This is a genomic window from Rhizobium sp. GCM10022189 (genome assembly GCF_042656325.1).
Lineage (GTDB): Bacteria > Pseudomonadota > Alphaproteobacteria > Rhizobiales > Rhizobiaceae > Rhizobium.
In genome coordinates this window covers 172,484-284,420 of sequence record NZ_JBHSOR010000039.1, presented here as the reverse complement: position 1 = coordinate 284,420, position 111,937 = coordinate 172,484, and the positions used below count along the sequence as shown (strand labels likewise).

Below are 111,937 nucleotides of genomic sequence, written 5' to 3'. Positions count from 1 at the left end.
ATCCGGCATTTCGAGATTATCGGTACGCCCTGCAAATCGCTGGCATCACGGAAAATGAAAACACGTCCGCTCCCAGGGCGTGCACGCTCCATTCTTCAGGCCCCGACCTCGTTGCTGCCAATAGCGGCCCGAGCAATTGCCTGTTTTCCATGATGAACCCAGTCTGCAGCCTATGGTAACAGATGGCGCCTGCCTTTCAACTAAACCGAAGTTTGCCCCTCGCTGGCAATTTAAACCCGGCGGAGTCGATCAATGGTTTCCTGCCGATCGAGATTCCGAACAGATTCATGCCCCACGGAAGCCTGACAGCCCTGTCAAGCCCACTTTTGTTTTAGTAGCTGGGCAGACGGACCAATGACTATGCTTCGCTTCGTGCGCTTATCGCCAAGGCCTGACCATGCTCTGGCATAAGCCGACAGGAGCGCGAACTCGAAAACGATCGCCTTGCGACTGTCCGGTCGCCACGTTCCAGACGGCGGAAGCGCATCTTTCCCCGTGCTTTTATCGATGAGAAAACCGCATGCCGCAGGAAATCGTCTCGTTTGTTATCTTGCTGAACGTCCTGGGCGTGGCGGGCATCGTCGTATGGCATCTGCAGGGGCGCTCTCGGCCAAACGCGCGCCTCATCGTCCAGATCCTGTTTTTTGCCGCGATGACGATCGTTCTGATTCTCGCGCGGATTGTCCCGTTTCGCTTCGACCCGCCGCATCTGGAAAGCATGAGTGCGCTCTTTGTCTCCGCCAAGATCCTCTGGTGGGTTCATCTCTCCTGGGCCGTCGTCGGCTTCCTGCGCATCTACATCGTGCTGGACGGCAGGCCGAGAGAGGCAAGGCTTATTCAGGACCTGTTGGTCGCGGTCGTCTATCTCGGCGTCGCCCTGTCGGTCATGGCGTTCGTCTTCGGTGTCCCGATCGGCACCTTGCTGGCGACATCGGGTGTTATTGCCATCATCCTCGGTCTCGCCTTGCAGAACACGCTGGGCGACGTGTTTTCCGGGATTGCTCTGACGCTCGGACGTCCCTATGTCATCGGCGATTGGATCTTGCTCAGCGACGGCACGGAAGGACGTGTCGTTGCAAGCGACTGGCGCTCGACGCATCTGCTGACGGCCGCTCACAATATCGTCGTCCTGCCGAACAGCGTGCTTGCCAAACTCGGGCTGACCAATATCAGCCAGCCCGACGAAAACCACCTGATCACGCTCTCGATCCGGATTGTCCCGACACGTATGCCGCATGTCATTCTTGGTATCATGCAGACGGTGCTGGATAGCTGCAATTCCATCATCAAGGATCCGCCGCCGGCCGTTTCGCTCGTCGGCATCGATGCCAGCGCGGTTCATGTCGAACTCTATTTTCAGGTCACCAGCCCGCTTCAGCGAGGCGTCGCCCGCAGCGAGGTGATCGATCTTGTCTACCGTCATTGCAAGTCCAGCGGACTTCAGCTTGCAATGCCGCTCAGCAAGGTCATCACGGCAAACGAGGATTCCGCGCAGAATCTATCCGCCGCCGGCGCTGCCCCGGCGCAATGTCTCATCGAAGCGATACCGGTATTTTCGGTGCTCACCGCCGACGAAATAACGGTGCTTGCGGCATCGGCGGTCAAGCGCACCTTCTCTCCCGGTGAAGAGATCGCAAAGGAGGGAGACGCCCTCTCCAGCCTTATGATCATCAAGGCGGGCATCGTTTCGATGCGAAAGGACGACAGGGAGACGGCGCGGCTGGCGCCGGGCGACTTTTTCGGCGAAGGAGGCTTTCTTGCGGGCATAGGGGAGAGCCATGCGCTGCGGGCGATAACACGGGTGACGGTCTATGAAATCGGCAAGGAGGCTTTTGCACCACTCCTCCACGAGCGCCCCGAACTCGCTGAAGATCTTGCGGCCAATCTCGCCCATCGGGAGGCATTGAGCGGGAATGTCGGCAATCATGCCATGCAGCATGACCACCGGCGATTCTACCTGCTGCAGGCCATTCGAGCGGTATTCCGCAATCATGCGCATGGCTGATCCTTGCGCCGCCACCGCGGCCGTGAGGAATTTGGCAGCGCGCTGCGCCAGATGATTGCAGGCTTGATGGCGGCGGATGCCCGGATGAAGGCGCCCTTGTCGGACGGCATTCTGCCCGCCGTCCGCTCGCCGGTTGATTTTCGTGACCGTATATAGGCCGCTGCCGACACACTGATGCAGCCCTGTGCCGATGCATCGTTTGTCAATTCTGGAATCGGGGACGAATAGATAGATGCGTAGTTTGTTGGGCGAGACGGCGGGGCTGGTCGCCTTTGTGAAGACCGTGGAAACAGGCTCCTTCAGTGCCGCGGCGAGGAACCTTCGGACGACGCCGTCGGGCGTGTCGAAGAGCATTTCCCGGCTGGAGAGCCTGCTTGGACTGAAGCTCCTTCGGCGCTCGACGCGCGTCCTGACGCTCACGCCCGACGGCGAAAACTTCTATGCGAGGATTTCACCGCTTCTGCGGCAAATCGAGGATTCCGGCGATATCTTTCAGCCGGAACATGGGGCGACGGGCCATCTCCGCGTCAGTCTGCCGAGCGAACTCGCAAGACTGCTCCTGCCGGCGATTTTCACGCGTTTCGTGCCGCAGCATCCTGGAATCACGCTCGATATCGGAACGACTGATCGGCACGTGGATCTGATCCGCGAAAATTACGACATCGCCTTCCGCGTCGGCAAGGTCGAAGGAAGCGATCTGATGATGCGAACGCTCGTGCATCTGGAGATGGCCCTGGTCGCTTCGCCGTCCTTCGTCAAGACATGGGGGCCGATCGACCATGCGGACAGGCTGCGCGACATTCCTTTCGCGCGCTATGCGATCGACGGCAATGCGTATCCGATCCGCTTTGCCGATGGCGCGACGATGATGCCGGCGGGCCAGGTGGATCTCGATACGGGTACTGCGATCCGCATGGCGGCGGTGGGCGGCGTGGGTGCGGCCTATCTGATGAAATGCATCGTTCAGGACGAGCTGGATCGTGGCGAGCTGGTCCAGCTGCTGCCCGGTGCCAAACTGGAAAGCCCGCCGTTCCAGGCCGTGCATGCCTTCGGACGGATGCCGACCTACCGCCTGCGGCTCTTCTCCGACTTCATTGAAGCCGAGATGCAGAAGCACGCATTGACGTGAGAATTCTCTGGACCGTCGGATACCCGGCGGTCCCCCGCCTGCTCGTTCGTCGCTTAGTTTGTTGCCGGCTTGTCTGCCCCAGCCGCGCCCTCGGCGGGCCAGGTGAAGTAGTAGTATTTCCCGTTCACCTTGCCGAAATAGGCATTCTCGCCGGTTTTCGCGTCGATATAGGCGCCGTTCTTCGATCGTTCGAAAGATCCATCGGGGCCGCGCTTCAGGTGCTCGTTCAGAAAGGCGCTCCACTCATCCTTGTCGGCCGTTTCCGGCTTGTTGGCGGTCGCTCCCTTCGCGGACGGATCCCAGCCGGTGATGGTTTCGCCATTGACCGGGTCGGTGATCTTCAGGGTGCCGTCCTTAAGCGCCTGCAGCATGTCCTGCGAATTGATGTAGCTGGCAGGATCGTCGCCGGCTTGAGAGAGCTTGTCCTTCAGCGCCGTCATGAAATCCTTGGAGCCCATCGTTGTGAACGGGGGTTCCGCCGGTGGGTACTCGTCACTGCCATAGGGATTGTTCTGCTGGTTCTGAAGCATCGACATGAGCTGCATCAAGCTCCTGGAATCGAGCCCGCCGGCACCCCCGGACGAGATGCCGAGCGAATCCAGAAGTCGCCCCGCGGTGCTGTTGGAATTGCCCTCATCGGATGACGAACTTCCATCCTTGAGAACACCCAGTGCAATTCGGGCGCTGTAGTAACGCGTGAGGCCAACTGGAGAAACCATGTCTTTTTTCCTTGGTGATATGAGAGGGTTTGAATAGGCATTGCTCCCGGCCCATTGCCATTCATTGGCAGCCTTCAGGAATTCCCGAACGTTGCTCGGGTTGTCGCAATATCGCTCTGCAAATACAGCCGTCTTAGACTGTTGTTACTGCTCCCGGGCTATGGGTGGTAACTTGCTTGAAACTGGCGCTATCAATCAAAAATTGTTGCGCCGTTCGAGGTGGACGCTGCACGTCAATGTTCAAATAACTAATTGTATATCAGATACTTGGTTGAAAATCCGCTGCAACGGTTTCACCGTGCCGGCCCGTCCGCAGGCTGGCCTTCTGTTACAACCATAACGAAATAGTTCGGGGAGTCGGCTGCGAAGGGGTGAGAGGGCGGCGGACATGGCGCGCCTATACCCCAACCGATGGTTAGCTACCGCTTTTTACCGCGCTTGTTACTCATCATACGACCGCGCGTGGGCGTTTGCCTTGGCGGTCCGCCCCCAACATCAGCATTTTCGAAGGACGAGGATGACATGACGCAAAGACTGAATTACGCGCAACTTTCGCCGGAACTCGTTAAGAAGCTCACCGCCTTCACGATGGAGCTGAAAGACAGTTCCATCGAGCAGACAATCCGCGATCTGGTCGAAATCCGCGCATCGCAGATCAATGGCTGCAGCTTCTGCGTGGACATGCATTCCAAGGAAGCAAAGATCCACGGCGAACGCGAACTTCGCCTCTATCACGTCGCGGCATGGCGTGAATCGACGCTCTTCAGCCCGCGTGAGCGTGCAGCGCTTGCCTGGACGGAAGCCGTTACCAAGCTGTCCGACACCGGCGTTCCGGACGAACTCTACGAGAAGGTTCGCGGCCAGCTTTCCGAGAAGGAAGTGTCCGACCTGACTTTCCAGATCATGGCAATCAACGCATGGAACCGCATCAGCGTAGCGGTCAAGGCCGTACCGGGTTCGGCCGACAAGCTCTACGGTCTCGACAAGGCCGGGCTGCAATAACTTCAAATCGGTGAGGTTGCGGCCGCACTGGATGCGGCCGCAGCGATGTCCGGATGCCGAAGGGATCAGCGATCAGCCGGTGATCAGATCGTTATATTCGGGGTGCTTTGCAGCATAATGCGCCATGAATTCGCATTGCGGAACGACCTTCAGACCGCTTTTCCGGATCAGCGAAAAGACACCGTCAGCGAGTTTCGTCCCGATTCCGGCGCCGGAATATTCGAACGGAACTTCGGTATGCGTGAGCACGATCTTGTCGCCCTCCATCCTGTAATAGGCCATCGCCATCGCATCGCCGTTGATCGGCAGTTCGTAGCGCTGCATCCGGCTGTTGTTCTGGACAAGAAACGGCAAGATCATTCTCCATTCTATCGGCGCACCAGCCTCCCGCCATCCGGCTGTCGGGTCAACGCAAACGATCGTTTGGCTCGTCGATTGGCCCAGGGGCGTGCCTGCGGCGCTTTCCGGACATGAAGCGCGCAGCTTTTGATTTCAATTGTAACACAACACGCCAATTCGTTGTTTTGGCAAGGTCTGGATAAGCCCCGCTGCCTTTTCTGGCCCCGTTCCGCAGCCAGAAAGGATATTATAGCGATGAGAGTAGGATCGGATAATTCAGTTTATAGCCTCTTCGTACCGAAGCCCCGCAAGGCGCCTTCCGTCAACGACGAGAACATCGAGGTTGCGCCCAAAAGGACGGTCGATGAATCGTCGCTGCCGAGCGAGGAGGAGCGTATCGCGCAATTCTACGACGGCCTTGCCAGCTCGCAGATGCAATGGGCCGACATCGACAAGGACGGCAAGGTCACGAGGGACGAATATCTGGCAGGCCAGGCGCGCTTTGCAGATCAGAACGGCCATGCCTTTGATGCCATCGGCGCCGAAAATCGCTGGTCCGTCATCGATCCGAACAACAAGGGCTATGTCGATCAAGCCGAAATGCGCGAAGGCATGACCAAGCTCTTTCACGTCAAGATCGGACATCTGCCGCCCGGTTACCGGCTGCCCAACGGTTGAGGCCGGCGGGACCTGGTCAAGGATTGGCCGCCGCGACGCGCAAGCTGAGCGACGGCCGTCACGGGGGGGGCTCGAGCGGGTAGCCTATGTCGCTGTGGCGCGATGTTCGAACCGCATCACATGGAAGCTCTTTTCCAGGGATCCGGCAATCTGATCGGCGCCAGGGACGCCACGAACGGACTTCCACCTGATCTCGTAGACCAGTTCGCGATGCCCGTCTTCAATATCCCTCAAGCCCGTGAAAATCGCCTCGGAAAGATCCGGCGCCGCAGCCTTCACATCGGGAATTCCTGCGCCCCTTTCCAGCCTGATCGCTACGGTGCCCCTCTGATCGCCTGAAATCCAGCGATCCACATGCTTGAGGGGAGAGAGGATCAGCACGGCGAGGATTGTGACGATGGCGCCGATGACGATCTGTCCGCCGCCGAAGCAGAGACCGATTGCGGTGATGAGCCACAAGGTCGCCGCCGTCGTAATACCTGTCGTGATATCGCCACGCCGCAGGATGGCGCCACCGCCGATGAAGCCGACACCGGTCAGGACGCCGAGGGGAAAGCGCAGAATATCCATCGATCCCTCTGCGCTCTGACTCGTCGCCAGGAGAATATTCGCCTGGATCATCGAGAGACAGGCGGCGAGTCCGACAAGGATGGTCGTGCGCAATCCTGCGGAATGTCCCCCTCGCTCCCTGTCGAGGCCGATGAATGCTCCGGCTATGACCGTTGCGGCCAGACGAACGGCAATGTCCACCCATCCGGGTGTTATCGGCATCAGGTCTACCAGATCCAATTCGGCCGCTCCCCTTATCTTACCTGCGATCGGTTCAAGTGCGGGAAGCTAGAGCGCAGCCTGCGGACTGGCCAGTGGAACAGCCGGAATCAGCCGTCGAAACCGGCTTGTGCGGGAAGTGAGGACTGACGCAGGCCCGCGGCCGAATGGCGGATGACTTCCGATATCTGCAGGAGCTGTTTGACCAGGGGCGTTGAGTTACGCCAGATGATCCCGATCGTCCGCAGCGGCTGCGGGGTGCGGAACCGGGAGATGGACACATCAGCCGAACGCGTTTCCACGGGCACGGCCATTTCGGGGATGAGGGTGATACCGATGCCGGCGCTGACCATCTGCACCAGCGTAGACAGCGAACTGCCTTCCATAATTTCCCGCGGACGTGTGGATTCGATGCCGCAGAAGGATAGCGCCTGATCGCGAAAGCAATGCCCTTCCTCCAGCAGCAGCAAGCGCATTTCCCGCAGGGCCTCCGGTTCCGGCACCGGTTTGCCCTCGTCTTCGCGTCTGCGGACAAGCAGGAACTCTTCTTCGAACAGCTTGATCTCGGTCAGCGACGGTTCTGATATCGGCAATGCCACGACCGCCAGATCCAGCTCGCCCTGCGCCACTTCGTGGACCAACCGCGCCGTCAGCGTCTCGCGGACCTGAATTTCGATATTGTCGAAGGTTCTGTTCAGATCGCTGATGATTGCCGGCAGAAGATAGGGGGCGATGGTCGGGATAATGCCGATCCTCAACCGTGTCAGCAGCCGGTCCTGCGATGCGCGGGCAAGGTCGCCGAGTTCATCCACGGCCCGGAGAATGTCGCGGACCCGAAGGGCAAACAGCTGCCCGAAGGCGGTCAGCCTGACCTCGCGTGCGCCGCGCTCGAAGAGATCTCCGCCCAACTCTTCCTCCAGTTCCTTGATCTGCATCGACAGGGCGGGCTGGGAAATTGCACAGGCATCGGCCGCATGCCGGAAGCGGCCATGGCGCGCCAGGGCTTCAAAATACCGAAGCTGTTTGAGTGTCACATTGGTCATAAGACAAGCTTATCGCGGCCATCAGTAAATCCAACTTAAAATTATCACACGCATCCGATAAAAAGGAACAAGAGGGAGGATGCGTGCCGACCCCGATCGAACCGGGCAAAGCCCGGGCACGCAATCAGGCCCAATAGTTCAACGGATAGGGCGGCTGTCGAACGGTCGTCTGGAGCAACAGGAGAAAACTATGGACCAGAAACCTGACAGCACGGGCAAATGTCCCGTCGATCATTCCGGAGCGCGCGGCAGGCGCAATCGCGACTGGTGGCCGAACCAGCTCGACCTGCAGGTGCTTCACCATCATTCCGCCCTTTCCAATCCGATGGGCAAGGATTTCAATTATGCCGAGGAGTTCAAGAAGCTCGATCTCGATGCGCTGAAGAAGGATCTTCATGCGCTGATGACCGATTCGCAGGACTGGTGGCCGGCAGACTTCGGCCATTACGGCGGTCTCTTCATCCGCATGGCCTGGCACAGCGCCGGCACCTATCGCATCACCGACGGTCGTGGTGGCGCCGGTCAGGGTCAGCAGCGCTTTGCACCGCTCAACAGCTGGCCTGACAACGTCAACCTCGACAAGGCCCGCCGCCTTCTCTGGCCGATCAAGCAGAAATACGGCAACAGCATTTCCTGGGCCGACCTTTTGATCCTCACCGGCAACGTCGCGCTCGAATCGATGGGCTTCAAGACCTTCGGCTTCGCTGGCGGCCGTGCCGATGTCTGGGAGCCGGAAGAACTCTATTGGGGTCCGGAAGGCACCTGGCTCGGCGACGAGCGCTATAGCGGCGAACGCGAGCTGGCGGAGCCGCTCGGCGCCGTGCAGATGGGCCTCATCTATGTCAATCCGGAAGGCCCGAACGGCACGCCCGATCCGCTGGCTTCCGCGCGCGACATTCGCGAGACCTTCGCGCGCATGGCAATGAATGACGAAGAAACCGTGGCGCTGATCGCCGGCGGCCATACCTTCGGCAAAACCCACGGCGCCGGCGATCCGTCCTTTGTCGGTGTCGATCCGGAAGGCAGCGAGCTCGAGGCCCAGGGCCTCGGCTGGGCGAGCAAGTTCAACAGCGGCGTCGGTCGTGATGCCATCGGCAGCGGCCTGGAAGTCACCTGGACGACGACCCCGACCAAGTGGAGCAATAATTTCTTCTGGAACCTGTTCGGCTATGAATGGGAGTTGGAAAAGAGCCCGGGGGGTGCCCATCAGTGGGTCGCAAAGGGCGCCGGCGCCACTATCCCGGACGCCTTCGATTCCTCGAAGAAGCACCTGCCGCGGATGCTCACCTCCGACCTTGCGCTACGCGTCGACCCGATCTACGAGAAGATCTCGCGCCGCTTCCTCGAAAACCCGGATCAATTCGCCGACGCTTTCGCCCGTGCCTGGTTCAAGCTGACCCACCGCGATATGGGGCCAAAGGCCCGTTATCTCGGCAAGGAAGTCCCGGCAGAAGACCTGATCTGGCAGGACGTCATCCCGGCCGTCGATCATCCTCTGATCGACGACAAGGATATTGCCGATCTCAAGGTTAAAGTCGCTGCTTCCGGCCTGACGGTGCAGGAACTGGTTTCGACCGCATGGGCGTCCGCGTCGACCTTCCGCGGCTCCGACAAGCGCGGCGGCGCCAACGGCGCTCGCATCCGCCTTGCGCCGCAGAAGGACTGGGAAGTCAACGAACCGGCGCAGCTTGCCAAGGTTCTCGGCGTTCTTGAAGGCATCCAGAAGGACTTCAACGCGGCACAGACCGGCGGCAAGAAAGTGTCGCTCGCCGACCTGATCGTGCTAGCCGGTGCAGCCGGTGTCGAAAAGGCTGCGAAGGCCGGCGGTCACGATATCGTCGTGCCGTTCACCCCCGGCCGTATGGACGCTTCGCAGGAGCAGACGGATGCAGCTTCCTTCGCCGCGCTCGAGCCGCGCAGCGACGGCTTCCGCAACTATGTGAACGGCAAGCGCCTGCAGTTCATGAAGCAGGAAGAAGCGCTCGTCGATCGTGCCCAGCTGCTCACGCTGACCGCGCCTGAAATGACCGTGCTCATCGGCGGCCTGCGTGTGCTGACGGTGGGCAAGCCGGAGCATGGCGTCTTTACCTCGCGTCCGGAAACGCTGACGAACGATTTCTTCGTCAATCTGCTGGACATGGGTACCGTCTGGGCGCCCGTTGCCGGCAAGGAAGGCGTTTACGAGGGGCGTGACCGCAAGACGAACGAACTCAAGTGGACCGGCACTCGTGTCGATCTGATCTTCGGCTCGCACTCGCAGCTTCGCGCGCTCGCGGAAGTCTATGGCCAGTCCGATGCCAAGGCCAAGTTCGTGAAAGACTTCGTTGCAGCCTGGAACAAGGTCATGAACGCGGATCGCTTCGATCTCGTCTGATCGGAATTCTGTCTGGACGCGGCATCCTCGCCGCGTCCAGACATAGACTGCGGTCGGATTTCCGGCCGGATCGCATTGCGTTCCGGCCATCATTGCAATCCGCATATCTGTAAGCTGCCAACCGGGCGAATCGAGCCCTTCGAATTCGCAGCCCCGGCTCTTCGATCATCCTGACTGAAACCAATCCCGGCATCGACGCGTTCCCCGGCAACGGCTTTGGTTTGCCGTGATTGACCACCGGGTTGCGGCCCCGATACCTCTCGGTAGTGATTTCCCGCTAATAACATCAGCTGTTACTCGCAAACGGCCATAGCAACAGCGGTGTGTCAGAGATGCCTTTAGTTGTCCTTCAACCCGATTTCGTTAGCATGGCGCCATGAGAATAAGGACGATCACCAACTGGGCTTACGGCATTACCGTGATCCTCACGGCGCTTTCGGCTGCCGCCTTCATCATGTCGTCGCGCAGTGCCGAGGACGAGCGGCGCGCGGTTGAGGAACATCTCGCGCTCGATACGCTGACCGAACAGCTTGAGACAGGCGCCGAGGTTTCCAGCGATGAGGCGCGGCTCTACGTCATGCGCGGCGAGCAGCGCCATCTCGATGCCTTCAAGGCGGAGACGGAGAGCGAACGGCAGCGCGAAACGGCGGCCAAGCAGATTGCGGCAAGAGACATATCCGTCGTGGAACGGAACATTCTTGCGGATATAGACAGGCAGGCCGAGGCGCTCAATGCGGTCGAGGCTGCCGCTGTCGATACCTTCCAGAAGGGCGACCGGCAGGCGGCGCAACAGGTGCTTTTCGGACCGGAGCACGAACGGCTGCAAACGGCCCTGCTGGAATCGGCCGGTTATTTGCGCGATATCACGGCGACGCGCACGGGAGCGGCCCTCGACGATGCGCGCCGGCGCAGCGATCAGTGGAGTTTTGTTGCCAAGGTCATGCTGGCGATGACCGGCCTGCTCTTCCTTGCCGTCCTCTACTTTATCCTGCGGCGTCGCGTGGCTGTGCCTCTGGTCCGCATGACCGGCATCGTGACCCGGCTCGCCAGGCAGGATTATGCGGTCGAGGTCCCTGACGACCGCCGTCGCGACGAAATCGGCGAGATGAACGAGGCAATCCAGATCTTTCGGGAAAACGGACTTGAGCGTGAGCGCCTGGATGCGGAGCGACGGGCTGACCAGCATACCAAGGACCTCATCCTTCAAATGATGCATCGCCTTCAGGCCTGTGAAAATCAACAGGAACTGGCCGGAGTGGTCGCGCGCTTCGCGCCGCAGATCTTTCCGGGCATTGCCGGAAGTCTCTATATTCTCAACGAGGATAAGTCCGCACTCGCGCAGGCCGGCACATGGCTGGAGCCTGTCAACGCGCAGACGGCCTTTCCGGCCAATGCCTGCTGGGGTCTGCGGCGCGGCCGACCGCATATGAGCGGCGCGGGCGACGGCGACGTGCCCTGCCAGCATGTCGAGGGGAGTGGCGTTGCGGCCTCCTGCCTCCCTTTGACAGCACAGGGCGATATGATCGGTCTTCTCTATCTCGAGGAACGCCACGGGCAGACGCCCGTGCTGGACAATGCCCGTCTCTATCTGGAACTGATCGCCGAGAACGTCGGATTGGCGGTCGCCAATCTGCAGTTTCGTGAGAAGCTGACCGAACTTGCCATTCGCGATCCGCTGACCGCGCTCTTCAACCGTCGTTTTCTCGATGACACGCTGCATCGAAGCGGGCGCGACAATGGTCAAGAGCCGCTCGCCTGCCTGATGATCGATATCGACCATTTCAAGCGGTTCAACGACCAGTTCGGTCACGACGCCGGCGACATGGTCATGCAACATGTCGGGCAGGTGCTGCGCAGCACAGTTGCCGGTTTCGGCAGCGCGTTCCGTTTCGGCGGGGAAGAATTCACCGTTCTTTTGCCTGACTGCAGCGAAAGGGACGGATTCGAATTCGCCGAAAAGGTGCGGGCACAGATCGGCGGGGCGGCACTTTCGCACTCCGGTCAGATCATCGGAGCGGTGTCGGTATCGATCGGTGTGGCGACATCACCTGCGGGAGGCACCGTCGATACGCTTGTCAGCCGCGCCGACGCGGCCCTTCTCGACGCCAAGGCAACGGGCCGCAACAAAACTGTTCTTGCAAGCAGTCTGAGCAGGCCGCCGCAGGAAACGCTGCACGCCTGAAATCGACCGGGAAGCGATAGGCCGGTCAGTTGCCGACGATGCCATGCGGCGCATGTTCGGCGATCTCGCGGGCTGCGCCGTAGTCGCGTTCGTGCGCGGAGCGGAAGCGATGTTCGGTGCGGCCGGTCAGATCGCGGTAGTAGCGGTCGGTCATGCCATCGGCATAGGTGCCGGTATCGGCGCCGAAATCTTCGGTCGACGGCTTGATCGAGAAAAACTTGAACATTTTCAGGGTCCTCCACAGCGTGCTGCCAACACGCGGACGTGTCGCTCTGTTCCTTCTATAAGACGTTTATAATGAAAAAATTAACCATGTTTAAACAAACGGCAGGGATGTGAGGTTCATGCCGCATGATTTCTTAGGATTGTCATGCCTGCTGCAAAAGGAACATCGGCAATTGCCGCAGCGATACGCCACCGGCAGTCCCTCCTTTGACAGGACCGAGGCAGGGCCGACATTGGCGCAGGACGTTTCGCGCGATGCCTCCTCGATCCCGTCTTGAAACGGTTTTCACCAGGAGCCGATGGATAGCGAGATGCCCGCCGATACCGCAAATGGACGACCGGCTCGCGGGTTTTCCAATTCGTCCGCCACATCGGCATCGGCTATGGAAGCAAAAGGGCGGCGCATTGACTTGCCTTATTCGCGACGATCGTGAGTATGGACCCGACAGGCTTGATGCCTTGGCTGAGCGGGGAGAAGAATGGCCACCATTACGATTGATGAGGCGCTCGACCAGGCGGGTGCCGGCCGATTTCAGGTCCGGTTGATGGGCATCTTCGGATTGGTGTGGGCCGCCGACGCGATGCAGGTTATCGCGGTCGGATTTACGGCGACGTCGATCGCGGCGAGTTTTGAACTGACCGTGCCGCAGGCGCTTCAGACCGGGACGGCTTTCTTCCTGGGAATGTTTCTCGGGGCTCTGGGATTCGGCAAGCTCGCGGACCGGATCGGGCGACGCCGGGTGTTGATTGCCACCGTCCTCAGCGACGCCGTCTTCGGCACGCTGTCGATCTTTGCCCCCAGCTTCGCGATACTCCTGGTTTTGCGGTTCCTGACAGGCGCTGCCGTCGGTGGAACGTTGCCGGTGGATTATGCAATGATGGCTGAGTTTCTGCCGGCAAAGAACCGTGGCAGATGGCTCGTCCTGCTGGAGGGCTTCTGGGCGGTGGGAACACTCGTCGTGGCGTTCGCCGCCTGGATACTCAGCCTGTCGGGCGTTGCCGAAGCCTGGCGGTTCATTTTTGCCGTGACTGCGGTTCCGGCGTTGATCGGTTTCGGCCTCCGGTTTTTCGTGCCGGAATCACCGCTCTTTCTCCTTCGCACCGGACGGAACGACGAAGCAAAGGCGATCGTTGAACGGATCGCGGCTGTCAACGGCCGCAATCCGCTCGGTGAAGGAGTCGATGTCTCGTCAACACCTTCCGTGAAAGGTGCCGGCATTTTCTCCGGCGAGTTGAGGCGGCGCACCATTCTGATGCTCGCGATCTGGTTTCTGGTGTCCATATCCTATTACGGGATATTCACGTGGATGCCGCCCAAACTTGCCGGTGACGGCTTCGGCTTTGTTCGCGGATACGGCTTTCTGGTGCTTATAGCGCTGGCTCAAATACCCGGCTATGCATTGGCTGCCTATGGCGTCGAGGCATGGGGGCGTCGTCCGACGCTGGTGGCATTCTGCATCCTGTCGATGATCGGGTGCCTTCTCTTCGTCTTCGGATCGTCCGGCCTCGTGATCGGAGCCTCGTTGCTGATCATGAGTTTTGCTTTGCTTGGAACATGGGGCGCGCTCTACGCCTATACGCCTGAACTCTATCCGACGACTTCAAGGGCGACTGGCATGGGTGCGGCAGGGGCGATGGCGCGGCTTGGCGGCCTGCTCGCTCCATCGCTGATTGCGCTGTTTGTAACGCAGAGCTTCGTTCTGACCATCGGCATTTTTGCCGGCCTGCTGTTATTGGCAGCCATCGCCGCTTTGTTCGTTGATGCCGAAACGCGCAGTGTTTCGCTCGCATAACGCCGTGCATTCACATGTCGTCATCGTTGGAGGGGCGGTGAGTATGGGCCTTCTTCAGTAGGTTGTTCGTCCGCCGCTTAGGTCGAAGGTCGATGCAGTCGTGAAAGAATTCTCCTCCGACAGGAGCCAGGCGACCATCGCCGCGATTTCCGACAGTTCCGCGAAACGATCCCGCGGAATTCTGACCCGCATGTATTCGATGAATTCGGGTGTCAGGCCGTCGAGTATCGGCGTCTTCGCCGTTGTGGGAGTGATGGCGTTGACGGCGATTCCCGTCTTTGCAAGCTCTTTACCCAAGGATTTGGTGAAGCCGAGCACGCCTGCTTTCGCAGCACTATAGGCTGCGATGTTGGGGTTGCCCTCTTTTCCGGCTACCGACGAAATGTTGACGATCCGGCCATAGTCGCGCTTCAGCATCACCGGAACGACATGGCGGCAGCAGTTGAAGGTTCCTGTCAGGCAGACGTCGATGACGTTCCTCCATTCCGTGGCGTCATATTCGATCGTCGGTTTTACCTTTCCCGTAATTCCTGCAGAATTCACCAGGCAATCGATCCGCCCGAAAATCTCCTCTGTTGCCGAAGCGACCTGGCCGACGAGATCGAAATCCGTCACGTCGACCTCGAATGCGCGGGCATTCGGACCGAGTGCGGCGGCACTGTCCGTCGAGCGGCTGCCGTTTGAATCCCAGAGGGCGACCTTTCCGCCGGACTGAATTACCCTCTCGGCGATCGCGTAACCGATCCCCTGCGCGCCACCGGTGATGACGGCGACCCTGTCTTTCAAGTCGATGGAATTCATGAAGCGCTCTCCTCCGCCACGTTTCAAATGTACCTCCTCCAAAGCCGCAACTCCGGAATTCTCGTGAAGCTGGCTCTCCAGATTGAAGGCCGAAAGAGGGTCCCGGGAGGCGGATGCGCGATGATCCTATCGATCTGCAGGCGTCCTGCCACCAGAAAGTTCGGCGACAGGCTTCGATCGGTCGCAAGCTGGCTCTTTCGGCCAGCGGTCGCGCGGCGGCGGCAACGCGCTGTCGATGTACGTCTCTGTAAAACATTGAAAAGTATAAATTAAATACGATCAGGAAGCGAGCCGGTCCGGGCGATATCCCCATTTCCGTCAAGTTCGGTTCAAGTCGTGAAAGCCGCTTGCCAGAAGTTGGATACTAATATATTACTTCTTTCATCAGGCCGAAGGGAGGCGGTTTCCGATGACATCAAGCGCCAGATTTTCGATCCTTTCAGGCGAGCGCGCGCGATGAGTTCGCTTTCCGGCATCACGCGCAAGAAGCGCTCCCTGCAGGGCGTGACGGTACTTTCGCACCAGCGGGCGGCGGCTCCGAGGGCAGCAACGCTCGTCTATAATGCGCTTCTCGACGACATCGTTTCGCTGCGCCGCAAGCCGATGGAGCTCCTGAACGAAAAGGAGCTGGAAGCGCAGTTCGGGGTCAGCCGCACGCCGATCCGCGAGGCGATCATCCGGCTTGCCGATGACGGGCTCGTCGATGTCTTCCCGCAATCGGGCACGTTCGTTTCGCGCATTCCGCGCCGTGCGCTCTACGAAGCGATCCTTGTGCGCAAGGCGCTGGAAGACACGACGGTTTCGATCGCGGTCGAGAAGATGACGCCGGCCGGCTTGAGAGCTCTGGAGCGCAATCTCTCGGATCTCGATGCGTGTCACCGTGAAGGCGATGTCGCGAAATTCCACGTCGTCGACAATGATTTCCACCAGCTTATCAGCAGCATCGCGGGCTTTCCCGGCATCTGGGCGATCATCCAGCAGGTCAAGGTTCACAGCGACCGCTATCGCCTGCTGACGCTGCCGCAGCAGGGCCGCCTGGCGCGTGTCATCGAGGAGCACGCCGCCGTCATCGATTGCATGCGAGCCGGCGACAAGGACGGGGCGAAGGCCGCCATGGAGTTCCATCTCGGCAAGCTGCTGCATGAAGTCGAAAAGGCCGAGATGCTCGACCCAGCCTATTTCATTGAGGATGCCCCGCAGATGGGGGCATCCGGAGGAGAGAAGGACAATTCCAATGCAGATTGACGTACGACACGCCTCCCACCCCGAAGCGGTCCGCGGCTTCGATACGGAAACGCTGCGCCGTCACTTCCTGGTCGAAACGGTGTTTTCGCCGGGTGACATCAGGCTGACCTATTCGCATTACGACCGGATGGTGATCGGCGGTGCTGCGCCGCTCGGCACCGGTCTGGCGCTGACGGCGCCCAAGGCGATCGGTCAGGACACGTTTCTCGCGGAGCGTGAACTCGGTGTGCTGAATGTCGGCGGTTCCGGCCGCGTGACGGTTGACGGCTCCAGCTACACGCTGGCGAAATATGATTGCCTCTATATCGGCAGAGGCGCCGTCAATGTCGCTTTCGAAAGTGCCGATGCCGGCAATCCCGCAAAATTCTACCTCGTCTCGACGCCTGCTCATGCGAGCCACCCGACGGTGCTTCTGACCCGCGACAAGGCACGACATCTGACGCCGGGCGAGGCTGCCACCGCCAACAAGCGCTCGATCTACCAGTATATTCATCCGGAGGTTTGCCAGTCCTGCCAGTTGACCATGGGCTTCACCAGCCTGGAGACCGGCAGCGTCTGGAACACCATGCCGAGCCACACGCATGACCGGCGCATGGAAGCCTATCTCTATTTCGACCTCGACGCCGACCAGCGCGTCTTCCATTTCATGGGCGAACCGCAGCAGACGCGTCACATGCTCGTTGCCAACGAGCAGGCGATCATCTCGCCCCCGTGGTCGATCCATTCCGGTGCCGGCACCAAGAACTACAGTTTCATCTGGGCCATGGCCGGCGACAACAAGAGCTTCACCGATATGGATCATATCGCCATCGGGGATCTCAGGTGATGGCGATGCAGGCTCTTTTCGATCTCTCGGGAAAGACCGCCGTCGTCACCGGCGCCAATACCGGCATCGGGCAGGGCATTGCCGTCGCGCTTGCCGAAGCCGGCGCCTCGATCGTGGCTGTCGGCCGCTCGTCCATGGACGAGACGGAGGCCCCTGTCGCGAAGGCGGGCGTGAAATTCCATGTCATCAAGGCCGATCTCGGCACGATCGAGCCGGTCAAGCCGATCGTTTCCGAGGCGCTGGAGCGTTTCGGGGCGCTCGACATCCTCGTCAACAATGCCGGCATCATCCGCCGTGCCGACGCGATCGACTTCACGGAAGAAGATTGGGACGCGGTGATGAACGTCAACCTGAAGACAGCCTTTTTCCTGTCGCAGGCGGCTGCCCGCCACATGCTCGAAAACGGGCGCGGCAAGATCATCAACATCGCTTCGCTGCTCTCGTTCCAGGGCGGCATCCGTATCCCGTCCTATACGGCCTCGAAGAGCGGCCTTGCCGGGCTTACCCGCCTGCTTGCCTGCGAATGGGCGGGCAAGGGTGTGAACGTCAACGCCATCGCACCCGGCTATTTCGTGACCAACAACACGACGGCGCTGCGCGAAGATCCGGATCGCAACGCGAGCATTCTGGCCCGTATCCCGGCGGGCCGCTGGGGTAAGCCCGGCGACATCGGCGGTGCTGCCGTGTTCCTGGCGTCGGCTGCGTCCGACTACGTGCACGGCACGGTTCTACCCGTCGATGGAGGCTGGCTGGCGCGCTGACGCGACAGCCGGAAGGAGACATGACGCCTTCCTCAAGGGAAGGCGAGGTCGCGTCATCGGATTGGCGTGGCCGGAATGGAGGAGGACATGCAGTACCAGTTCGATTTTGCGGCCTTGCTGCCCTATTGGAGCGATTTCCTCTCGGGTGCGTTCGTTACGATCGAGATCACCGTCTTTTCGGTCGTCATCGGTCTGGTGATCGGCGTTGCCTGCGCCATCGCCCGCCGCTCGAACATCGGCCCGCTGCGGACCCTCGTCGGCATCTATGTCGAGACCGTGCGCAACACGCCCTTCATCGTGCAGATCTTCTTCATCTTCTTCGGCCTGTCCTCCGTCGGCATCCGCCTGCCGATCATCGCGGCCGCCGTCTTCGCCATGGTCATCAATGTCGGCGCCTATACGGCGGAGATCGTTCGTGCCGGCATGGATTCGATCCATCCGAGCCAGATCGAGGCGGCTGAAGCGCTCGGCCTTTCGAAGCTGCAGATCTATCGCGACATCATTCTCCTGCCGGCGATCGAACGTGTCTATCCGGCACTTTCCAGCCAGTTCATCCTGATGATGCTGTCGACCTCGATCGCTTCGCAGATTTCTGCCGAGGAACTGACGGGTGTCGCCAACGACATCCAGTCCAACACGTTCCGGTCGCTGGAGACCTATGTCGTCGTCGCGGTCCTCTACATCGCCATCACCTATCTGATGAGGGCGGGCTTCTACGGCCTCGGTCTCATCGCCTTCCCGCGCCGCCGCCGGCTCGGCACGTCGCTCTAGAGATTGCCATGCTCGGTGGGTTTTCCTTCAATCACCTGATCTATCTGCTGGACGGCCTTGTCTGGACGGTCGTTCTATCAGCGCTCGCCTTCCTGCTCGGCGGCATTGCCGGCTTCTTCGTCATGCTCTGCCGCATCTCGCGCTTCCCGTGGCTGCGGCGCGCAGCCCTCATCTACATCCAGATCGTCCAGGGCACGCCCCTCCTGATCCAGATGTTCATCCTCTATTTCGGTCTCGGGGTGGTGAACATCTCGGTACCGCCGCTGGTGGCGGCCGGTCTCGGCATGATGATCTATTCGAGCTCCTATCTCGGCGAGATCTGGCGCGGCTCTGTCGAATCCATCTCGCGTACCCAGTTCGAGGCCGCCGAATGCCTCGGCCTGACGCGCTGGCAGGCGTTGCGCGACGTGATCCTGCCGCAGGCGCTGAGGATCGCCACGCCGCCGACGGTCGGTTTCCTCGTCCAGCTCGTCAAGAACACCTCGCTCGCCTCGGTCGTCGGCTTCCTGGAGCTGACGCGTGCGGCGCAGGTCATCAACAACTCCCTGTTCCAGCCCTTCCTGGTCTTCGGCATCGCAGCGCTTCTCTACTTCGCTGTCTGCTATCCGCTGTCGGTCTGGAGCCGCTCTCTCGAGAGGAAGCTCAATGTCGGTCGCCGTTAAACTCGCCAATGTCGTCAAGCGCTTCGGCGCGCTGGAAGTGCTGAAGGGCGTCTCTTTCGAGATCAACGCTGGCGAAGTGGTGGCGCTGATCGGCCAGTCCGGCTCCGGCAAGAGCACGGCGCTGCGCTGCATCAACCGGCTGGAGACGATCCAGGACGGCTCGATCGAGGTCTGCGGCCATCGTGTCGAAGATCCGACGCTCGATCTCAGGACATTGCGCCGCGATATCGGCATGGTGTTCCAGAGCTATAATCTCTTCCCGCATATGACCGTTGCCGAAAACATCATGCTGGCTTTGCGCCGCGTGAAGGGCATGCGCAGGGATCAGGCCTTCGAAATCGCCGAGCAGGTGCTCGCCAAGGTCGGCCTCTCGGAAAAGATCGATGCCTATCCGGAGCAGCTGTCCGGCGGCCAGCAGCAGCGCGTGGCAATTGCCCGATCGCTTGCCATGCAGCCGAAGGTGATGCTGTTCGACGAGGTCACGTCCGCCCTCGACCCGAAGCTGACGGGCGAAGTGCTGCGCGTGATGGAGGATCTCGCGCGCGGCGGCATGACGATGATCGTCGTCACCCACGAGATGGGCTTTGCCAAGCGCGCCGCCAACCGTGTCATCTACATGCACACCGGCAAAGTCTGGGAGACCGGTGACGCCGGTATCCTGAGCAATCCGCAGACGCCTGAACTCAAAGAATTCATGGCCGCAGAGCTTTAGACCCCGTCATCGTGGGAGGAAATTGCCTGTCCCGGATGAGCCGGCGCAGGTTTGAGTGGAGGCCCGGCAGAGAGCGGGCAGAGGCAATCAGGTAGAGGAGACTTGGAGTATGCCGAAGACAATGATTTCGAAACTGGCACTGTTGGCGGGTGCGGGCCTGCTGGCGCTGGCAAGCGTTGCCCATGCCGATGTGCTCGACAATATCAAGAAGGCCGGCAAGGTGCGTATCGCGGTCGCGATGGGCATTCCGGAATATTCCTTCGTCGACGAAAACCTGCAGCCGTCGGGTTCCGATATCGAGACGGCCAAGCTGATCGCCAAGGATCTCGGCGTCCAGCTCGAACTGGTGGAAATCACCAATGCGGCCCGCGTTCCGTCGGTCCAGACCGGTAAGACCGACATGGTCGTCTCCTCGCTCGGCATCACCGAAGAGCGAAAGAAGGCGATCGATTATTCCGTTCCCTATGCAACGCTCGCCCTTGTCGTCGCCGCTCCGCCGAGCACTGAGATCAAGGGATATGCCGATCTTGACGGCAAGCGCATCGGCGTCACCCGTGCCACGACGAACGACCAGGACATTACCGCCAACGCGAAGGGCGCCAATATCGTCCGCTTCGAGGATGATGCGACGCTGATCACCTCGGTCGTTTCCGGCCAGGTCGATACGGTTTCCAGCCAGTCTGCCGTCATCAACGGCATCAACAGGAAGATGGCCGATCATCCGCTGCAGGTGAAGTTCACGCAGAAGGAGACGGTTCTCGGCATCGGCATCCCGAAGGGCGAAACCGGTCTCAAGACCTGGCTCGACCAGTGGGTGAAGACCAATTTCGACAACAAGGTGCTGCGGGATATCTATCGCAAGTATCACAATGCCGAACTGCCCGACGATCTGACCTTGCGCTGATCGGACCGGGCTGCCGGCGCCGGGCGCGCCGGGCATCAGCCATTGGCTATTTCTGCAGGTCTGTCGCCGCGGCTTGAGGGCCGCGGCGTTCGATTTTCTGCGTTCCAATGTTGGACCTTTGCTGCGCTGCCAGCGATCAACGGTGGCGGCTCCGTCTTCTACAAAACGTTGACGATTTATCGATAATTTCTTAGTGATATCGGAAACGAACGGCGGAGGCGATTTTGTCGGGCATTGCGGCTGGTAGCTGGGACTTCTGGATCGACCGTGGGGGTACTTTCACCGACATTGTCGGGCGCGATCCCTCCGGTGCACTTCACGCGCGCAAGGTGCTGTCCGAAAACCCGGAAGCCTATCGCGATGCTGCCGTTCAGGGCATTCGTCTGCATCTCGGCCTGACCGCAGGTGAGGCGATCCCCGCCGGACTGATCGGTGAGGTGCGCATGGGCACGACCGTCGCCACCAACGCGCTTCTGGAGCGCAAGGGTGAGCGTCTGGCGCTGGTAACGACGAAGGGTTTCCGCGACGCTCTGCGCATCGGCTATCAGGAACGTAAAAAGATCTTTGCGACCGAGATCATCAAGCCTGAAGCGCTCTATCAGGATGTGGTCGAGCTTGACGAGCGTGTTCTGGCTGACGGTACGGTCGAGACAATGCTTGACGAAACCGCGACCGGGGCAGCGTTGCGCGATCTGCGCGCGAAGGGCTACCGCGCCGTCGCCATCGTCTTCATGCATGCCTATAAATATCCCGAGCATGAGGCAGCGGCTGCGCGCATTGCCCGCGCGATCGGCTTCGAACAGGTTTCCGTCAGCCACGAAGTCTCGCCGCTGATCAAGCTGGTCGGCCGTGGCGATACGACCGTTGTCGATGCTTATCTTTCGCCGGTGCTCGGCCGTTATGTGCGCCAGGTCTCGGATGAACTCGATGTTGCAAGGACCGGTGCCCGCGTCATGTTCATGATGTCCTCGGGCGGCCTGACGGCAGCCGATATGTTTCAGGGCAAGGATGCCATCCTCTCCGGCCCCGCCGGCGGTGTCGTCGGCCTTGCCAAGACCGGCGAGCAGGCGGGCTTCGGCCATGTGATCGGCTTTGACATGGGCGGCACCTCGACCGATGTCGCGCATTTCGACGGGGAGTATGAACGCGCCTTCGAAACGGAGGTTGCCGGCGTGCGCGTTCGTGCGCCGATGATGCTGATCCACACGGTGGCTGCCGGCGGCGGTTCCATCCTGCATTTCGAGAGCGGCCGTTTCCGAGTCGGCCCCGATTCCGCCGGCGCTTATCCAGGTCCTGCCTGCTATCGCAACGGCGGACCGCTTGCGGTGACCGATGCCAACGTCATGGCCGGCAAGCTGCTGCCCGATTTCTTTCCGGCGATCTTTGGCCCGAACCAGGATCAGCCGCTCGATGTCGAAACGGTGCGGCAGAAATTTGCCGAACTGGCAGCCGAGATCGGTGACGGCCGCCGCCCGGAAGAAGTGGCTGACGGGTTCATCCGCATTGCCGTCGCCAACATGGTCGAGGCGATCAAGAAGATTTCCGTTCAGCGCGGTTATGACGTGACGCGTTATGCGCTGAACTGCTTCGGTGGCGCCGGAGGCCAGCATGCGTGCCTCGTGGCAGATGCGCTCGGTATGAAAAGCATCCTCCTGCATCCGATGTCCGGCCTGCTGTCGGCTTACGGCATGGGCCTTGCCGATATCCGCTCCACCCGCCAGAAAGCGCTCGGCGTGCCGCTCGACGTGGCTGCACCGGCCGCGATTGCCGCGCTTGGCAGGGAATTGCAGGGCGAATGCCAGCCAGAGCTGGCGGCGCAGGGCGTCGAGGCCGGGAAGATCAAGACGGTATTGCGCGCCCATATCCGCTATGCCGGCACCGATACGCTGCTGGCCGTCGAGGCATTGTTCCCTCAGGACGACGATGCTACGCGCCTTCGCCGGGAATTCGAGCTGCTGCACAGGCGCCGCTTCGGCTTTGTTGCCGAGAACAAGCCGCTGGTTGTCGAGGCCGTCGAGGTCGAGTGCATCGGCGGCGCGGCCGCCGAAATCGACGTCGATCGCGGCGAAGCGGGGGAGGGCGAGGCTTCGCCCGTCCGGCGAACCCAGTTCCATTCGCAGGGCGAAAGCCATGATGCGGCAGTCGTCCTGCGCGATCGCATCCTTCCCGGCCAGACCGTGACCGGGCCGGCCATCATTATCGAGCCGAACCAGACCATCGTCGTGGAAGACGGCTGGCAGGCGAAGCTGACGGCGCGCGATCATATCGTGCTCACCCGCATCAAGGCGCTGCCGGAACGCGCGGCGATCGGCACCAAGGCCGATCCCGTCATGCTGGAGATCTTCAACAATCTCTTCATGTCGATTGCCGAACAGATGGGCGTGACGCTGCAGAACACCGCCTATTCCGTCAACATCAAGGAACGGCTCGATTTCTCCTGCGCGGTCTTCGATGCGGGCGGCAATCTCGTCGCCAATGCGCCGCATATGCCGGTTCATCTCGGTTCCATGGATGCGTCTGTTGCGACCGCCATCCGCGAAAATCCGGTCATTCATCCGGGCGACGTCTTCCTGATCAATGCGCCCTACAATGGCGGCACGCATCTGCCTGACCTGACCGTCTGCACGCCCGTCTTCGACGATGCCGGCACGCGCATCCGTTTCTGGGTGGCAAGCCGCGGCCACCATGCCGATATTGGCGGCATCTCGCCGGGCTCGATGTCGCCGCTCGCGACGCATATCGAGGAGGAAGGCGTCTATATCGACAATTTCAAGCTGCTCGATCGCGGCACGTTCCGCGAGGACGCCCTTGCCGATCTCTTGACCGGTGCGCGCTATCCGGTGCGCACCCTGGCACAGAACGTCAACGACCTGAAGGCGCAAGTTGCCGCCAATGAAAAGGGCGTGGCGGAACTGAAGAAGATGATAGCGCTCTTCGGCGAGGACGTGGTCGATGCCTATATGGGCCATGTGCAGGACAATGCTGCCGAAAGCGTGCGCCGCGTGCTCGACCGCCTGCCGGACGGCGAGTTCTCCTATGAGATGGATCAGGGCTGCAAGATCGTGGTCAAGATCTCCATCGACCGCGAAAAGCGCGAAGCGACGGTCGATTTTACCGGCACGTCTACCCAGCGACCCGACAATTTCAATGCGCCGGCGCCGGTGACGCGCGCTGCGGTCCTCTATGTTTTCCGCGTGCTCGTCGAAGCGGATATTCCGATGAATGCCGGCTGCCTGCGGCCGATCCGCATCGTCATTCCCGATGGCACCATGCTGACGCCGGCCTATCCGGCAGCCGTCGTCGCCGGCAATGTCGAGGTCAGCCAGGCCGTGACCAATTGCCTGATCGGCGCCGTCGGCGCCATGGCCGCAGCTCAGGGCACGATGAACAACCTGACCTTCGGCAACGAAAAGTATCAATACTACGAAACCATCTGCTCCGGTGCGCCGGCAGGCCCCGGCTTCAATGGCGCCGATGCCGTGCATACGCACATGACCAATTCGCGCCTCACCGATCCGGAAATCCTGGAGAGCCGTTTCCCTGTCGTGCTCGAGGATTTCCATATCCGGCCGAATTCCGGTGGGCGGGGTCAGTGGCACGCCGGCAATGGCACGCAGCGCACGATCCGCGCGCTTGAGAGATTGGAATTTGCCATTCTGTCCGGTCATCGCCGCATCGCCCCCTTCGGGCTGAAGGGAGGCGAAGACGGGCAGACCGGCCGCAACTATGTGCGCCGCAATGACGGCACGATCGATGAACTGATCGGTGCTGCCCATACTGTGCTGGAAGCCGGCGAAGCCTTCACGGTCGTCACCCCCACAGGGGGCGGATACGGGCCGCGAAACGCTTGAGAATCGGGATTGGGAGAGTTCGATGGACAAGGCAAAAGAACAAAGGGCGGGCCGCGATCTGATCGTGTCGTCTGCCCATCTGGCGCTCGGCAGTTCGCCGGCTCTCTCGGAGCTCGAATACGGATCGATCCTCTTCTCTCACGCCTTCAATCGCTGGATCGTGCGCTGCATGGCGGCGGCCGGCGTGCCAAGCCTGTCGCCGATCGAGATCTTGATCATCCACTCGGTGCGCCATCGCGACCGGCCGAAAACATTGTCCGATCTCTGCCTCGTGCTCGACATCGAAGACACGCATGTCGCCAATTATGCGGTGAAGAAGCTCGATGCGGCCGGGCTGGTCAATACAGGGAAATCCGGCAAGGAGAAAGTGATCCAGGTCACTGACAGGGGCCTGGAAGCGCTGGCCCGCTATTCGGAAATCCGCGAACGGCTGCTGGTGGAGGCGACGAAAGTCTCCGGCCTTTCTCAGGACGATCTCTCCGGAATAGCTTCCCATTTGAGGGCTCTGTCGGGTTACTATGAGCAGGCCGCGAGATCGGCGGCGACCCTGTGAGAGGCAATGCAAGCGAGCTGCCGATCCCGTCTTTCATTTGCAATAGGAAAGCCGTATCACCTGCATCGCTGGTAAAGCTGGCTGACGACAAGCTCCGGAACAGAAGGATGCAAACATGACGACCACTTCCTGGCACGCAGATCCGCTCGTTTGGGGTGTGGGAGCGCGCGTGTTCGAGGCTTTCCTGGAGCCGACCTGTCCCTATTCCGTCCGGACGTTCAACAAGCTGGGCACGCTGCTGGAACTGGCCGGTGAAGACAAGATCACCGTCAAAATCCGCCTGCAATCCCAGCCTTGGCACTTGTTTTCCGGCGTCGTCGTGCGCTGCATCCTGGCAGCATCCACGCTGGAAGGCGGCAAGGAGACTGCGAAGAAGGTCATGGCGGCCGTCGCTGCCCATCGCGAGGAGTTCGAGTTCGAACGGCACGCGGGCGGTCCCAACATGGATGTTACGCCGAACCAGCTCATCGAACGCCTGGAACGCTACAGCGGTGTCGCGCTGAAAGAAGCCTTCGCCATTGCCGATCTCGACCGCGAAATCAAATGGCACTGCAAGTATGCCCGTCAGAACGGCATTCATGTCTCGCCGACATTCATGATTGACGGGTTGGTGCGTCCGGAGATGAGCAGCGACGACGACGTCGAGGCCTGGGTCAAGCTGCTGATCGGCTAGTTGTCTCGTCGCTTTGTCGGCTCCGGCGGAAGCTCCCAGCCGAAGACGCTGCGGCCGCCGAAATCGGAGGATTGCCGAAATTCGCCGGCGACGATTTCCTTAAGGTCCGGGCCGGTGACATAGCGCTCCATGGAGCGAGACTGATCGTCGAGCCGGCGCAATGCCTGCAATTCTTCCTCGCGGCCAAGCTTACCCTTCAAGACGGCCGATTTCATCACGCTGATGGTTTCGTCATAGACTTTCAGTGGCACGGGGAAGGGATGCCTGTCCTTGCCGCCGTGGGCGATGGAAAACCGGGCGGGATCGGAAAAGCGACAGGGCGCCCCGTGCACGACCTCGGCAACGAGCGCCAGTGCCTTGACCGTACGGGCGCCCATACCGGGCACGAGAAGCAGATCTTCGAAATCGACCGGCCCGCGATCGGCGGCCGCGGCAAGATTGCCGTGCAGCCGCTTCATATTGATATCGCTCTCGCGCACATCGTGATGTGCGGGCATGATGAGATGCGGCAACATCGGCTGTTCTGCCGGCTCCGGCGCGGGTGCCGGATCGGTGGCCAGAGCCAGAGCGGCCGCCTCGCGGATAATGCGGTCCGGCCCAAGCGTTGCGAGAAGATCGAGTTGATCGCGGCGGGATTTCTCCGCGCGCCGATCGGCCAGGTTGACGATCTCGCCCTGCGAGCGGCCTTCGATGGCCGCATGCGGGGAATTGACGAAACTTTCCAGTCCTTCCGAAAGCCAGTGATAGCGTCGCGCCTGTCGCTTGTCGCCATTCATGCCCTGCTGGACAATCACCCAATGGCCGTCGTCAGCGACGATGAAGCCGTGGAGATAGAGGTCGAAACCATCCTGAACCGCGGCACTGTCCACCTTGGCGACCAGGCGGCTCGTCTTGGCAAGGCCGGCACCGTCAATCCCGACGCGATCGCCGATCGCGACCAGCTCATCCGGTGTCTTGCGCGATTGCGCGCCGCGTCCGCCGCAGACATGGAGACCTAGTTCCTTCGAACGTGGTTTCAGTCCCCGTTTCAGCGCGCCCAGCACGCTTGTCGTGATGCCGGAAGAATGCCAGTCCATGCCCATGACCGCGCCGAAGGACTGAAACCAGAAGGGATGGGCGAGCCGGCGCAGGAATTCGTCGCGTCCGTAGTGGTGGACGATTGCTTCGGCAATCAGTGCGCCGAGCGTCGTCATGCGGTTGCCCAGCCACGGCGGCACGCGCCCTCCGTGAAGGGGAAGGTCGGCGCTGCCTGCTCTCTGCGACATGCTTCCTCTTTCTGGCTGTAATCTGCGGCACGACCGGATCGCCGGACAAAACAGCTATCCGTCAAAATAGGGGCGATGGCAATAAATTCCTATCCTATCAGTCCGTTCCACCATTTCAGGCGAACAAGAAAAAAACACGATTTTCGTCCCGTCCGCGGAACCGAAACCCGGTGCTCCCGATTTCTATAGGGATCGGGAATGGGAGATCGCGTGATGAAGTCGCTTGCTGCACCGTCCATCTGCCTGGCTCTGGCGGGGGCCGTCGTGGCTGGCGGTCTCGCAATTGCGTCTCGCGGGTCCGACGAAGCCAGGCCACATCATTTCGCCAATCTTGATGCACCACTCTGGACGACGACGCCCACGCGCGTCGATCCCAAGAAGCAGGATCACGAGCGCCTTCCGCCACTTCAGGCCGCAACCGAAGCTTCGCCTTCAACACCCGCCAATCTGGTTGGCGTAGCAGCCATCGCGCCCCCAGATCCGACCGTGACGGGGGCAATAGAGCAGCCGAAGCAGGAATGGATGGCCGACGGCCGACATCTCAGCCTGTGCCAGCAGCGCTACCGTTCCTACAATGTGTCTGACAATACCTACCAGCCCTATAGCGGCGGTCCCCGCAGGCCCTGCGTGATCGGAGGGGCGGAGCGTTCGGCGGAATTGCCGGCGGCAAGTACAGCCTCCAACCCGCATATGGCGTGGTGCGCTGCCCGCTATAGTTCCTATCGCGCTTCGGACAACACGTACCAGCCGTTCACCGGGCCGAGACGTCCGTGCGTTTCTCCTGTTATCTGAAAGACGCCCCTTTATTCCCCCCGGAGACGCGAGCGCCATGTGCGGCTGTTGTCTGACCCGGGACCAAAGTCCCAGACCGCCTGGTACCTATGTCCGACCGTCTTGCAATTTCGGAACAAGCGGTCAATCTCGTGCTTCCCTTTTTCAGCAGACAGGTCGGGACGACGAGGTAAAAGGCCAGGACGATGGTAATCTCCAAGCGCAATTTTCTGAAGAGCGTCGGCACAAGTGTTCTTGCCGTTGCGACGCTTGCGCCGCTGAAGGTGGAGATTACGGGGTTGTTCCCTTCGATCGCTAGCCAGGCAGCATTCGCCAAGAATGAGAACGGCAATGGCAAAGGCAACGGAGGAGGCAACGGAAAGGGGAGCGGTAACGGCAACGGCGGCGGCAATGGCAATGGCGGCGGGAGCGGAAACGGCAACAGTGGCGGCGGGAACAGCCGATCCGGTACGAGCGGGTCCGGCAGTACGGGCAATACGCCTGCAGGAACAGGAACACGCGCAACCGAAGATGCCGGCGGCTCCATCGATATCCGTCACAAGAACGGGATAACCGAAACCCTTCGTGGCGGACGCTACATCATGCGCGATTCGAAAGGGCGCACAATCGTCAACCGCCGCGCGACATCATCCGACAGCCGGCGGCTCACGCAGCTGCTGCGCTAGTGTTTTTCGTGCCATCGCAAGGCGGCTTCCGTCCTGTTCGTGACGCCGAGCTTTGTCAGGATCTGTGTCATGTGGTGCTTGACCGTCTTTTCCTGCAAATCGAGGCGCAAGCCTATATGCTTGTTTGAAAGGCCCTGGGCGACAAGGTCCATCACCTCGCGCTCCCTCGGGGTGAGCGTGTCCTTGTCCGATGTCTGGCCGCTCAAGGAATATTCCATGACCTTGGCCGACATTGTCGGCGACACGTAGCGGGTTCCCTTGAAGACGGTTCGGATTGCTTCGGCCAGGCTGCGCGCGCCGACACCTTTGAGGACATAACCCTTGGCTCCACGCTGAAGTGCTGCGACCAGCGTGTCCACTTCCTCCGAGGCCGTGAGAATGAGGATCCTGGTATCCGGGCTCAGGGAAAGGATTTCGTCGATAACGGAAAGCCCGTTTCCGGGCATTGATACATCGAGAAGCAATACATCCGGACGGGCATTGGAAGCGATCATGGTCGCGTCACCTGTGTTGGCGCCCTCTCCAACCACGACAAAATCGCTGACTTCCGAGAGGCTGCGGGTGACGCCCTCACGAAACAAAGGATGGTCATCCACGACGGCGACCTTGATGGGTGTCATGCTATTCCTCCACTTCCATGGGCGCGAAGGTCATGGTGACAGTCGTTCCGCCTTCTCCGGTTTTTATGTCGAATTCGCCGCCAAGGCTATCGATCCGCTCCCTGAGCCCCGCCAGACCAAGGCTCGCCGGCGCTACCACTGCCGGGTCAAAACCCTCGCCACGGTCGCTGACTTCGATGCGGACGCCGCCGCCATGGGATGTTGCCCTGACGGCCTGCTGGATGCCGCCCCCGTGACGATAGGCATTGTTGAGTGCCTCCTGAACGAAGCGGTAGATACAGATCTTGAGGGCGGGGGCAAGCTCCGAAACGTCTTCGTCGATGGTCGTGTCGACGACGGTGCCGGTCTTTTGCTGATGGGCCTCGACGACCCGTTTGACGATTTCCGCAATCGAATCTTTCTCGATTTGCGGCAGCACCAATCCCTTGCAAATGTCGCGGATCTCCTTCATCGCCTCTGCGAGGCTCGAGCGGATCCACGCTAGTTCTTTCTCGCGTGCCTCCGGCTGGGTGGCGGCATCGATGAGCAGATTGCTGTCGAGGCGCAACGAGGCATAGGCGATATATTGGGCGGGGCCATCGTGCAGATCCGCGCCGATGCTGCGCAGATAGGTTTCGTTCAAGGCTGCGGCGCGCTGGGAAGAGAGGCGCAGCCTGCGTTGCAGGCCGCGGTTTTCGGCAAGAAGTGCGGAGAGCTCGTCCACTCTGGACTTCAGCGCTCTTCGCTGGACCTCGATCGTGCGGCTGCCGCGGAAAACGAGAATGGAAAGAACGAGGAAGAAGATGGCGGTAAGGCCCGCCACCGCCAGCCAGCTCCACAGCCTTGCCCGTATGAGACTGTCGTCCAGTCCTTCCGCCGTCTCGTAGAATTCGAGTACCGCTACAGCCTCCCCGGACCAGGGCTGCAGCACCGGATTGTAGATTTCCATCAGTGCCCGTCTAAGATCGCGCTCTGTGGCGCTTTCCGGGTCGCTTGCGACTTCGTAGCGTGCGACCAGCTTGCCCGCAAATGCCTGCGCGAGCTTGCCGTTGACCGGGAACCTCTTTCCGACCAGTTCTTTTTCATTGGCATAGAGAATTGTGCCGTCCCGACGCCACAGCTTGAACGACACGAGGCGGCGGCCAAGCGCGCCTTGGCCAAGTGTCTCGTCGAGCGCCCGGGCACTTGCCTCATCGAGCAGCGATTCCGTCTGCATGTCCGGAAGCAGGGGCGCGACCACACTGTCCACGTAGAGCGCGGTCGCTGCACCGGAATTGTGAATGACGGCGTCCTCGATGAGATGGGTGACGATGAGCCCGATCACGAACATTGCTGCAAGTGAGACGAGCCCTCCCATGATGAAGAACTGGGAGGCAAGGGAGCGGGCGTTCCAGCGTGTAAGCCAGTGCATTTCCAACCTGAGCTGCTACGGTCCATTCAAACTATCGCGCCGGCTGGATTTTTCCAGTTTACCGGACATTGACCATGCTTGCGTGCGGGATGCTGCCGATCAGCTGGTCGGTACCACCGCACATCGCGGTTCCGAAGACATAAAGCATGACGGCGAGAATGACGATGAATGCCAGCAGAGGTGCATTCCAGGCGGCGGAAATTTCCGGGATGTCGTTCCTGTCGTCCATGGCTGAGAACTCCTTTTCTGTGAGGAGCCGAACGGGCGGAAAGACAGTGCGTACCGAACCCGGGACCTCAGTCGGGGCGGTATCGGACCAAGGACCGGGTGGCCTCGACTGAGGTCCGGAGGCAACGAGGTATGCGGGTGCTTTGGCAGCGGTCAAGGGGGCTGCCTCAAAAGCCAAAGGCGGAGAAAATGCTCTCCAAGCTTGTCGTCGGCGCGGTCATGACCGCGTCTCTCATGTCGGTCGTTGCGCTGGCCCGGTCTGCGGCGGTCAACGGTGCGGTGCCCGGCACGATCGTCGGCGGCCCGGTTGGCGCTGACGTGATCGACCGTCAACGCGACAGGGCTTGCCAAGGCGCAAGTCTTCCGAAGACGTTGGCGACGGCCGAGAGCGAAGCTGCCCGCATGCGCAACAGCCTCTGCCGGCGTAGAGCGTCGACGCGGGTGCCCGGTGCCTTCGAAAGCGCCGCCCGGGCATCCCTTACCGGTTCCACCAGGCTGGCAGCGACATCCGGCAAGGTATCCACTTCGGCCTCGAGGCGTTCGAGATAGGCATTGAGCCCATCCGCCGCGGCTTGTCGCAGCCGCCGGGTCGGAGCGTTGCGGAGCTTGCGTGTCGCCCAGCGCAAATGTTCTTCAGCGTGCCGATGCAACGCCTGTGGATGCTTGTAGGCGCGGTGGTCGCCGAGCATGTCGGCAACGAATGCGACTTCCCCGAGTTCGCCGCAGCGCCACCAGAGCTCCATGTCCTGCAGATATTGCCAGGCGGGATCCCAGCGTCCGGCCTTGAAGAAAACATCCGTGCGGATCGTTGCACCCGGCATGGCGACCATATTGTTGAGCAGCAGCAATTCCCGAAACGCCTCGCCGCTGTTGCTGTAACTCCAGCCGAAGCGGCGGCCGGGAATGGGATCGCCCTCATAGGTGATCTGCCGGAAGCGGCCATGGATCAGGGCGGGGTGGCGCATTGCCGCGCGCCCGATGGCGCGAAGTGCCCCGGGCGCGAGGCGGTCGTCGGCATGCAGGGTGACGAGGTAATCCGCGTTGGCGCCGGCGGTATAGGCGCGATTCCAGTTATCCGTGCGTGGCACTGTGTCCCGGTGCAGGGCTGGTTTCAAAAGGGGGGACGAGTAGGACGCGATCATTTCCCGGCTGCCGTCCGTCGAGCCGTTGTCGCAGACATGCACCTCGAAGTCCGGATAATCCTGTGCCAGGGCGCTGTCGAGCGCTTCGGCAAGTGTCTCGGCATTGTTGAAGCAGGGTATGATGATGGCGAGAGAGGGTAGTTTGCTCGATGTCCCGGCTGTCATGGTAAACTCCCGTTTTGCTAGGTCTCCTGATCCTGCGAACATGTGTCCGGGGATCGTCGGCAACGCTCTGCATGCCTCTGTCGAAACAGAATGGCGCCAGTATCTCCTTCACCCCGCAAGGGGCACGTCCGCAATCTTGACATCGAACACGTCCCGCGCCGGCAGCGTGCGGACATCGAGACCGTGTGCGATCACGCCGTTCAGCATGGGGCAGACAAAAAGCAGTCCATTGTGCGAGAGGCTCGCCCGGTTCTGCAGGCTGTGGGCCAGGGCCAGATGGAAGACGGCGACGCTACGGAAAGCATAGACGCCCGCCGATGCGTTCTCGGAAATGACAAGCTTCTCCCTTGCCTCCAGCATCCGGCCGTCGTCTCCAAGCCTGATATAGCTGTATTGCGGATGGCGGGAGCCGAATGTGAGCGCAAGGCCGCCGAGATCGGGGTCGGCGGCAAAGATTGCGGCAATATCCGCATCGCTGTCGAAGATGATGTCGCAGAGATCGACGATAACGGGCGCATCCGGAAACGCGACGAGCGCCGTACCGGCCGCAGCGCTCCAGGCAGCGCCGCCACTCGTCTCGGACAGAAAGACGGTTCGGGCCGTCGGATAACGCGCCAGCAACGTCTCGCGTGCGTAGCGCCGTGATACGGGCCTGTCCCGCAGGACAAAAACAGGCACGGCCGCATCGCTCCACCAGGGACGCGTCTCCAGCGTGGCGCCGAGCAAGGTCGTCTTTCCAACCGGCATTTGCGCCTTCACCAAGCCGTCGGGCCGCTCAAAATCATTCCCGGCCATGGGAATGATGATATTCAGCGGCGCTCTCGCCTCCGGGCTGGTTTCGATGTCATGCATAGGCAGGCTCGCGGCCCTGCAGATACTCGGCCAGATCCTCGGGCGTGCCAAGCCCGTGCATGTTTCTGACGTCGATCTCGTAAACCCCGATACGCGCACCATTGCGGATGGCATAATTATAGGCCGGGCAGACATAGAACTCGTTGTTGGTGCGGTCGTTGTGCACCATCATGTCGAGCGCGCCCTTCATGAAATCGCCGGCGCGGCGGAAGAAGTAGATGCCGACAGTGGCAAGCTCTGAAATCGGCTGCTTTTCGGCAACCCTGAGCACAAAGCCTGCCGCATCGGTTTCGGCAAAGGACCATTTCGGATCGCGCTTCGGATCTCGGAAAACGAGGATCGACCCGTCGAGATCGCGCGACATGCAGTCGTCGATGAAATCGACGATATGCATGTCCACAACCTGGTCGGAATTGGCGATGAGAAGAGGCGCTTCCTCGTCGAGGTGCTGGCGCGCCAGCAGAACGGTGCAGGCGGTGCCCTCGGTCAGCTGGTCGACCGAGACGATGCCGACGCCCTGCGAGCGAAGTTCGGCCACCGCGTCCGCCTGGCTGTCCAGATGTTCGCGCAGCAGCAGGACCGTCGGCTGGCCGCCGGGTGGCAGGGTGTTTTCCAGTACATGTTGAATCATCGGCCGGCCAAGCACGTCGATGAAAGGTTTCGGACGGGTGAAGCCGACCTTGGCGAAGCGGCTGCCTCTGCCGGCGGCCGGCACCACGAGCTGCACGGGTCGTGCGGCCTGTGCGGAGGACAGGCGGCGGACCCCGTTCACCTCGAAATTCTCAATCATTTTCGGGTTGTAGAAGCTGTGGTAGCGGTCTGCCGGAATGCCTGCGGAAACGACGCGGCCGCCATCCAGGATCACCTCGTTGAGCGATGAGCTGACATAGTAGCGATTGTCCACCGTCACCCCGTGCCGCAAGGCGGCGGTCGCGGCCTTGAAGAAGATCTGGGCCTCGCGGAAGTAGTAGAACCCGGCGATCGCCTTGTTGCTGATCACATCCTTCTCGGACGTGCGGTTGACGAGACCGTCGTCGCCAAGCGTCACATAGGACCAGCGCGGATGGATCGTTTCGAAGGTGATGACGCCGGCATCCGCCTTGGCTGCCTCGAATTCCGCAATCACGGATGCAAGACGGGTGTCGATAATCTGGTCGCTATTGGCGATGACGAGCGGTTCGGTGGGATCGATCCTGTCGACCGCCATCAGGCAGGTGCAGAGCGCGCCGGCCGTCGGGCCTTTCAGCATGACCACCTCTGAGCGGCCGTTGGTGCTGAGGTCGAAGATCCTCTCGTAGGAATATTTGACGGCATCCTGCTGGTCGACGAGGAAGAGGAAACGCGTATCGCCGCCGAGCGATTTCATGTTTTCGATGGCCCACAGGATCATCGGCTTTCCGGCCACTTCGATGAGCGGGCGCGGATAGGCGTAGTTTTCCGGGCTGAAATGCGGGCTCGTGCCCGTGGTGGGGAACAGGACGATCATGCCATTACCTCCGATACGCGCTTGATCTCCGACACGATCCGGCCGTAGACGACATCGGCCGGTGTTCCGATCTGCATGACGTAAGCGCCGCTGTCGCGCGCGGCCTTCAGGCCATATTCATTGTCCTCAAGGATCAGGCACTCAGCCGGTCTGAGGCCGAAGCGCTCCATCGTCGTCACGTACATTTCCGGGTCCGGCTTGGCGTGGGTGACATCCTCGTTGGAGACGATGAGGTCGATATATTCCATCAATCCGGCGCGCCGCATCATGGACTCGATGGTGACGCGGATCGAGTTCGAGCAGACGGCGATCTTGTAGCCATCGTGCTTCAGGCGGCTCAGCGCATATTGATGGGCAAACACCGGCTTGCAGCGGGTATAGATCAGCTCCATCGTATAGTCCTGCTTCAGTTCGTGGATCAGCTCGTTGAGCCCCTTAGGCAGGCCATTGGTACGGGAGAGGATCTCCAGCTTGCGGCGCGTCGGCAGGCCATCGAACGTGGTCAGGTGCGCCTGGCGGTCGATCGGCATGCCGAAAAGATCGAGCGCCCGGTTCAGTGCCTCATAATGCCATTCCTTGGCATCGATCAGCACGCCGTCCATGTCGAACAAAACAGCACGGATCATGTGACTTCCTCCTCGACCATCCAGGCAAAGCTCTGCTCCGCCGCATCGGGCAGATCGGTACAAATCATCAGCCGCTCGAACGGAAGGCCGCTCTTGGCAGCCTGCCGCAATGCGGCAGACCAGGCGGCCCAGACCGCCTCATGCGGGCGCTTGTGCAATTCCGGCGAAACCATCGCGACATATTTGCCGCGCCTCAGGTCGTCGATGGCACGTTCGATCGAAGCCGGCTTCTCAGTGAAGGAATCCACCCATACGCCCTCACAGCGGTCGTAGAAGGATGGGTAGAGCTCGACTTCGCTGTAGCGCGTGAAGACCGGGACATCGCTATCGAGATAGGGCCTGAGATCGGGAACCGATGCGTCGAACACGAAGGAGCGCCTCGTGACCCCATACTGGTCCAGCATCGGCACCAGGGCAGGGCAGAGACCGTCCGCCTTGATGTTGATGGCGAGCAGTCCGGGGGCACCTTTTGCTGCATAGCATTCAAGAACACGCGCGAATGGCAAAGCTCCGGTTGTGGGCGGATCGTGCGAAATTACGAGTTCGCCATTCAGGTCGCGAACGTCCAGTTCAACGCCATGCCCTGACGCAAATGCCTTGTCGAATGCGCCTAAAGTGTTCCGCTCATGGGGCGCAAGCCACCAGCCACGATGTGCGAGTATCTTCATCACTATGACCCTCCGGCCCAATCGGCCAACAAACGATTTTGTGTTGTCGCAAATAGCCGGATGGAATCCATGCATCTGCCGACCAAACTTCATATGCATGATTGTAATTTCATATTAACTATGAAGATGTGAGTATAAATCGTCAATATCAAATATACATCAAAGTTGTTACTTTGGTAACACATACATTGCGTGCGAAAATGCCAAGATGATATCCAGATAAACTCGAAGAAACATGTGACCATGGGCACATCTAGTATGGTATCAGCTCAATTGTCTGGCGAAGAGGAAGGTCAGGGGTCGCGTGGCGCCTCTACCTCGCGGGACGCTCTATGGGTTTCGGGCGCTCGTCTGGTCAGTCAGCTCTGCGGTATCGGCACGTTGCTGGTCGCAGCCCGGGTGCTCTCGCCGGCTGAGGTCGGCGTTTTTGCCATGGTCTCGTCGACTGTGTTGCTGCAATCAAAGATTGCTGAGGCCGGGTGGAGCGAATATCTGATTGCTGCACCGCACGATAGGGAATTGCCTGCAACAGTCCTTTATTGCGCGCTTGCAAGTGGCTTGGCCTTCACCATTCTCGGCCTGCTTGGGCTTGCTGTTTCCCTCGTCTGGCTAGCGCCGACAGGGTCGATCTTCGTCACGCTCCTGCTGCTGATGGCGACCATCGTTCCGGGCACCTTCATCATCTGCCAAAGCGGTGTCTTGGTCAGGGGGCGACGCCTGCGCGAGCTTGCCACCTATCAGGCGGCCTCGGAATTTTCGGGCCTTCTCGTGACGACAGGGGGACTGTTGCTCGGTTGGGGCATCGTCGCCCTTGCGGCAGGACGCTGTTGTGTCGTGCTTGTCGCGCTCCTGATGTGCACGGGCTTTGCGCGCTGGCTTCCGCGTTTCGAATTCAGGCTCGCCACCGCGCGCGAGGCGCTTGCCTATTCCACCCGGCTCCTGGCGTCACGTCTCATGCAATTTGCCCAAAGCTACGGTGCGGAATTCCTGATCGTATTCTTCATCGGTGCAACGGAAGTGGGCCTCTACAGAATGGCAAGCCGGATCGTCGGGGCTGTCACGGAGCTGATATCCGAACCTGTTCGGATGCTGGCCTGGAGCTACTTTTCCCGCCAGCAGGGCGAGACGGGCGGCGGGGCGGAAGGGTTAAGCCGGCTCACAGGATTGATCATGGCGGCCACCGCTTTTGCTGCTCTTCCCGTCTTCATGGGGCTTGCCGTCATATCGGAACAACTGGTCAGCGTGCTGCTCGGTGCGCAATGGCTCGCAGCCGCGCCGGTTCTCATCCTGCTGGCGGCCGCGCGCGGCATGGCCGTTATCCAGATGCTCAATGAGCCCGTATTGAGCATCATCGGCCGGGTTGCCCTTCTGCCGCGGCTGAACATGCTGTTTACGGCAACGAGCCTCGCCTGCCTTGCGATTGCCGGTTGGACCCGTCCGGATCTCGTCAATATCGCGGTTGCGCAGGTCGTGGCTGCGGCACTGACGACAGCGGTGTCTCTCTACTTTCTGCAGCGCGGTACGGGTTTCCGCTGGCCTACCCTGCTGCGCAGGATCCTTCCCGCCGGGCTGGGTGCTTGTGTCATGGTCGCTGCTGTCGGCCTGGCTCTCCATATGGCAGGCGGCAGCCTGCACCTTCCCCTGGCGGATTTGTTCATGGGAGTCGCGGTGGGAGGCCTTGCCTATCTTGTCGTCGCGTGGTCCAGCGGTCGCGCCTTGATGGCGGAACTTAACCGCGTGACGGGTGCGCGATAGCGGCGCATGGGTATGAGGCCGGCAAGACCCGGCCCCCGCCGGTGACATCCGGTCCCAGATTGTGGCCGGATGCCCGTGGTCGTCGGCCTGTGGCACTGTTTCGTCAGATTCTGATCTTCAGCAGCCCGCCTCGGGCCACCTGCCTGCCGTGACGCCAGAACGGATGGATCATGCCACTCATGGTCAGGATGTCGGCACATGGAATGAGTGGCGACCGTCCCTCGGCGGCATCGAGCCCGACGAAGGCCGACGGCTGCGGTCATGCCACGGTACTTTCGGCATCGCGGCGCCGGGCAGCGCAGAGGGTGCCATCATATTGACGCAGTGCGCGTTAACCTTGGCAATAAAGGGAGATGAGCATGGCCGGGCACGATAGCTACTATATCGAGATCACCACGCGTCTTCGATCGGTGCGATCCTTCTGCGAATTCCTGTCGAGCGGCGGCACTGTCGGCGTCGCTTCAGCGGACGGCTCGCGCTACGGCGATATCACCACCGATCTGCTGGCAAGAACACGCAAGGAGGCCGAGGCCCTCGATCGCATGCGCCGTCAACTCTTTCCTGACCGGGCGGACGAAGAGGTTTCGCCGGCACTTTATACGTGCAGGATCAGCGCATCCCGCCGGTCGCATAAGGCTGGCTAGGTGCAATCATGACGGGCGTATGATCGCTCCAATGTTTCCCGCCGCGCGGATTGCGCCGGATGCTGGTAGAGCGAAGGTCAGCGATATCGGGGCGAATGCCCGCCCATTGCGAAGGGACTTGTTGCGCGATCTCGGAAGGTTCCCAATGGCCCGTCATTGAGGCAGGGCGGGTCTGTCTTGCAATAGCGTGAGGCCGTTCTTACCTAGGTGGCATCACCCGTATCGTCTGGGCAGGAACCCAAAGAGCGACCAAATCTCCGCGTGAGGAGAGGATGCGCGGTGCGGCCAAGACTTTCGCAAGCGCAGACCATTGGCGAACTCAGCCCGCGTTGATGCGCGGCAGCAAAGCGCAATCCTCTGATTGTCGCATCCAAGGCTATTTCACGCAGAGCGAATGCCGCTGGATTGCCAGGCGAGCGGGCTCGGCACCATCATCCGAAAGGAGACAACATGCAGGTCGTCGTCAGAGACAACAACGTTGAACAGGCTCTTCGTGTACTGAAGAAGAAGATGCAGCGCGAAGGGCTGTTTCGCGAAATGAAGGAGCGCCGGTCGTATGAGAAGCCCTCCGAGCGGCGTGTCCGCGAAAAAGCCCAGGCTATTTCCCGGCAGCGCAAGGCTGCCCGCAAGAGAATGCAGCGCGAGGGGCTTCTGCCGGTCGCAAGACGCCGCGGGTCCGCGCGCTGATAAGCGAGGCGTCGCCGCAATCTGCCGGCGGCTCCTTATTCTGGCCCTCTATTCTGGAAAGGGACATCATGGAAGAATTGCGTAGCCTGACCGTTTCCGATGATCGGCTCGACGATTGCCGGGAGGCTATCGGACCGGATCTGCAGGATCTGATCGACGCGGCTGTCGCCTCCGGTTTTACGATCGAGGAAACATTGATCGCAATCAGCGAACTGGTGGCGGAGGATTTTGCCTCGGCTGTGAAGCTCCCGAGCGTTCACTGAGGCGGAAGATCGGAAAATGAGTGCGCGAGCGCTCGATCAGCCCGATCCGACGAGCTGTCGGAGATCCGGTCATTCAAGCGCGTGATACGCGGTCCCGCGGCGCCTCATGGCCGCCATCGGCTTTTTTCTCCCCATCGAGAGCGTTCTGCATCTCCTCGAGAACCCGAATGAGTTGCGCGGTTGCCGGCGTCGTATCGTCTGCGGGGGCAGCGTCAGCAGCAATGTTGGCAGGTACTTTCTGGCCCGTTCGCGACAACACCGGCAGCAGGCTCACAATGAGTTTGGCGAAGAGCTTCTTTCGGCGTTCGGCAACTTCGGCCAGCAGGAAGCAAAGTATGAAGCAGGCAACCAGCAGGGCTGCCGCCATCGGGACATGCTCCTCCACCGGATGCAGGAAGGACGCAAACATGAGGATAAGAGGCTGGTGGACAAGATAGAGTGTGAAACTCCCACCTGCCATCCATCTGATCGCCCGGCCTGTCTTTTCGAACTGCGGCCGTGCCCGATATAGCAGCGACGCCGCACCAACGAGGTGAAGGGCGACCGCAACGCCGATGAGATTGAAATATACGAAATTGATCGCTTCCCGCGACGCCGACCAGGTTTCGTACATGTTTGTCGCCGCCCGGTCGCCGAAGAGTTTCAGGCTGAAGAACAGCACAAGCGAGGCGATGATCATCGCAACGGAGATGCGGCGCTCGAACGGCGGGCGTTCGATGACGCATCTCATCGTCAGCCATCCCATGAGCCACAGCGGCATATACATCAGGATCTTCGGGCCGGTGACCGCCGCCCAGAGGCACAGTAGCGGTATTTTCGTGCGCCGCGGCGAAAAGGCGAACAGCCCGAAAAACAGGTAATACTGAACCTCGAAGCCCAGCGACCAGTATGGTTCGCCGCTGCCAAAAACCGCATGTGCAAACCACAACTGATTGGTGAAGGTGATATAGGCCAGCGCGGCTTCGACCGATACCGGAGTGAAAAATCCGGTGTTGATGAAATCATAATAAAACGCGTTTGCGCGCATCCCGATACTGTCGGCCACGAAGATGACCGCAATCGCCAGCAGGGCGACCGGCATGATCCGGGCGAGGCGGGCGACGAGATATATGCGCCATTCCCTTTCGCTCACCTGGCCGACATAGCTGATGACGAATCCCGAAAGAACGAAGAAGACGGCGACGGCTTCGCGTCCCCAGCCCAGAGGCCCGATCTTGATGGAGGGGAGCAGGAAGACATGCGCATGGGATAGAAAGACGACAACGGCGGCGCTCAACCGCAACAGATCAAGATAGATGGAAAGATTACCGTCAATCTTCCTGCCTTCGATCGCGCCCATGACTGATTTCCCGCCGGATGACAAAGCGTATTCAATTGAGAGCCGCTTTGTTCAGGAACTGATTTCCGCGTCGATGCGCGAAGGCGCCATTCGATCAAGCAAACCTTTTAAAAGTGTTTACTGAATAAGCTCAAATATCGAGTAAACGGTTGATATGAACAGCATTATCGCGTGTGGCGAGCGCTGATCCGTTCGTCACAACCTCTCTGCCCATGCCGTCGTATATTCCGACAATTGCCGCATATGGTCGGCAACGGAATATCCCGAGATCTTCTTTCGCGGCTTGAGATCATGGTCGCCATCTTCAAGCCACAGGAGCTCGATCTGATCGGAGAGCGTATAGGACTCGACCTCTTGCCTTGATCCGAACGGATCGCGTGTTCCCTGGCAGATCAGTGTGGGCGTGCGCAGGTCTTGGAGATGTGCCGTGCGAAGCTGTTCCGGCTTGCCGGGCGGGTGAAACGGATATCCGAGGCAAAGCAGGCCCCGGATTTTCTTCGCCGCAAAAGTCTCGTCTGCGATCATGCTCGCCACACGGCCGCCCATCGACTTGCCGCCGATGATCAGGTTGCCGGCGCCCAATTCGCCGATCGCGACACGGTATTCGTCAAGGAGTTGGTCGGCGCGTGGCGGAGGCTTGACCGCTCCGCTCAGGCGACGCTGCGCCATATAGGCAAACTCGAAGCGCGCCACCCTGAAGCCGCCGTCGGCGAGCGCCTTCGACAAATCGCTCATCGATGCCGAATCCATCGCCCCGCCTGCGCCATGCGCCAGGAGGATCGTGAAGCTTGCCGTTTCCGGTCCTGTGATGAGAAAGCTTGTCATCCGTGCGGCTTGGTTGCGAATACCACCATTGACTTTGCAAAGACCGGTATTCGGCCCGTCCTCACGATCTTTATCTGGTCGAACCCGGTATCCGCAAGGAGCACGTGGATAGTCTTTGCCGACCAGAACTTTATATGTCCATGTTCTCGAAGAGCCATAAAATGCTGGTCCATCATTCCGGTTGCGGCAAGGGCGAGATTCTTCCAATAGCCGTGAAACGGTGTCGATAAGACGAACAGGCCTCCGGGACGCAGAAGGTCAAAGGCAGTTTTGGCAAAGGTGTGGGGGCGATAAAGATGCTCGATGACCTCAAGCGACAAAACCGCATCCCACGTACCGTATTTGTCAACGAGCGGATCGTAGGCGGACGCAATATCGACGGGAAGTGTCGGGTATTTTGCTCTCGCCTGGCTGATGCCGTGTATCGATGGATCGATGCCGAAGACCTTGAAGCCGTGATCAGACAAACGCTGCAATACATCACCGGTGCCAACGCCGATCTCGAAGATCGTATGAACGGAGGTGTTGCGTTCAAGCTCTTGAAGGACGGCAGGATAGATATAGTCCTGCGAAAGGTTCGGGTTTTCGTGGATGTAATCGTCAGCATTGTCATCTGCGCTACGCAAGGAGAGTACCCGCATATTTCGACTACATTATGTATTAGTTATATAGGAATTAAGGCAAGTAAAGGGCCGGGTGTGGGGAAAAATAGACTAGTGATAAACCTGTTTGCCGCATTTACTGCTGCAGAAACAATATTCTACCGGAGGTGCAATTCTTACGTCGGCCGTCTGCCGACGGCTCGATGCTCGTTCCGATCTTTCAAGCATTGATTGGTCGGAATATCCGGAACGCAACGATTTCAGGCGGTTGCTGGAGCAGCGAAGTCGTGGCAGGGGCTGGCACGATCAGGCTTGAGGCTCGAGGATCTCTCGGCGGCAGCTAGTCACTCAATATGATTGCCAGGCAAGATGTGCGAGGATCCGGCCCGAGAAGAAAATGGCTTTCGACATTGCCCTGTCTGCCAAGATGCAAGTGCGGGGGCCGTAGTAGCCGGTCAGCCGATGCCGGTCTGGAAATTGCGGCGGGCCATATGGAAAGCAATGACCGCGCCGCCTTTGCGGAAAAGGAGCCTATTCCTACTTCTTCTCGGGCTTCCTGCCGATAGCGAAATAGCTGAAACCGTGTTTGGTGACGTCGCTCAGCGAATAGATGTTTCTCAAATCAACGATCACAGGAGTTTTCATGACCGTCTTGAGGCGCTTCAAATCAAGCGCACGGAACTCTTCCCATTCGGTGACGATCACGATCGCATCGGCATCTACCGCGATCTCGTAAGGGTCCTTGCCGTAAGTAATGGGGCCGAGCATGCTCTTTGCCGCTTCCATGCCTTCCGGATCGAACGCATGGACTGCCGCGCCGCCATCCAGCAAGGCCTGAACGATGGTGATCGACGGTGCATCGCGCATGTCGTCGGTGTTCGGCTTGAAGGTCAGGCCAAGGATCGCGATCTTCTTGCCGCGCACGTCACCGTCGCAGGCAGCGATGACCTTGCGGCCCATTGCGCGCTTGCGGTTGTCGTTGATCGCGACGGTCGTCTCGATGAGGCGTATCGGGCTGTCGAAATCCTGTGCGGTCTTGACGAGCGCGAGCGTATCCTTCGGGAAGCACGAGCCGCCGTAACCAGGACCGGCATGCAGGAACTTGTCACCGATGCGCTTATCCATGCCGATACCCTTGGCGACCTTCTGGACGTCGGCACCGATCTTTTCGGAAAGGTCCGCAATCTCGTTGATGAAGGTGATCTTCATCGCAAGGAAGGCATTGGCGGCGTATTTGATGAGTTCCGACGTCCGGCGTTCGCAGAAATAGAGCGGTGCTTCGTTGAGATAAAGCGGGCGATAAACCTCGCGCATGACCTCGATGGCGCGGGCATCCTCCGTGCCGATCACGATACGGTCGGGACGCTTGAAGTCGGTGATGGCAGCGCCTTCCCGCAGGAATTCGGGATTGGAAACGACCGCAATATCCTTTTCCGGAAACTCTTCGCGGAAGATGCGCTCGATTTCGTCACCGGTTCCGACCGGGACGGTCGATTTTGTCACGACAACCGTGAAGCCCTTGACGGCAGCGGCGATCTCGCGAGCGGCGGCATAGACATAGGTCAGGTCGGCATGGCCGTCGCCGCGGCGCGAGGGCGTACCGACGGCGATGAAGACGACGTCGGCTTCGCCGACCGAAGGGGCGAGATCTTTCGAGAAATCAAGGCGTCCAGCTTCACGGTTCTGCTGAATGATGGCCTCGAGCCCGGGCTCAAAAATCGGCACTTCACCGGCTTCCAGCGCTGCGATTTTTGCTTCGGACTTGTCGACGCAAGTCACGTGATGACCAAAGTCGGCAAAGCAGGCACCTGAAACAAGACCGACATAGCCAGAACCAATCATAACGATACGCATGAAGCGATCTCCAAGTTAAAAAATAACTCCACCTGGGCTATATGCTGCAACGCAACAAATCAAGCCTAAATGGCTTTTTAAGGGAATGTTAAGAACGGCCGAACTCGTCGACGATGCGAATGATATCGTCTTCGCCGAGGTAGGAGCCGGTCTGAACCTCGATGAGTTCCAGCAGGATCTTGCCAGGATTTGCGAGACGATGAATCTCGCCGAGCGGGATGTAGACCGACTCGTTTTCACGCAGCATCTGCACATTGTCGCCGATCGTAACTTCGGCCGTTCCCTTTACGACGATCCAGTGCTCGGAGCGGTGATGGTGTTTCTGCAGCGACAGTTTCTTGCCGGGCGTCACGAAGATGCGCTTCACCTGGAAACGATCGCCATTGAAGATCGAGGTGTAACCTCCCCACGGGCGATAGGAGGTCGGATGCGTCTCCGTCAGCTTCGATGTCTTCTTCTGGCCGGCCAGCAGCTTGACGAGGCTGCCCACCTGCTGGCTTTCCGTCAGCGGGCCGACATAGACGGCGTCTTCGCTGGCAATGACCGCAACATTGTCCATGCCCTGTACGGCGAGATGCACGCCATGGGTCATGACGAGGGAGTTGCGGGTGTTGACCACAGTCGTGTTGGCGGCGGCAATGTTGCCGTTTTCATCCTGGGTGCCGGTTTTCCATATGGCATCCCAGCTGCCCAGATCCGACCACTTGAAGGCCGAGGGAACGACCGCCGCCTTGGAAGTTTTTTCCATGATTGCGTAGTCGATGGAGATATCCGGGCTTTTTGCGAATTGTTCGGCATCGAGACGCGTGAAGTCCAGATCACGCGTTGCTTTGGAAACAGCCTTGCTGGCCGCCTTCAGAACATCCGGTGCAAAGTCCTGCATTTCCGAAAGCAATTCGGCGACCGGGAACATGAATATACCGGAATTCCAGTAGAAACCGCCGGTTGCCAGCATTTCCTCGGCCTTTTCGCGAACCGGTTTTTCAACGAAGCGCTTGACCTCATGCGCGCCGCCTGAAAGCTGCTTGCCGATTTCTATGTAGCCATAACCGGTGGCCGGCTCGGTCGGCGTGATGCCGAAGGTCACGAGTTTACCTTTGGCCGCGGCATTCCGCGCGGTATTGATGGCGTCGAAATAGGCTTCGTCGGCAACGATTTCGTGGTCGGAAGCCAGCATCTGAATGATGGCGTCCTTGCCGAATTTTTCGGAAACCAGGGTTGCGGCCGCTGCCACTGCGGCAGCGGTGTTGCGGGCAACAGGCTCCAGCAGAACGGCGGTGAGCGGAATTTCGAGTTCGCGGGCCTGTTCTGCAACGAGGAAGCGAAAGTCCTCGTTCGTTACGACGATGGGCGCCTCGTAAAGCGCCGGGTCGGCGACGCGGGCCAGGGTTTCCTGAAACAGCGTCTTGTCCCCGACGAACTGAATGAACTGCTTCGGCGCGGTTGCGCGCGAGAGCGGCCACAGGCGCGTGCCCTTGCCGCCGGCCATGATGACGGGGACGATTTTCTGTGTCATGGGGTGTTTTTCCTCGAAATGAACGGCCAGATTTGTCGCATGCTTACTGGGCTTCTGCCCAGTGCTTAATTCGGGTCAATCCCGCATTCAGGAGTTGCAAGGCGGCTGCCTCATTTTCAGCTTCAACGTAACAGCGCATTTCCGGTGCATTGCCGGAAGGGCGCAAATGGATGATGCGGCCATCGCGGAGCGTGATGCGCAGGCCATCAATATCGCTTTTCGAACCAATGGTGCCGATGGGTTGCAGGAATTCCGCGAGATTGGCGTCGGAGGCGCGCAGGTAGGCCATCAAGGCTGCGCTGGTTTCGACCGGGAAATTCTCGATACGGTCTGCGGCTGCGAAGGGCAGCTTGTAGGAAGCCGCAACAGCCGAAAGCGGCGTCTTGCGGATTGCGGCCAGCGAGAGTGTTGCCAGCATCGGCAGGAAGCAATCACGTGTCGGCAAGGCGCGTATGCTGCGGCCATTGATGTCGAACGACGTTGCTGTCAGCAATCCACCATTCGCCTCGAAGCCCATAACGAGATCCTTGCCGGCGGCAACCGCTTCTTCCATGCCGGCAATCACGAAAGGGGAGCCGACGCGGGTGCGAATGACGCTGAATGGCCCGGCTGCCTCGATGCCGGAATTGGACGTCACCGGCGTCACGACTGTGCCGGCGCCCAGGAAGTTGGCCGCGATCAACCCGAGAAGATCACCGCGCAGCGGTATTCCGGTCTCGTCGGCCACCAGGGGGCGGTCTCCATCGCCATCGGTGGAAACAATCGCGTCGAGGCCATGCGTCGAGGCCCAGCTTTTCAGAAGGGCAATCGTCTCTTCGGAAACGGCTTCGGTATCGACGGGAATAAAGGTTTCGGACCGACCGAGGGCGACAACCTCGGCGCCATAGTGGGCGAGAATATCAACCATCAGGTCGCGTGCCACCGTGCTGTGCTGATAGACGCCGATCTTCATGCCGGCGAAGGCGGCCTCAGGCAAGAGGGTGCTATTGCGCTCGAAGAAGAGTTGACGGCACGGTGCAGAATGATCCTCCGCGGCCGTGGGCGCATAGTTTACTGTTTCTCCCGAGGCCTCGATTTCGGCTGCCAGGCGGGTAATGGCGGCTTCGTCGGCCTTGTCGATCTCACCGTCAGGACGATAGAACTTGATGCCGTTGCGGTCCGCGGGAATGTGCGAACCCGTTATCATCAGGCAAGCGGCCTTTCTTTCGAGGCCATAGAGCGCGAGAGCCGGTGTCGGGACGGTGCCGCAGTCGAGAATCTTGAAGCCGAGGCTTGCCAGTGCGCCGGCACAATTGGCCGCGATCTCTGGGCTGGAATCGCGGTAGTCGCGCCCGATCAGAACGACATCGCCTGCATCCACCTTCTTGCTCTGCAGCAAATGCCTGCCGAAAGCCGTTGCATAGAGCGCCGACGGGCGCCCTTTGAGATCCGCCGACAGACCACGAAGGCCGCTTGTCCCAAACTTCATGCGAAACACCCTCGCGCTGTGAACAACCGTTTCTACTGTGCTGATTTGCTTGGGTAAACAGCAAAAATCAGGACATAGTTAAACCGGCGGACGGCATAAGCGAAGTATTGCCATCATTTCAGTATTGTTGCTAGAGATTTTGCTAATATTAATAAATTTCCGATTTATGACAGTTGTTCGCCTTTGCGAGATAGAAATATCTGCCGTCACAGTTGCGTATTGCGGGTTCAGGCATTTTTGCTAGAACGGCTGATCTACATCAGCTGTGTTGATCCCGGAGGTTTGCGTCGTGAGCGAGACGTCAGTCACTCTAGAAGCGAGCTGGAAGGCGGCTCTCGCCGGCGAGTTCGCAAGTCCCTACATGCAGCAGCTCAAGACCTTCCTGCTGGAGCAGAAGGAACTCGGCCGCCGGATTTTCCCCAAGGGCAGCGAATATTTTCGCGCCCTCGACCTGACCCCGCTTGCGAAAGTCAAGGTCGTGATCCTCGGGCAGGATCCCTATCACGGCGTGGGGCAGGCACATGGCTTGTGTTTCAGCGTCCGGCCGGGCGTGCGCATTCCACCATCACTCGTCAACATTTACAAGGAAATGGAGACGGACCTCGGCATCCCGCCGGCGCGGCATGGCTTCCTGGAACATTGGGCCAGGCAGGGCGTGCTGTTGCTCAACAGCGTGCTGACGGTGGAAGAGGCGCAGGCCGCCTCGCACCAAGGCAAGGGCTGGGAACGGTTCACCGACGCCGTTATCCGCAAGGTGAACGATGAGTGCGAAGCGGCAGTTTTCATGCTCTGGGGTTCCTACGCGCAGAAGAAGGCCGCTTTTGTTGACGCAAGGCGTCATCTCGTCCTGAAGGCGCCGCATCCGTCGCCGCTTTCGGCCCATAACGGTTTTTTCGGCTCCCGACATTTCTCTAAGGCGAATGCGTTTCTGCAGTCGCATGGACGTGAACCCATCGATTGGCAACTTCCCGCCAACCCTTGAACGCTCCGGCGCGGTCGTTCACAAAGCGGAGACAATGCGTGTCGACTTGCCAGACTATCAGAACCGGCCCGAAAGGCTCATCTATGGCCTATCGAAAGCCCGCCGATGCGGGCAGAAAGGGGTCTCAAATGCTCGATCAGATCAAGGGTCTGCACCACGTCACATCGATGGCGGAGGACGCCCGGACCAACAACCAGTTCTTCACCAACGCGCTTGGCCTGCGCCGCGTCAAGAAGACCGTCAATTTCGACGCTCCCGACGTCTATCACCTCTATTACGGTGACGAAACCGGCTCCCCTGGCACGATCATGACCTACTTCCCGTTCCCGAAGATGCCGCAGGGGCGTCCGGGCACCGGCGAAGTCGGTACCACGGTCTACTCGGTTCCGCAGGGCTCGCTCGGCTTCTGGAGTGATCGCCTGGCCAAGCTCAACGTCGCCGGCCTGAAGACGGAAGAATCTTTTGGCGAAAAGCGCCTCAATTTTGCCGGCCCGGATGGCGACGGCTTCGCGCTCGTCGAGACCAGGGACGACGCCCGCGCTCCCTGGACGCATGGCGGCGTCAGCGAGGATCACGCCATCCGGGGCTTCCATTCCGTTGCCTTGCGGCTGAGGGATGATGGCGCCACGTCCGAACTTCTGAAGTTCATGGGCTATGAGGTTCAGGAAGAGCATGACGGCGTCAAGCGTCTCGTCATTCCTGGCGGCAACGGTGCGCATCTCATCGATCTCGAAACCATGCCGAACATTGCGCGCGCGCTCCCGGGTGCCGGTTCCGTCCACCATGTCGCCTTCGCCGTTGAAAACCGCGAAAAGCAGCTCGAAGTGCGCAAGGCGCTGATGGATACGGGCTATCAGGTAACACCGGTCATCGATCGCGATTATTTCTGGGCGATCTATTTCCGCACGCCCGGCGGCGTATTGTTCGAGGTTGCCACCAACGAACCCGGTTTCGACCGCGATGAGGATACGGCTCACCTCGGCGAAGCGCTCAAGCTGCCGCAGCAGCACGCCCATCTGCGCGCGCTCCTCGAGCAGCATCTGCAGCCGCTGGAAGCCTAGACGGAGGCAGGACGATGACCGACAATCACTATGTGCACCGGCTGCGTGCCGGCGCACCGGGAAAACCTATCCTCTTCGTGCTTCATGGCACAGGCGGGGACGAGAACCAGTTCTTCGATTTCGGCAGCCGATTGCTACCGGACGCAACGGTCGTTTCGCCGCGCGGCGATGTTTCCGAATACGGTGCGGCACGGTTCTTCAAGCGCACGGGGGAGGGGGTCTATGACATGGACGACCTCGCGCGGGCGACTGCAAAGATGGCGCGCTATGTCCAGGACCTGGCGGCAGCGCACGGCGCCTCGAAAATCCTCGGGCTGGGCTTTTCGAATGGCGCCAACATTCTGGCGAATGTGCTCATCGAAAAGGGTCTGTTCGATGCGTCGGCGCTGCTCCATCCGCTTATCCCCTTTCACCCGCGCGCCAATCCCGATCTTCGGGAACGACGGGTCCTGATTACGGCAGGCCAGCGCGATCCGATCTCGCCGGTCGCGCTGACGGAAGCGCTCTTCGGCTATTTCGAGGCCCAGAAGGCCGATGCGCTGTTGGAATGGCATCCGGGCGGCCATGATATCCGGCCGAATGAAATAGATGCGATCGGCAAGTTCTTTGCAGATTATGCCTGACCAAAAAATATGCGGCGAGTTTCGCCGCATACCGTCTCTCAGATCGCGCCTTAGGGCGGGTCCTACGCTTCGTGATAGTAGGCGGAGTAACGGCTGTAATAGTACTCGCCCGAACCGTAGGAATGGTAGAGTTTCAATTTTGCCGTATCGACCTTGTTCAGGATGACGCCGAGGCACTTCTGAATCAATTCGGGATGGCTGCCAAAGGTTGACCGAACGACCCGTCGGGACGTATGGCCCCATTCGATGACGGCGAGCGATGCGTCAAGCATCGGCCCTACAGCCTTGGCATCGACGACCGGGCCAAGTGGCGGCAGATCGATCACGATGTAATCGAAAAAGCCGCTCATCTCTTCGAGCAGGTTTGCCATCAATGGCGACGACAGAAGGTCTGACGAGTGAGGAATGCGGCGTTTGACGACCGCTGCGACGAAGGCGAGCTTTGTCTTGCTGTCGACAAGCACTGAATCCTTCACCGGCCTTTTATCGAGAAGCGTTTCGATGATCCCGTTTTCGGCATGCCTGCCTATCGCTCGCGTCGCGCCGGGATTGCGCAGGTCGCCGTCAATCAGAAGGGTGCGAGATCCCTGCATCGCCAGGAGTTGCGCGAAATTGATCGACACGGTCGATTTTCCCTCGCCCGGCAAGCTCGAAATGATGCCGATGATTTTGCACCGTTTTCCCGGGTTGGCCATATCGACAGCAAGCTTGGCGCTTCTGAGCGTTTCGGCAAAGGCCGAAAGCGGGTGATTGACCACGTAGCGCGTGGCCAAACTCACATCGTTCAGGTCGCGCGCCGAGCCGGAAGCGGCCGGAGGAGGGGCGAGTTCCGCTTCGGACATGAGCGGGACATGACCTATATACTCCATGCCCAGCTCATCTCTGACCTGCTCGCCCGTGCGGAAGAACCGGTCTCGGAACTCCCTATAGGCTCCGATGCTGCCCCCGAACATCGCGCCGGCGAAGATTGCCAATGCGATGATCAAAGGCTTCTTAGGAGAGCTTGGGCGCGTAGGGATCTGCGCCTTTGTGATAATGCGAGATTCAGTAATGGGAAACGACTGTTGCTGACTTGCTTCCTGGAAGCGCGTCAGGAATGTCTGGTAGAGATTCTTGTAGGTATCCGCATTACGCTCGAGTTCACGCAACTGCACTTGCGTTTCGTTCGCTGCGCTGGAAATACCCGTCGCATGCGCCACACTGTCGGCCAGCGATTTCTCGCGTGTCTGAGCCACTTCCAGTTCGCTTTGGTAGCTTTCGGCAATACGGTTCAGTTCTTCGAACATCAGCCGCTTGTATTCGGCCATCTCACCACGCAACCTTACCGCCTGGATATGATCCGGCCCGAGGCGCGCCTCCAGTTCCGATTCGAACTTGGAAGCTTCAAGGTACTTCTTGCGTAGGTCGTTCGAAATCGAGCTATCCAGCACATCGGTGACAATTGCGTCTGTTTTGCCGGAATCGATGATGGCCTTCACGCGATCATACTTTGCCTGCGCCTTAGCAGTATCCGATTGCGCCGTTATGAGAGCGCTGTTGAGTTCGGACAGCTGTTGGTCGCTGAGAAGCAGCGAACTGCCGTTTGTCGATACCGCGACAAGTCCATGCTCGGACCGAAACTTCTGAACTGCCAGATCCGAATCCAGAGCTTTTTGTCTGAGTTCGTCTATTCTTTTCTGAAGCCAATCGCTGGCCCTTCTGGTTGCGTCATACTTCGAGTTCAGCTTGTCGAGAAGGTAAGCATTGGCAATCGCATCAGCGATATTGGCGGCGAGTTCCGGTGACGTGGACGTATAGCTGATCGACAGGGCGTAGGATTTGCCCGTCCTTTCAACATCCATGTTGTTTGCAACGTTGGTGGCAGCCTTTATGCGCCGCAGGTCTTGATCGACAGCGCCATTGCTGCCGTCCGAAAACCATCGCCGAAAATCAACGGCCGATCTTATCATGCGTGAAATCGACGGTGGGGCCGACATAAATACCGGATTGTCGAGCAAGTTGAGCTTATCAACAACGGCCAAACCGACCGTGTCGGATTTAAAAAGCTCGACTTCACTCAGAATCGCGCCATCGTCGTCAACTTGAACGCCCATATTGGCCAGCTGATTGAGAATCTCGCTGTTGCCGCGATCGATCAGCACGCTCGTCGTTGCAGTGAACTGCGGGACGGCCGTGAGAAGATAGGCGATGCTAAGCAGCAGGAAGACGAATATCGAAACCGCCACGACAAGCCATTGCCGCCTCGCGATCGAGAACAGTTTCTCAAAATCGATAAACTCTTCCTGGCTATCGCCGACCGACTCGTAATCGCTGTTTGGAATCGCTTTTTCTGGCGAGAGCAATCCTACCTCCATCTGAGCAACCATGGCACTATTTCAAACCGTATCGCCCCTTTGAGGAAAAAATTCGTCGTGCAGCGCAACAGCTACACGACACACTTTGCATTTTCAATACATCGGCGGAATCCGCCATTCCGGAGATTCTTTCGTATTCGCGCTCGGTTGCTAGCATGCAGTACGATGCGCGCTTGTTAAATATTTCAGAAATTCAAATGGTTACTTTCGGATGTCGCAAGTCTTCCACGGTGTGGATATCGGATTTTGAACAGCAACTCGCTTGTGTGCAGTGCAAAAAAATCCCGACCTGCCATTGTTTCGCGTTCCTGACACGTTAACCTGTTGAATTATGAAAACAGGCAGTCGCAGCCACCCGGTCGATGACACAAGGCATGTCTCATCGGACTTGGTGAGAGAAAAATCGGATGATTGGACCGCTAGGTCGGTGGGTCGATGCGCAGCATATTGTTAGGTGTCGCAATGATGTTCGGTGCTCATGACGTGATGGCGTCCGCGTCGGAACTGAAGATCGTAAGCTTCGGAACGTCTCTGACGGATGTTGGCGGCTGGCAACCATTGCTGCAAACGAAGTTGTCGTCCTGCCTCGAGCGCGAGGTCAAAGTGGCAAAAGTCGCGATGAGCGGTGCCACCTCGTACTGGGCGAAGGACCACCTCGACAATGTTGCGGCGCAGAAACCGGACATCATTTTGATCGAATTTTATGCAAATGACGCAACGATCCATCGTTTTGTGTCGGTCGCCGCCAGTCGGGAGAACATAGCCTACATACTGGACGAATTGCGCAGGAGACTTCCTGATGCTCGGATCATTGCAATGGCGATGAACCCGTTCTCGGGTATTCGCGGCGCCATCCGACCGTTCGTCGACGATTACATCGAGGCGCACAAGCAGGAGGCGCAAAAGAGACACCTGGAGTTTGTAGATTTTCGCGGCCTCTGGATGCAGCTTGCACCTGCGGAGCGCGGGCAGGCAATACCTGATGGTGTGCATCCAAAACCAGAGGCCGCAGCGCGGATTATTGTGCCTGAGCTCGTCAGTCGCATTTCTGGCTCGGCATGCAAGCAATAGCCGCCATCGTTCGAACGATCACTTGTCGGAGACGTGAATTCCCTCGATCACCGGCAATCTGAAGCAAGTTGCAGTCATTGGAGATATTGTAAATGCAGAGACGCGAGCTTCTGAAAGCTGCTGCCGGCGCGGCCGTTGGCCTGGTCGGCACCGGATATTTCAATGCGGCGTCTGCGCAGACCGAAGTTTCGCTGAGAAGCCTCGCGGACAAGAAAGGCTTTCGATTCGGCAGTGCCATCGACTATCAGAATTTGAAGGACGAATGGCTCAAGGACCTCTACAGGAGGCATTGCAATTCGCTGACCGCCCGCAATGCATTGAAATGGGTCGGAACTGAACGCTCGCCAGGCAAATTTGGCTTCGATGAAGCAGATGCGATTATCGCCTTCGCGGAAGCCGAGGGCATGAAAAGTTATGGCCATACTCTTGTGTGGAAAAACGTTCCCGGCTGGGTTTCACGAATTAAAAATGCAGCGGAAGCCCGCAGGGTCATGCTGCGCCATGTGCGCACCGTGGTCGGCCATTTCAAGGGGCGGGTCGATGCCTGGGACGTGGTCAATGAGCCAATGGAATATGACGCCGCTGAGATGCGATCCTGGGCAATTCAAAACCTGCTCGGAGACGACTATGTGGCCGAGAGCTTTCTGGCAGCTCACGAGAGCGACCCCGATGCAGTCCTTGTTCTCAATGAAGCTCATCTGGAAAAGGCTGGCGCCAACTACGAGCAACGGCGCAGCTTGCTGCTGAAATTGATTGAGGCGCAACTCGCGAAGGGCGCACCGATCCATGCGGTCGGGCTCCAAGGGCACTTTCGCCCGGGTCTCGACAGGCTCGACGAAGCGGCCGTCGCGAGGTTCTGTGGCGAGCTGAAGGATATGGGTCTTTCCGTCTTTATCACGGAACTCGATGCTTCCTGTCGCTTCACCTATGCGGACAAGAAATTCAGCGAGGCCGACTACGGAAAGATCTTCGAATCGTTTGTCACGACCGTCGCCGAAAGTGGCAATTTGAAAGGTGTGACGGTGTGGGGCCTGGCCGAAAAGTATGGAGAGCTGGAGCCAAAACCGGTCGGTGCATGCCGCAAGTACATTAACCTTTACGACGATTATAATGAGCCGAGAAGTACAGTAGAGGGTCTTGTGGCTGCCCTGAACAGTCTATAAGCCCGTCAAAAGCAACATCCGGAAGTCTATCGTGAAAAATGTCGCCATCTACATTGAAACTTTTTTGCCCCCAAGCCAGTCGTTCATTATCAACCAGGCGCAATCCTTTCAGAAATATAACGCGACAATTCTCGCCGGCATGCGGGTTGCTTCCGCTCATACCCAGCAGGCGAAGATAGACGTCGAGGATATCAGAAGCTCACCTCGCATGCGTGCGGGCGAATTGCTCTTGAAGATTCCGCGTATCGGTATTCCGGCACTTTTTCCTGTCACCCGAAAGGCGGACCTTATACACGCCCACTTCGGCAAGAATGGCTATGTGATCGGGCCGCTTGCGCAAGCGGCAGGGCTGCCGCTCGTCACCACCTTTCACGGCTTTGACGCAACTTACACAGGCGATCCCAAAGGTCCGGGTGGCTTCAATCAGGTGCGTTTTTTTGCGCATGGTCGCAAAGAGATGGCCGGCTGGAACGGCTGGAACATTGCGGTTTCCGACTTCATTCACGAGCGGCTGCGGGAAATCGGCTTTCCGGAACAACGGATATTGCGCCACTACATCGGCTTGGATCTGACGATGTTCAAGGGCTCGACCACAAAGCGGCGTAAGGGCCTGGTTGTCTCGGTGGCGCGCTTCATCGAGTACAAGGGCCACCGCTACATGATCGAGGCGCTCTCTCATGCTGCAGCGCAAGGTAATCCGATCGAGTTTGTCATGGTCGGAGACGGCCCTTTAAGGGGGGAAATCGAGGCTTTGGCGCGCAAAAGCTTGCCAAAGGTGACGATTTATGAAAACCTTTCGCAGTTGCACATAAAAAATCTGCTTGCCGAAGCCGAACTCTATCTACACGGGAGTGTGACTTTGGAAAATGGTCATGCAGAGGCTTTCGGTCTCGCAAATTTGGAAGCTCAGGCTGTGGGGACCCCAGTCGTTGCCTTTCGTTCAGGCGGGGTCGGGGAGGCTGTCGAGGACGGTGCAACAGGTTTCCTGCTTTCCGAACGGGACACCACCGGCATGTCAAACGCGATAGGACGCCTCTTGAACAATGCGGATATGTGGGGTGCCTTCAGCACCCGCGCTTCGGCAATGGTTGCGGAAAAATTTGATATTCTCCGTCAGACGCGGTTGCTCGAAGACTATTATGACTCCGTTCTTGCGGAGTTTGCGGCAGCGAGGCGTTCGTAATGCGGAAGAATGGAAAGCAACCTAAGTGGGGCCTCTATTCATTTCGTCGATGGCGCAATGCGATCGTGAAATTGAAGTGGCTCTATTACACGAAATTCTGGGGAATGGATATTCATCCGACCGCCAGCTTCTCCCTGAGTGTGCGATTCGACAAGACGAATCCCAAGGGCATGCATATCGGCGAGGAGACTTACGTCGCCTTTGAGGCGGCAATACTGACCCACGATCTTACACGCGGCCTTTTTCTTGACACACGGATTGGCAAAAGGTGCTTTATCGGTGCGAGAAGCATTATTCTGCCGGGTGTCGAGATCGGAGACGAATGCGTCATCGGCTCGGGTGCGGTCGTTACGAAGAGCGTGCCTCCTCGGTCACTTGTGGTCGGCAATCCAGCAAAGATTATTCGAAGCGATATCAAGATTATTTCACGTTACGGCCGTATGGCTGTCGATGAACCTGCGGAATGATTTCGTCCAGAACCTCTGGCAGTTGACGCCTGAGACGGAGCAGGGTGAGCGAAAAACATGAACTATCCACACAGAATTAATGCAGAAGAAGCGACGAAGGAGTTTGAAGCTCTCCCTGTCGTTTATTTCTCGCTGTCTTTTCCGGAGCTCAGCCAGACATTCGTATTTAATGAAATCCGCAGCATTGCCGAACTTGGCGGTGATATTCGGGTCCTTGCCTGCAAATCGCCTTTAGATAACCGCTCGAACCTGCCGAAGGTTTATGGCTATGAAGATCGAGTCGATACCATTGCCGACGGAACTTCCCGGCCCAGCCGGATGCGACGATTTTGGGCGGCTGCCAAAGCGGCATCGGCGCTTCTGATCCGGAATCCGGGCTTACTCCCGAACGTCCTGTCGGCTGCTCGCAGCGGGGATTCTGTCGTGCCTTTCTCGTTGAAGCTCGCGATTGCGGCCAGATTGCAGTCGCAGCCCGATAGTATAGTTCATTGTCACTTCGGGCCTGCCGGCAAGGTTATAGCGGACTTGAAGAGACACGGTTTGGTCAGGTCGCCGATGACGACCGTGTTTCACGGCTACGACATTACCCAATATATCGTTGAATCGAGGGACGCGTATAAGACTTTGTTCGCCGAGGCGGATCTGCTCATCCCGATCAGCGATTTCTGGCATCGCCGCCTTGCTGAACTCGATGCTCCTTCCGACAAGATTCACACCATCCGCCTTGGCGTCGATTGCAATGCTTTCGCATATAAGCGCCGCGTTGTGGTCCCCGGCGAACCGATGCGGTTCATCACGATCGGTCGGATGACGGAAAAGAAAGGCCATCGTTACACGATCGAGGCTTTCAAGGCTTTGGCCGAACGTCGGCCTGATCTCAACATTTGTCTCGACGTCATCGGAGATGGGCCGGATCTACAGGAAATTCGAGCGATCACTGCCGGATGGCAATCCAATGCCCGGATTACCTTGCACGGCGCGCTTGCGCATCAAGACGTCCGGGCAATGTTGGATCAATCGCATATCTTTGTGCTGCCAAGTGTCGTTGCCGCCAATGGCGACATGGAAGGTATTCCCGTCTCCATCATGGAAGCCATGGCTATGGGGCTGCCGGTGATCAGCACGCATCATAGCGGAATTCCCGAGCTTGTTGAGGACGGCTTGTCAGGCATCCTCGTCGGCGAGCGCGATGCTGATGCGCTGTCGGCGGCTATGGAACGGCTCGGATCTCAGCCGGAACTTCTGTTGACGATGGGCAAGGCAGGCCGTGCGATCATCGAGCGTGAATATAATGAGCGGACACAAGCTCGCGTTCTGATGAACGCACTTTCCCAAATCTCGTCAAAACAATAGGTCGATTGATGCATGTGGTCATAGAAAATACCGTATGCCTGAATGCAGGCGACGCTGCCATCCTGATCGCGATTATGAAGATAATTCGCGAAACCTTTGGGGACGACGTTCAGTTTTCGGTGTTTGACAGCGATCCCGAGATCTCGCGGCGGTACTATTCTGGGATCGATTTTTATCCGTTGACGACATCGCTGCTGGCAACGAAGCCGGTGCTGACGTTTCTCGGCCAGCAATGGAGCATCAGGCTCCGCCGCAATATCGACCGGATCAAGCGGCGGGAGTTTCGACGTCTGCTTGCCGCCATGTCCAGCGGGCGCAAGCCGGGCGGAGGTCTTCTGTTGGATCCGCAAATCGCTCGCAACATCGAGATTTATTCCAAAGCCGATATGGTGATCTCGACTGGCGGCACTTATCTGGTCGAGCGCTACGGTCTCGATGAACGTATCGAAGAGTTCGAAAAGGACTTGGCCCTCAAAAAGCCGCTTGTGCTGTTCACGCAATCGCTTGGTCCGTTTAATCAGCCGAAGAACAAGATTGCTGTCAAAAAGGTCCTCGATCAGGCGCATCTGGTCCTTCTCCGGGATGCCAGGTCGGAGCAATATTTGCGCGACATCGACATCACGCACGATCGACTACAGGTCGTGGCTGACAGCGTTTTTGCGCTCGCGGATATTGAGCGTCTTTCCGCCCCATTGCGATCGCGGGTCGGCGAAAGGTTGCGTGTGGCAGTCTCTGTTCGAGATTGGTCGCATTTTGAAGGACGAAGCCCTGCGGAAGGTATGGAGCGTTATCTTGACGCCGTTGCCGGGGCGGTGACTGCGCTGGTGCGCGATGACAATGCCGAAGTCGTGTTTCTTTCGACATGCCAAGGCATCCCCGAGTATCGATATGACGATTCCGCCGTCGGCCAGCGCATCTTTGAACGGCTGGATGACGAAACGCGCAAGTCCGTCAGTGTCGATCGCGCGTTCCATGAACCTGACGAATTGCTCACTCAACTGAAGGGCTTCGATTTCGTCATTTCAACCCGAATGCATATGGCGATCCTGTCGCTTTGCGCAGGGGTCCCCGTGCTGCCGATCGCTTATGAATTCAAGACCACCGAGCTTTATAACTCGCTCTCGCAGGGGGAGTGGGTGACAGATATATCGCATATCGACCGGGAATCTTTCGTCGCCCTTGTACGCCGCTTCAGCAATAGTCTGAGCGACTTTTATGCAAAGGTCGCGCCATACATCATCGAGCAGTCCCGTTCTGCCCGGTCGGCCGGCGGTCTGATTGCCGCCGGTATCGGTGCATCACAGAAAGCCAAGGAACAAAAAAGGTCTGTGGTGTGATGGGCGATCCGTTGGAAGCAAAATCCGGCACTGTCGGAAAAAAGACTGTCAAGGCATCGATATGGCTTCTGACGGGTGTTTTCTACAGCCGCCTCGCCAATCTGGCGATGATCATCATTCTTGCACGCATACTAGTCCCGGCCGACTTCGGTCTCGTTGCGCTCGGTACGACGTTGCTAACGATCCTGCTGGCAGTCACCGATCTGTCACTTGCTAACGCTTTGATTCACCACAAGGAACCAACAAAGGCGGATTTCGATACTGCTTTTACGCTAAGTGGCATTCGCGGAGCGATTTTGGCGCTGATCATGATTGTCAGCGGCTTTGTGATGGCTGATATATACCAGGATCCGCGGTTAATTGGTGTATGTGCAGGTCTGTCCACCAGACCTCTGTTAAACGGCTTACGCAGCCCCAACTTCGTTCGCTACGCCATCGACTTGGACTTCAAGACGATTTCGATATCAGAAGCGCTGGAATATACAGCTCAGCTCATAGTGTCGGTCGCAGTTGCATTTGTTACCCAGAGTTACTGGGCAATTGTTGCTGGGGCTGTAGCTGCATCAGTGTCGGGAATAATAACGTCATATTATTATTCGCCCTATAGGCCCGGTTTTTCTGTCGCATCTTGGCGAAAGATTATCGGTTTTTCTATATGGCTGACATTTAATCAGTTTGTCTCGATTGTCGGCAATCGGTTTGATAACTTCATTGCCGGCGGAGTTCTCGGCGTGGCAACTTTTGGTGCCTATTCCGTCGGAAACAACATCTCTCAGATGATTACTCAATCCGCGACACAACCGTTGGAGCGGGTGCTGTTTCCCAGTTTCGCTAAGATGACCGGCGATAAGAGGCGTCTTGCAGAGGCCTATCAAAAGAGTCAGGCGTCCCTTTTTGCTATTGGAATGCCTCTCGGTGTGGGCCTGGCACTTGTCGCTGATCCTTTCGTTTATCTGATGCTCGGCCCGAATTGGACCGTGGCGGTTGAAGTGATACGATTTATTGCGCCCGTTCTCGGCATCCAGATCGTATTTGGACCCGCGAACGCGCTCGCGTACGCTGTGGGTGCCACGCGGCAATTGTTTAATCGCGGCATGGTCCTTCTGTTGCTGCGTGTGCCGATCGTCATATTGGGCCTTTATTTCTACGGGCTTACCGGGCTTCTTGTTGCTCGCACCATTTCTGGCGGCATATTTCTATCCATGGCAAATTTTTATCTTATCCGTTCGCTCACCGGGTTGAGTACTTGGCAGCAGTTGACGGTGACTTGGCGCTCATGGCTAAGCGGTGCGGCAATGGTCGGAATTGTTCTGGCGGCCGACAGTTTCATGGGGCCGATCAAATCCACCATGCAAGCATCAATCGCTCTTGTCGTCATGTGTCTTCTGGGCGCGATCGTTTATTGTGCGGTGCATGCTGTATTGTGGATACTTGGCGGGAAGTCTTCGATAGGAATTGAATCCGAAGTCGTAAAAATCTTGAAGCGAATGCTTCACGTTGTTCAAAATCGTCGCGGGAAATTTGCTTGACCGCTTTAACGGAACGAGGCGATGCATGACGAATGAAATTGTTATTTCCGTGCTTTTCGCATGCCACAACGGTGAAAAGAGGTTGAGACGCACTCTCGATTCATTTGCGGCTCAGGATTTCCCTTTCGACCGATGGGAACTTATCGCGGTCGATAACAATAGCAATGATAACACGTTTGCAATTCTTCAGGATTATCGTGACCGGCTACCGATTATTGCAATGCAGCATGCCGCGCCAGGCAAGTCTCGTGCCTTGAACGCGGGCCTCGAGCGCGTGCGCGGAAGACTTCTTGTATTGACAGACGATGATGTCCGAGCCGAGAGGGATTGGCTGAGGAGGTTTTGCCATTGTGCCGACCTCAACCCTGACTATTCGATTTTTGGCGGGAGAATCATCCCTGAATGGGAGAGTTACCCTGAAGGTGATCCCTTGATGAAGTGGATCCCTATGGGCTCGACTTTTGCGATCATCGACGAACATCAAAGCCAACCATGTGAGGCAAACATGGTCTGGGGGCCAAACACGATGATCCGGCGCCAATCCATCCCAGCCGGCACTCGCTTTCGAGAGGATATCGGCCCATTGGCCGGTGGCATCTATCCAATGGGCCAAGACCAAGAGTTCATAATGCGGTTATCGAAACACGGTCTAAAAGCATACTATTGTGCGGAAGCAATCGTGCACCATTGGATACCTGCGTCCAACGTAAAGGAAGAGTGGGTGCAACGTCGCGGTGAACGACTAGGTTATGGAGTTCCCGCACTTTTTCCCAATGAGATCCCATCCGGCCCCAAGCTCCGGGGTGTTCCCTTAGCTACGTGGCTTGAGAGCATTCACTGGTCTCTAAGGGCTGCATTGTTCTACTACCTGCCACGCTCCAAATGGCGGTTCTGGGCGATTTGGAAGTATTACTACATGCGTGGGTATAGAGCGGGAATTCGACGCTTTGCACCAAAGACGATTTCTCAACCATGAGCGGTAATCCTATGGAAGAGAAGCGGCTTAAGTTGTCGATACTGGTAAACAATTATAACTACGCTCCCTTCCTGCGGGCGTGCATCGATAGTGTCCTTAAGCAGGATTATCCTGAATACGAAGTAATCGTGGTCGATGACGGTTCGACAGATAATTCGCGGGAGATCATCGCTTCGTATGGTTCGCAAATTGTGCCCGTCTTGAAAGAGAATGGTGGCCAAGCCTCAAGCTTCAATGCAGGTTTTGCCGTTGCGACTGGCGAGATTATCTTTCTGCTCGATTCCGATGATGCATTTCTCCCTGGGAAACTTCGGAAGATTGCCAGGCTCTACGATCGAGAGCCTTTGGATTGGTGCTTCGATCGGGTGACGACCGTGGAGGGAGAAGAGCCTGCACAAAGTGTCGAGGTCGAAATGTACGATCAGCGTGACGCGATCCGTCGAGGACATTATCCTTCAATCCCGGTGCCGACGTCCGGTTTGAGCTTTCGACGGGGTCTCCTTGCGCAGATTCTGCCGATGAAGACGGCCAAGGACGTTGTACTGAGCGATAACTACCTGAAATTTGCAGCCGTTTATCTCGGCCGGGGTGCCATCGCCTCGACGCCACTCACTTTTCAGAGGATTCATGAGGCAAACCGGTACACCGGCACATCAAGGGCAAGCAGTCTGCGTCCCAAGATCATGATTGCCACCGGCCTGGAATTGGCTCGTCGTTACAGCGGACTTCAGGCCCTTGGCAAAGGCTTGATCGCCGGCGGCATTGCCGAAGCCGACACACCATTCACTCAGCTCAGGACTGAGGCTCGGCGGGCCTTGGCAGATGGTCCGTTTGAGCGCGCCGCAGTATCGCAGATCGCAATAGCCGCGGCCCGTAAGCGTTTGATCAGAAAATTGAAAGGCTACCGCAATGATAACCGGACATGAGGTGGACGCAATGCAGTCAGCTGACAACAAGATCTGGCGTATAACCGTTGCCGTGCTGACCTACCGGCGGCCGGAGGGTATTGTAAAGCTTCTGGATTCGCTCACGCGTCAGAAACAGCATCCCGCCCGGCCCTATCACATGACGGTTCTGGTCATAGATAACGATGCGACCGAGAGCAGCCGCGGCATCGTAGAAGGCTTCGATACGAAAGGGGCCTTTGATCTCGTATATGCCGTTGAGCCCCGCCAAGGTATCCCGGTCGCACGCAACCATGCTTTGGACAAGGCGCCGCAGGTTCTGCCGGAAACGGGAGAGTTGTTGGAGCCCGATTATTTTTGCTTCCTCGATGACGACGAGTGGGCAACTGAGGGGTGGATGGATGCAATGCTTGACCTCTGCCTTGGGCGTCAAGCTGATTGCGTTTATGGCCACGTCGTGCCGGTCTATCCGGACAACGCACCGGAATATTGGGTCAAGGCGCGCGTATTCGAAAGCGCCCGGAACCAGGAAGGCGGACGTATCGATTATGCCGCGTCCAACAATGTCATGTTCGACTATAAACTGGTGAAATCGTGGAACCTTCGCTTCGAAGAAAAGATGCTGAATACCGGCGGTACAGACTACCTTTTCTTCAATCAGGCAGTAAAGCTCGGAATGAAAATCGTTTGGACCGAGCGCGCAATGGTCTATGATATCATCCCGCTGAAACGGATGACGTGGAAGTGGGTGCTTCAGCGACAGTACCGGCTTGGCAATACCTTTGCGGTGAGCGAAGTGTTGCACGGTAATCGCAAGCAGCGGCTTTACCGCCTCATGTATGGCATCACGCGGACGGGACTAGGCGTGGTCATGTTGCCGGCGCTTGCCGTATCGCCCTATCTCGGAATGCGAGCCCTCACGCATTTGTTGCGAGGTGCGGGCGTTGTGACTGGGTTGTTTGGCCATTTTTATCAGGAATATCAGCCGCCCAAAGAGGCCCAATCCTCGGCCGCTAACTAGGCGACAATGTAATGAATACACATACGCTGTACCACAAAGGCTCGCAGACGATCGCCCGACGAGGCGCCGGCGTCTCGCGATTTGCGATCAGAAAGGAGCTTTTTGTCTATATCCTTCTGTCTGCAATGTTTTACATCGCCTTATGGCGAGGGACAGGGATGTGGTATGGCCTTCCTGCGAACTTTGACGACGGCAGTACGGGTAATATTTTGCCGCAACAGATCATTCTTTACAGTCTGATTCCCCTGACGGCGATTTATTCTCTTATCGAACCGCACCGGTTTGTCGCCTATCTCCGGCGCATCCCGCCGTTATTGACGATAATCATCGTTCTGTGTCTTGCATCCGCGGCTCAATCCGTTCAGCTGACCGCATCTTTGAAGGGGATGGTGGCGGTAGTAGTGCTCACTCTGCCCCCACTTCTGTTTCGCCTAAGGTATGGCAGCGTTGAAACACTGAGATTGGCCAGAAACTTTTGTATTGTGGCGATCTTTGCCAACATCCTTTACACTTTTGCATTTCCCCAGTTCGCAGTAATGGCGGGAAATGACTATGATGGTATGGTAAAAGGGCTTTTTTATCACAAGAACGAGCTGGGACAGTTCTGCGCTATCGCATTTATAATCATACTGGATATGCGATCGCCGCTTAGGAGGTTAAGTTACGAGATGCTAATTCGTAACGCGGCCCTCCTCTTGACGATCCTTCTCGTCATATTGGCGCGATCCTCGACGGCAATCGTCATGATTGGCGTCGGAACATCGATGCTCGTTGGCTTGAGAATAGTGAGTGCAGTCGGAAATATCACTGTAAAGTCTCTTTTTGTCCTTCTTTTTTGTATCTTGCTTGGCCTGCTTGGATCGTTGGCTTATCTCGGCGTTGCCGAAGCTGTCGCAAGCGCTTTTGGCAAGGATCTGACTTTCTCCGGCCGCTCGAATATTTGGGATCAGCTTTTGCCACTTGTTTATGAGCGTCCCTTTCTCGGCTATGGGTTTTCAACATTTCGGCAGCCGGACATCGTGAAGGAATATGTCCACGTTACCTTTGAAGCAAAATCCACGCATAATTCGTACCTGGAACTTGCTCTGAGTATCGGGGTCCCGGCAATGGTGTTGTGGACAGTCTATGTGTTGTCGCGTGTCTACCTGAAGACTGTCATGACGCAGAGTTCGGTGCAGATGAGAACGGCCCAGTCGAAGGAGGCTGTGATCCTGCTTCTTATCGCTATTGGCGGGCTCACGGAGGCCGCGATGATGCTGTCTCCTTCGCTGGTGTGGCCGATTATGGTCGCTGCTCTACCGCTCACTTGCGCTCCGATCATCCCAAAAACGAAAAGGCGATAACGATGGACGCGAGCACAGGTAAACCTAAACAAAATCGTAAGATTCTTGCTGTCTCCTCGGGGGGCGGGCATTGGGATGAGTTGATCACTCTGCGTGGGGCCTTTGATCAAGCGGACGTCGTATTTGCGACAACTATTCCGGAGCTCTTGCAGAAATACGCCATCACCGGCGGATATTGTCTCCCGGATTGCAACAGAAACGATCTCTGGATGTCTGTCCGCTGCTTTTTTTCGGCGTTCAGTCTCGTGTTCCGATCCGGCGCAGATGTCGTGATCTCGACAGGGGCTGCTCCCGGATTGTTCTGTTTGTTAGCCGCGCGGATAATGGGCAAGAAAACAATCTGGATAGACAGCATCGCCAACGCCGAAGAGCTGTCGATGTCCGGAAAATTGGCCGGTTTCGTAGCGACAACGTGGCTTACGCAATGGCAGCATTTGGCTCGCCCGTCCGGACCTCATTTTGCGGGAGCGGTACTTTGATTTTGATTACGGTCGGCACGCAATTGCCGTTCGATCGCCTTGTTAAGGCGTTGGATGAAATGGCCCCGAATATCTCTGTTCCTATGTTCGCTCAGATCGGGAAGGGTGAATATAAGCCCAGCAATCTCGAATGGGTGGAGACGATTGCGCCATTGGAAATGGATGGCGTATTCGCCAGGACATCATTGATCGTATCCCACGCGGGCACCGGAACGGTTCTTGCAGCCAAGAGATTCAAGAAGCCAATTATCTTGTTTCCTCGGCGTGCTGCGTTCGGCGAACACAGAAACGACCACCAGCTGGCAACGGCTGGCCAACTTGACGGGAGGCCGGGAATACGTGTCGCCTATACCGAGGCGCAGTTGGGCGAACTCATCGCTCAGCCTCCAGCCGAAATGACTGAAGCGGGCACGGCTGCTGCGCCGGCGGCGAAACTCGTAGACTATCTTCGTTCCGTTATCGGATAGCCAAATGCGGACTGAGATCGTTTGGATACCGTCAGAAGGGATCAGAAAAGCCATTGGTTGTTCACCAGATTTGTCGTACGCCGTAGATACCGCTGCCTTTAAGATGCACCGACACTAAGTTTGTTACCGACATTGCCGTACAGGAGGCTGGATGCTTTCGCCGAATTCACCTACCGTGTTGGCGGTAGCGCAAACCGATGACCAATCCGAAAGGATCGATTTTGAGAAGCTTTTCGCGATAGCGCGTCGCCAATGGCGTGTCGTTGGGATCTGTGTTGCATTTTTTGCTGTATTGGCAGTCGTCTACCTTTTGACCACTGCTCCATATTTTACTGCATCGACCAGCGTTCTGATCGATCGGGGCAATTCGGAACTGATAAATCAACTGTCTTCGCTGGGTGCGCCGATCGACGATGAAACTGCGCTGTTGAGCGAAATTCAGCTTTTTCAATCCGATACAATCGCGCTCGCAGTGGTTGACAACCTCAAGCTTGCCGACGATCCGGACTTCATGGCTTCGGATTTTTCGTTCACGCAGCTCTTAAAGTCATTTTTGAACTTCAATTCCTGGTTCGCCAGCTCGGACCTGGTGACGGATGCTGAAGATCGGCGGCAGGATGCGGCGGCCCGGCTTAATGCCAATATGGATGTCGAGCGCGTTGGAAAGTCGTATGCGCTTTCGATTGGTTATACGTCTCGTTCGCCGGACCAGGCGGCGGATATCGCGAATGCCCTTGCCGATGCGTATCTGGTAGACAAGCTAAATTCAAAATTTGAAGCGACAAGCCGTGCAAGCGGCTGGCTGCAGGAACGCATCGATGAGCTCAAGCAAAAAGCTCTCGAATCGGATCTGGCAGTACAGAAATTCAGGACAGATCACAATCTTGTTGCGACAGACGGAAACTTGTTGACAGACCAGCAGCTCTCCGAGCTGAGCAGCAATCTGATCAAGGCGCAGGCAGACACTGCGCGCGCTCAGGCGAAGTTTGATCGCATCCGCAAGATCATAGATTCCGGTCAGATGGATGCAATCGTGACCGACGTGCTCGATAATTCTCCATCGAACGACATTCGTCGGAAGTATCTCGAGGACTCGAAGCTCGCGGCAGAGATTTCGGCTCGTCTTGGGCCAGATCATGAGCAGGTTGTGCGGCTCAGGGCCGAAATGGACGAATATAAGCGCCAGATGTTCGACGAACTTAATCGTATCGCCGAAAGCTACAAAAGTGATCTGGACGTTGCACAGACCAGACAGAAGTCTTTGGAGGATAGCGTCACAAGAGCAACCCAGGTTAGTGCTGCGGCCGGGGAAACTCAGGTCGAATTGCGCGAGCTTGAGCGCAAGGCCGATTCCTATCGGAACCTATATCAGAGCTTCCTGACCCGCTTCCAGGAGGCGGTACAGCAGCAGTCATTTCCTATAACAGATGCCAGAGTGATTACCCGCGCGCAGACGCCAGACAGGCCGAGCGCGCCAAAGAAACCGTTGGTTCTTGCTGTCGCCATTTTCCTTGGGCTTGCGGCGGGAAGCACGATCGCAGCCTTTCGCGAATTTCGCGATCGCTTCTTCCGCACAGGAGACCAGGTCCGAGAGATCCTGGGACTTGAATATTTGGGGCACGTCCCGAAGGTGGATGCCGAAGAATTCAAGATTTCCGCAGAGCAGTCTGCTCAAAATGTGCGAAAGATCAGTGAGCTCCACGAATATGTCGTCGGGCATCCCTTGTCCGCTTTTGCTGAAACGCTCCGCAATGCAAAAGTGGCTGCGGATATCGAGAATCCCATGCGACAGACAAAGATCATCGGCGTGGTCTCTTGCTTGCCGTCCGAAGGAAAATCGACGCTTGCAATCAATTTCGCACAGCTCCTTTCCAACCAGGGAGCGCGTACGCTCCTCATTGATGGCGACCTCCGAAATCCTGGTGCTACGAGAGCTCTTGGACAGCATGCAGCAAACGGTTTGTTGGAGGCTCTTCTGCAGGACAGGCCGCTCGACGAACTCATTTTGCGCGACCCGGTGACGGCTCTTTCGTTTCTGCCGGCTGTTGTCCGATACCGGGTGCCGCACTCCTCGGATGTGCTGGCCTCGGCTGCAATGGTAAATCTCTTGAACGAGGCCGCGAAGAGATTCGACTACGTGATCGTCGATCTGCCCCCACTCGGGCCTGTGGTCGATGCGCGCGCAGTCAGCCATCTGCTCGATACGGTGTTGCTGGTAGTGGAATGGGGTAAAACCTCGCGCAGGATCGTGCAGTCGATAATGACCGAACAGCCGGAGATAAGGAAACGGTGCGCTGGCGTCATTCTGAACAAGGTTGATCTCGATAAGATCAAGCTCTACCGCTCGCATGGTTCGAGCGAGTATTATTACAGTCGCTATTCCAACTATTATCAAGAGAACTGAGGCTTTGAAGCCGCTGGTAATATTTTAATCTTGCTTCGTCAGCCGAGAGTATCGGCCGACGAAGCGACAGCAGTGTCCGCACAAACGATCAGTGTCGGTATCTGGTCTGATTTGCTATTGCGGCCAGGTCCGGATCGCAGACATATCGCAATAATGGGATCCTGCTTGCGAATGCTGGGACGGTGGAGTGCCGCCACTGGCCGCATCGCCGATAATTATGGCCGGGCGCGTTTTGCTGCATTCTATGTTGCAAAACAAAACAAGCATGCCGATTTGGTTTGATTTGATTAAGTTTTTAACATAGACTCGCTTCATTCTAGAACATGAATTCCCTGCTGAATGGAGCGCGGCGGCTCGATGGATAGTCAGAGAATCAATTTCTTTCGTGCGTTTCTTTTGGCTGCTTTGATGCTGCCTCTGATGGTTTTTGCTATCGGTTGCAGTGTTATATGCGGTATTTTTGAGCGACGTTTGGGTGTCGATCTTTGGTCGAGGCTGGGGCTGCCTGCCAGCGATGGCGGTGTTTGCGAGACAATTGATTCCATTGTACAAAGTTGACACGCTCCTCGTGATGGGAAGTGTCATCTGGCGGTGGCGGGGCCTATTGTCGATAGGCATGCGCGCCTGCTGAGTGACAGTAGCTGTCGCTCAAGTGGTTGGTGTGACACGGCATCAACGCGACCGGCTTTTGACAGGTCGTTATCCTCATCCTGGAAATGATCAAAGTTGAATGGCGCGCGCCGACGGGCGTGCTGTATAATGTTAAGGTTTCCGACATTTAAGATGTGCAACTTACGCTTTTGTCGGCAGTTTTGGCGCCGTCTGCGGGTGCTAATGCTGTCTAAAATCAGACCGTCCGGACGGAAAAACACGGTTCTATCCAAAAACATCTAAAGCATTTTGCCTTCCTTAATCAGAATAGTGTGAAGTGCGCAATGTATTGTTTCAGGCCGTCGGAATTGCTGGGCGTGATCGGATCGCGACCGAATATTGTCGACAGCGTTTGTCGATTGGCGATGATTGAAAATGGCGACTGGAATCTCGGTCTTCAGTGAAAGTGACGGAGACCGCACAGCAAAAGATATCGCTGCCGAAATGCTCAGCGGTTATGATCCGGTTTCAGCCGTTGGCTTTTCCCCTGCAACAGCGGGAGGCGAGTGGCCTTGATACGCACTATCCGTAGATTTGTCGGACAGCTGTCCAAGGATTCGTCTGCAGGTGTCACCCCTGAGCGTCCGCGGATGGTCCTGAATCCGGCCGATTGGCCCGTTATATACGCTATCGGGGATGTGCACGGCTGCTATGATCAGCTGGTGGCTGCTGAAAGGCGTATTTCCGAAGATTTAGGTGATGCGCATGGCCTGGTCGTGTTGGTGGGCGACTACGTCGATCGAGGCGCACGCTCCTGTGATGTCCTGGAGCATCTTTGCCAACCTTCGCGGCCGAACATTCGCAGGATTGCTCTTTGCGGCAATCACGATGATTGGTTCTTCAAATTCTTGAACAATGAGCTTTCTAGCGAAACGTGGCTACGCTTTGCCGGGTATCAGACGCTGACCTCCTATGGTGTCGACGCTGCGCATATACTGCGCATTGGCGATACGGCGGCATTGCGAAAGGCTGTGGATCAGGCGGTTCCTGCCAGCCATCGAATTTTGCTGGAAACGCTACCGTCCATGTTGCAGGTCGGAAATCTCGTTTTTGTTCATGCGGGGATACGCAACGGATTGTCGCTCGAGGATCAAAGCGATGCGGATCTGATGTGGATCAGGGAGCCCTTCCTGACACGGGGGCCTGAGCTTCCGATCATTGTGGTCCATGGGCACACCCCTCAAGTCCAGCCCCATCTTGGTAATGGTCGAATTGGGATTGACACGGGTTGTTTCGCTACTGGCCGGCTGACAGTGGTGAAAATTGCCAGCGGCACAGCAAGAATTCTTTCCTAGCTGCGCTTGCTGTAGCGCCGTCAAGGCAGCTTGGCGATGTCCAGGCCGCTTCTGGCGAAAAGTCTCTTGCGAGCATCAGACAGGGAAGTCGAGGCGCGTTTGATGTAGGGTATCAAGGCCGGTCCAACATTCGGAATTTCCTGTGCGATCTGGGAAGGATCGCCAAATCGGAAGAGAAGGCCGAGATCCTGCTCGACCATTGGTTCCGAATTTTTCAATGTCGCCTCGCTGAACCTGTTCCAAAAATAGAGACGAGCAAGCAGAGCTATCTGATCGGCTGGTGCAAGCTTCACGGACTGTGCCATCAACTGCGCAGTAGCCTGCGGATCTTCCGCAATCACCGCTCGTACGACTGCGAGGCGAAGCCAGAGGTTACTGTCGGTAGGCATGCAACTCAGTGCATGCTGCAGGAATTTATCGGCCACAGTGACGGCTGAAAGCCAGCCTTCGTAGTCATTGGCCTGGTTTTCGGTGTCTATCTGTGTCAACACGATGGTCGCAGCAGCCATGACGATATCGGAGCGGCAGTAGCCTCCGGCAACAACTTTCGCGGGCATGCTGGCGACCCGAGAAAGGCTATTGGCGCTGACCGCACCATCCTGTTCGATCTGCTTGGCCACGACAAACATATCAGCAAACTCAACCGAGCGATGGAGTTCGCTGACGGCGAGCGTCAGAAAGGCACCAATGACCAGAAGGAAGCAGCAAGACAAAAAGGGCGCGCGACGCACCCCTGAAGAGATTGCCGCCGCCCTTATTTTTCTTTTCGAGCCCTTTTGAGTGCCGCGAATTTCTCCTCTGGTCAGCACAATTCGCCCACTAGCTCAAATTCTTCTGCGCGTGCTGTCAGATACCGCTCGGGCTGACGGACTGGGTGGTGGTGGTGGTAAAATTGCCGCCGCCACTTGCCGAAGTCCTCAGCAGGTTGGCAGTAGAATTCTGGGAGCCATCCGTCGATCCATTGCCTTCACCGCCACCAAGAATGGCACCGGCGGGGCCGTTGGTGATATCGCCGGCTGCCGCTGCGGCAGAACCCGGCGAACCCAATGCAGCGGTTGCAGTCTGCCCGTTAAGCGCCTGAGCGAAGGCTGTCTGGAGGCCGCTAAGCGTGGTATCGGCCAGCAATGCGTCCGCAATCGCCTTCGTAATGGCGTCCGCCAGCTCCGGGTGCTGAGGACGGCATACGTTTGCAGCCCGTCCAAGACCGGCACCGATCGCCGCCATCTGCGCGGGTGTCCCCGCCTTTGCAAGGCCAATCATCTTCGCCGTGAGATCCGTTTCCGTTGCAGTATAAGACCTCACCTGATCAGCAAGGCCAATAACCGACGCGTTTGCAAACAGAAATGCTTCCGGAGATGCGTTAAACGCGCTCACCATTTCCGGCGATGCCATCCCCGGTCCGGTCAGGCAATTTCCTGCAAAGGAAACCGATGAAAAAGAAAGGCTGGCAACGATCATAGTCGCGGCGCCGGCAGCCGTCATAAGATATTTATTTGCCATTCTACTTAGTCCTTCGTTTTCCAAGCCGCATAGGCAGAATTAATATTCTGTCCATCGTCTCGGTCTTAGTCCAATTCTCTCACCGCGTCACGGGTGTCAACAACATCCGAAGATACACCCGACGCCGTAGAGGTTATCGAGTTCAGGATATCGAGGAACTTGACCAGTTCGACCGAGTCGGCGTTCGAGATATAAATGACATCCTTGTCTTTCAACAGGAATTGCTGAATTGCAAACATCGTTGCCGGGTCACGCATATTCGCCCGGAAGATAACCGGAACTTGCGTTCCGGCGAACCGAGAGACATCGATGTTCAACTTTTGCAGGGTTTTCCTGTCGACCTGACGATAGAGGACGACTTCGCGGGGATCCGCGCGGTTGTCCAGGACGCCGCCGGCCTTGGCGATACCTTCGCCAAGCGTCAAGTTCGAATCCTCGAACTCGATACGGTTCTGCTGCCCTGTCGCGCCGAGCGCGATATAAGTGCGGCGTTCGTGCTCAACAGAAACAGTGTCGCCCGGTGCAACGTAGATGTTTTCGGCCGGATTGCGCAAGAGGGTCTCATAGGGAACCGTCGCAGTCCTGCCTCGCCTTTGCAACGTCACATTCGTTTCGATGTTGGGGGTCGTCAGGCCGCCTGCTGTCGAGATCACGTCCAGGATGCGATCGCCGGCCGGAGTCAGCTGCACTTTCTGGGGATCGTTGACATCGCCGACCACGGCCACCTCGGCGGACTTGCTGGTGGTCGTAGTCAGGACCACCTGCGGTTCGATCGCGCGGCTGGCAAGCCGGTCCTCGATATCCCGCTCGACCTCTTCTTTCAGCCTTCCGGAGGCGGGCACGCGCCCTGCGTAGGGGACGCTGATCGTTCCATTCTTATCGATGGTCTGTGCCGGGAGCGTAATGAAGTTACCCGGGCGGCTGCCAGCGTCAGACGGGATAAAAAGACCACCGGCCTGCGCTTCGAAAATTGAAATCTGAACGACGTCGCCAGCACCGAGCGGAATATCCGGCGCGCCACCCTTGCCGCCGCCAAAACCACCCAGCGAGCTGGACTGAACTTCGTTAAAGAAGGGAAGAATTGCCTTGTTCAGATCAATCAGCACGTAGTCGATGCCAACCTTCCGGTCTTTCGTCGTGACCTTCACCGAAGCGCTCTTGTCGATATCGGTGTGGTCAGGGCCGGATCGAGGCAACGAGGTGCAGCTCGACAGCGCGATTAGCGTCGCAGCGACGATAGAGGTGCGTCGAAAGTTGATGCTCATCTTATCCCTGTTAAGTTTTCTGTCCCGCAGGTTGGCGCTTATGCAAAGCATAAAACGCCAGCAATATCTGCAAGAACGAGGTCCATGATAGCCAATAAATCGTTAATGTGGCAATGTCGCAACATCCCACTAGTGGAGTTATGGTTAATTTTCAAGGATCCATGCCGTATTGCTAATTAACCAATTCAAATACATCTCGAAAGTCTCCGATATATTGTTGCGAGTTTCTTAATATATTTACTGTTAATATATTAGGCTCGGTTCAATTTCATCGTTATTATACTTGTGCGCTGCAGCATTTTTGCTGATCGCCGGCTTGAGTGTGCGCTTGTAGCACACGCATATGGCACCAGAAAGGAAGGCCGCATAAAAAACCGAAAAGCCGGGAATCTGGATGGAAAAATCGACAAGTGCGTGTCCCCAAACCAGAATAGTCGCTGCCAGACCCAAGGCTGCGTAGTGCCTGTTGCGTTTTCTGTTGTGATAGCCGCGCCAGAAAATGAAAAGGAGGGCAGCCAAGACAAGCAATAGGACGACTGGAAAGATGATACCAAGCGTCAAAAAACCCTCGAGATAAGTATTGTGGGCGCGATCAAAGATATTGAATATGCCGCAACGGGAATCCCGGTAGCCAGAAAAAACCGTTCTGAAGGTGCCGAGCCCGGTGCCTAGAAGCCAATTGTTGGACGTCGCCCTGACAACATCCGGCCAGATGCAGAATCGAGCGTCATCAAGCCCCTGAATATTCGCGCGCAACACCGCTTTCGAGGCAAAGAGAAAAAAGACCCCAATGCCCAGGCCGGCGGCGGCGACAATGCCAGCCACCCGAAATAGTCTCGAGCCCAGTCTCTTGAGGGAATTGGGGAACGTCTTCAGCCACTGGCTCGTCAGGAATGGAACGTAGACCAGCAGTGCAAGTCCTGTCAGAAAAACTCCGGCGCGTGATTGCGTCAGCATCAGGGCCACGAAAGTGAAAAGGAAGAGCGCACAATAATAGAGGCGTGATAACAGCATCGTGCTGTTTTGCGGTTCATGCGATGCTCTGTCTGTTCTGACGAAAAAAGAATCGAACACGAGCGTAAGCTGCATCAGCAATCCCACGCCGAAAAACGTGGCGTTGGTATTCCTGTTCACGAAGGTTGCTGTCAGACTGTCTTGATAGGCCTTCTTTGCCACTCCCAAAAGTGTGTCGGGCAAGAACAGAAACTGATAAAGACCGTATAGCGCCAGGATCCCGACAACTGAGGCCAGGAACCGGATGATCGTCTGATCATCCTTGCAGCGTTCAGCAATGATGAGGCCGGTCAAAAACGTCACGACCGGCAGAGCAATCTGTAACAATGTCGCAAGCGTGTCGGCAGGTTCGACAGAGATCGTCCTGCGGGCAGAGGCCATCGCTCTTGCATCTGCCCATATCGGGTCATCGATGAGCGCAAAGGGAAGTTCGACAGTCTGAACGACAATCCAAAGTGCCGTAAGCGAAAAGACGGCGATAGTGGCGCCGAAAACCCATCGTCCGCGCTGGGGTGGACCGTGGACAATGACGGCAGCTCCCCCCAATACAGACATAACAATCACGATCAGGGTTTGAGGCAATATATCGACCAAGCCGAACGGCACGACCGACAGAACAATCAGGCCGCAATAAACATAAAGCAGAAGAGCGGAAGCAATTCGGGGCGTTGTCATAAGGAAATAGGAATGTGGCGGGTCTGAGCCATGCCTGCACGAACCGGTGGTCATTTTCAAGAATTTTTTACTGCAACGCCAAAGTAATTGGCATGCCGATAGATAAAAGTCCGATCGCTAAAATTGTAATTGCCGATTTAAGCCGATGAACAGTCTTGTTCCGTAAGTCTGGGGCCGTCGCAAGCAAGACAAATTCCAGCGCGATGTCAGTTGGTTGCATCCGAATTGGCGGTTTGTCGTACACCAAATAGGGGCAACATGTCGGCGCGTAAATTTCTGGCTGCACTCGTCCTGGTTTCTTTGGCCGGAACTCAGAATCTACAGGCGGGCGCGCTGTCCGGCCTCACGCGTGATCTGCACGAAACTCCGTCGGTCAAGTACATTCAGGCGAGAAAGAGGACCATGGCGCCCTTTGCGCATGTGATGTTTTGCGCCCGCAGGCCGCAGGAATGCGAGGCCAAAGGCGGAGCAGCCGTCGTGGCCCTCAGCACCTATGCCGACAAGCAGCTGCGCTCAGTCAACGCATCGGTCAATCGCTCGATCGCTCCGCGCAATGATGCCAGCGGAAAGGTCGCTGACGACGTCTGGGAAGTGAATGTCAAAAGCGGCGATTGCGAGGACTTTGCCTTGACCAAGCGTGACCATCTCATCGCTATGGGATGGTCGTCGAAGGCGCTCCGGATCGCCGTAGCAAGAACGCCCTACGGTGAAGGTCATGCGGTGCTGGTGGTGAAAACCAACGTTGGCGACCTGGTTCTCGATAATCGCACGAACGCTATCAAGGTTTGGGACAAGACCGATCTGAAGTGGCTGATGATTCAGTCCGGAGATGATCCGCGGGTCTGGTACGAACTGTAAGAGTTTGACTATTGGTCGAAGCGGTCGAGCTCGTGCCGAGCGATCACCTCCTGAGTATGTGAATGGATGCCGTGTTCGAAATAGGGCGCTCCTAATTAAGTGCCGTTCCCTTCGGTTCATGGTAGCGCCGCATGCGAAGGCTTGCCTGCACCTTGAGCGTCTGTATCGAGCGAAATGAGAGTGCGAGATTGGCCTCTCGCTCGGAATTTTCAAACTCTTCCCCAGTTGGGCAGCGGGCCGTCCCAGGGCCGACGTGAAGCGCTTCCTCGATTCCCGATCTCGAATCGTGTGCAGCTCAGACAGTTATAACGCGGCAGGGCTGACGCTCGCGGCGATTCGTGCGCGTGCTTTTCCGGCCGCCGAAGTGTCAGATTGGACGAGTGCGAGCAATCTGGCTGAGCTGATCGCCTGATCTGGCTGCGCCGTCCGGGTGATTTCTTGACAGCTTTGGCTTGCTGTTAACGATTTGTTAACCATGAAGCAGCTAAAGCTTTTAAATCGAAATTAACCAAGTTTACTAACGTGTTAACCGACGCACGCTCCATTCGCATCAAGGGTCGATCGTTTCTTGCGGTCGTACTCACGCCCGATCTGCCGTTCGACGATTGGCTTGTACGTCTCGACGACCTTGCTGCGCGATCGGCTGGCTTTTTCCTCGGAAGGCCGGTTGTTCTGGATGTCAGTGAACTCGCGCTGGATCGTGCCGCCCTCAAGGGAATGGTTGCAGCTCTCGGCGAGCGCGGCGTCAGGGTGATGGGTATTGAAGGCGCGCGACCATCGCAGCTCGATGCTAGCATGCCGCCGGGCATGGTTGGCGGGCGACCGGCTGCTGACGTTGAGATGCCCGCAGCTGGCGCGCAGGCCGAAGTACAAAGGCCGAACAAGGCGCAGCCAGCCGACGTGCGGGAAGTCGTTGCGCCGGTTGTTCGTGCGGCTCCGTCCTCGCTCGTGCTGCAGGAACCGGTGCGCTCGGGCCAGTCCATCGTTTTCCCGGAAGGGGACGTAACGGTCATCGGATCCATCGCTTCGGGTGCCGAAGTTATCGCGGGTGGTTCGATCCACGTCTACGGCGCGCTTCGTGGACGGGCGCTTGCTGGATCGGTCGGTAATTCGGCAGCGCGAATTTTCTGCCGCAAGCTCGAAGCTGAGCTTCTGGCTATCGACGGGATATACAAGACCGCCGACGATCTGCCGGCGGAACTGCGTGGCCAACCCGCGCAATTATGGCTCGAGAACGATGCGATCATGGCGTCGCGACTGATTTAACAGGGTGAATGGTTTAAACAGGAGAGGGATATGGGAAAGGTCATTGTTGTAACCTCGGGTAAAGGTGGCGTTGGCAAGACAACCTCGACTGCGGCATTGGGGGCGGCGCTGGCGCAAAGGAACGAGAAGGTTGTCGTCGTCGATTTCGACGTCGGCCTCCGCAACCTCGATCTCGTCATGGGCGCGGAGCGAAGGGTCGTCTATGACATGATCAATGTCATTCAGGGTGATGCGAAGCTGACCCAGGCGCTGATCCGCGACAAGCGGCTGGAGACGTTGTTCCTCCTGCCGGCATCCCAGACGCGCGACAAGGATTGCCTCACGGCTGAAGGTGTCGAGCGCGTCATCAACGAACTCAAGAAGCACTTCGACTGGGTCATTTGCGACAGTCCTGCGGGCATCGAGCGCGGCGCAACGCTGGCGATGCGGCATGCCGACATCGCCGTCGTCGTGACCAACCCGGAAGTCTCCTCGGTACGCGATTCCGACCGCATCATCGGTCTTCTGGATGCCAAGACGGAAAAGGCGGAACGAGGCGAGCGCATTGAAAAGCACCTGCTTCTCACCCGCTACGACGTTACCCGCGCTGAGCGTGGCGACATGCTGAAGGTGGATGACGTGCTGGAGATCCTGTCGATCCCGCTGCTTGGCATCATTCCGGAAAGCATGGATGTGCTGCGTGCTTCCAATCTCGGCGCCCCGGTCACGCTTGCAGATCAGAACAGTGCCCCGGCAAAGGCCTATTTCGAAGCGGTTCGACGCCTCAACGGCGAGGTTCTCCCGGTCACGATCCCCGGCGAAAAGCGCGGCCTGTTCGACAAGATCTTCGGACGGAGGGCAGCATGAGCGTGTTCGATTTCTTCCAGAAGAAAAAAACTGCGCCGATCGCGCGCGAACGCCTGCAAGTGCTCCTGGCGCACGAACGCATGTCCCCCGGCTCGGATCTCGTGTCTCTTCTCAGGGAGGAGATTCTTGCGGTTATCGCCAAGCATGTCGAAATCGAAGGCGATCGCCTGCAGATAAGGATCGATCGCGGCGAGAACGTCTCGATTCTCGAAATCGACGTGGAGATCCCCGCCAAGGCCGCCCGGGCGGCCTGAAGTCCGAATAGATCTCTCCGGGAGGCTGAATGTCTCTCGGATGAGGCTCCTGGTCTTTGAACGATCGTGGAGGGCGGTTTTGCCGTTACAGGATCACCGGGGACAGGCCGCAATCCGCGCGGAAAGCCTTGAAAGCACTGAGGGCGCGTAGCGAGCGTCCATCGTCGATCGCGGCAAGGTCGAGAATGACGGCGTTGGCGATCGTCATGGGAACGACGAGCGACTGCGATTCGCCCGCTTCCCCGCGGGAGACCGAGATCTGCCGGTCGGGCGCGGGGTCGATGCGGGCGCTGAGAAGATCGGTCAGCGCCAGCGTTTTTGCGCCCCTTTCGGCGGCGATCTCCCTGATCTGATGAATGAGCGGCGAGGCTTTGCGGAAGGCAAGCAGCCAGACGACGTCGCCCGGCCCCAGGGTTGCCAGCGCCTCGGCGATCAGATGCATCTGGCTCGCGAGATCGACTGCCGGATAGCCCGAGCGGCTGAGCCTCAGCGCGATCAGCGAGGCGAGCGCGGCAGAATGGCCGCGCCCGAAGACGAAGACCCGCCGGCAATCACGAAGGATCTCCGAAAAGCCTCTGATATCGGCGTCGGCAACGGCGTTTCGCACCTGCTGGAGGGCGGCTATCTCGCTGTCGAGGACGGAGGAAAGCACGCCGCCATCTTCCGCTCGGACGAGTCGGGCGGCCATGCGGGCAGCCGGGCTTTCAAAGTCGCCGCCGCCTTCGATAAGGTTCGCCTGCAGGAATGTCCGGAATTCAGGATAACCCTTGAAGCCGAGGCGGCGCGCCAACCGTACGGCTGAGGCGGGGTGCACTCCGGCACGAAAGGAGACGGCCTTGCCGTTTTCCATCGCCGCGCGGATCGGGTCCTGCATCATCACGTCGAGAAGGCGAGTATCGGCCTCCGTGAGCTTGGTCGAATTGCGACTGATGAGATCGCCGAGAAGTTGCGGAATTTCGTTCTGTCTTTCCATTGCGTCACTTCTTGCGGGGCACTTTTCTTCAACCGCGGCCAGGGGCGTCTAGATATCACGATCCTCGGCTGAAAGATCGACGCGCTTCCCGCTTTGGTTATCGAAAAACACGGCGCGGTCAAGGTCGCACATGACCCAGAAGTTGTCCGCATGCCGCGGCACGTCCTTGCGCGGGCTGGTCAGCGTGATGCGTCCAGCCGGACTGTCACAATGCAGAATAATATCAGAACCCGTCATCTCCGACAGCATGAGCCGGGCGGGCAGGGCAGGCTCGCGCGGCTCGGTGGCGCTGATTGCCATGGACTCGGGCCTCAGTCCCGCCGTCAGCCCGTTCCGGCCCTGCCAGCCGGGGATATGTTCGACAGGCAGGAAATTCATTGCGGGAACGCCCAGAAAGCCCGCGACAAAGCGGTTCTGCGGCGCGTCATAAATGGCTTCGGGTGTGTCGAACTGCAGGAGATCGCCGTCCTTCATCACAGCAATCCTGTCGGCCAGCGAGAGCGCCTCGGTCTGGTCATGCGTGACATAGACGATGGTGGCACCAAGCTGGCGATGCAACTCCTTGATCTCAGTGCGCATGGCAACGCGCAGCGCATTGTCGAGGTTCGACAGTGGCTCGTCCATCAGGAAGATGGAACTGTTGCGCGCCATTGCGCGACCCATCGCCACGCGCTGACGCTGGCCGCCGGAAAGCGCACCCGGCTTGCGATCGAGATAGGCCTCGAGCTGGAGCGTCGCGGCAACGCTTTCGGCGCGAGCATTGCGCTCGGCTTTCGGCATGCCCCGCAATTCCAGGCCGAAGGCGATGTTCTGGCGCACCGTCATGTGCGGATAGAGCGCGTAGTTCTGGAAGATCATGGCGATGTCGCGGTCCTGCGGAGCAAGATCGTTGGCACGCCGGCCACCGATTTCGATATCGCCCTCTTCCCAGCGCTCAAGCCCTGCAACGAGGCGCAAGAGGGTGGACTTGCCGCAGCCGGACGGGCCGACGATGACAACGAATTCACCTGACCTGATATCCATGGAGACGCCGTGCAGGACTTCCGGCCCGCCGGGATAGGATTTTCTGATGTTCCGAAGAGTGATCCCGCTCATAGTTCTGCCTCAGCCCGGAAACGGTTGCGAATGGCGATGGCGAGACTGGGCCGGTCCGTCGTGAAGACCTTTACGCCGAGCGCCAGCAGCTTTTCGATCTGCCGGGCCGAATGCGCGGCCCAGCAGCCGAAATCGAGCCCGGCGGCTTCGACCTCAGCCATCAACACGGAATCCGCCGTATCCACATGCACGCCAATTTCCGGGATGCCGCGGGACTTTGCGAGCTCGATCACGGCAGCAGGTCCGAGCTGGCGCAATACGGGCGGGCTGACGAGCCAGAGTCTCGGCCGGCTGGTGGCGGCCGAAAGCGCGTTTTGCGATTCCACCAGAAAAGAGGAAAAGGTCGTCCTTTCGAGCATGCCGTGGCGGGCGAGGGTCTCGACGACGCGCGGCACGAAATTTTCGTAGGGCCGGCCATCGACCCCCGGCTTGATCTCGCAGCGAAAATCGACCGCGCTATCGGCATAGATCGCACAGAGTTCGGTCAGCGAGATCGGATGCGCGCCGGCACCGTAGTTGATGACGGCGGCGCGAACCTCCGCCTCGCTCATGGCGGCGATCGCGCCGCTGCGGTCCGTCGTGCCGTCAAGTGTTGCGTCGTGATGGACAATGATCGCGCCGTCAGCTGTCGGATGGACGTCGAATTCCACTTCTTCGAGGGGCATATTTGCCGTTGCAGCAAAACCTTGCGGCGTGCTGTCGCCATATTCCAGGGTGCCGCCGCGGTGCGAAGCGATGCGTGTCATTCTATATCTGTCCTTCTTCATGATTTATTTGACCGCGCCAAGGGTGATGCCGCGCACGAGATGGCGTTCGACGAGCAGGAATCCGAGCAGCACGGGCAACATGCTGAGAGTGCAGGCTGCCATGACGAGCGGCCAATCGACGAGGCCTTCGCCGGGGTTTATGCGATAGAGGCGGGCAAGGCCGATCTGCAGCGTGTAGAGGTCTTCCTTGCCGACGGCGACAAGCGGCCAGATGTAGTTGTTCCATTCCGTGATGAAGATGTAGAGACCCATCGAGAAGATTGCGGGTCTTGCGATCGGCACGATCACCCGCCAGAGCACCTGCAGCGGTGTCGCGCCGTCCATATAGGCAGCCTCGTCCAGTGCCTTTGGAATGCCCTTGATATATTGACGCAGGAAAAACGCGGCAAAGCCGTTCGATATCGCGGGCAGGATGAGGCCGGCATAGGTGTCGAGCAAGCCAGCCTTGGCAAGCGTCAGATAATTTGGGATCAGGCTGATATGGCTGGGAATCATCAGCGTGGCGACAGTGGCGCCGAAAAGCAGGTTGCCGCCCCGAAACCGGTAGCGCGCGAAAGCGAATGCGGCCATGGTCGCAACGGTGATACCGAGCAGCGTGACGAGACCGGACACGATGATGCTGTTGAGAAGATAGCGGGCGAAATTGTATTCGGCGACAGCACGGACGTAGTTGTCCAGCGTGAATTCGTATCTGCCGGTATAATAGGACTGCGCCGTCTCGAAGGACATCCAGATGGAATAGAGCACCGGTGAAAGGAAGATCAGGCCGGCGGCAAGCGTAAGCCCGGTCACGACGGGGTTTTCAAGCTTCATAATGGACCCTCCGGCCGATGACGAAGGATTTGATCAGCGCCAGTACGATCAGGAAGATGAAGAGCAGGACGGCGAGCGCCGAGCCTCTGCCGATATCGAAAAGGGTAAAACCGACACGATAGAGCAGGTTGACCAGCATGTCGGTCGCGCCTGCAGGCCCGCCATGGGTCATGATGTTGACGATGGTGAACACCTGGAAGGCTTCGATGACGGAAATCACGAGCAGGAAATAGGTGGTCGGCATGACGAGCGGCACGGTGACCCGGCGGAACACATGGAAACGCCGGCCGCCATCGACGGCGGCGGCATCATAGAGTTCCTGCGGCACGGCCTGCAGGCCGGCAATATAGATGACGATATCGTAGCCGAGTTGCTTCCACGTATTGACGACAATCAACACCCAGAGCGCAAGCTGCGGATCTTGCAGCCATTGCACCTTGCCGAGGCCAAGCGAGGTCAACGCCGCATTGACCATGCCGTAATCGGTAGCGAAGACCCAGGAGAAGACGACGGCGATCGAGACGGTGGAGGTGACGGAGGGAAGAAACAGCGCGCCGCGCAGCAGCCGCGAAGGCAAGGTTTCGCGGACCAGATAACTTGCGACGGCGAGCGCCAGCGCCAGCCGGATCGGTACTGAGATCAGCGCAAAGACGGCCGTGACCTGCAGCGAGTTCCAGAAATCGCGGGAATTCAGCAACAGCCGGTAATTGTCGAAACCGACGAATGGCATGGTTGGCGACAGGAAGTCCCAGTGCCGGAAGCTGAGGTTCACGCTGGTAACGACCGGAATATAGGTGAAGACCGTGATGAAGATCATCAGCGGTGCAACGAGAAGATAGGGTGTGAGTTTGCGCAGCATGGGACCGAAACGGTTGAGCCGACGGGCCGGTTAAGGCCCGCCGTCCCGCTGAAGGGAGAGGTTCAGTTGCTGGAGCGCTTGGCTTCCTCGCGCGTCTGCGCGGCGAAGTCCTTCATCGTTTTCGTGACGTCGCGCTGGCCGAGAGCCATGGCTTCCCACATCTTGTACTCGGTCGTGCGCATCCAGGTGACGACGGGCGGACGGGCACGGCCATGGGCGAAATCGAGCTGCTTGATGGCAACGTCGATACCCTGCTTCTTGGCAAGCGCTTCAGCGGCGACCGGCTGGGCAGCGCTCTTCTTGTTGATCGGCAGATAGCCGGTTGCGGCAAACCAGATCGCATTGGCTTCCGGCGAGGCCGCGTAGCTGATGAACTTGTAGGCGGCATCCTGGACGTCCTTCGGTGACGTCGAGAGAATGCCGATACCAGCGCCGCCGATCGGAACCGAGCAGACCTTGTTACAGGGCATCGGACGGACTTCGAGCTTGTCACCGAGCGCCTTCTTGGCGCCGCCGTAATCGCCCGTCGAGTTGAGCGAGATGCCGACCTTGCCGGCATAGAAAGCGTCGCGGCCGACATCCTCATCGGTAACGCCGTCGGGGGAGGCAACCTTCTGGTCGTGAACGAGCGACGCCATCCACTGATAGGCCTGGATTGTGTTCGGCGAGTCGAGCAGGATATCGTTGGTCTTGGAATCGATCAGCTCGCTGTCATTGGACATGACAAGACCCCAGCGGGCGAACTGACCGGGAGCGGCAATGCCGGTGATGCCTTCCGAGCCGAGCTTTTCGGTGATTGTCTTCGAAACAGCAAGAATATCTGCGAAAGTCTTCAGCGACGGTTCCGTCGTGAAGCCGGCGCGCGCCAGAATGTCCTTGTTGTAGTAGAGGACCGGCGTGGAGGAATTGAACGGGACGATATAGTTCTTGCCGTTGTAGACGCCGACTTCACGTGCGTAGTCGTAAAGGTCGTCCTTCAGCGGGTCGGCATTGAAATAGGGCGTGAGGTCGATCAGTGCGCCGCGGTCGGCAAAGAGGCCGTAGCGGGTGACTTCCATGATGACGGCGTCGGGCGCACGCTTGGCAGGAATGGCCGCCTGCAGCTTGGCGACGATATCGTTATAATCACCGACAAACTCGCCTTCGATATGGATGCCGGGATTGGCCGCTTCGAAATTGGCGATGATCTTGTTCAGTGCGTCGCCGGAGGATTTGCTGAAGCTGTGCCAGAATTTCACCGTCGTATCGGCATGCGCCGAACCGACCATGAACATCAGGGCGACAACGCTGGCTGCAAGCGTATTCTGCAATTTAACTGACATAATTTTCTCCTCTGCAAAAAAAATTGCATTCCGTTGCGGCGACGATTAGCGGGAAGAGGAGACAGTTTCTTGAAGGCCGTGTGAAATTTTGGTGACGGAAGGCTGCCAAGGACAACCTGAAGGTATTCTTTCTGTAGAGTTGCACGCCTCGGGGTATGCGATTTGAGAAGAGCCACCAGCGGATTGTCAGCAACCAGGCAGCATAAGTTGCATATGTCAGTAATTTCATTGCCGAAAAGCGTAGTAATAATTGTATTTCAACCGTGGAGACACCAAAAATGGTGCGCCGTAACTTCACGCATTGATTGATCTATCCATCAGAATATGCTTGATGACGTTCGTCTTAGTAAACAAATCGATAGTGAAGTGTCTCTGTCTAGAACATGGCATGCGTTCCTTGCTGTTGCGGTTGCAAGCGGGTTTATTAACCTGCTGCATTTGACCGGCTCCTTATTCATGCTCGAAGTTTACGATCGCATTCTGCCGAGCAAGAGTATCCCATCCCTGATTGCTCTATGTGTGCTTGTTCTCCTGCTTTACGGCTTCCAGATAGGGTTCGATGTGGTTCGCGGTCAGATGCTGACGCGGGTGGCCGACATTCTGGATCAGCAGCTGGAAGGGCGTATGTACAAGGCTCTTCTCAAGATGCCCTTTTCTGGAGAGGTCAGGGGCGATGGTTTGCAGGCTCTTTCCGACCTCGACCAGATTCGCGGATTTCTTTCGAGCAACGGTCCCAACGCGCTGTTTGATTTTCCGTGGCTGCCGTTTTACCTGCTTATTTGCTTCATGCTTCATCCTTGGATTGGCGTCAGCGTCCTGATCGGCGCGGCTGTCCTCGTTGTCATTGCGTTGCTGACAAACTGGTCCACAGCGACATTGAACGAGAAGGCGGCGAACGCCCGCGGCCAGCGCAACATGTTTGCAAGCGGCAGCGTCCGGAATGCCGAAGCCATCCAGGCCATGGGCATGTCGGGCACGATGATGGCCATATGGCGACGCCTTCACGGCGAATACAAGAACCAGAGCCGGCGCGGCGCCGATATCATTGGTGCCTACGGTGCAGCATCGCGTGCGGCTCGGATGATCATTCAGTCTGGCGTCATGGCTGTCGGTGCGGTTTTGGTGGTCAGCGGGGATGCCACGGCGGGCAGCATCATCGCCGGATCGATCCTGTCGGCGAAAGCGCTTGCACCAGTGGAACAGGCGATCGGCAACTGGCGCAGCTTCACCTCTGCCCGACAGGGCTGGAGTAGACTTCAGAAATTCTTTGAGATCGCGCCGGAGACAGAGAAGGCCCTTTCACTGCCCCGACCGGCCTTCACATTCTCCGTTGAGAATCTCACCGGAGCTCCGCCCGGCGGGTCTACAATCACCCTGGCTGACGTTTCCTTCGAGCTTCAGGCGGGAAATGCGCTTGGCGTTATCGGCCCGAGCGCATCGGGCAAGTCCACGCTTGCGCGGCTTATCGTCGGCGCCTGGCCGATACGTTATGGCAAGGTGCGGTTCGACGGCGCGAATCTCGACCAGTGGGACATGGACGAACTCGGACAGCATCTCGGTTATCTGCCGCAAACAGTCGAGCTGATGGCCGGCACGGTTGCGCAGAATATCGCCCGGTTTCAACCTGATGCCACTCCCGCCTCCATCATCGATGCGGCGAAAGCGGCGAACGTTCATGATCTTATTCTGAACCTGCCGGAAGGCTACAAGACCAAGGTCGGACCTAACGGCGATGCTCTGTCGGCCGGCCAGAGACAGCGCATCGCCCTGGCTCGTGCGCTTTATGGTGAACCTTTCCTTGTCATACTGGACGAGCCCAATTCGAACCTGGATGCGGAAGGTGAAAACGCCCTCAGCGGCGCGATCGCCAATGTCAGGGCGCGGGGCGGCATTGTGATCGTCATCGCGCATCGGCCGAGCGCGCTTTCGAATGTGGATCTTGTTGCGGTCATCGCCGCCGGCAGACTGCAGCGATTCGGCACGAAGGAAGAGATCTTCGGGCAGGTCCTGCGCCAGAATATCCGACCGGTCACGTCAGACCATCAGCCGCGGGTAATCGAAGACGCCGGATCGTCGGCGGCCGCCAAGGATATGTGATGGGGCTGCCATGCGTTTGCGAAATCTAGCAGAATTGCCGCTTGCCAGACACATTGCCGCTGTCGTCCTTTTGGCGTTCGGGCTCGTCGTCGGCATCTTCGGATGGGCGATGACGACTGAGCTTTCGAGCGCGGTCATCGCGTCCGGGCGCGTTATCGTCGAAGGCAATACAAAGAAGATACAGCACCTGGCAGGCGGGATTGTCAGCGAAATCGACGTGAAGGAAGGCGACAGGGTCGATGCGGATCAGGTGCTTGTCCGGCTCAATGGAACCGTCGTACAAGCCAACCTCTCCATCGCTGAAAATACGCTCGCACAACTCTATGCGCGCCGCGCCAGGCTGCAGGCCGAGGCATCGCACGCATCCGAGCTAACGGTCCCCGAGAAATTGTCCGAGCTTACCACGTCCAAATCGGCCGCGACCCTGGTTGCAAGCGAACAGAACCTGTTTGTCAGCCGCAAGAACGCGCTCGAGGGCATGAAGAGGCAGGTCGCAACACGCAAACAGCAGTTGACGGACGAAGTCGACGGTCTGACGGTTCAGATCGACGCGATACGCGATCAGGTCGAGCTTGTCGATCAGGACCTTGAGAAGGTTAATACGCTCTATCAAAAGGGCCTGACGACGCAACAGCGGCTGAATGACTATAAGCGCCGCAAGTCTGAACTCGAAGGGCAGATGGGCCAGGGCATTGCCGCTCGTGCACAGACCGAGGGCAAAATCGGCGAGCTTGATCTGCAGCTTCTGCAACTTGACGAAGACAGGCAGTCGGAGGTCTCCAAGGATCTGACCTCCGTCGAGGCCAGTATCGCCGAGTATGAGGAACGGCTGGCCGCCACGAAGGACCAACTCGCCCGCCTGGAGATTCGCGCACCGATTGCCGGCCGAATCTATCAGCTCGGCGTCCACAACATCAACGCAGTGGTCCAGCCGGGTGAGGTCCTGATGCTCATCGTCCCAGAGCATGACGAACTGCAGGTTGAGGCAACCATCACGCCGAAGGACATTGATCAGATCTACAAGGGGCAGCCGGTCGACATTCGCTTTACCGCATTCAACCAGACAACGACGCCCGACATTGCAGGGCGAGTTTCCGTCATCTCGCCCGACCTTCAGACGGACCCGCGCACGGGAGCGGCCTTTTATACGCTGCGGATAACGCCTGACTTGGCCAAGTCGAAGAATCTGTCCGAAGGCTCCCTCTATCCGGGAATGCCCGCAGAAATATTTATCAAGATCGCAGACCGCACGGTAATATCGTATTTCACTAAGCCTTTCAAAGATAGGTTGCGTCTGGCGTTCAGAGAAGAATGATAATGAAAGGGATATTGTCCCAAAAAGGGTCCAACTAAATATCTCTTTCATCACTGTTACAGACTTGCCAAAATTTTATGCTTATCTATTAGTAAAGCTAGACGTTTGTCGCTGTTGAGTAGTGTATCGGGCGTCGCAACGAAAAAGCTTTATTCAAAGAAAGCAATGGAGAACATTCATGGCAGGTTTGACAGTCACGTTCGGTAACGGTGGTGCCTCCACCGTTTTCGATCTTCAGAGCATCGATGCCCAGAGCAACAGTGCGCTTGATAACAGCACCCAGAAGCAGGAAGTAACCGACGAAAACGGCTCCATTCTTCAATCCGGCTCCGTCAATGTGGGCGTAGCACCCGTCAGCGGTTCTGGCACGGGTGGCGAGGTCGCCGTCAACTTTGACGCCGACACCAATTCCTTCAACTTTGACGTTGTCGGCAAGTGGAATTCGGTCAAGAACGTTCTGGCCGTCTCCGACAGCGCGGAAAACGTCTATCTCAAGGATTTCGTTCAGGCTGACGTCCATCTCGGCGGCACGACTTCTTCGGCCGTCGAAATTCTCAACGTCAAGCGCGCGAACGTATCGACGGGCTCGGGCAACGACACTGTCACTATCTCCCTGCTGTCAAACGACAAGAACTGGGTAAATGCCGCTACCGTCGATACGGGCGCTGGCAACGACACGGTCACGATCAAGGCCGGCCAGAGCCTGAACGCTATCGGCGGCATCAGCGGCGCATCCGCCGTCAACGGTGGCAATGGTGTTACCGACGGCAGCAATTCGTCCGTCGTCATCAACGCCGGTGCCGGCGACGACACGATCGATCTGCACGGCGTCAACCTGAAGTCCTCGACCGTCACCGGCGGCACGGGCGTCGATCACATGATCGCCAGCGGCGGTGCGGATACGTTTGTATTCAAGCTTGGCGACATGGCCGCCTCGCTTGCGACGGACGTTATCGAAGGCTTCAATGCTGCCGTCGACAAGATCAAGGTTGAAGGCACGACCGCCGACGACTGGAGCGTCTCGCATTTTCTGGGCGACACCGTCATTTCCTACACCGGCTCGACGGCAGGTCATGAAGGCGAATCAATTGTCTTGAAGGGCAATATCGCCTCGGACATTCATACCTGGTTCACCGTATAACGGTCTGACCAAGACCCGGAGACATGCCGCCACAGAGGCGGCATGTCTGCCTTATCGCCATTCAGCGCGATTTATTCGGCCGCCAGACTGAAAGCATCGCTCTCACCGGGAGCAAGCTCCAGCGGCCAGATACGGTTGCGGACATCGTTGCGATAGATCTCCGAATAGGCGGGCATGCTCGCAAGCAGGGTTTCGGCGAGTGCTGCGCCGAGGTCTGGCAGAGACATGCGGAAGCATGTCAGCGTCGGCTGCAGGAATCTGGCGCGGGGTTCCTCGCGGAAGCCGATGACGGCGAGATCGCGGCCGGGGACGACACCGGCTTCAACGAGGCGGCGGTAGAGGCCGATCGCCATCAGTTCGTAGATCAGGATGATCGCCGTCGGCCTGTTGTCGATCCGCAACAGTTCTTCGCCCGCCTGATAGCCGCCCTGTTCGCTGGATTTCACGCGGATCACCAGCTTCGGATCATACTTGATCCCATGTTTTTCCAGAGCCTTCCGATAGGCATCGACAAAGACATAACCGAGATTTATCTCGCCTGACGGCGCGGCGATCGCGATACGGCGATGGCCCTTGGCGACGAGCCGGTCCACGGCGCAGGTCGCGACACCTTCGAAATCAAGGTCGATCCAGGTGAAGTTGTTGCCGCCGGAAGAGCTGCGGCCGAGTGCGACGAAGGGAATCTTCGCCTTGATCAGCAGGTCGATGCGCTTGTCGATGCGTTGAGTTGCGGAGATGATCATGGCATCGACGACACGGCGCGCCACCATGCGCTTCAGATATTCGTAAGGGTCCTCGTCGCTAGGGCAGGGGAGCATGACGAGATCGAGTTTATGGCGCGACAACACGCTTTGGAGGCCGCCGGTGACGCCAAGGAAGAAGTTGTCGCTGTTTTCGACCGTCTCCTTGCTGGATTCGATCATCAGGCCGATGACGTTGGTCGTTCCCTGACGAAGGCTGCGGCCGGACTGATTGGCGACGTAGCCGAATTCTTCGGCGGCAGCCAGCACCCGCTTGCGTGTTTCCTCGTTGACATCGGCCTTGCCGTTCAGCGCGCGCGAAACCGTCCCGATCGAAATGTCGAGATGTTCTGCAAGCTGACGGATACCCTTCATATGAGCGATCTTTCTTCCGGTATGCGCGAGTATCGTACCTTATTGCCATGGGAAAACGTTTACGGAAAGCATTTGGGGCAGGGGAAAATGTATTTTTGCTCGATCCGAAAAAATCTTCTGCTGCATTGCCGAAGATTTTTGCCTAAGCGCCCGATCACATTGAGATTTTTCGCAGCATTTTGTCGAAAGGCGCTGGCATTGACAGCAGTAAACGTTTCCGCTTAGTATCGTAAACGTTTACGGAAGGCGTTTCGGGAGGATTCTGAAGCGCACCGCTGGAGGAAATCGTGAAATTGAATGCCGTTTTGTGCGGGTGCGGAGCTATGTCCAAAGGCTGGCTGCGTGCTATCAAGGAAACGCCTGATCTTGCCGAGGCAATCGAGGTTGTCGGTCTCGTTGACGTCAATCCGGCTGCCGCCGAGACGCTCGCCGCGGAATTCGGCTTGAGCGAGGCTCGCATCGGTGCCGATCTTGCCGCCGTCATCGCTGCAACCAAGGCAGACATCGTCTTTGACGTCGTCGTCCCGACGGCACGTTTTAATGTTGTGTCGACGGCCATGAAGGCCGGCTGCCACGTGCTGAGCGAAAAGCCGATGGCGACCTCGCTCGCGGAAGGTGCGGCACTGATCGATCTCGCGGCCGAAACCGGCAAGATCCATGCGATCATTCAGAACCGCCGCTTCATTTCCGGTGTACGCCGCATGCGCCGCCTTGTCGAAAGCGGAGCGATCGGCGAGCTGACCGGCATTCACTGCGATTTCTTCATTGCCCCGCATTTCGGCGGCTTCCGCGAAGAGATGGACAATGTCCTGCTGCTCGACATGGCGATCCATACGTTCGATGCCGCTCGTTATGTGGCGGACAAGAAGCCGCTCGCCGTCTACTGCGTCGAGCGCAATCCTAAAGGATCGTGGTATCGGCATGGCGCTTCGGCCAACGCGACTTTCGAATTCTCCGACGACGTGGTCTTCACCTATCGCGGCTCCTGGTGCGCCGAAGGTGAGCGCACGAGCTGGGAAAGCCAGTGGCGCATCGTCGGCTCGAAGGGAATGCTGACCTGGGATGGCGCCGATGGCTTCAAGGCAGCGGTTTCCGGCAATGAGCCGGGCCTGCTTCACGGTTTTTCGCCTGTCGAAGTTCCCGCGCCTGAACGCGAGGAAGAGACGCATGGCCATGCCAGCGTGATCGCAAGCTTCGTCGAGGCGATCCGCACCGGCAAGCGGCCGGAGACAGTCAGTTCCGACAATATAAGAAGCCTCGCCATGGTCTTCGGTGCGATCGAGAGCGCCAGGACCGGGCGTCGCGTTGAAATTTCAGCATAAGGATAGATGACGTGAGCAACCCCGCCAAAGCCATTCGCATCGGTACCATGGTCAGCGCCTCGAAGGGCGGCGCCGACAAGCGCATTGCCCAGATCGCCGATATGGGTTTCGAAAGCTTCGAGCCTTTCTTCTGGCAGACGACCAACGGCCAGGATCTCGCCGAACTCGGCAAGCGCAGTGTTGACGCCATCGGCGATCGCGACATTACCATTTCAACGCTCGGCATGTTCGGCAATCCGCTGGAGGAAACCGACATCGACCTGCAGACCCTGCAGGGCTGGAAAGATTGCATCGACAACGCCCACCATTTCGGCGCCACCTGTGTGGCGGGTTTCACCGGCCGCATCCGCAACAAGCCGCTGACCGACAGCCTGCCGCGCTACAAGCAGGTGTGGAGCGAGCTTGCCAAGCGTGCGGCCGACAAGGGCATCAGGATCGCCTTCGAAAATTGCGCCATGGACGGCAACTGGGCAACCGGCGACTGGAACATCGCCCATAATCCGGATGCCTGGGAACTCATCTTCAACGAAACGCCGGACGACAATATCGGCCTCGAATGGGAACCGTGCCATCAGATGGTCTACCTGATCGAGCCGTTGCCGCAGATCCGCAAATGGGCGAAGAAAATCTTCCATGTCCATGGCAAGGACGCGACCATCCGCTGGGACGTCATCAGGGAGCACGGTATTTTCGGCAAGGAGAAGTTCGTCTTCATGCGCACGCCGGGCTTCGGCGACAGCAATTGGACCGACATCATTTCCGAGCTGCGGCTCGCCGGCTGGTCCGGCTCTATCGACATCGAAGGCTGGCATGATCCAGTCTACCGCGATGCGCTGGAAATGACCGGCCAGGTCTACGCGCTCAACCATCTCAAACATGCCCGGGGCGGCGATTTCGTCGTGGATCCGGTCTGAGTGAATATGGCCGGCAGCGAGGACATGCCGGCCATTCCGAATGGATAACCACAAAGGAGGAGAACATGGCTATCCGCAAATTTGCAGTTCTGGGCGCACTGGCGCTCGCAGGCGTTTCGCTCTTCGGCGTGTCCGCCAAGGCCGAAGACGTCAAGCTGACGCTCTGGTCGCTGGACAAGGACATTCAGCCGGCGCCGAACCTGGTCAAGGAATTCAACGACCAGCACAACGGCATCACCATCGAGTACCGCCTGATCCAGTTCGATGATGTCGTCACCGAAGCGATGCGCGCCTATGCGACCGGCCAGGCGCCCGATATCATCGCCGTCGACAATCCGGAACACGCGCTTTTTTCGTCGCGCGGAGCCTTCCTTGATCTGACCGACATGATCAAGAACTCGAAGGTCATCAAGCCCGAGAACTACTTCCCCGGACCGCTGAAGTCGGTCGAATGGGACGGCAAATATTTCGGCGTGCCGAAGGCGACGAACACGATCGCCCTCTACTACAACAAGGACATGTTCAAGGCGAAGGGCCTCGCTCCGAACAAGCCGCCGCAGACCTGGGATGAGCTGGTCGAGGACGCCCGCAAGCTGACCGATCCGGCCAAGAACGTCTACGGCCTTGCCTTCTCGGCAAAGGCGAACGAGGAAGGCACCTTCCAGTTCCTGCCCTGGGCGCAGATGGGCGGTGGCAGCTATGAGAACATCAATGCCGACGGCGCGGTCAAGGCGCTCGAAGTCTGGAAGACGATCATCGACGAAAAGCTCGCTTCGCCCGATACGCTGACGCGCGACCAGTGGGATTCGACCGGTACCTTCAATTCCGGCAATGCCGCCATGGCGATTTCCGGCCCTTGGGAACTGGACCGCATGGTGCAGGAAGCCAAGTTCGACTGGGGCGTCACGTTGCTGCCGGTTCCGAAGGAAGGCGCCGAGCGCTCCTCGGCCATGGGTGACTTCAACTGGGCGATCTTCTCGACCACCAAACATCCTGCCGAAGCCTTCAAGGCGCTCGAATATTTCGCCTCTCAGGACGACAAGATGTTCAAGAATTTCGGCCAGCTTCCGGCTCGTTCCGACATCTCGATCCCGGAAACCGGCCAGCCGCTGAAGGATGCGGCCCTCAAGGTCTTCCTTGAGCAGCTGAAATATGCGAAGCCCCGCGGCCCTCATCCGCAGTGGCCGAAGATCTCCAAGGCGATCCAGGACGCCATCCAGGCGGCGCTCACCGGCCAGATGAGCCCGAAGGATGCGCTTGACCAGGCTGCCGACAAGATCAAGGCAGTCCTCGGCTAACATCACCATCACCGGATGGCCGTCGGCCATCCCATCTTTTCCTCCCGGCAGGGGCTGTCTCCCGCGAAAGCGCCAGGCAGCCCCGTTCGGAGCAATGGAGGACCCATGAGAAGGATCCTTTCCAGCGTCAGGGACGGCCACGGTTTCGATATTGTGCTCGTCGCCTTTCCGCTCGGCTTTCTGTTCCTGATGGCCGGCCTGCCGCTCATCTACAATGTGGTGATGAGTTTTCAGGAGGTTGACATGTTCAGCCTCGGCACCTTCTCGCGTCCATGGGTGGGCTTCAAGAACTACGTGGACCTTTTCGCGCAGCCGGAAACGCTGCCGATCCTCTACAACACGGCGATCTTCGTCACCGGCTCGATTGCCGGGCAATTCCTGATCGGCTTCGGACTGGCGCTGTTCTTCTGGGTCAACTTCCCGGGCGCTTCCTGGCTGCGCGGCCTTTTTCTCGTCTCCTGGGTCATGCCCGGTCTCGTCGTCGGCGCGATCTGGAACTGGATTCTCTCTGGCGATTTCGGCATGCTGAATTTCATCCTGAAGGAAAGCGGCATCATCTCCAGCAACATCTTCTGGCGCTCGGACCCGCACTATTCGCTCTACGCCGTCATCATCGCCAATATCTGGCTCGGTACGTCCTTCAACATGATCCTGCTCTCGGTTGGTCTATCCGGCATTCCGGGCGATCTCTATGAGGCCGCCGAACTCGATGGTGCCACGGCTTGGCAGCGCTTCTGGACGATTACCTTGCCGATGATGCGTTCGACGATCGGGGCCATCATCGCACTCGGTCTGATCTTCACGCTGCAGCAGTTCGACCTCTTTGCCGCCATCACCTCGGGCGGGCCGAACAATTCCTCCAACGTCACGCAATACTGGGCCTGGGATTTGTCTTTCCGCCAATATGATTTCGCCAAGGGCGCGACCATCTCCGTCATCATGATCGTCTTCGTGATGTTCGCCTCCGTGGTCTACGTCCGCTCGACCCGGCATGAGGTGCGCGGATGAGCGAGACCGCACGCAACCGCCTGATGCTCGCCATCGCCATCATCATGGCGGCCGTCTATCTCTTTCCACTCTACTGGATGTACATCACCGCACTGAAGAGCGGGTCGGAGATGTTTGCGACACCGCCGAGCTTCTGGCCGGCCTCGCCGCAATGGGGAACCTTTGCCTATGTCTGGGAAAGCCGAAACATGGGCCTCTACCTCTGGAATTCGCTGATGATCGCGATCGGTGCGGTCGTCATCATCACGGTATTGGGTGTCGGCTGCGCCTATGTGCTGGCCCGCTACCGCAATATCTGGGTGGATATCGGCCTCTTCCTCATTCTCATGCTGCAGGTCCTGCCGGCCTCGCTGATGATCACGCCGATCTTCGTCGGCTTCTCGCAGATCGGCATGCTGAACTATCCGCGGCTTGCCGTCATCATCGCGATTGCCGCCAAGAGCATGCCCTTCTTCGTCGTGCTGGTGCGCGCCACCTTCATGGCGGTGCCGATGGAACTTGAAGAGGCGGCCCTCGTGGACGGCAATTCGCGCGTCGGCGCCTTCTTCAACATCGTCCTGCCGCTTGCCCGCAACGGTATCCTGGTCAGCGCCATCCTCATCTTCATGCAGGCCTTCGGTGAGTTCGTCTATTCCAAGTCGATGATCCAGGCGGCCGAGCTTCAGCCGGCAAGTGTCGGGCTCAATTCCTTCATGGGGCCAAACACCAATGAATGGAACAACATCATGGCCTACGCCACGATGTATGTAACGCCGATCCTTGCCATCTTCGTTCTCTTGCAGCGCCGCATTGTGTCCGGCCTTACCTCGGGAGCCCTCAAATGACCCCTCAGATCGAGCTTGCCGGCGTCAACAAATATTACGGCGCTTTCCATGCGCTGAAGAACATCGATCTCTCCATCGCGAAGGGCACTTTCGTCGCGCTCGTCGGCCCTTCGGGTTGCGGCAAGTCGACGCTGTTGCGCTCGCTGGCCGGCCTGGAAACGATCTCCGACGGGAGCTTGAAGATTGCCGGCGACCTGATGAACGGCGTGCCGCCGCGCAAGCGCGACGTCGCCATGGTGTTTCAGTCATATGCGCTTTATCCGCATATGACCGTGGAGGAAAATCTCACCTACAGCCTGCGCATGCGCGGGGTCGCCAAGGCCGAAGCGAAGAAGGCTGCCGAAGAGGTTGCGGCCACGACCGGCCTCTCACATCTTTTGAAGCGCTATCCGCGTGAACTTTCGGGCGGCCAGCGCCAGCGTGTCGCCATGAGCCGCGCCATCATCCGTCATCCGAAGGCCTTCCTGTTCGACGAGCCGTTGTCGAACCTCGATGCGGCGCTGCGTGTGCACATGCGCAAGGAAATCCGCGCCCTGCACGACCGCCTGCACGCGACCTCTGTCTATGTCACGCATGACCAGATCGAGGCCATGACCATGGCCGATCATGTCGTCGTCATGCGCGAAGGCGTCATCGAGCAGCAGGGCCGGCCGCTCGACCTCTACGACAAGCCCGCCAACAAGTTCGTTGCCGGCTTTATCGGTTCGCCTGCGATGAACTTCATCCCCGCAATTGCGGGCGAGGACGGGAAAAGCCTGACACTCGATCTCGGCACGGTTCGTCAGCAAGTTGCCATCGACCATCAGATCCAGCCCGGCCGCAAGGTTATTGCCGGCATCAGGCCGGAGCATATCGGTATTACCGATCAGGGGCGGGGAAGTTTTGACGTGCCGGTCGCGGTCGTGGAATCCACAGGGTCCTCGACCTTCATCACTGCGGCGACGACGCCCGAAATGACGATCGTTGAAACGGGCAGGGGATCGGTTCAGCCGGGCCAGACGATCGGCGTTACCGTCGATCCGGCACAGGTACATCTCTTTGACGAGGCGAGCGGCGTCAGAATTTGAGAGATGGTTTCAGGCTGATCGGTTGCCGTAACAGGCAGCCGCTCGACCGTCATTTTTGATCGACGGATCCCATTGCCATATTCTCGGCCGGAATGGTCGTCGGCCGAGGCCTCGCGTTATCGCGCGAGCGAAGCCGGCGCAGCTTGCTTGGCTGCGACCTCTGTATCGTGCGGTTGTTCGCTGGAATTTGCCCAAACGGCCACAGCAAGTCCTGCGACGATAAAGTAGGGCAGTTTGCTTGAAAGCTTGAGCTTGCCGGAAACGGCATTGCCGCGGGTGCATTCAAAGCCGGACATTTCTGGGGGCATCAGTACCTGTCTCGTGTGAATATCACGCCGCAAACATAGTATATGTGGCGATTCGAATGAACCCCCAGATTGGGGGATAGGCAAAACCTGTCGCCATCGGGCGGATCAGTGCCCACCCGGACGGCTTGAGAATTGAGCCGGCACCGAACGGCTGCTATCGATCAACGTCGATCGTCATCGGGTTTTATCGTCAGGGCAGGCATGACGGAGAGAAACTGAAAAAGCTGGTCTTTGCCACGTGCGGCAAGATCTGATGCCAGCCGGCCCTCAATGCGGATGGGTCGCTCTGGTTTACGATCCGCCTAAGTCCTACCTTTGCCGTGCGACAACAATGCCGCCATCGCGTACGAAAGCTGCAGGTCCTGCGGCTAACCCGCCCCGCATTCGGAGGTCCTATGAGAAGTTTGATTTTAGCCGCAGCCTTCTTGCTCCCGACGGGCGCCCTTGCCGTCGAGGCGGTGGAAGTGAATGCGCGTGACCATTCCTGCCGTGAACTCGCTCAGATTATCCAGCAGAGGAAGGCGGTCTTTGTCCGCATGGGTATTGGGGGGCGGAGCTTCCGCTACCCGCCGGCGCGGTGCCGGCTGGGCGACAAATACGATATCGCCAGGGTGCGCGCGGCCAACGGGGAAATGTGCGTTTTGAACTACGAGTGCGTTTACGACCCGCAATCCTTCTACAACCGCTTTCCCAAGTAATGCTTCTTACCGCTCTGCTGCTGCGGCGTAGACGACCTGAAGCTCCATCTGTACCGCATCCATGAACAGGGCGGCCTGCCGCGAAAGCTCGGCATCGCTGCAGCCCTGTTCTCTTAAATTGGCTGCGAACCCGGCCATCTCCGACCGCCAGAAGCGGTTGGCGGCCTCGCCGTGAAGGTTCTGAAGGGCCTCGGCGCAGCGCCTGATATCGGCTGTGCGTCGGTCGGCGGGAAACTGCAGAAGCGGCATGCTATCTCCGTCATTGCTGGGCGAATCGCCAAGTGTCCCGCAGAATGGCTATGAGTTCTTCACAAGTGGTGAAGCCGGTCGCGAGGCACGCCTGCTCAAATGCCGCCCGTTCCTTCGACGGCACCCCACATCACCGAAATTTGACAGAATGCTTTCCGGCAACAGTCGCCGTCGCGCCAAGCTGTGTTAGAGTTCCAGGCATGACGCAGTGATGGGAAGTGATGATGCTGACAACACTTGCGATGCTCGCGAGCCTGTCCGGCGCTGCCGCCACGCTCGCACAATCAGGCCAAAACGAAGTCGATGTCGAACTGGTGCTGGCCGTCGATACCTCTCGCTCGATGGATTATGAAGAGGTTCGCATCCAGCGAGAAGGCTATGTCGAGGCGTTGCGGCACAAGGAGTTCCTCGATGCCGTGAAAGGCGGGCTGACCGGACGGATCGCCATCAGTTATTTTGAGTGGGCCGGCTATGTCGTGCCCGGTTCCGTGCTCGATTGGCAGGTGATCGAGACGGAAAAGGATGCGCAGGATTTTGCCGACAAACTGGAAGCCCGACCGATCGCCACCCAGCGGCGCACGTCCATATCCGCCGCGATCGTTCAAGGTGCGTCAATGCTTGCCGCCAGTCCCTATAGGGGCAATCGCGAAGTGATCGACGTCTCCGGTGATGGCCCCAACAATTCCGGCGACCCCGTCACTCCGGCGCGCGATGCCGCTTTGGAGGCGGGCATCATCATCAACGGCCTTGCCATCATGTTGCGGCCGTCCGATGTGCCCGAGGGGCTCGACAAATATTACGGCGATTGCGTGATCGGCGGGCCCGGCTCCTTCGTTTTGCCGGTCCACAAGATCGAGGATTTCGCCGTGGCCGTGCGCAGGAAGCTGGTCTGGGAGATCAGCGGGCTCGAAGAGCCGGAACAGATCCGCGAAATTGCGATGAACCAGCCGACGACGGACTGCCTTGTCGGTGAGAAGCTTTGGCAGAATTTCTTCGATCGCTAGCTCGTCAGCCCGCAGGCTATCGCGATACCTGCAATTCGGTGGCCTGCTCCAGTCGCGGCAAAACCTCTCGTGCGATGATCTCGAGATCGCTAAAGGCCTTGCGCCCATCGACGAGCAGGTTGAAGGCAACGTGGTGAACGCCGAGATTGCGCAGGGCGGTGAGAGCGGCAAACAATCCTTCCGGTCCGGCTCGATATCCAAGATTGATATCGTCGATACGGTCGGATGGCGTATCCAGAAGATCGAGAGCCATGGCCTGCCCCATGCCGCGGAACTCGGTGGTGGTGCGCTGCACAGCCCCGTGCCACAGGGCTATCCGGTCCTTCTGGGCGGCAAGGGGCCGGTGGTACGTCATCCAGGCGCCGGCGTTTCTGGCGATCCATTCGAGCGACTGCGAGGATGAACCGACGGCGACCAGTGGAACGCTGCGCCCGCTGCGCGGGCGGATATCGAACTGGTTCTCGCCTGTCTGGCCGAGACGTCCCTCCAGCGCACTGGCGAGTGCGGCCCAGTTTGACCGAAACAATTCCCGGCGGTCGTCGACATTGCGGTCGAAGGCAGCGAATTCCGACGGACGGTCGCCGGAACCGAGGCCGAGCACGAACCTGCCCGATGACAAGACATCCATCGACAGGGCGGCTTTGGCCACATGAAGCGGATGGCGCAGGGGCAGAACGATTGCGCCAGTCGCCAATGCGATCGAGCGGGTGGATGCCGCCAATGCGCCGAGCAGCACCCATGGGTCGGAATGCCCGACGGGGTCCGGATAGGCGGCGTTGTTCAGGGGAACGTCGCGGACCCATATTGCCGAGAAGCCGAACTCATCGGCGCGGTGCGCAAGCTCCAGCTGAAGGCCGAAGTCGATATCGTGCCGCTGTCGCTCCTGTATCGGGAGAACGACACCGATCGTCAGCCGTGAATCGTTGAAGATCATCAGTCATGTCCAGCGCTGCCCACTTGCACTTGGGGCATCCGGGCAAGCTTTGCAATAGGATGAGATGCTGCCCTACCAGAGGGCGGCCGGCGCGTTTGCGAGAAACCGTTGGAAAGCGGAGGCGATCGCGGGGGCGACGGCCGTGATTTCCTCATGGGCTGCGAAGATGAGCAGCCCCAGCAGGGAAACCGCCGATCCGACTTCCACGACAGATATCGGATTGGCCTCGGGCAGCGGAAGACTGGCAGGCAGATCGACGATGGCTGGCCGGGTCGCATTCTGTCTGTTGTCGTTTGCGGGATGGAAGAGGCGGACGGGGCGAGGGTGAGCGAGGCGGGATTTGCTGCATATTCCAGGATAGGTTTCGCAGACTGAGCTGGACATCGAATGTACCCCTGATCGGCTTTGGAGGATCGCAGTCTTCACCTGGGATTTCGGCTCGCCTCCTTCAACTATACTCACGGATAGGCGCCTGCCTCCGAAGATGCCACTTCATCATCACGCCATGCGTAAAATGCATAGGTGCGCTGTGGTCTGAACGCTACTCATTTCCACCGAGCCATATTATATATTTCTCATCAAAGCGAACGAAGCGCCGCTAACTGGCAGCTGTCGCTGGACCCACGGAAAGGGGATTGCAATGAACATCGCACGCACTTTCAACAACTGGCGCAAGTACCGTCAAACCGTTACTGAGCTTGGCCGCATGTCGAGCCGCGAACTGAACGACCTGGGCATTGCTCGTGGTGATATCCGCGACGTCGCACGCGCTGCCATCGGCCGCTAAGAGCGGCTCTTTATGAATGCAAAACGCGCTCGCCTGAGGAAGGCGGGCGCGTTTTTTGTGTCCGCCGAGCTCTTCGCTCAACGCATAGCGCATAGCACCCTTGCAAATATGTGCCTAGCAGACTGGCAGCCATCGGCCTACATTCCAGGTCAACGAAGCGATGAAACTCCTCCCTCGTCGCCTCGTCTCAGACGCGGCCTACCTCCTCCCGGGCCGGCGTCTACGTGGCGACATCCTCCTCCCGTCGCCATGCCTCATAGAAGGCGTCTGCTGGATCTCCTCCCCCGGCAGACGCCTTGTTCGTTTTCGGCGGTAGCCACAGTCTCCATCAATCTCAGTCGGCTCTTCTCGGGTTCTGCGGGTGTCGCTCGCACTGAACGCTGATGCCCCGGGACATTGATAAACATGATGATTGAACTCATGTTATTTTTGCCTTAGAAGGCGATAGAAAAAGCGTGATATCGCGCTCGGAAGGCCGTCGGGATAATGGCTGCAGCGGGCGTCTCCGCCTTTCGGACGGGCGCGATCATGCCGAGCAAGGATGGATCCCAATATTGAGTTTCTGCCATTCCATGGTCTGGCACACCGAAGGCATCCGGGTCATGGCGCCGGCCAAATGGCGCCAGTTCGACGGTCTCGTCAGCGTCTTCTGGGAAGCCGAAAGCCAGTCCGGGGCGAGGGGCTATTACCTCTCTGACGATCCGCGCATCATGATTTTCTTCAGCGATGTCTCGTCCCAGATCCGCATGTCGAACCGGGATGGCGATTTTCCGCAGCATTACCGGCCGATGACGCGAGCCGTCTATGTTCCGCCCGGCATGCCCATGTGGACGACGAGCGGCACGACGCACCGCTTCTCCCACCTCAATCTGCATATGCACAAGGACCGGCTGCTGCGATACCTCGCGCCGTCGGTCGGCAATTCGGCGGCGATGACGGCGCTGCGCAATCCGGTCGAGATGCAGGACACCCGAGCCATCGAAACGCTTGCCCGCCTTGTCGTCGACGAGGTCTCCAGCCCGTCGAGACCCGAGATTTATGGCGAGAGCCTTGTCGGCAGCATCGTCAGCGGTCTCCTGGATATTCCCCGCCAGGGTGGCGAGCAGCCGAACGGAAGGCTGACGCAGGCGCAGATGAACAAGCTGATCGCTCGTATCGACAGGCCGAGCGATTGCCGCCTGACCGTTGCCGAGATGGCAGAGATCGTCGGCCTGTCGGAAAGCTGGTTTTCCAACGTTTTCAAACAGACGACCGGCAAAACGCCGCTGCAGTGGCAGCTTGGAAAACGCATCGATCATGCCAAGCGGCTGCTCGTCGAAAGCGATATCGCCGTCGCCGATATCGCCGCCCAGCTCGGTTTTTCCGATCAGGCGCATCTGACCAAGGTCTTCCGTCAGATCGCCGGCGATACGCCGGCTGCCTGGCGGCGGATGCGGCAGATCCGTTAGCTCTGAGGGGGAGGTCGTCCCGTCCGCAGGGAGGCGAACGGGACCAGCCGGCTACCAGGTCTGGCGCAGTGTTGCGTAGATGGCGCGACCCGGATTGTAAAAATCCGCACCAAAGCCGCCATAGGCGACATGCTTCTCATCAAAGAGATTGCTGACGTTGACGTCGAAGGACGTGTTTTCCTGGATCTTGTAGCTGAAGGCGGCATCGAAGATGATGCTGCTGCCCGTCGACTGGGTGTTGGCGTCGTTGAAATAATAGGAGCCTGTGTAGCGCGCACCGAGGCCGAAGTTCATGTCGCCGCGCAAGCCGTTGCCGGGAATGCCGTAATTGACCCAGAGCGAGGCGATGTGGTTGGGCACGAACGACATCTCGTTGCCCTCGTTGCCCAGCGTGCCGTTCTCGACAATGTCGGAAACCATGTAGGAATAGGCGGCCGTCAGGCTGATATTGTCGGTAATCTCCGCCTTCGCCTCGAGGTCGATACCGCGCACGCGAACCTCGCCGATCGTCTCCTGGAAGCCGGTTGCCGGGTTGGTGCGGGTGATGTTGTTTTTGGTCAGATCGTAGACTGCGGCGCTGAAGAGAGCAGGGAATTCGTCAGGCCGGTATTTGACGCCGACTTCCCATTGTTCGCCGCGCTCGGGATCGAGCGTCAGCGAGGCCGGAAGCACCGATTCCGCGTAGCTGACATAGGTCGCGACCTGATCGGTAATCTTGTAGCTCAATGCGGCGCGTTTGGTGAATTCGCTGAGATCGGCGTCGGTCGTCGAGCCCGCCATGTTGTCCTGCTGCTGCAGGTCCAGCCAGTCGTTGCGCAGTCCGACGGAGGCGGTCAGCCTGTCGAAGAAAGTGAGATCCTGCTGCAGATAGAGGGCCGTCGTCTTCTGGTCGTTTGTCAGGCTCTGGTAGAGCGGAACCGAGGCCGGCGCGCCGGTATAGACGGGGTTTGTCCAGTCAATGCCGGGGGCGCCGCCGAAATAACCGTCATTGTCGGATTGCAGGTTATTGTACTGCAGACCGACAAGGCTGCGGCTGTCGATATCCTCGAAATTCGTCTCATATTGCAGGCGGGTATCGATGATGAAGTTCTCTGCCGCCTGGTCGTTGGCGAAGAAGGCGCGATCGGCGATGGTCGAGCCGTTCGTCGGTGTCGCCGAGATATAGGCGTAGCCGAAATTGCTCTTGGTATTGCTGTAGCGTGCATTCGAGCTCAAGGTCAGGCCCGAACCGAAGTCGTGGTCGAACATGACGCTCAGCGTGTTTCTGTTGATGTCGCGGTAGTTGAAATCAGGCTCGCCGAAGAAGCGGCTTCGCGCGAAGTCCGAACCGACCGGATGACCGCCGCCGCCTGGAACGCCGTTCTTGTCCAGATGGTCATAGACCACGGTCAAATTGGTATCGGCGCTAGGGCGCCAGGTCAGGCCGCCCATGACGAAGTTTTCGTCGTCCTGCGAATAGTCATATTCGTCGTCGGCACGCCTCACCTTGCCGGTGATGCGATAGGAGAACGTATCGTCCTCGGTGATATTGTCGCCGAAATCGACGCCGGTCTCCCGATGGTCGAAGGAGCCGCCGGTGACATAGGCCTCGCCGAAGCGCCCGCTCTTCGGCCGCTTGGTGACGAAGTTGACGGCGCCGCCGGGATCGGAAACGCCGAAAGTGGTGGAATTGGCTCCCTTCAGCACTTCGACGCGCTCAAAGGCGAAGGGCTCTTCGCGGATGCCGCCGAAGGGATCGCCGAGCGTCAGGCCGTCGCGATAGGTGTAGGCATCGAAGCCGCGGATCTTGAAATAGTCGAAGCGGTCGTCCGAGCCGTAGAAATCGGTCGTGACACCGGATGTATATTGCAGAACCTGTTCGGTGTCCTGGGCGCCGCGCTCCTGGATTTCCTTCGACGTGATGACGGAGACGGAAGCAGGCGTGTCGAGAAGATCGGTCGCCATGCCGTTGCCGCTGATGGTCTTGGTCGCAACGATCGATTTCGAGTCATTGTCCGTATCGAGGCCGCTGCCCTGGATCACGATGGGTGCGAGAGGTGTGACCGTATCGGAATTCGCGCCGTCCTGGCCGAGCACCGCGCCAGGTGCGAGGGCGACAAGCGCCGTGCAACCGAGAAGGACCGCATTCCTGTAGCGGAGGAGGCTCTGTCGCGAGTGAGCGCCTGTTCTTTCGATGTCCATGTTCACGTTCCAGAAGTTGATATCGCCGTTACGGCTCTTCGGCAGGGGATGCCGAATGGAATGCCGTTTTGAGGATCGAGCTGAGCGGCATGCCGACCGCCGGTGCCAACGAGAGATTTGCCCCGGACTGGACGCCATGATGGCTGCTCGATGTCCCCTGCGACGGCTACTAACTTGAGCGCGCTTGTCCAGTATTGTAAATTTCCCGGGTTTTGTAGGATCCCACGGAAATCTCAACGCTGCAGCCTCGAAGCGCCGGCCTGACCGTTGACGCAGGTAGATTAACCTGAAAGTGGAGGTCAACTTAAAACTGGCGGAGTTTGCACGATGCTGCGCTTTTTACGTCTGGCCGCAAAACTGGCGGTGATCTATGGCTGGCTGATCGCAGCGGCGTCCGGCAGCGTCTGGGCTGACGAGAGCACGTCCTATCCCGTTACCATCAGACATGCGTTCGGCACGACGGTCATCACAAAGAAGCCGGAGCGGGTCGCAACGGTCGCCTGGGCCAATCACGAAGTGCCGCTGGCGCTCGGTATCGTTCCCGTCGGTTTCGCTGCCGCCAATTTCGGCGATGATGACGGTGACGGATTGCTGCCCTGGGTCGCTGACAGGCTGAAGCAGCTGCATGCGGGAAAACCCGTCCTGTTCGATGAAGGCGACGGCATCGATTTCGAGGCGGTCGCTGCCACCCGGCCGGACGTGATTCTGGCGGCCTATTCGGGCCTCAGCCAGTCCGACTACGATACGCTGAGCCAGATCGCCCCTGTTGTCGCCTATCCGGATGCGCCCTGGTCGACCGACTGGCGCGACATGATCCGCCTGGACAGTGCCGGACTTGGCATGGCTGCGGAAGGCGAGGCCCTGATCAGGAAGATCGAGGGTGAAATATCGGAGACGGTCGCAGGCCATCCCGAACTGCATGACAAGTCGGCGATGTTCATCACGCATCTCAACGCCACCGATCTCAGCACGGTCAACTTCTACACGACCAACGATACACGCGTGAAATTCTTCGCCGATCTCGGGCTGAAATCCCCAAGAAGCGTCGTCGAAGCCTCCGCACCTGGCAAATTCGCAGGCTCGATCAGTGCCGAACGCATCGATTCCTTTGACGATGTGGATATTGTCGTCACCTACGGGAACCAGCAGCTGCTCGAAGCGCTGGAGAAGAACCCGCTGACGGCGAGAATGCCGGCAGTTTCCAGGGGCGCGCTGGTGACGCTCGGCCGCAATCCGGTCGGCACCGCCGCCAATCCGACGCCGCTGTCGATCTCCTGGGTCCTCAAGGACTACGTGGCGCTGCTTGCGGATGCCGCCAGAAAATCCCCCAGCAAACCCCGATGATTGCACGCAGTCCAAAATTGTCGCCCCGGCGGCCCCTATCAGCCCGGTCGAACCGGACCCGCGGCCTCTGGCTATTCGGGCTCGCCGCGGCTCTTGCCGGCCTCTGCGCGCTTTCGGTCACGGTCGGCACGCGCGATGTCGACTGGGTAGATATTTCGGCGGCTCTTGCCGGTCGTGCTGATACGATCGGCCAGGCCGCGGTGACGGTGCGCATTCCGCGCACGCTGCTCGCTTTGATCGCCGGCGCGGCACTCGGCCTTGCCGGGTCCGTCATGCAGGGGGTGACACGCAATCCGCTCGCCGATCCCGGTATTCTCGGCGTTAATATGGGTGCGTCGCTCGCTGTCGTCGTTGCGGTTGCCTGGTTCGATATTTCTTCGAACGAAGCCTATATCTGGACAGCCATCCTCGGGGCGGGATGTTCGGCGGCTTTCGTCTATACGATCGGTTCGCTCGGACGCGGCGGCGCAACGCCCTTGAAACTGGCGCTCGCCGGTGCCGCAACCTCGGTCGCCTTCGCCTCCATGGTCATCGCTGTCGTCCTGCCACGCAACGATATCGCCGGCGGCATCCGGTCCTGGCAGATCGGCGGCGTTGGCGGGGCAACGTTCGAACGCATCTTGCCCGTTCTGCCCTTTCTGGCGGCCGGCTTCCTCATCAGCCTGCTGTCGGCGCGCAAGCTGAATTCGCTTGCGCTTGGCGATGATCTGGCCGCCGGGCTCGGCGAACGCGTGGCGCTGGCGCGCGGTGTCGCAGCGCTGGGGGCCATCCTGCTCTGCGGCGCCACGACCGCGGTCTGCGGGCCGATCGGCTTTCTCGGCCTCGTGGTTCCGCATCTCTGCCGCCTGCTGGTTGGCGTAGACTACCGCTGGCTCCTGCCCTTTTCCGCTCTGGGCGGCGCCTGCCTGCTGCTGGCAGCCGATGTGATCGGCCGCATCGTCGCCCGCCCCGCCGAACTCGATGTCGGCATCGTGACGGCACTCATCGGCGCGCCCTTCTTCATCGCCATCGTTCGGCGCCAGCGGGTGCGAGAATTATGACCGTGCTTGTCTCCTCCCTTAATCGCATTGCCGGCAACCGTCGCCGCAGGGCGCGCCGGCATAGGCTCCTCGTCGCCATGCTGCTCTGCCTCGTCGTGGCGATCTTCGCACTTACCCTGTCGCTCGGACAATCCTTCACGCCCGCCGGAGACGTGATCCGGGTGCTGCTGGGCGAAAACGTGCCGGGTGCGGCCTTCACCGTCGGTCAGCTCAGGCTGCCGCGAGCGGTGCTTTCGGTGCTTGCGGGCCTGAGTTTCGGGCTCGGCGGCGTCGCCTTCCAGATCATGTTGCGCAATCCGCTCGCAAGCCCCGATATTATCGGCATCAGTTCGGGCGCGAGTGCGGCCGCCGTCTTCGCCATCGTCGTCCTGTCGCTGAAGGGGCCGATCGTTTCCGTCGTCGCGGTCGCCGCCGGGCTCGCAGTAGCCCTCATGGTCTACGGGCTGTCGTCTCGCAACGGCGTGGCCGGCACGCGGCTCATCCTCGTCGGCATCGGCGTGTCCGCGATGCTGGAAAGCATCATCGCCTATGTCCTGTCGCAGGCGCCGGCCTGGAGCCTGCAGGAGGCGATCCGGTGGCTGACGGGCAGCGTCAACGGCGCGCAGCTTGGTCAGGCGGCGCCGCTCCTTCTGGCGCTTGGCATTTTCGGCGGGCTGCTTCTGGGCCGTGCACGCGATCTTGAAGCGTTGCGGTTGGGGGATGACACCGCGGCCGCGCTCGGCGTCGGCGTGTCGCGCACCCGTATCATGATCATCGTCGCAGCCGTCGGCATGATCGCCTCGGCAACGGCAGTGACTGGCCCGGTCGCCTTCGTCGCCTTCCTCTCGGGGCCGATTGCCGCCCGCATCGTCGGAAATGCGGGTTCCATCCTCATTCCGGCAGCCCTTGTCGGCGCCGTGCTGGTGCTGGCAGGCGACTATGTCGGCCAGTTCCTGTTGCCCAGCCGATACCCGGTCGGCGTCGTCACGGGTGCGCTCGGCGCTCCCTACTTGATTTACCTGATCGTGCGCGTCAACAGGACCGGAGGTTCACCATGACCATCCATACTCTTGCGGCCAGCGGCCTTTCGGCCGGTTACGGCGAAGACGAGATCCTGCATGGCCTCGACCTTGCCGTGCCGCCCGGCAAGATCACCGTCATCGTCGGGGCGAACGCCTGCGGCAAGTCTACGCTGCTGCGTGCCATGTCGCGGCTGCTTGCGCCTCGCCGGGGACAGGTGCTGCTCGACGGCAAGTCGATCCACCACACGGCGTCGCGGGAGCTTGCCCGTACGCTCGGCCTGCTGCCGCAATCACCGATCGCGCCGGAAGGCATCACCGTTGCCGATCTTGTCAGCCGTGGCCGCCATCCCCACCAGAGCCTGTTTTCCCGCTGGACCCGCAGGGATGACGAGGCGGTCGACGCTGCGCTCAATGCGACCCGAACCGCGGATCTTGCCGAGCGGCCGGTCGATGAACTCTCTGGAGGGCAGCGCCAGCGCGTGTGGATCGCCATGGCGCTGGCGCAGGAGACGCAAGTGCTGCTGCTCGACGAACCGACGACCTTCCTCGACATCAGCCATCAGGTCGAGGTGCTGGATCTCCTGACCGATCTCAACCACGAGCGGGGCACTACCGTCGTCATGGTACTGCACGACCTCAATCTCGCGGCGCGCTATGCGGACCACCTTGTCGCCATGACGGATGGCCGCGTGCACGTCTCTGGTCCGCCGCAGCAGGTGCTGACGGAAGACAACGTGCGACAGGTCTTCGGTCTGGAAAGCCGTATCATCGCCGATCCCACGTCCGGCCGGCCCATCATGCTGCCGATCGGCCGGCACCGAATGGTGGCGAGCGAACGCGAACTGCAACGTGAATTCCATAAGGAGGACAGATGACCACGGCTCAGGAATTCAAGCTCTCGGGGATCGCGCTTCCCAGGGATGCCGCGGCCATGCTTGGGGAGATCTGCGAGCATTTCGTGGAGCATGCCGAGGTGCATCGCAGTCATGGCCTCGCCCTTCTGAAGAGCAAGGCCGGCGCGGCCGCAATCCGCATTCAGGACAGCAAGTTGCTGATCGAGCTTTCCTGCCCTTCGGAAAAGGCGCTGCAGATGAGCCGGACCATGCTTGCCGAGCATCTTTTCTACTTCGCCGGCGAGGATCCGCTGGAGTTGACGTGGTCCGATCCTACGGCACTCGCCGTTCTGCCGAATATCCATGAGGCGACAGTGATCTCGGCCGAGGATGTGACGCCGCATATGCGACGAGTGAAATTTGCCTGTGCCGACGTTGCCACGTTCATCGGCGGCGACATGCATGTGCGCCTGCTTGTGCCGCCGAAGGGCAGGATGCCGGTTTGGCCGGGCCTGCGGGCGGATGGCCGCGTTGCCTGGCCCGAAGGCGAGGACGAGCTTCTGGTGCGCGTCTACACGATCCGCGCGGTCGATGTCGAAAGGCGCGAAGTCTGGATCGATTTCCTGCAGCACCCGGCGCCCGGCATCAGGACGCCCGGCGCCGATTTTGCCCGTGATGCCGAACCGGGCCAACAGGTTGCCCTTCTTGGCCCCGGCGGCGGCAGCCTTCCGGCGGCGCAGTCCGTCCTGCTTGCAGGTGATGAAAGTGCGCTTCCTGCCATTGCCCGCATCGCCGAGGAAATGCCTGCCGGAACCCGGCTGCAGGCAATCATCGAGGTCGCCGACGAGACGGAAGAGCAGCCCTTGTCGACATCGGGTTTGATGGATGTACGCTGGCTGCATCGAAAAGACTATGCCGATGGCGCGAAGGGCGTCCTTCTGGAGGAAGCAAAACTGGCGGTCGCCGCCGCCGACGGCGAGACCTTCGTCTGGTTTGCCTGCGAGAAGGAGGATGTGCGCGCGATGCGGGCTTTCCTGAAGGCTCGCCGGCACGACAGGAGGAACATGTATGTCGCCTGGTATTGGGAGCGGGAACCGGATTAGGCCTGCGCAACCGGTCGTCGGTCGCAATCTGTCAGATGGAAGACCTATCTTTTGACCGTTCTCGTGTCGGGCGACCGGGCGCGATCGGATCGCTTGCCGGAAATGTTTCCTCGAGGGCTTCCTCCAGAAAGTCGTCCTGCTCCTGTTCGGAATTGTCGGTTTCGTCAGGTTTGTCGGTGGTTCCGCCGGCTTTCGTCATCTCAATCCCCTTGCTGGTTGACATCGCGAACGTAACAAGCCTGGCGGCGCTTCGGCACTAAACTGTCGGATAGGTCGGGCTGCGTTGCGCTTCAAATCAGCGGTTTCGGAAGACTGTGCAGGCAACGCCGGCAGCGCGGATCGTGCTGCAAAGTTTGGTCGCTTCGGCACGGCTCTCCCGGCCGATTCTGGCGGCATAACGCGGGCGGTAGCCGAAGTTTCCGCCCCTCTGCCGCACGATCAGGGCGCGCTCGGCGTTCAACGGTTCGGGAAGTTTTGCCAGCGACATGGTGAACAGGCGGTCCGCCACGGACGGATTATAGTGAGCGGCAAGCTGCACGCCCCATGGCGCCCAGTCGGCGGACCCGGTCAATACGGGCTCGTTCATCTGCCGCGTCTCTGCGAGCGCCACACATGCCTCACGGAAAGGCATCGCGGCCCGCAGCTCCGGCGCCGCTTTTTCCGGCGGGCTGTCCCGCCAGGTTTCGACTGTCTGCCCGGTAATCGCGAATACGTAGTCGCGTGTTTCGATCGGCAGGCGACCGGAGGAGAGGAACCGGCTGAGGCCGGATTCACCGGCGTTGTAGGCAGCGGCCGCAAGTCCGAGATTGCCGAAGCGAAGCCTGAGTTCGTCGAGATAGGCGGACGACGCTTTGAGTGCCTGAATGACATCGAAGCTGTTTTCCAGCACTCGCAATCGGGCGGTGCCCGGCATGAATTGCGCGATGCCCTCCGCACCCTTCGGACTGACCGCTTCCGGACGGAACAGGCTTTCGCGCCAGATTAGGCGAGCGAAAAAGGCGGGCGGAATGTTATGGATCGCGGCGAAACGGTCCATGACCGCGCAGAGATCGGCATTGAAATGATCTTTTCGAATGCAGAGAGTTTGCCCGTCGTCAGCCTGCCCCTGGTAAAGGCAAGCCGCTTCCGGCGCAGACGGCTCGGCGGCGCTCGCCGCGGTCGCCGCGCTAACCCACGCTGCAGAAACCAGCGCCGCAGCCAACAAGCCTATGCCGCATCTCATCATCGCCAAACCTTGCCCGGCGACATCGTCGCGGTTTTCGGGCAGGACGGCAAGCATCCTTCGTCACCCGCGGATCCTGCGCAGGGTGACGGGCTTTCTTCAGTGCACAACCGTCAAGATCGCAATGCCGGCTTCGGCTGCCGCACGGCGAATGGCGTCCTGCAGTTCCTCGACATCGATCTGTCCGCTGATCGCATCGACGCAGGCCTTGACGGCCACGACATATTCCTCGCCGTCCTCGGACGGCCAGTCCGCTATCAAAACCTCGGCGGCGTCTCTCAGCGTCCTGAGGACCCTGTATTTTTCCCGACCACCCAGCATTAGCACCAGAGGAGGAAAGCGTTCGTATGTGTTCCATTCCATTACACTTGGTCTCCCCAACGTAAGGATATTGGTAACGGTGCAAGAACCATACCGACCGCGTGTGAAAATCGTGCATCCGACAACTTGCGGGTTGCGGGTCGATTGCAGCGTTCGAACAATGTTTCAAAATGGATATAAATACTCAAGTTTCTATTGCGTCCTTTTCCGTCCTTCGATAAGAAGGATCGTCATTGGCCGGAGCGATCCGGCCACGTAAGCGTTAACGTCACCCAACGCGTATGATCGAACGGCTTTGCGGCTTCGATCTGCGCGGCTGTGTCCTGCGGATCGTTTCCCGAAGCCCGGGAAGGACATGATGGATAACAGCCAATCCACACATCACCAGCTTGCTGCACCTGCCATCGAACGGGTACGCCATGAATTGCGCCGCCGATCGCTGACGGTCGAAAGCGTTACCGACATCACGCCCGGCATGCGGCGCATCGTGCTTGCGGGCAGGGACCTTGCCGACTTCACCAGCCTTGCGCCTGACGACCACATCAAGGTCATCGTGCCTGGCATCGATGGCGTTGAGGAGCGTCGGGACTACACGCCGCGCCGCTACGACAACGCCACCTGCAGCCTGACGATCGACTTTGCCCTGCACGAGGCCGGCCCGGTCACGCAATGGGCGATCGCCGCCCGGCCCGGAGCCTCTCTTGAGATCGGCGGCCCGCGCGGCTCAGCCGTGGTCGCAGGCAGCGTGAAGAGATGGCTTCTGATCGGCGATGAAACGGCTTTGCCCGCCATCGGCCGCCGGATCGAGGAGAGCGCGCCCGATACGACCATTGTGGCGATCGCCGCGGTCGCCGGCCCGCAGGAAGAACAATCCTTCCAGACGGCTGCAGCGCTTACAACGCGTTGGGTCTACCGCCCTCTCGCCGATGCGACGAATGCCGAACCGCTGATTGCTGCCCTGGCAGGGATCGACATCATTCCACAGACATTCGTGTGGATTGCCGCAGAAGCGTCGGTGGTGCGGGCGATCCGTGCCTATCTTGTCGAAGAACGCGCCTATCCGCTGAGCTGGATCAAGGCCTCGGGCTACTGGGTCAAGGGCAAGGCCGATACGACCGAGAAGTTCTGATCGCGGAGGAGCGCGGCCCGCAAGGCGCCGCACTTCGGCACTGGCTGCGGGCATCCGACGAGTGCAGCGAGGATGACGAACACGAGACCATGCAGGAGTTGGTGGACGACGACGATCGTGACGATGTGGCCCTTCTGTAGGGAACCGGCGAGAGCGGTGACATTCCCGGCGCCGCTAGTCGCGTATAGGTAGATTACTTCTCGGCCCGCTCCAGCAGAATTCGGGCTTCCTCAAAACGGCGCTTCCGATCGGCGTCATCTTCGCTCGACGAATAGCAGGTGCTCGAAACGCAAAACCGCACAAGCTGATGCGGCTTCTCGACCTTGTCGAACTCGCATTCGAACGTATCGGTCATCTCGCCCGGCGCGGTTCCCGGTCGGGTCGAATAGGTCATGCGAACACCCGGCGGCTTGAGCTCTGGGAAGGATTGAACCATGCCGATCGAAATCTGATCGCTCATGAAGAAGCCCTTGGCGACCGATTGGCATGTCGCCTCCAGATCCGGGGATTGCGCGAAACCTGCCGTCGGAAACAGGATAATACCGAATAATACTAAATGTTTACGCAAGGGCGTCTCCTCCTGATATCGTCCAGAATGAGGTAGAGCCAATACGGCAAAAACAAGTGGGGCGCCTCAGGCGGCGCCGGAAAAATCGTCCGATAACAGGCCCAGCAATTCCTCGCGATCCCGCACGCCGAATTCGAACCAGTCGACCAGCGCTTTCGCCTTTGCCATCCCGAGATCGCTGTCACGCCTGCAACGCGCGGCCGAGCACCACTCCCGGTGAAGGCCGTCGAGAAAATTCATCGTCTCCGAGGTCAGCGCTTCCTTCGGCCAAACCGTTCTTGTCATCGCCTTTCTCCCCTGGTGCGATCCTACACTAGATGACCTATGGTTGAGGGCAATGGCCGGAATGCAACACCGACCGATTAGTTGCCGCCGGCCGCCGCGCTGTCGCGCAAAAGAAGAGCGGCAGGCACTCAGGCCCGCCGCTTGTCGTCATGGGCTCTCCGGGAAGGGCGATCAGGCCTCCAGCCACTTCACCTGTTCGGGCGTGAGCTTGATGTCCAATGCCGAAAGGCTGTCTTCCAGTTCGGCGATCGTGCGCGGCCCGATCAGCGGAATGACAGGGAAGGGCTGAGCAACGACATAGGCCAGCGCGATATGGATCGGATGCCGGCCGAGTTTCCTGGC

The 111,937-nt window shown here is 58.8% G+C and carries 110 protein-coding genes (1 of these 110 only partly in view); 66 read left to right on the top strand and 44 right to left on the bottom strand.

The features are described from left to right. Nucleotides 1-520: 520 nt before the first annotated feature. Together ACFPWW_RS16330 and ACFPWW_RS16325 are read left to right on the top strand one after the other, a co-directional pair. Complete coding sequence (locus ACFPWW_RS16330) at nucleotides 521-2,005, top strand: cyclic nucleotide-binding domain-containing protein (RefSeq protein WP_377312537.1); 1,485 nt, start codon at nucleotides 521-523, stop codon at nucleotides 2,003-2,005. Between the two features lie 232 nt (nucleotides 2,006-2,237). Further along, nucleotides 2,238-3,134: a LysR family transcriptional regulator gene (locus ACFPWW_RS16325; protein WP_377312535.1), complete on the top strand. Its 897-nt coding sequence runs from the start codon at nucleotides 2,238-2,240 to the stop codon at nucleotides 3,132-3,134. A 53-nt stretch (nucleotides 3,135-3,187) separates the two neighbouring features. On the opposite strand, the gene ACFPWW_RS16320 is transcribed toward ACFPWW_RS16325, so the two are convergent. Continuing rightward, nucleotides 3,188-3,853, bottom strand: a complete 666-nt coding sequence (locus tag ACFPWW_RS16320) for a hypothetical protein (RefSeq protein ID WP_377312534.1) — start codon at nucleotides 3,851-3,853, stop codon at nucleotides 3,188-3,190. 522 nt (nucleotides 3,854-4,375) lie between these two features. Here ACFPWW_RS16320 and ACFPWW_RS16315 point away from each other — a divergent pair. Next, nucleotides 4,376-4,855 (top strand): carboxymuconolactone decarboxylase family protein, encoded by a 480-nt coding sequence (locus tag ACFPWW_RS16315; protein WP_112570137.1) that lies wholly within the window; start codon nucleotides 4,376-4,378, stop codon nucleotides 4,853-4,855. 72 nt (nucleotides 4,856-4,927) lie between these two features. On the opposite strand, the gene ACFPWW_RS16310 is transcribed toward ACFPWW_RS16315, so the two are convergent. Beyond that, entirely contained in the window at nucleotides 4,928-5,209 is a 282-nt protein-coding gene (locus ACFPWW_RS16310) for a GNAT family N-acetyltransferase (RefSeq protein ID WP_377312532.1), read from the bottom strand. Between the two features lie 240 nt (nucleotides 5,210-5,449). On the opposite strand from ACFPWW_RS16310, the gene ACFPWW_RS16305 reads away from it, so the two are divergent. Then, on the top strand, nucleotides 5,450-5,872 hold the full coding sequence (locus ACFPWW_RS16305; protein WP_112753833.1) for an EF-hand domain-containing protein: 423 nt from the start codon (nucleotides 5,450-5,452) through the stop codon (nucleotides 5,870-5,872). A gap of 84 nt (nucleotides 5,873-5,956) precedes the next feature. On the opposite strand, the gene ACFPWW_RS16300 is transcribed toward ACFPWW_RS16305, so the two are convergent. After that, a complete protein-coding gene (locus ACFPWW_RS16300; protein WP_112703569.1) occupies nucleotides 5,957-6,643 on the bottom strand; it encodes an MgtC/SapB family protein in 687 nt (228 codons plus the stop codon). A 107-nt stretch (nucleotides 6,644-6,750) separates the two neighbouring features. Beyond that, nucleotides 6,751-7,683 carry a hydrogen peroxide-inducible genes activator gene (locus ACFPWW_RS16295; protein WP_112570131.1) on the bottom strand — a complete coding sequence of 311 codons (933 nt, stop codon included), beginning with the start codon at nucleotides 7,681-7,683 and terminating at the stop codon, nucleotides 6,751-6,753. 190 nt (nucleotides 7,684-7,873) lie between these two features. Between ACFPWW_RS16295 and katG the strand changes: the two genes are divergently transcribed. Continuing rightward, a complete protein-coding gene (gene katG / locus ACFPWW_RS16290; protein ID WP_112570129.1) occupies nucleotides 7,874-10,057 on the top strand; it encodes a catalase/peroxidase HPI in 2,184 nt (727 codons plus the stop codon). A gap of 376 nt (nucleotides 10,058-10,433) precedes the next feature. After that, on the top strand, nucleotides 10,434-12,239 hold the full coding sequence (locus ACFPWW_RS16285) for a diguanylate cyclase (RefSeq protein WP_377312530.1): 1,806 nt from the start codon (nucleotides 10,434-10,436) through the stop codon (nucleotides 12,237-12,239). Nucleotides 12,240-12,264: 25 nt separating this feature from the next. Here the strand turns inward: ACFPWW_RS16285 and ACFPWW_RS16280 are convergent, their stop codons facing one another. Then, nucleotides 12,265-12,465, bottom strand: a complete 201-nt coding sequence (locus ACFPWW_RS16280; protein WP_112570125.1) for a hypothetical protein — start codon at nucleotides 12,463-12,465, stop codon at nucleotides 12,265-12,267. A 478-nt stretch (nucleotides 12,466-12,943) separates the two neighbouring features. Between ACFPWW_RS16280 and ACFPWW_RS16275 the strand changes: the two genes are divergently transcribed. Further along, nucleotides 12,944-14,257 carry an MFS transporter gene (locus ACFPWW_RS16275; RefSeq protein ID WP_377312529.1) on the top strand — a complete coding sequence of 438 codons (1,314 nt, stop codon included), beginning with the start codon at nucleotides 12,944-12,946 and terminating at the stop codon, nucleotides 14,255-14,257. A gap of 54 nt (nucleotides 14,258-14,311) precedes the next feature. Here the strand turns inward: ACFPWW_RS16275 and ACFPWW_RS16270 are convergent, their stop codons facing one another. After that, on the bottom strand, nucleotides 14,312-15,058 hold the full coding sequence (locus tag ACFPWW_RS16270; protein ID WP_113497142.1) for an SDR family NAD(P)-dependent oxidoreductase: 747 nt from the start codon (nucleotides 15,056-15,058) through the stop codon (nucleotides 14,312-14,314). 456 nt (nucleotides 15,059-15,514) lie between these two features. Between ACFPWW_RS16270 and ACFPWW_RS16265 the strand changes: the two genes are divergently transcribed. From ACFPWW_RS16265 to ACFPWW_RS16220, 10 genes are all read left to right on the top strand, one after another. Next, nucleotides 15,515-16,303 (top strand): GntR family transcriptional regulator, encoded by a 789-nt coding sequence (locus ACFPWW_RS16265; RefSeq protein ID WP_112703522.1) that lies wholly within the window; start codon nucleotides 15,515-15,517, stop codon nucleotides 16,301-16,303. Beyond that, on the top strand, nucleotides 16,293-17,129 hold the full coding sequence (gene kduI, locus ACFPWW_RS16260) for a 5-dehydro-4-deoxy-D-glucuronate isomerase (protein ID WP_377312528.1): 837 nt from the start codon (nucleotides 16,293-16,295) through the stop codon (nucleotides 17,127-17,129). Before ACFPWW_RS16265 ends, kduI begins: the two co-directional genes overlap by 11 nt. A gap of 5 nt (nucleotides 17,130-17,134) precedes the next feature. Beyond that, a complete protein-coding gene (gene kduD, locus ACFPWW_RS16255; protein WP_377312527.1) occupies nucleotides 17,135-17,890 on the top strand; it encodes a 2-dehydro-3-deoxy-D-gluconate 5-dehydrogenase KduD in 756 nt (251 codons plus the stop codon). An 87-nt stretch (nucleotides 17,891-17,977) separates the two neighbouring features. Then, complete coding sequence (locus tag ACFPWW_RS16250) at nucleotides 17,978-18,661, top strand: amino acid ABC transporter permease (RefSeq protein WP_377312526.1); 684 nt, start codon at nucleotides 17,978-17,980, stop codon at nucleotides 18,659-18,661. An 8-nt stretch (nucleotides 18,662-18,669) separates the two neighbouring features. Beyond that, complete coding sequence (locus ACFPWW_RS16245; protein WP_377312525.1) at nucleotides 18,670-19,323, top strand: amino acid ABC transporter permease; 654 nt, start codon at nucleotides 18,670-18,672, stop codon at nucleotides 19,321-19,323. Next, nucleotides 19,307-20,035, top strand: coding sequence for an amino acid ABC transporter ATP-binding protein (locus ACFPWW_RS16240; protein ID WP_377312524.1), 729 nt, complete (start codon nucleotides 19,307-19,309; stop codon nucleotides 20,033-20,035). Before ACFPWW_RS16245 ends, ACFPWW_RS16240 begins: the two co-directional genes overlap by 17 nt. Nucleotides 20,036-20,144: 109 nt before the next feature. Continuing rightward, a complete protein-coding gene (locus tag ACFPWW_RS16235; protein ID WP_377312522.1) occupies nucleotides 20,145-20,939 on the top strand; it encodes a transporter substrate-binding domain-containing protein in 795 nt (264 codons plus the stop codon). Between the two features lie 224 nt (nucleotides 20,940-21,163). Continuing rightward, nucleotides 21,164-24,790, top strand: coding sequence for a hydantoinase B/oxoprolinase family protein (locus ACFPWW_RS16230; protein ID WP_377312520.1), 3,627 nt, complete (start codon nucleotides 21,164-21,166; stop codon nucleotides 24,788-24,790). Nucleotides 24,791-24,812: 22 nt separating this feature from the next. Beyond that, nucleotides 24,813-25,343 (top strand): winged helix DNA-binding protein, encoded by a 531-nt coding sequence (locus tag ACFPWW_RS16225; protein WP_377312518.1) that lies wholly within the window; start codon nucleotides 24,813-24,815, stop codon nucleotides 25,341-25,343. A 115-nt stretch (nucleotides 25,344-25,458) separates the two neighbouring features. Then, nucleotides 25,459-26,016: a DsbA family protein gene (locus ACFPWW_RS16220; RefSeq protein WP_377312516.1), complete on the top strand. Its 558-nt coding sequence runs from the start codon at nucleotides 25,459-25,461 to the stop codon at nucleotides 26,014-26,016. On the opposite strand, the gene ACFPWW_RS16215 is transcribed toward ACFPWW_RS16220, so the two are convergent. Continuing rightward, nucleotides 26,013-27,281, bottom strand: a complete 1,269-nt coding sequence (locus tag ACFPWW_RS16215; protein WP_377312515.1) for a DUF763 domain-containing protein — start codon at nucleotides 27,279-27,281, stop codon at nucleotides 26,013-26,015. The two genes, ACFPWW_RS16220 and ACFPWW_RS16215, sit on opposite strands and share 4 nt — an antisense overlap. A 213-nt stretch (nucleotides 27,282-27,494) precedes the next feature. Between ACFPWW_RS16215 and ACFPWW_RS16210 the strand changes: the two genes are divergently transcribed. Beyond that, complete coding sequence (locus tag ACFPWW_RS16210) at nucleotides 27,495-28,073, top strand: BA14K family protein (protein ID WP_377312514.1); 579 nt, start codon at nucleotides 27,495-27,497, stop codon at nucleotides 28,071-28,073. Between the two features lie 185 nt (nucleotides 28,074-28,258). Then, nucleotides 28,259-28,738: a hypothetical protein gene (locus tag ACFPWW_RS16205; protein WP_377312513.1), complete on the top strand. Its 480-nt coding sequence runs from the start codon at nucleotides 28,259-28,261 to the stop codon at nucleotides 28,736-28,738. Here the strand turns inward: ACFPWW_RS16205 and ACFPWW_RS16200 are convergent. The 8 genes from ACFPWW_RS16200 to ACFPWW_RS16165 all read right to left on the bottom strand — a co-directional run bounded on the left by ACFPWW_RS16200 (nucleotide 28,735) and on the right by ACFPWW_RS16165 (nucleotide 36,014). Further along, nucleotides 28,735-29,358, bottom strand: a complete 624-nt coding sequence (locus ACFPWW_RS16200; RefSeq protein WP_112753809.1) for a response regulator — start codon at nucleotides 29,356-29,358, stop codon at nucleotides 28,735-28,737. The two genes, ACFPWW_RS16205 and ACFPWW_RS16200, sit on opposite strands and share 4 nt — an antisense overlap. Before the next feature lies 1 nt (nucleotide 29,359). After that, nucleotides 29,360-30,748 carry a sensor histidine kinase gene (locus tag ACFPWW_RS16195; protein ID WP_112703530.1) on the bottom strand — a complete coding sequence of 463 codons (1,389 nt, stop codon included), beginning with the start codon at nucleotides 30,746-30,748 and terminating at the stop codon, nucleotides 29,360-29,362. A 58-nt stretch (nucleotides 30,749-30,806) separates the two neighbouring features. After that, nucleotides 30,807-30,977 (bottom strand): hypothetical protein, encoded by a 171-nt coding sequence (locus ACFPWW_RS16190; RefSeq protein ID WP_377312511.1) that lies wholly within the window; start codon nucleotides 30,975-30,977, stop codon nucleotides 30,807-30,809. A gap of 328 nt (nucleotides 30,978-31,305) precedes the next feature. Then, entirely contained in the window at nucleotides 31,306-32,283 is a 978-nt protein-coding gene (locus tag ACFPWW_RS16185) for a glycosyltransferase (protein WP_162702909.1), read from the bottom strand. Between the two features lie 108 nt (nucleotides 32,284-32,391). Next, a complete protein-coding gene (locus tag ACFPWW_RS16180) occupies nucleotides 32,392-33,135 on the bottom strand; it encodes a hypothetical protein (protein WP_377312510.1) in 744 nt (247 codons plus the stop codon). Continuing rightward, nucleotides 33,128-34,621, bottom strand: coding sequence for a glycosyltransferase family 2 protein (locus tag ACFPWW_RS16175; protein WP_377312509.1), 1,494 nt, complete (start codon nucleotides 34,619-34,621; stop codon nucleotides 33,128-33,130). Before ACFPWW_RS16175 ends, ACFPWW_RS16180 begins: the two co-directional genes overlap by 8 nt. Beyond that, nucleotides 34,618-35,247, bottom strand: a complete 630-nt coding sequence (locus ACFPWW_RS16170) for an HAD family hydrolase (protein WP_377312508.1) — start codon at nucleotides 35,245-35,247, stop codon at nucleotides 34,618-34,620. Before ACFPWW_RS16170 ends, ACFPWW_RS16175 begins: the two co-directional genes overlap by 4 nt. Further along, a complete protein-coding gene (locus ACFPWW_RS16165) occupies nucleotides 35,244-36,014 on the bottom strand; it encodes a hypothetical protein (RefSeq protein WP_377312507.1) in 771 nt (256 codons plus the stop codon). The genes ACFPWW_RS16170 and ACFPWW_RS16165 overlap by 4 nt, the downstream gene beginning before the upstream one ends. A gap of 144 nt (nucleotides 36,015-36,158) precedes the next feature. On the opposite strand from ACFPWW_RS16165, the gene ACFPWW_RS16160 reads away from it, so the two are divergent. The 4 genes from ACFPWW_RS16160 (at nucleotide 36,159) to ACFPWW_RS16145 (ending at nucleotide 39,264) form a co-directional block, all read left to right on the top strand. Further along, nucleotides 36,159-37,670 carry an oligosaccharide flippase family protein gene (locus tag ACFPWW_RS16160; RefSeq protein ID WP_377312707.1) on the top strand — a complete coding sequence of 504 codons (1,512 nt, stop codon included), beginning with the start codon at nucleotides 36,159-36,161 and terminating at the stop codon, nucleotides 37,668-37,670. Nucleotides 37,671-38,029: 359 nt separating this feature from the next. Continuing rightward, nucleotides 38,030-38,314, top strand: a complete 285-nt coding sequence (locus ACFPWW_RS16155; protein ID WP_377312506.1) for a hypothetical protein — start codon at nucleotides 38,030-38,032, stop codon at nucleotides 38,312-38,314. Between the two features lie 450 nt (nucleotides 38,315-38,764). Beyond that, on the top strand, nucleotides 38,765-39,001 hold the full coding sequence (gene rpsU, locus ACFPWW_RS16150; RefSeq protein ID WP_377312505.1) for a 30S ribosomal protein S21: 237 nt from the start codon (nucleotides 38,765-38,767) through the stop codon (nucleotides 38,999-39,001). A 68-nt stretch (nucleotides 39,002-39,069) separates the two neighbouring features. Beyond that, nucleotides 39,070-39,264 (top strand): hypothetical protein, encoded by a 195-nt coding sequence (locus ACFPWW_RS16145; RefSeq protein ID WP_112572939.1) that lies wholly within the window; start codon nucleotides 39,070-39,072, stop codon nucleotides 39,262-39,264. A 73-nt stretch (nucleotides 39,265-39,337) separates the two neighbouring features. On the opposite strand, the gene ACFPWW_RS16140 is transcribed toward ACFPWW_RS16145, so the two are convergent. The 6 genes from ACFPWW_RS16140 to ACFPWW_RS16115 form a co-directional block, all read right to left on the bottom strand. Then, nucleotides 39,338-40,603: an acyltransferase family protein gene (locus tag ACFPWW_RS16140; protein WP_377312504.1), complete on the bottom strand. Its 1,266-nt coding sequence runs from the start codon at nucleotides 40,601-40,603 to the stop codon at nucleotides 39,338-39,340. 195 nt (nucleotides 40,604-40,798) lie between these two features. Then, nucleotides 40,799-41,428 (bottom strand): alpha/beta family hydrolase, encoded by a 630-nt coding sequence (locus ACFPWW_RS16135; protein ID WP_377312503.1) that lies wholly within the window; start codon nucleotides 41,426-41,428, stop codon nucleotides 40,799-40,801. Then, the gene (locus tag ACFPWW_RS16130) at nucleotides 41,425-42,054 is read right to left on the bottom strand and encodes a class I SAM-dependent methyltransferase (protein WP_377312501.1); all 630 of its coding nucleotides are present in this window, start codon (nucleotides 42,052-42,054) and stop codon (nucleotides 41,425-41,427) included. The genes ACFPWW_RS16135 and ACFPWW_RS16130 overlap by 4 nt, the downstream gene beginning before the upstream one ends. Nucleotides 42,055-42,567: 513 nt before the next feature. Next, nucleotides 42,568-43,884 carry a UDP-glucose dehydrogenase family protein gene (locus ACFPWW_RS16125; protein WP_112755449.1) on the bottom strand — a complete coding sequence of 439 codons (1,317 nt, stop codon included), beginning with the start codon at nucleotides 43,882-43,884 and terminating at the stop codon, nucleotides 42,568-42,570. A gap of 88 nt (nucleotides 43,885-43,972) precedes the next feature. Then, nucleotides 43,973-45,400 (bottom strand): mannose-1-phosphate guanylyltransferase/mannose-6-phosphate isomerase, encoded by a 1,428-nt coding sequence (locus tag ACFPWW_RS16120; protein WP_377312499.1) that lies wholly within the window; start codon nucleotides 45,398-45,400, stop codon nucleotides 43,973-43,975. Nucleotides 45,401-45,443: 43 nt separating this feature from the next. After that, nucleotides 45,444-46,868 (bottom strand): phosphomannomutase, encoded by a 1,425-nt coding sequence (locus tag ACFPWW_RS16115; protein WP_377312497.1) that lies wholly within the window; start codon nucleotides 46,866-46,868, stop codon nucleotides 45,444-45,446. A gap of 289 nt (nucleotides 46,869-47,157) precedes the next feature. Between ACFPWW_RS16115 and ung the strand changes: the two genes are divergently transcribed. The 3 genes from ung (at nucleotide 47,158) to ACFPWW_RS16100 (ending at nucleotide 49,534) form a co-directional block, all read left to right on the top strand. Then, on the top strand, nucleotides 47,158-47,850 hold the full coding sequence (gene ung / locus ACFPWW_RS16110; RefSeq protein ID WP_112572971.1) for a uracil-DNA glycosylase: 693 nt from the start codon (nucleotides 47,158-47,160) through the stop codon (nucleotides 47,848-47,850). Nucleotides 47,851-47,978: 128 nt separating this feature from the next. Then, complete coding sequence (locus tag ACFPWW_RS16105) at nucleotides 47,979-48,911, top strand: VOC family protein (protein WP_112755457.1); 933 nt, start codon at nucleotides 47,979-47,981, stop codon at nucleotides 48,909-48,911. A 14-nt stretch (nucleotides 48,912-48,925) separates the two neighbouring features. Beyond that, complete coding sequence (locus tag ACFPWW_RS16100; RefSeq protein WP_377312495.1) at nucleotides 48,926-49,534, top strand: alpha/beta hydrolase; 609 nt, start codon at nucleotides 48,926-48,928, stop codon at nucleotides 49,532-49,534. 62 nt (nucleotides 49,535-49,596) lie between these two features. Here ACFPWW_RS16100 and ACFPWW_RS16095 read toward each other — a convergent pair whose 3' ends face one another. After that, nucleotides 49,597-51,876 carry a polysaccharide biosynthesis tyrosine autokinase gene (locus tag ACFPWW_RS16095; protein ID WP_377312706.1) on the bottom strand — a complete coding sequence of 760 codons (2,280 nt, stop codon included), beginning with the start codon at nucleotides 51,874-51,876 and terminating at the stop codon, nucleotides 49,597-49,599. Nucleotides 51,877-52,323: 447 nt separating this feature from the next. On the opposite strand from ACFPWW_RS16095, the gene ACFPWW_RS16090 reads away from it, so the two are divergent. The 16 genes from ACFPWW_RS16090 to ACFPWW_RS16015 all read left to right on the top strand — a co-directional run bounded on the left by ACFPWW_RS16090 (nucleotide 52,324) and on the right by ACFPWW_RS16015 (nucleotide 69,532). Then, the gene (locus ACFPWW_RS16090; RefSeq protein WP_377312493.1) at nucleotides 52,324-52,959 is read left to right on the top strand and encodes an SGNH/GDSL hydrolase family protein; all 636 of its coding nucleotides are present in this window, start codon (nucleotides 52,324-52,326) and stop codon (nucleotides 52,957-52,959) included. 92 nt (nucleotides 52,960-53,051) lie between these two features. Continuing rightward, nucleotides 53,052-54,122, top strand: a complete 1,071-nt coding sequence (locus ACFPWW_RS16085) for an endo-1,4-beta-xylanase (RefSeq protein ID WP_377312491.1) — start codon at nucleotides 53,052-53,054, stop codon at nucleotides 54,120-54,122. Between the two features lie 31 nt (nucleotides 54,123-54,153). After that, complete coding sequence (locus ACFPWW_RS16080) at nucleotides 54,154-55,305, top strand: glycosyltransferase (protein ID WP_112755463.1); 1,152 nt, start codon at nucleotides 54,154-54,156, stop codon at nucleotides 55,303-55,305. Further along, complete coding sequence (locus ACFPWW_RS16075) at nucleotides 55,305-55,772, top strand: acyltransferase (RefSeq protein WP_112755465.1); 468 nt, start codon at nucleotides 55,305-55,307, stop codon at nucleotides 55,770-55,772. Before ACFPWW_RS16080 ends, ACFPWW_RS16075 begins: the two co-directional genes overlap by 1 nt. Nucleotides 55,773-55,829: 57 nt before the next feature. Next, nucleotides 55,830-57,125, top strand: a complete 1,296-nt coding sequence (locus ACFPWW_RS16070; protein WP_377312490.1) for a glycosyltransferase — start codon at nucleotides 55,830-55,832, stop codon at nucleotides 57,123-57,125. A gap of 8 nt (nucleotides 57,126-57,133) precedes the next feature. Then, nucleotides 57,134-58,462 (top strand): polysaccharide pyruvyl transferase family protein, encoded by a 1,329-nt coding sequence (locus tag ACFPWW_RS16065; protein ID WP_377312705.1) that lies wholly within the window; start codon nucleotides 57,134-57,136, stop codon nucleotides 58,460-58,462. After that, nucleotides 58,462-59,991 (top strand): lipopolysaccharide biosynthesis protein, encoded by a 1,530-nt coding sequence (locus ACFPWW_RS16060; protein ID WP_377312488.1) that lies wholly within the window; start codon nucleotides 58,462-58,464, stop codon nucleotides 59,989-59,991. The genes ACFPWW_RS16065 and ACFPWW_RS16060 overlap by 1 nt, the downstream gene beginning before the upstream one ends. Nucleotides 59,992-60,016: 25 nt before the next feature. Then, nucleotides 60,017-60,967 (top strand): glycosyltransferase, encoded by a 951-nt coding sequence (locus ACFPWW_RS16055; RefSeq protein WP_377312487.1) that lies wholly within the window; start codon nucleotides 60,017-60,019, stop codon nucleotides 60,965-60,967. Continuing rightward, nucleotides 60,964-61,893: a glycosyltransferase family 2 protein gene (locus ACFPWW_RS16050; RefSeq protein WP_377312485.1), complete on the top strand. Its 930-nt coding sequence runs from the start codon at nucleotides 60,964-60,966 to the stop codon at nucleotides 61,891-61,893. The genes ACFPWW_RS16055 and ACFPWW_RS16050 overlap by 4 nt, the downstream gene beginning before the upstream one ends. A gap of 10 nt (nucleotides 61,894-61,903) precedes the next feature. After that, nucleotides 61,904-62,893 carry a glycosyltransferase family 2 protein gene (locus ACFPWW_RS16045; protein WP_112755749.1) on the top strand — a complete coding sequence of 330 codons (990 nt, stop codon included), beginning with the start codon at nucleotides 61,904-61,906 and terminating at the stop codon, nucleotides 62,891-62,893. An 11-nt stretch (nucleotides 62,894-62,904) separates the two neighbouring features. Next, nucleotides 62,905-64,236 (top strand): O-antigen ligase family protein, encoded by a 1,332-nt coding sequence (locus ACFPWW_RS16040; protein WP_377312483.1) that lies wholly within the window; start codon nucleotides 62,905-62,907, stop codon nucleotides 64,234-64,236. Between the two features lie 2 nt (nucleotides 64,237-64,238). Continuing rightward, nucleotides 64,239-64,715: a glucuronosyltransferase gene (locus tag ACFPWW_RS16035; RefSeq protein ID WP_112755475.1), complete on the top strand. Its 477-nt coding sequence runs from the start codon at nucleotides 64,239-64,241 to the stop codon at nucleotides 64,713-64,715. After that, nucleotides 64,712-65,182, top strand: a complete 471-nt coding sequence (locus ACFPWW_RS16030) for a glycosyltransferase (protein WP_377312481.1) — start codon at nucleotides 64,712-64,714, stop codon at nucleotides 65,180-65,182. The genes ACFPWW_RS16035 and ACFPWW_RS16030 overlap by 4 nt, the downstream gene beginning before the upstream one ends. 151 nt (nucleotides 65,183-65,333) lie before the next feature. Beyond that, entirely contained in the window at nucleotides 65,334-67,586 is a 2,253-nt protein-coding gene (locus tag ACFPWW_RS16025) for a polysaccharide biosynthesis tyrosine autokinase (protein ID WP_377312480.1), read from the top strand. Nucleotides 67,587-67,925: 339 nt separating this feature from the next. Next, nucleotides 67,926-68,144 carry a hypothetical protein gene (locus ACFPWW_RS16020; protein WP_377312479.1) on the top strand — a complete coding sequence of 73 codons (219 nt, stop codon included), beginning with the start codon at nucleotides 67,926-67,928 and terminating at the stop codon, nucleotides 68,142-68,144. 605 nt (nucleotides 68,145-68,749) lie between these two features. Next, the gene (locus ACFPWW_RS16015) at nucleotides 68,750-69,532 is read left to right on the top strand and encodes a metallophosphoesterase family protein (RefSeq protein WP_377312478.1); all 783 of its coding nucleotides are present in this window, start codon (nucleotides 68,750-68,752) and stop codon (nucleotides 69,530-69,532) included. A 20-nt stretch (nucleotides 69,533-69,552) separates the two neighbouring features. On the opposite strand, the gene ACFPWW_RS16010 is transcribed toward ACFPWW_RS16015, so the two are convergent. From ACFPWW_RS16010 to ACFPWW_RS15995, 4 genes are all read right to left on the bottom strand, one after another. After that, a complete protein-coding gene (locus ACFPWW_RS16010) occupies nucleotides 69,553-70,341 on the bottom strand; it encodes a hypothetical protein (protein WP_162702912.1) in 789 nt (262 codons plus the stop codon). 37 nt (nucleotides 70,342-70,378) lie between these two features. Next, entirely contained in the window at nucleotides 70,379-71,032 is a 654-nt protein-coding gene (locus ACFPWW_RS16005) for a hypothetical protein (protein ID WP_377312476.1), read from the bottom strand. Between the two features lie 65 nt (nucleotides 71,033-71,097). After that, a complete protein-coding gene (locus ACFPWW_RS16000) occupies nucleotides 71,098-72,297 on the bottom strand; it encodes a polysaccharide biosynthesis/export family protein (protein WP_377312474.1) in 1,200 nt (399 codons plus the stop codon). A gap of 243 nt (nucleotides 72,298-72,540) precedes the next feature. Further along, nucleotides 72,541-74,040 carry an O-antigen ligase family protein gene (locus tag ACFPWW_RS15995; RefSeq protein ID WP_377312472.1) on the bottom strand — a complete coding sequence of 500 codons (1,500 nt, stop codon included), beginning with the start codon at nucleotides 74,038-74,040 and terminating at the stop codon, nucleotides 72,541-72,543. 204 nt (nucleotides 74,041-74,244) lie between these two features. On the opposite strand from ACFPWW_RS15995, the gene ACFPWW_RS15990 reads away from it, so the two are divergent. The 4 genes from ACFPWW_RS15990 (at nucleotide 74,245) to minE (ending at nucleotide 77,210) form a co-directional block, all read left to right on the top strand. Further along, a complete protein-coding gene (locus ACFPWW_RS15990) occupies nucleotides 74,245-74,844 on the top strand; it encodes a transglutaminase-like cysteine peptidase (protein WP_112755491.1) in 600 nt (199 codons plus the stop codon). A 522-nt stretch (nucleotides 74,845-75,366) separates the two neighbouring features. Continuing rightward, nucleotides 75,367-76,110 (top strand): septum site-determining protein MinC, encoded by a 744-nt coding sequence (minC, locus tag ACFPWW_RS15985; RefSeq protein ID WP_112703540.1) that lies wholly within the window; start codon nucleotides 75,367-75,369, stop codon nucleotides 76,108-76,110. Between the two features lie 30 nt (nucleotides 76,111-76,140). Next, nucleotides 76,141-76,956, top strand: a complete 816-nt coding sequence (gene minD / locus ACFPWW_RS15980; protein ID WP_112572947.1) for a septum site-determining protein MinD — start codon at nucleotides 76,141-76,143, stop codon at nucleotides 76,954-76,956. Then, entirely contained in the window at nucleotides 76,953-77,210 is a 258-nt protein-coding gene (minE, locus tag ACFPWW_RS15975) for a cell division topological specificity factor MinE (RefSeq protein WP_112572949.1), read from the top strand. Before minD ends, minE begins: the two co-directional genes overlap by 4 nt. Before the next feature lie 85 nt (nucleotides 77,211-77,295). Here the strand turns inward: minE and ACFPWW_RS15970 are convergent, their stop codons facing one another. The 6 genes from ACFPWW_RS15970 to ACFPWW_RS15945 form a co-directional block, all read right to left on the bottom strand. Beyond that, nucleotides 77,296-78,183 carry a MurR/RpiR family transcriptional regulator gene (locus ACFPWW_RS15970; protein ID WP_112703541.1) on the bottom strand — a complete coding sequence of 296 codons (888 nt, stop codon included), beginning with the start codon at nucleotides 78,181-78,183 and terminating at the stop codon, nucleotides 77,296-77,298. Between the two features lie 48 nt (nucleotides 78,184-78,231). Further along, a complete protein-coding gene (locus ACFPWW_RS15965) occupies nucleotides 78,232-79,278 on the bottom strand; it encodes an ABC transporter ATP-binding protein (protein ID WP_377312469.1) in 1,047 nt (348 codons plus the stop codon). Further along, complete coding sequence (locus ACFPWW_RS15960; protein WP_112703543.1) at nucleotides 79,275-80,024, bottom strand: glycerophosphodiester phosphodiesterase family protein; 750 nt, start codon at nucleotides 80,022-80,024, stop codon at nucleotides 79,275-79,277. Before ACFPWW_RS15960 ends, ACFPWW_RS15965 begins: the two co-directional genes overlap by 4 nt. A 24-nt stretch (nucleotides 80,025-80,048) precedes the next feature. After that, entirely contained in the window at nucleotides 80,049-80,858 is an 810-nt protein-coding gene (locus ACFPWW_RS15955) for a carbohydrate ABC transporter permease (RefSeq protein ID WP_377312467.1), read from the bottom strand. After that, nucleotides 80,848-81,717, bottom strand: a complete 870-nt coding sequence (locus tag ACFPWW_RS15950) for a carbohydrate ABC transporter permease (protein WP_112703544.1) — start codon at nucleotides 81,715-81,717, stop codon at nucleotides 80,848-80,850. The genes ACFPWW_RS15955 and ACFPWW_RS15950 overlap by 11 nt, the downstream gene beginning before the upstream one ends. Before the next feature lie 62 nt (nucleotides 81,718-81,779). Beyond that, entirely contained in the window at nucleotides 81,780-83,039 is a 1,260-nt protein-coding gene (locus ACFPWW_RS15945; RefSeq protein WP_377312466.1) for an ABC transporter substrate-binding protein, read from the bottom strand. A 324-nt stretch (nucleotides 83,040-83,363) separates the two neighbouring features. On the opposite strand from ACFPWW_RS15945, the gene ACFPWW_RS15940 reads away from it, so the two are divergent. From ACFPWW_RS15940 to ACFPWW_RS15930, 3 genes are all read left to right on the top strand, one after another. Next, a complete protein-coding gene (locus tag ACFPWW_RS15940; protein ID WP_377312464.1) occupies nucleotides 83,364-85,136 on the top strand; it encodes a type I secretion system permease/ATPase in 1,773 nt (590 codons plus the stop codon). Between the two features lie 10 nt (nucleotides 85,137-85,146). Then, nucleotides 85,147-86,451, top strand: a complete 1,305-nt coding sequence (locus tag ACFPWW_RS15935; RefSeq protein ID WP_377312462.1) for an HlyD family type I secretion periplasmic adaptor subunit — start codon at nucleotides 85,147-85,149, stop codon at nucleotides 86,449-86,451. A 178-nt stretch (nucleotides 86,452-86,629) separates the two neighbouring features. Beyond that, nucleotides 86,630-87,592, top strand: coding sequence for a rhizobiocin (locus ACFPWW_RS15930; protein WP_377312460.1), 963 nt, complete (start codon nucleotides 86,630-86,632; stop codon nucleotides 87,590-87,592). Between the two features lie 71 nt (nucleotides 87,593-87,663). Here the strand turns inward: ACFPWW_RS15930 and ACFPWW_RS15925 are convergent, their stop codons facing one another. Beyond that, nucleotides 87,664-88,707 carry a substrate-binding domain-containing protein gene (locus tag ACFPWW_RS15925; RefSeq protein ID WP_377312459.1) on the bottom strand — a complete coding sequence of 348 codons (1,044 nt, stop codon included), beginning with the start codon at nucleotides 88,705-88,707 and terminating at the stop codon, nucleotides 87,664-87,666. Between ACFPWW_RS15925 and ACFPWW_RS15920 the strand changes: the two genes are divergently transcribed. The 7 genes from ACFPWW_RS15920 (at nucleotide 88,708) to ACFPWW_RS15890 (ending at nucleotide 95,140) form a co-directional block, all read left to right on the top strand. Further along, nucleotides 88,708-88,932 carry a hypothetical protein gene (locus ACFPWW_RS15920; protein WP_377312458.1) on the top strand — a complete coding sequence of 75 codons (225 nt, stop codon included), beginning with the start codon at nucleotides 88,708-88,710 and terminating at the stop codon, nucleotides 88,930-88,932. Nucleotides 88,933-88,994: 62 nt separating this feature from the next. After that, nucleotides 88,995-90,029: a Gfo/Idh/MocA family protein gene (locus tag ACFPWW_RS15915; RefSeq protein ID WP_377312457.1), complete on the top strand. Its 1,035-nt coding sequence runs from the start codon at nucleotides 88,995-88,997 to the stop codon at nucleotides 90,027-90,029. A gap of 11 nt (nucleotides 90,030-90,040) precedes the next feature. Continuing rightward, nucleotides 90,041-90,943: a sugar phosphate isomerase/epimerase family protein gene (locus ACFPWW_RS15910; RefSeq protein ID WP_112569955.1), complete on the top strand. Its 903-nt coding sequence runs from the start codon at nucleotides 90,041-90,043 to the stop codon at nucleotides 90,941-90,943. Nucleotides 90,944-91,008: 65 nt separating this feature from the next. Next, the gene (locus tag ACFPWW_RS15905) at nucleotides 91,009-92,241 is read left to right on the top strand and encodes an ABC transporter substrate-binding protein (RefSeq protein ID WP_377312456.1); all 1,233 of its coding nucleotides are present in this window, start codon (nucleotides 91,009-91,011) and stop codon (nucleotides 92,239-92,241) included. 105 nt (nucleotides 92,242-92,346) lie between these two features. Then, nucleotides 92,347-93,249: a carbohydrate ABC transporter permease gene (locus ACFPWW_RS15900; protein WP_377312455.1), complete on the top strand. Its 903-nt coding sequence runs from the start codon at nucleotides 92,347-92,349 to the stop codon at nucleotides 93,247-93,249. Next, nucleotides 93,246-94,073, top strand: coding sequence for a carbohydrate ABC transporter permease (locus tag ACFPWW_RS15895; protein WP_377312454.1), 828 nt, complete (start codon nucleotides 93,246-93,248; stop codon nucleotides 94,071-94,073). Before ACFPWW_RS15900 ends, ACFPWW_RS15895 begins: the two co-directional genes overlap by 4 nt. After that, nucleotides 94,070-95,140, top strand: a complete 1,071-nt coding sequence (locus tag ACFPWW_RS15890) for an ABC transporter ATP-binding protein (protein WP_377312453.1) — start codon at nucleotides 94,070-94,072, stop codon at nucleotides 95,138-95,140. The genes ACFPWW_RS15895 and ACFPWW_RS15890 overlap by 4 nt, the downstream gene beginning before the upstream one ends. A 116-nt stretch (nucleotides 95,141-95,256) precedes the next feature. Here the strand turns inward: ACFPWW_RS15890 and ACFPWW_RS15885 are convergent, their stop codons facing one another. Next, nucleotides 95,257-95,448: a hypothetical protein gene (locus ACFPWW_RS15885; protein ID WP_162706959.1), complete on the bottom strand. Its 192-nt coding sequence runs from the start codon at nucleotides 95,446-95,448 to the stop codon at nucleotides 95,257-95,259. A gap of 395 nt (nucleotides 95,449-95,843) precedes the next feature. On the opposite strand from ACFPWW_RS15885, the gene ACFPWW_RS15880 reads away from it, so the two are divergent. Continuing rightward, nucleotides 95,844-96,146, top strand: coding sequence for a hypothetical protein (locus tag ACFPWW_RS15880; RefSeq protein WP_112569967.1), 303 nt, complete (start codon nucleotides 95,844-95,846; stop codon nucleotides 96,144-96,146). A 6-nt stretch (nucleotides 96,147-96,152) separates the two neighbouring features. On the opposite strand, the gene ACFPWW_RS15875 is transcribed toward ACFPWW_RS15880, so the two are convergent. Next, on the bottom strand, nucleotides 96,153-96,395 hold the full coding sequence (locus ACFPWW_RS15875; protein WP_112569969.1) for a DUF6074 family protein: 243 nt from the start codon (nucleotides 96,393-96,395) through the stop codon (nucleotides 96,153-96,155). A gap of 224 nt (nucleotides 96,396-96,619) precedes the next feature. Here ACFPWW_RS15875 and ACFPWW_RS15870 point away from each other — a divergent pair, with 224 nt between their 5' ends. Then, complete coding sequence (locus ACFPWW_RS15870) at nucleotides 96,620-97,399, top strand: DUF1194 domain-containing protein (protein ID WP_112570077.1); 780 nt, start codon at nucleotides 96,620-96,622, stop codon at nucleotides 97,397-97,399. A gap of 16 nt (nucleotides 97,400-97,415) precedes the next feature. Here the strand turns inward: ACFPWW_RS15870 and ACFPWW_RS15865 are convergent, their stop codons facing one another. Both ACFPWW_RS15865 and ACFPWW_RS15860 read right to left on the bottom strand, forming a co-directional pair. Further along, a complete protein-coding gene (locus ACFPWW_RS15865; protein ID WP_377312452.1) occupies nucleotides 97,416-98,333 on the bottom strand; it encodes a TIGR03571 family LLM class oxidoreductase in 918 nt (305 codons plus the stop codon). 72 nt (nucleotides 98,334-98,405) lie between these two features. Further along, nucleotides 98,406-98,717: a hypothetical protein gene (locus ACFPWW_RS15860; RefSeq protein WP_377312451.1), complete on the bottom strand. Its 312-nt coding sequence runs from the start codon at nucleotides 98,715-98,717 to the stop codon at nucleotides 98,406-98,408. Between the two features lie 256 nt (nucleotides 98,718-98,973). On the opposite strand from ACFPWW_RS15860, the gene ACFPWW_RS15855 reads away from it, so the two are divergent. Further along, nucleotides 98,974-99,120: a DUF1127 domain-containing protein gene (locus ACFPWW_RS15855; protein ID WP_112569971.1), complete on the top strand. Its 147-nt coding sequence runs from the start codon at nucleotides 98,974-98,976 to the stop codon at nucleotides 99,118-99,120. 554 nt (nucleotides 99,121-99,674) lie between these two features. Then, entirely contained in the window at nucleotides 99,675-100,568 is an 894-nt protein-coding gene (locus tag ACFPWW_RS15850; protein ID WP_377312450.1) for a helix-turn-helix domain-containing protein, read from the top strand. A gap of 51 nt (nucleotides 100,569-100,619) precedes the next feature. Here ACFPWW_RS15850 and ACFPWW_RS15845 read toward each other — a convergent pair whose 3' ends face one another. Then, a complete protein-coding gene (locus ACFPWW_RS15845) occupies nucleotides 100,620-102,749 on the bottom strand; it encodes a TonB-dependent siderophore receptor (protein ID WP_377312449.1) in 2,130 nt (709 codons plus the stop codon). 327 nt (nucleotides 102,750-103,076) lie between these two features. Here ACFPWW_RS15845 and ACFPWW_RS15840 point away from each other — a divergent pair, with 327 nt between their 5' ends. From ACFPWW_RS15840 to ACFPWW_RS15820, 5 genes are read left to right on the top strand one after another with little or no spacing between them, the layout of a single operon-like run. Then, nucleotides 103,077-104,093: an iron-siderophore ABC transporter substrate-binding protein gene (locus tag ACFPWW_RS15840; protein WP_377312448.1), complete on the top strand. Its 1,017-nt coding sequence runs from the start codon at nucleotides 103,077-103,079 to the stop codon at nucleotides 104,091-104,093. Next, entirely contained in the window at nucleotides 104,090-105,133 is a 1,044-nt protein-coding gene (locus tag ACFPWW_RS15835) for a FecCD family ABC transporter permease (RefSeq protein WP_162718975.1), read from the top strand. Before ACFPWW_RS15840 ends, ACFPWW_RS15835 begins: the two co-directional genes overlap by 4 nt. After that, nucleotides 105,130-106,170, top strand: coding sequence for a FecCD family ABC transporter permease (locus ACFPWW_RS15830; protein ID WP_377312447.1), 1,041 nt, complete (start codon nucleotides 105,130-105,132; stop codon nucleotides 106,168-106,170). The genes ACFPWW_RS15835 and ACFPWW_RS15830 overlap by 4 nt, the downstream gene beginning before the upstream one ends. Then, nucleotides 106,167-107,009: an ABC transporter ATP-binding protein gene (locus tag ACFPWW_RS15825; protein WP_112569983.1), complete on the top strand. Its 843-nt coding sequence runs from the start codon at nucleotides 106,167-106,169 to the stop codon at nucleotides 107,007-107,009. Before ACFPWW_RS15830 ends, ACFPWW_RS15825 begins: the two co-directional genes overlap by 4 nt. Beyond that, entirely contained in the window at nucleotides 107,006-108,070 is a 1,065-nt protein-coding gene (locus ACFPWW_RS15820; protein WP_377312446.1) for a DUF2218 domain-containing protein, read from the top strand. The genes ACFPWW_RS15825 and ACFPWW_RS15820 overlap by 4 nt, the downstream gene beginning before the upstream one ends. A 31-nt stretch (nucleotides 108,071-108,101) precedes the next feature. Here ACFPWW_RS15820 and ACFPWW_RS15815 read toward each other — a convergent pair whose 3' ends face one another. The 3 genes from ACFPWW_RS15815 to ACFPWW_RS15805 all read right to left on the bottom strand — a co-directional run bounded on the left by ACFPWW_RS15815 (nucleotide 108,102) and on the right by ACFPWW_RS15805 (nucleotide 109,655). Next, complete coding sequence (locus ACFPWW_RS15815; RefSeq protein WP_377312445.1) at nucleotides 108,102-108,269, bottom strand: hypothetical protein; 168 nt, start codon at nucleotides 108,267-108,269, stop codon at nucleotides 108,102-108,104. Between the two features lie 96 nt (nucleotides 108,270-108,365). Continuing rightward, the gene (locus tag ACFPWW_RS15810) at nucleotides 108,366-109,295 is read right to left on the bottom strand and encodes a lytic transglycosylase domain-containing protein (RefSeq protein WP_377312704.1); all 930 of its coding nucleotides are present in this window, start codon (nucleotides 109,293-109,295) and stop codon (nucleotides 108,366-108,368) included. Between the two features lie 96 nt (nucleotides 109,296-109,391). Continuing rightward, on the bottom strand, nucleotides 109,392-109,655 hold the full coding sequence (locus ACFPWW_RS15805) for a DUF982 domain-containing protein (RefSeq protein ID WP_112569987.1): 264 nt from the start codon (nucleotides 109,653-109,655) through the stop codon (nucleotides 109,392-109,394). Between the two features lie 316 nt (nucleotides 109,656-109,971). Here ACFPWW_RS15805 and ACFPWW_RS15800 point away from each other — a divergent pair, with 316 nt between their 5' ends. Beyond that, nucleotides 109,972-110,742: a siderophore-interacting protein gene (locus ACFPWW_RS15800; RefSeq protein ID WP_377312703.1), complete on the top strand. Its 771-nt coding sequence runs from the start codon at nucleotides 109,972-109,974 to the stop codon at nucleotides 110,740-110,742. Between the two features lie 193 nt (nucleotides 110,743-110,935). Here ACFPWW_RS15800 and ACFPWW_RS15795 read toward each other — a convergent pair whose 3' ends face one another. The 3 genes from ACFPWW_RS15795 to ACFPWW_RS15785 form a co-directional block, all read right to left on the bottom strand. Next, nucleotides 110,936-111,310 (bottom strand): hypothetical protein, encoded by a 375-nt coding sequence (locus ACFPWW_RS15795; RefSeq protein WP_112569992.1) that lies wholly within the window; start codon nucleotides 111,308-111,310, stop codon nucleotides 110,936-110,938. Between the two features lie 66 nt (nucleotides 111,311-111,376). Beyond that, nucleotides 111,377-111,595 (bottom strand): hypothetical protein, encoded by a 219-nt coding sequence (locus ACFPWW_RS15790; RefSeq protein ID WP_112569994.1) that lies wholly within the window; start codon nucleotides 111,593-111,595, stop codon nucleotides 111,377-111,379. A 171-nt stretch (nucleotides 111,596-111,766) separates the two neighbouring features. Further along, nucleotides 111,767-111,937, bottom strand: the 3' end of a protein-coding gene (locus ACFPWW_RS15785; RefSeq protein ID WP_112704159.1) for an aldo/keto reductase. 1,833 nt of this gene lie beyond the right edge of the window; 171 of the gene's 2,004 nt are visible here — the last part of the coding sequence; the start codon falls outside the window, past its right edge — the gene reads right to left on this strand; it ends in the stop codon at nucleotides 111,767-111,769.

Excerpts from the sequence above, each read along its gene's own strand:
- kduD (WP_377312527.1), top strand. The coding sequence starts at position 17,135 with ATGCAGGCTCTTTTCGATCTCTCGGGAAAGACCGCCGTCGTCACCGGC.
- ACFPWW_RS15810 (WP_377312704.1), bottom strand. The coding sequence starts at position 109,295 with ATGATGAGATGCGGCATAGGCTTGTTGGCTGCGGCGCTGGTTTCTGCA.
- katG (WP_112570129.1), top strand. The coding sequence starts at position 7,874 with ATGGACCAGAAACCTGACAGCACGGGCAAATGTCCCGTCGATCATTCC.
- ACFPWW_RS15855 (WP_112569971.1), top strand. The coding sequence starts at position 98,974 with ATGAACATCGCACGCACTTTCAACAACTGGCGCAAGTACCGTCAAACC.
- ACFPWW_RS16055 (WP_377312487.1), top strand. The coding sequence starts at position 60,017 with ATGACGAATGAAATTGTTATTTCCGTGCTTTTCGCATGCCACAACGGT.
- ACFPWW_RS16090 (WP_377312493.1), top strand. The coding sequence starts at position 52,324 with ATGCGCAGCATATTGTTAGGTGTCGCAATGATGTTCGGTGCTCATGAC.
- ACFPWW_RS16195 (WP_112703530.1), bottom strand. The coding sequence starts at position 30,748 with ATGCACTGGCTTACACGCTGGAACGCCCGCTCCCTTGCCTCCCAGTTC.
- ACFPWW_RS16205 (WP_377312513.1), top strand. The coding sequence starts at position 28,259 with ATGGTAATCTCCAAGCGCAATTTTCTGAAGAGCGTCGGCACAAGTGTT.
- ACFPWW_RS16035 (WP_112755475.1), top strand. The coding sequence starts at position 64,239 with ATGGACGCGAGCACAGGTAAACCTAAACAAAATCGTAAGATTCTTGCT.
- ACFPWW_RS16100 (WP_377312495.1), top strand. The coding sequence starts at position 48,926 with ATGACCGACAATCACTATGTGCACCGGCTGCGTGCCGGCGCACCGGGA.
- ACFPWW_RS16075 (WP_112755465.1), top strand. The coding sequence starts at position 55,305 with ATGCGGAAGAATGGAAAGCAACCTAAGTGGGGCCTCTATTCATTTCGT.
- ACFPWW_RS16250 (WP_377312526.1), top strand. The coding sequence starts at position 17,978 with ATGCAGTACCAGTTCGATTTTGCGGCCTTGCTGCCCTATTGGAGCGAT.
- ACFPWW_RS15805 (WP_112569987.1), bottom strand. The coding sequence starts at position 109,655 with ATGGAATGGAACACATACGAACGCTTTCCTCCTCTGGTGCTAATGCTG.
- ACFPWW_RS15925 (WP_377312459.1), bottom strand. The coding sequence starts at position 88,707 with ATGAAGGGTATCCGTCAGCTTGCAGAACATCTCGACATTTCGATCGGG.
- ACFPWW_RS15815 (WP_377312445.1), bottom strand. The coding sequence starts at position 108,269 with ATGACGAAAGCCGGCGGAACCACCGACAAACCTGACGAAACCGACAAT.
- ACFPWW_RS16020 (WP_377312479.1), top strand. The coding sequence starts at position 67,926 with ATGGAGCGCGGCGGCTCGATGGATAGTCAGAGAATCAATTTCTTTCGT.
- ACFPWW_RS16200 (WP_112753809.1), bottom strand. The coding sequence starts at position 29,358 with ATGACACCCATCAAGGTCGCCGTCGTGGATGACCATCCTTTGTTTCGT.
- ACFPWW_RS15900 (WP_377312455.1), top strand. The coding sequence starts at position 92,347 with ATGAGAAGGATCCTTTCCAGCGTCAGGGACGGCCACGGTTTCGATATT.
- ACFPWW_RS16135 (WP_377312503.1), bottom strand. The coding sequence starts at position 41,428 with ATGACAAGCTTTCTCATCACAGGACCGGAAACGGCAAGCTTCACGATC.
- ACFPWW_RS16210 (WP_377312514.1), top strand. The coding sequence starts at position 27,495 with ATGAAGTCGCTTGCTGCACCGTCCATCTGCCTGGCTCTGGCGGGGGCC.
- ACFPWW_RS16025 (WP_377312480.1), top strand. The coding sequence starts at position 65,334 with ATGCTTTCGCCGAATTCACCTACCGTGTTGGCGGTAGCGCAAACCGAT.
- ACFPWW_RS16005 (WP_377312476.1), bottom strand. The coding sequence starts at position 71,032 with ATGGCAAATAAATATCTTATGACGGCTGCCGGCGCCGCGACTATGATC.
- ACFPWW_RS16245 (WP_377312525.1), top strand. The coding sequence starts at position 18,670 with ATGCTCGGTGGGTTTTCCTTCAATCACCTGATCTATCTGCTGGACGGC.
- ACFPWW_RS16170 (WP_377312508.1), bottom strand. The coding sequence starts at position 35,247 with ATGATCCGTGCTGTTTTGTTCGACATGGACGGCGTGCTGATCGATGCC.
- ACFPWW_RS16280 (WP_112570125.1), bottom strand. The coding sequence starts at position 12,465 with ATGTTCAAGTTTTTCTCGATCAAGCCGTCGACCGAAGATTTCGGCGCC.
- ACFPWW_RS16115 (WP_377312497.1), bottom strand. The coding sequence starts at position 46,868 with ATGAAGTTTGGGACAAGCGGCCTTCGTGGTCTGTCGGCGGATCTCAAA.
- ACFPWW_RS16275 (WP_377312529.1), top strand. The coding sequence starts at position 12,944 with ATGGCCACCATTACGATTGATGAGGCGCTCGACCAGGCGGGTGCCGGC.
- ACFPWW_RS16330 (WP_377312537.1), top strand. The coding sequence starts at position 521 with ATGCCGCAGGAAATCGTCTCGTTTGTTATCTTGCTGAACGTCCTGGGC.
- ACFPWW_RS15930 (WP_377312460.1), top strand. The coding sequence starts at position 86,630 with ATGGCAGGTTTGACAGTCACGTTCGGTAACGGTGGTGCCTCCACCGTT.
- ACFPWW_RS16060 (WP_377312488.1), top strand. The coding sequence starts at position 58,462 with ATGGGCGATCCGTTGGAAGCAAAATCCGGCACTGTCGGAAAAAAGACT.
- ACFPWW_RS15860 (WP_377312451.1), bottom strand. The coding sequence starts at position 98,717 with ATGTCCAGCTCAGTCTGCGAAACCTATCCTGGAATATGCAGCAAATCC.
- minD (WP_112572947.1), top strand. The coding sequence starts at position 76,141 with ATGGGAAAGGTCATTGTTGTAACCTCGGGTAAAGGTGGCGTTGGCAAG.
- ACFPWW_RS15840 (WP_377312448.1), top strand. The coding sequence starts at position 103,077 with ATGCTGCGCTTTTTACGTCTGGCCGCAAAACTGGCGGTGATCTATGGC.
- ACFPWW_RS15800 (WP_377312703.1), top strand. The coding sequence starts at position 109,972 with ATGGATAACAGCCAATCCACACATCACCAGCTTGCTGCACCTGCCATC.
- ACFPWW_RS15880 (WP_112569967.1), top strand. The coding sequence starts at position 95,844 with ATGAGAAGTTTGATTTTAGCCGCAGCCTTCTTGCTCCCGACGGGCGCC.
- ACFPWW_RS16220 (WP_377312516.1), top strand. The coding sequence starts at position 25,459 with ATGACGACCACTTCCTGGCACGCAGATCCGCTCGTTTGGGGTGTGGGA.
- ACFPWW_RS15830 (WP_377312447.1), top strand. The coding sequence starts at position 105,130 with ATGACCGTGCTTGTCTCCTCCCTTAATCGCATTGCCGGCAACCGTCGC.
- ACFPWW_RS15990 (WP_112755491.1), top strand. The coding sequence starts at position 74,245 with ATGTCGGCGCGTAAATTTCTGGCTGCACTCGTCCTGGTTTCTTTGGCC.
- ACFPWW_RS15935 (WP_377312462.1), top strand. The coding sequence starts at position 85,147 with ATGCGTTTGCGAAATCTAGCAGAATTGCCGCTTGCCAGACACATTGCC.
- ACFPWW_RS15825 (WP_112569983.1), top strand. The coding sequence starts at position 106,167 with ATGACCATCCATACTCTTGCGGCCAGCGGCCTTTCGGCCGGTTACGGC.
- ACFPWW_RS15835 (WP_162718975.1), top strand. The coding sequence starts at position 104,090 with ATGATTGCACGCAGTCCAAAATTGTCGCCCCGGCGGCCCCTATCAGCC.
- ACFPWW_RS16320 (WP_377312534.1), bottom strand. The coding sequence starts at position 3,853 with ATGGTTTCTCCAGTTGGCCTCACGCGTTACTACAGCGCCCGAATTGCA.
- ACFPWW_RS16185 (WP_162702909.1), bottom strand. The coding sequence starts at position 32,283 with ATGACAGCCGGGACATCGAGCAAACTACCCTCTCTCGCCATCATCATA.
- ACFPWW_RS15960 (WP_112703543.1), bottom strand. The coding sequence starts at position 80,024 with ATGACACGCATCGCTTCGCACCGCGGCGGCACCCTGGAATATGGCGAC.
- ACFPWW_RS16305 (WP_112753833.1), top strand. The coding sequence starts at position 5,450 with ATGAGAGTAGGATCGGATAATTCAGTTTATAGCCTCTTCGTACCGAAG.
- ACFPWW_RS16140 (WP_377312504.1), bottom strand. The coding sequence starts at position 40,603 with ATGGGCGCGATCGAAGGCAGGAAGATTGACGGTAATCTTTCCATCTAT.
- ACFPWW_RS16000 (WP_377312474.1), bottom strand. The coding sequence starts at position 72,297 with ATGAGCATCAACTTTCGACGCACCTCTATCGTCGCTGCGACGCTAATC.
- ACFPWW_RS16040 (WP_377312483.1), top strand. The coding sequence starts at position 62,905 with ATGAATACACATACGCTGTACCACAAAGGCTCGCAGACGATCGCCCGA.
- ACFPWW_RS16085 (WP_377312491.1), top strand. The coding sequence starts at position 53,052 with ATGCAGAGACGCGAGCTTCTGAAAGCTGCTGCCGGCGCGGCCGTTGGC.
- ACFPWW_RS15895 (WP_377312454.1), top strand. The coding sequence starts at position 93,246 with ATGAGCGAGACCGCACGCAACCGCCTGATGCTCGCCATCGCCATCATC.
- ACFPWW_RS15970 (WP_112703541.1), bottom strand. The coding sequence starts at position 78,183 with ATGGAAAGACAGAACGAAATTCCGCAACTTCTCGGCGATCTCATCAGT.
- ACFPWW_RS16155 (WP_377312506.1), top strand. The coding sequence starts at position 38,030 with ATGGCCGGGCACGATAGCTACTATATCGAGATCACCACGCGTCTTCGA.
- ACFPWW_RS15875 (WP_112569969.1), bottom strand. The coding sequence starts at position 96,395 with ATGCCGCTTCTGCAGTTTCCCGCCGACCGACGCACAGCCGATATCAGG.
- ACFPWW_RS16325 (WP_377312535.1), top strand. The coding sequence starts at position 2,238 with ATGCGTAGTTTGTTGGGCGAGACGGCGGGGCTGGTCGCCTTTGTGAAG.
- ACFPWW_RS16235 (WP_377312522.1), top strand. The coding sequence starts at position 20,145 with ATGCCGAAGACAATGATTTCGAAACTGGCACTGTTGGCGGGTGCGGGC.
- ACFPWW_RS16240 (WP_377312524.1), top strand. The coding sequence starts at position 19,307 with ATGTCGGTCGCCGTTAAACTCGCCAATGTCGTCAAGCGCTTCGGCGCG.
- ACFPWW_RS15955 (WP_377312467.1), bottom strand. The coding sequence starts at position 80,858 with ATGAAGCTTGAAAACCCCGTCGTGACCGGGCTTACGCTTGCCGCCGGC.
- ACFPWW_RS15870 (WP_112570077.1), top strand. The coding sequence starts at position 96,620 with ATGCTGACAACACTTGCGATGCTCGCGAGCCTGTCCGGCGCTGCCGCC.
- ACFPWW_RS16120 (WP_377312499.1), bottom strand. The coding sequence starts at position 45,400 with ATGACACAGAAAATCGTCCCCGTCATCATGGCCGGCGGCAAGGGCACG.
- ACFPWW_RS16160 (WP_377312707.1), top strand. The coding sequence starts at position 36,159 with ATGGGCACATCTAGTATGGTATCAGCTCAATTGTCTGGCGAAGAGGAA.
- ACFPWW_RS16225 (WP_377312518.1), top strand. The coding sequence starts at position 24,813 with ATGGACAAGGCAAAAGAACAAAGGGCGGGCCGCGATCTGATCGTGTCG.
- ACFPWW_RS15820 (WP_377312446.1), top strand. The coding sequence starts at position 107,006 with ATGACCACGGCTCAGGAATTCAAGCTCTCGGGGATCGCGCTTCCCAGG.
- ACFPWW_RS16265 (WP_112703522.1), top strand. The coding sequence starts at position 15,515 with ATGAGTTCGCTTTCCGGCATCACGCGCAAGAAGCGCTCCCTGCAGGGC.
- ACFPWW_RS15995 (WP_377312472.1), bottom strand. The coding sequence starts at position 74,040 with ATGACCACCGGTTCGTGCAGGCATGGCTCAGACCCGCCACATTCCTAT.
- ACFPWW_RS15905 (WP_377312456.1), top strand. The coding sequence starts at position 91,009 with ATGGCTATCCGCAAATTTGCAGTTCTGGGCGCACTGGCGCTCGCAGGC.
- minE (WP_112572949.1), top strand. The coding sequence starts at position 76,953 with ATGAGCGTGTTCGATTTCTTCCAGAAGAAAAAAACTGCGCCGATCGCG.
- ACFPWW_RS16165 (WP_377312507.1), bottom strand. The coding sequence starts at position 36,014 with ATGCATATGAAGTTTGGTCGGCAGATGCATGGATTCCATCCGGCTATT.
- ACFPWW_RS16105 (WP_112755457.1), top strand. The coding sequence starts at position 47,979 with ATGCTCGATCAGATCAAGGGTCTGCACCACGTCACATCGATGGCGGAG.
- ACFPWW_RS16180 (WP_377312510.1), bottom strand. The coding sequence starts at position 33,135 with ATGCATGACATCGAAACCAGCCCGGAGGCGAGAGCGCCGCTGAATATC.
- ACFPWW_RS15945 (WP_377312466.1), bottom strand. The coding sequence starts at position 83,039 with ATGTCAGTTAAATTGCAGAATACGCTTGCAGCCAGCGTTGTCGCCCTG.
- ACFPWW_RS16175 (WP_377312509.1), bottom strand. The coding sequence starts at position 34,621 with ATGATCGTCCTGTTCCCCACCACGGGCACGAGCCCGCATTTCAGCCCG.
- ACFPWW_RS15920 (WP_377312458.1), top strand. The coding sequence starts at position 88,708 with ATGAGCGATCTTTCTTCCGGTATGCGCGAGTATCGTACCTTATTGCCA.
- ACFPWW_RS16050 (WP_377312485.1), top strand. The coding sequence starts at position 60,964 with ATGAGCGGTAATCCTATGGAAGAGAAGCGGCTTAAGTTGTCGATACTG.
- ACFPWW_RS15865 (WP_377312452.1), bottom strand. The coding sequence starts at position 98,333 with ATGATCTTCAACGATTCACGGCTGACGATCGGTGTCGTTCTCCCGATA.
- ACFPWW_RS16070 (WP_377312490.1), top strand. The coding sequence starts at position 55,830 with ATGAACTATCCACACAGAATTAATGCAGAAGAAGCGACGAAGGAGTTT.
- ACFPWW_RS16045 (WP_112755749.1), top strand. The coding sequence starts at position 61,904 with ATGCAGTCAGCTGACAACAAGATCTGGCGTATAACCGTTGCCGTGCTG.
- ACFPWW_RS15940 (WP_377312464.1), top strand. The coding sequence starts at position 83,364 with ATGCTTGATGACGTTCGTCTTAGTAAACAAATCGATAGTGAAGTGTCT.
- ACFPWW_RS16215 (WP_377312515.1), bottom strand. The coding sequence starts at position 27,281 with ATGTCGCAGAGAGCAGGCAGCGCCGACCTTCCCCTTCACGGAGGGCGC.
- rpsU (WP_377312505.1), top strand. The coding sequence starts at position 38,765 with ATGCAGGTCGTCGTCAGAGACAACAACGTTGAACAGGCTCTTCGTGTA.
- ACFPWW_RS15885 (WP_162706959.1), bottom strand. The coding sequence starts at position 95,448 with ATGCCCCCAGAAATGTCCGGCTTTGAATGCACCCGCGGCAATGCCGTT.
- ACFPWW_RS16065 (WP_377312705.1), top strand. The coding sequence starts at position 57,134 with ATGCATGTGGTCATAGAAAATACCGTATGCCTGAATGCAGGCGACGCT.
- ACFPWW_RS16145 (WP_112572939.1), top strand. The coding sequence starts at position 39,070 with ATGGAAGAATTGCGTAGCCTGACCGTTTCCGATGATCGGCTCGACGAT.
- ACFPWW_RS15790 (WP_112569994.1), bottom strand. The coding sequence starts at position 111,595 with ATGACAAGAACGGTTTGGCCGAAGGAAGCGCTGACCTCGGAGACGATG.
- ACFPWW_RS16295 (WP_112570131.1), bottom strand. The coding sequence starts at position 7,683 with ATGACCAATGTGACACTCAAACAGCTTCGGTATTTTGAAGCCCTGGCG.
- ACFPWW_RS16270 (WP_113497142.1), bottom strand. The coding sequence starts at position 15,058 with ATGAATTCCATCGACTTGAAAGACAGGGTCGCCGTCATCACCGGTGGC.
- ACFPWW_RS15890 (WP_377312453.1), top strand. The coding sequence starts at position 94,070 with ATGACCCCTCAGATCGAGCTTGCCGGCGTCAACAAATATTACGGCGCT.
- ACFPWW_RS16190 (WP_377312511.1), bottom strand. The coding sequence starts at position 30,977 with ATGGACGACAGGAACGACATCCCGGAAATTTCCGCCGCCTGGAATGCA.
- ACFPWW_RS16285 (WP_377312530.1), top strand. The coding sequence starts at position 10,434 with ATGAGAATAAGGACGATCACCAACTGGGCTTACGGCATTACCGTGATC.
- ACFPWW_RS15845 (WP_377312449.1), bottom strand. The coding sequence starts at position 102,749 with ATGGACATCGAAAGAACAGGCGCTCACTCGCGACAGAGCCTCCTCCGC.
- ACFPWW_RS16125 (WP_112755449.1), bottom strand. The coding sequence starts at position 43,884 with ATGCGTATCGTTATGATTGGTTCTGGCTATGTCGGTCTTGTTTCAGGT.
- ACFPWW_RS16300 (WP_112703569.1), bottom strand. The coding sequence starts at position 6,643 with ATGCCGATAACACCCGGATGGGTGGACATTGCCGTTCGTCTGGCCGCA.
- kduI (WP_377312528.1), top strand. The coding sequence starts at position 16,293 with ATGCAGATTGACGTACGACACGCCTCCCACCCCGAAGCGGTCCGCGGC.
- ACFPWW_RS15965 (WP_377312469.1), bottom strand. The coding sequence starts at position 79,278 with ATGAGCGGGATCACTCTTCGGAACATCAGAAAATCCTATCCCGGCGGG.
- ACFPWW_RS16315 (WP_112570137.1), top strand. The coding sequence starts at position 4,376 with ATGACGCAAAGACTGAATTACGCGCAACTTTCGCCGGAACTCGTTAAG.
- ACFPWW_RS15950 (WP_112703544.1), bottom strand. The coding sequence starts at position 81,717 with ATGCTGCGCAAACTCACACCCTATCTTCTCGTTGCACCGCTGATGATC.